Below are 114481 nucleotides of genomic sequence, written 5' to 3' on the forward strand. Positions count from 1 at the left end.
CAAAGAACAGGAATAACGCAAGCTGCGCGTCATCAGCCCCAAAGAAGGGCGGCCGGGCCAGCAGATACAGCGACAAAAGGGCGATTGGCAGATTGATCCCGCCCAGGAACGCCACGCTGGCCGACAAGGTCGGCGCGATCGGGTTTCCGCGCTCCTCCCGGGACAGCAGTATTTTCAGCGTATTGCTCTGGGCAATGCTGAACTGGATGAAGGCGCCGCTGAACCAGAGTGTGTTGAGAAGCAGAACGAAATCCGAAAATCGCATCGTTACTTTCCGTACATGGCTATTTTCCGTAGAAGGCCTCGCTGCGCACCACACGGCCGGCAGCGTCGAAGTCCATGAACTCGCTGGCGCGCGTGTCGCCCAGTTGCCACCAGACCGTCAGGCGCGCGATCGTGTCGTCCCAGCTCCAGCTCAGGATTTTCAGATCCGCGCTCTCGATGTGTCCGTATGCCTTGCGCCAATAGGCGCGAATGTTCTCAAGCCCCGCGACCACAGGGGAATCCGTCAGTTTGATCGCCAACGGGGAGCGCATCTCCGCGTTGTCGGCAAAGTGCGACACGACAGCGTCGATATCAACCTTGCACCAGCTTGCGCACCACGCCTCGACAAAGCGTCCGGCGGCTGCCCGGTCCATCGTCTGCTTGCTCAAGCTCCCGCACCTCCCCGGAATCACTGCAGGAAAGTTGTCACGGCACGATCTTCAAGTCAACTGTATTGACCTTAGAAATCAATTGTTGTCGGCGATAGCCTCCATGACGGCCATCCACGCGGCCGCGCCACGCGGGCCGACACGATCAAACGCCTCGCTCACGACCTTGCGCTCGTAGTCCGATGCCCGTTGTTCCGTGCGTTTTCCTGATTCCGTCAGCCGCAGCAATTTGGAGCGATGCTGCTCGGGCGACCGCTTCGAGGTCAGCAGTTTTCGCTCCAGCAGCAGGTTGAGCGGCCGGTTCAGGGCTTGCTTGGATATGCCGAGAATTTCGATCAGCGAGCCGATCGAGACGTCGGGCTGCCTGGCAACCACGTAGAGAATACGGTGGTGCGGGCGTGACAGGCCAAGGGTCGCAAGATACTGATCGGCGGAAAGCGTCATCCCGCGCCAGCCGTAGTACATCAGCTCCAGCGCCGCGTCCAAATCATGGAGCTTCTTGAGCGAGGCGCGGTGCAAGCCCGCGGCGTGAGGAACAGTTTTTTGCATTTTCCTACCGCAAAGAATTGACCGAACAGACTTACCCCAGCGCCCGCAATTCGCGTCGCAGCACCTTGCCGGTCGCGGTCATCGGGAGGCTTTCCGCGAACTGCACGAAGCGCGGATATTCGTGGGCGGCGAGCTGTACCTTGACGAATTCCTGGATCTCACGGGCCAGCGCGTCGCTGGGCGCAAAGCCCGGACGCAGCACGATCCAGGCCTTGATCGACTCGGTGCGGATCGGATCGGGAATGCCGACGACCGCCGACATCGCCACCGCCGGGTGCTTCATCAACGTGTGCTCGATCTCCGACGGCCCGACGCGATAGCCGGCCGTGGTGATGACGTCGTCCTCGCGGCTGACATACCAGAAGTAACCGTCCTCATCCTGCACGCCGAGATCGCCGGTCAGCAGAAATTCGCCGGCGTATTTTTTCGCGGTCGCTTCCGGATTGCGCCAATATTCGATCATGGTGCAGGGACAAGGCTGGCGAACGCCGATGACGCCGCGGGTACCACGCGGCAGCTCCTCGCCCTGGTCGTCGACGATGCGCACGTCAAAACCGGGCGTCGCCCGGCCCATTGAACCCGGCCGGATCGGAAACAGTTTGGAATTGCTGCCGATCACGAGATTGCATTCGGTCTGGCCGAACACTTCATGGGCATCGACGCCGAAAGTCGCGCGCACCCAGTCGAGCAATTCGCCGCCGAGCGACTCGCCGCCGGTGAAGATGCTGCGAAGATTTACGCCCGGGTTCTTCACGCCGGCCTGCCGCATCAGTTTCAGCGCCGTCGGCGGCAGGAACACGTTGCGGATGCCGTGATCGGCCATGACAGCCATCGCGGCCTGCGGCTCGAATTTGCGCGCGCGGTGCCCGACCAGCGGCACGCCGTGATACCAGAACGCAAACAGGCCGTTGATCAGCCCGCCGATCCAGGCCCAGTCCGCCGGCGTCCACATCAGGTCGCCGGGTTTCGGAATGAAGTCGTGGCACATCTCGACATTGGGCAGATGGCCGAGCACAACGCGGTGCGCGTGCAGCGCGCCCTTGGGATTTCCCGTGGTGCCCGAGGTGTAGATGATCAGGCCGGGATCGTCGGCCGACGTATCGACGGTCGTAAAATCCGGTGATGCGGCTTTCAACGAAGACCAGAACGGCTTGGTGCCCGCGGGCGCACGGTCGCCGATCACATAGATGGTCTTCAGCTCGGGCAGACGGTCGCGGATCTTTGCGAGCTTGTCCCAGCCGGCCTCGTCGGTGATGACAGCTTTGGCCTCGGAATTGGAGAGACGAAATTCCAGCGCGTCCTCGCCGAACAGCGCGAACAGGGGAATCGAGATCAGGCCGGAGCGAAACGCCGCCAGATGCGCGATCGGCAATTCCAGCGATTGCGACAGGAACACCGCGACGCGGTCGCCGCGGATGAGGCCATCGGCGTCAAGCACATTGGCGAAGCGGCGCGACATGTCCGCGATCTCGTCGAACGAGGTCCGCGTCGCTGTGCCGTCCTCGTCGATATAGATCAGCGCAAGGCGGCCAGAGCCATCGGCATGACGGTCGCAGCACGCGGTCGCGATGTTGAACCGCGCCGGGATGTCCCAGCGGAAGTTGCGGTAGAGCTCGTCATAGGTGGCGGCTTCGGTGAGCATGATGGAGAGCGGCCCTCGAATTTTTCGTCGTCCCGGCGAACGCCGGGACCCATACGCCGCGGCGGGTATTGTTGGAGAAGGAAGACAACGACCAGCGAGTTAAACAAATACGGCCGGTGGCTATGGGTCCCGGCTTTCGCCGGGACGACAGCCAATGACACTCACCCCGCGAGCGCCGCCTTCACCAACCCGCTGGCTTTACCAAAATCCATCTGACCGGCGTATTTCGCCTTCAGCACCGCGATCACCTTGCCCATGTCCTTCATGCCCGCTGCGCCGGTTTCAGTGACCGCGGCCGATATCGCCGCCTTGACGTCGTCCTCCGACATCTGCTTCGGCAGGTAAGCCGAGATGACCGCGATCTCCTCGCGCTCCTGCGCGGCGAGTTCGGCGCGGCCGCCCTTGTCGTAGAGTTCGACGGATTCCTGGCGCTGCTTGATCATCTTCTGGAACACGCCGAGCAGGTCGGCATCGCTGAGCGGCGGCTTGCCCTCCCCGCGTGCGGCGATGTCGGCGTTCTTGATGGTCGAATTGACCATGCGCAGCGTGGACAGCTTGCGCTCGTCCTTGGCCCGCATCGCGTCCTTGACCGCATTGTTGATGTCGTCGCGCAGCATTTTCGTATCCTTTGGCTTCAACGCCCTGATCTAAGCGTTTCGCGCCGTTGAAACAACTCAGTTTTGACGCGTTTTCTTCACGCGAACCGGTATCCACCCCGGATCAAGTCCGAGGGCATGCTTCGCTTGAAAACGCTTTAACTCCGAAGCCATTCCGTCAGCGCGTCGGCGGTCTCCTGCGGCGCTTCCACCTGTGGCAGGTGACCGCAATTGGCCAGCACCACCAGTTTGGCTCCGGGAATGCCGCTCGCCATCTCCATCGAGAGCGAGTTCGGGATGGTGTTGTCCTGGTCGCCGGTCAGCACCAGCGTCGGACATCTGATCCACGCCAGCGTGGGGCGCGAATCCGGCCGGCCGATCACGGCGGTCTGCTGGCGGACGAACGCCTCCGGCCCGATATCGTCGCCCATGTCATGGACAAGCTGGCGCAACGCGGCATCGCCCTGCCGCGACGGGTGCACGAAGCCGGGAAACAGCTCGTCGAGCACGGCGCGGTATTCGCCGCCTTTTGCGCGGGCGATCATGCCCTGGCGGCGGGTCGTCGCCTCGCCGGTGTCGGGCCGCGCCTGGGTGCTGATCAGCGCCAGCTTCGCCACCCGCTCGGGCGCCTGCCGCATGATCTCGAAGGCGATGTAGCCGCCCATGGAATGCCCGGCGAGCGCAAAGCGCGGAGGCGCCTCGGCCAGTATCCGCCGCGCGATCGCGCCCATATTGTCGTCGCGCTTGTGATTGGCGACCGTCACGGGCCCCAACTGCCACAGGGCCGGCACCACGGGCCCAAAGAGCCGCGGCGAGCACGCGAGACCCGGAACGAGCAGGATCGGCATCGTATTGTCCATGCGGACTCCTGATTGGGCGCTTTGGGGTGAAAAGCGGCCCTAGCTACTTGTTTTGACGCGTTTTCTTGACGCGAACCGGCGTCCACTTCGCTCGAAAACGCTATGAAATGGGAACTCCAGATTAGGCCGGTGGCACAGCCTGTCAAATATGCAGTGAAACGCGTGTGAATCCGCGTTTTTGGGGGTTCACGCGGCCGGGTACGCCGACTATGTAATGCGCTCATGACAATCCCTGAAAACTCGTCAGCCTGGCCGGACCTCAAACCGACCGCGCTCCTCGTGCTCGCCGATGGCACCGTGCTGGAAGGCTTTGGCCTCGGCGCGGAAGGCCAGGCCGTCGGCGAAGTCTGCTTCAACACCGCGATGACCGGTTATGAGGAGATCCTCACCGATCCCTCCTATGCCGGGCAGCTCATCACCTTCACCTTCCCGCATATCGGCAACGTCGGCACCAACGACGAGGATATCGAGACGGTGAACATGGCGGCAACGCCGGGCGCGCGCGGCGTGATCCTGCGTTCGGCCATTACCGATCCCTCGAACTACCGCTCGGCAAAACATCTCGACGGATGGCTGAAGGCGCGCGGCATCATCGGCCTTTCCGGCATCGACACCCGCGCGCTGACCGCGCTGATCCGCTCCAAGGGCATGCCGAATGCCGTGATCGCGCACGCCAAGGACGGCAAGTTCGACCTGCACGGCCTCAAGGAAGAAGCCCGCGAATGGCCCGGCCTCGAGGGCATGGACCTGGTGCCGATGGTGACCTCGGCGCAGCGCTTCACCTGGGACGAGACGCCATGGGGCTGGGAAAAGGGCTTTGGCCGCCAGACCGCGCCCGAATTCAACGTGGTCGCGATCGATTACGGCATCAAGCGCAACATCCTGCGGCTGCTCGCGGGCGAAGGCTGCAAGATCACCGTGGTGCCGGCGACGACATCAGCTGAAGACATTTTGGCGATGAAGCCGGACGGCGTGTTTCTCTCTAACGGCCCCGGCGATCCCGCCGAGACCGGCAAATACGCGGTGCCTGTGATCAAGCAGGTGATCGATTCGGGCACGCCGACCTTCGGCATCTGCCTCGGCCATCAGATGCTGGGCCTCGCCGTCGGCGCCAGGACCAAGAAGATGCACCAGGGCCATCACGGCGCCAATCATCCGGTGAAAGACGAGACCACCGGCAAGGTGGAAATCACGTCCATGAACCACGGCTTTGCGGTGGACGAAAAGACGCTGCCGAAGGGCGCCACCCAAACCCACATCTCGCTGTTCGACGGCTCCAATTGCGGCATCCAGCTCGACGGCAAGCCGGTGTTCTCGGTGCAGTACCACCCGGAAGCCTCACCCGGCCCGCGGGATTCGCATTATCTGTTCAAGCGGTTCGCCGATTTGATGCGGGCGAACAAGAAGGCGTAGCCCGCACTCCCCTTTCCTTCATCATCATGCCCGGGCTCGTCCCGGGCATTGTTTTTTGTGAGTGCGAGGCATGACTCGGGGCATGACGAGATATCATGTGACGAATGGCCTGTTGCCGCGCTATCTGCTATAGTATGATTATCAACATCTAATGTACGGGAACCTCCTCATGGACAGCTCCGCCGCCCCCAAGGTCGAATACGGCGTGACGCCGACTGATGTGATGGCGTCGATGACGGGTCTTGAGTTCGTCCGCGCGATCTTCGAGGGCAAACTGCCGGCGCCGCCGATCATGGAGAATGTCGAGCCGTTCGATTCCACCGCCGAGAACGGCGTCGTGACCTTTCACAGCGTGCCGGGCTTCCGGCACTACAACCCGATCGGCTCGGTGCATGGCGGCTACGCCGCGATCCTGCTGGATTCCGCGATGGGGCTGGCAGTCCACACCACGCTGCCGGCCGGCACCGGCTACACCACGCTGGAATTCAAGATCTCCTTCATCAAGGGCATGACCAAGGATACCGGCCCTGTGAAGTCGGAAGGCCGCACGCTCAGCGTCGGCCGCCGCGCCGCCACCGCGGAAGCGCGCATCACCGATTCCAAGGGCCGCCTGCTCGCCCACGCCACCACGACCTGCCTGGTGTTTGAAATCCCGAAAGCATGAGCCAAGGGAACGCGAGGCCCTGACAGCGGTTGAATCCCGACGTATGGTTTGTACGTGGGAGAACGATCATGTCCGTCGTCAGCGAAGACCATCAGCCGCTCACCTTCGACTTCGTCGATGACGGCCTGGTGCCGAACAGCAAGATGCCGTTCCTGGTCTACAAGCGCGCGATCGACGTCGATAACGATCACCCCGAAAAAACCATCGAGGGCCTGTTCGGCGCCAATGGCTGGGGCGCGATGTGGCGCAACGGCGTCTATGATTATTTGCACTACCACGCCACCGTGCACGAAGTGCTCGGGGTCGCCCGCGGCAACGCCATCGTGCGGTTCGGCGGCGACAATGGCACGGAGCTTGCGATCGCGGCCGGTGACGTCGCGATCCTGCCCGCCGGCACCGGGCATCAATGCCTGTCGTCGAGCGCTGATTTTTCCGTCGTCGGCGCCTATCCGCCCGGCCCGCCGGCCGAAATCACGCGCGCGACGCCGGAGAACCACGCCAAGGCGTTGAAGACGATTCCGAACGTGAAACTGCCGAAGGCCGATCCGGTGATGGGCGCGGACGGTCCGCTCGTGAAACTATGGAAGCGCGGCTGATACTGCGGTTCGAACGGGATTGCGACGATTTGTCCTGTCACCTCTCGGGCACGGATATCTGGCACAAAGTGCATAGACGGTGCACGCCGCCGGTCGTGAAGGCGCAGATCGGCTCAGCTAGAGATACGCCGTATATGAACTGATCCACACCAGGATCGACGCAAGAAGGCCGATCACGCCCGCCTTCTCGGAAAATGCAGTTGCACTGCCGGACATTCCCAGACGCAGCGACTCCCGGCTCATCCCGTCAGGGATCGAGATCTCCGCCGGAAACACCGTCGCCCCGCCGAACGTATTGGTGCGCGCGAGCGTTCCCGACACGGCGATCTGCCCCTGGCCGATGCCCCTCGGAATGGCGGTGATCTTCGCGTGATAGATGCGTCCCGGGACGTTGTCGAAAACGATATCGACAGCGGTGCCTTCCTTGATGGTTTGAAAGCCGTTCTGAGAAAACATTCCAACCAGCGTGATCTCCTTCTCGACGATGAACGACATCGCCGAGTGCAACTGCAGCGCGCGATCACCGACGGTCAAGGCGACGACGGTGACATAGCCGTCGGCCGGCGCACGAATGGTCGTCTGCGACAATTCCCAATTGGCATTGTCGAGCTGCGCCTGTAGCTGCGCGACTGATGTGTTGACGCCGCCGATCTCGGAATCCATCGCGAGCTTGGCGCTCTGCTGCGCGGCCTTGGCGGCGCCGAGCTGCGCCGACACGGTTTCGTACTGGACCTGCTTGTCCTGCGCCTGAAACTGCGAGTTGGCATCATCAGCGGCAAGTGTCTGGATATCGTCGAGCCGCTTCTTGTTGTAGGCGACCTGCGTGGTGAGCCCGCTGACATTCGCCGTTGCCTGCTCGTAATTCGCTTTCAGTATCTCGGTTTGCTGCTTTGCAGCAGCGAGCGAGGCCTGCAACTGCGAGACCTTGTATTGAAACGGCGCCGGGTCGATTTGAAACAGCACATCGTTGGCTTTGACCGGCACGTTCGGCCTGACCGGGATTGCAACAATTTGCCCGGTCACATTCGGCGTCACCTCCACCACGCGGCCGGTGACCGTCACGCGCCCCGATGGCGTCAGATAATTAAAAAGCGCGAGAAATGCCGCGAGAAGAAATATTCCGACAGCGATCGAGACCGTCCCGGACCACCAGCCCCAACGCACCAGTTTGAATTTCGAGAACAAGGCCCACAGCGCGACGAGGTAGAGGCACAAAATAATGACCATGGCTGGTCCTCATTATTGGTTTGTGCTAAATTTGCTCCCGGAGGTAGCTGAAGACACGATTCAACCGTTAGCTTCATTGCTCCTGTTTTTCCAGCATCTTGTTTTGATCCTGCATACGCCGCGAGGCGTTTTATGCAGCCATGCAGCACGTTCTCCCGCATACGCAATCTCTTGCACACGCAATCTCTCTCGCTTCAGAGCGAGAATGCTTTCAAGCCGAGATAGGAGACAGCACCATGTTGACGAAACGCGACCTGCTTCGTTCCGCAGCGCTAGCTGCACTGACAGTTACGACGATGACGCCCATCCCGGCCAATGCGCAGGCCAAAGCCGAATGGCCTGACATCCGCGAGGCCAAGGCCATCGCCGAAGAAGGCTTCATCTATGGCCTTCCCATCGTAATGAACTACGCTGTCATGTACGAATATTCGGTCGACAGGAATTCGGGGCAATTCAAGGCACCATTCAATCAGATTAAAAACGAGGCGCGCGTCTTTACCTACAAGGACACCTCGATCGTCACTCCCAACAGCGATACACCCTATTCCTTCCTCTGGATGGATCTGCGCGCGGAGCCGATGGTGTTGTCGGTGCCGGCGGTGGAAAAGGGCCGCTACTACGCGGTGCAACTTGAAGACGGCAATACCTACAATTACGGCTACATCGGCAGCCGCGCGACCGGTACCGAAGCGGGCGACTACATGGTCGCCGGCCCGGGTTGGAACGGTACGCCCCCGCCTGGCATCAAGAAGGTATTTCGATCCACGACGCAGTTCTCGGTCGCGGGGTATCGCACCCAGTTGTTCGGTGCGGACGATATGCCCAACGTTGAGAAGGTCCAGGCGGGCTACAAGGCCCAGCCGCTCTCGGCCTATCTGAAGCAACCAACGACGACTGCGGCGGCCGCTATAGACTTCCCCAAGGTCGACAAGGAATTGGTGAAGAAAAACTTCTTTGAGTATCTCGACTTTTCCTTGCAGTTCGCGCCGGCGACGCCGGACGAAGCGGAAATCCGCGCCAAGCTCGCGCGCATCGGCGTCGGCCCCGGCAAGACCTTTGATTTCAAGGACCTCCCGATCGCGCACAAGCTCGAGATCGGCCTTGGCATGAAAGACGGCGAGGAGAAGGTCGACAAGTACCTCGAGAACGGCTTCAAGAATATCAACGGATGGAAGATCGGATCGTTCTTCGGAGATCGCGAGTTTTTCAACGGCAACTGGCTGCTGCGGGCGGCGGCCGCCAAGGGCGGCATCTATGGCAACGACGCCGTGGAAGCCGTGTACCCCTTCACCAAGAATCTGGCCAACGGCGACGTCCTCGATGGCTCCAAGCACAAATACGCGATCACTTTCCCCGCCGGTCAGCTTCCGCCTGTCAATGCGTTCTGGTCGGTGACCATGTACGACGGCAAGAGCCAGTTGCTGATCGAAAACCCGATCAACCGCTACCTGATCAACTCGCCGATGCTATCAGGCATGAAGAAGAATGCCGACGGGTCCCTCACGCTGCATGTTCAAAAGGACGCCCCCGGCGCCGACAAGGAATCCAACTGGCTACCGGCGCCGAACGGACCGATTTACCTGGTGATGCGGCTGTACTGGCCGAAGACCGAAGCGCCGTCCGTCCTGCCCCCGGGCAACGGCACATGGCAGCCGCCAGCGATCGTGGCGACGCAGTAGCGTTGCGGCAGAAAGGCCGCGTGGGACTCGTTGTCACCGTGATCCCGCGCGTGCCCCCGAAACAATCAGCCCAAGCGGTGAAGACAGAGGAGTGTTCACATGATCACGAAACGCGATCTGCTCCGTGCCGCAGCGCTGGCTGCGATGACAGTTACCACCATGACGCCGGTTCCGGCGAGCGCGCAGGCCAAGGCGGAATGGCCCGACATCATCGAGGCCAAAAGAATTGCTGAGGAAGGCTTCATCTATGGCCTGCCGATCGTGATGAACTACGCTGTGATGTACGAATTCTCCGTGGACACGAAGAACAGCCAGTTCAAGGCGCCGTTCAATCAGATCAAAAACCTGGCGTATGTCGCGACGTACAAGGACACCGCAGTCGTGACGCCCAACAGCGACACGCCATACTCCACGCTTTGGTTCGATCTGCGCGCCGAGCCGATGGTTGTTTCGGTGCCGGCCGTTGAGAAGAGCCGCTATTACACGGTGCAGCTGATCGACGGCAACACCTTCAATTTTGGCTATATCGGCAGCCGCGCGACCGGCAGCGACGCCGGAGACTACATGGTCGTTGGGCCGAACTGGCAGGGCGCCACTCCGCCCGGAATCAAGAAGGTCTTCCAGTCCTCGACCCAGTTTGCCTTCGCGGCCATTCGCACGCAGCTCTTCAATCCGGAAGATATGCTGAATGTCGTGAAGGTCCAGGCCGGCTACAAGGCGCAGCCGCTATCGGCCTATCTCAAGCAGCCGGTAACGACCGCTTCGGCCGCGATCGACTTTCCCAAGGTCGATGCGGAGCTGGTGAAGAAGAACTTCTTCGAATATCTCGACTTCGCGCTGCAGTTTGCGCCGGCGGGCCCGGAAGAACGCACCATTCGCGAGAAGCTCGCGCGCATCGGCGTCGGCGCGGGCAAGACCTTCAACTTCAAGGATCTTCCGCTCGAACACAAACTCGAAGTCGGGCTCGGGATGAAGGAAGGCGAGGAGAAGGTTGAAAAGTATCTCGCTGGTGGACAGAAAGACGTCAACGGATGGAAAATCGGATCGCTGTTCGGTGACCGGCTGTTCTACAGCGGCGATTGGCTGAAGCGGGCCGCAGCTGCAAAAGGCGGCATTTATGGCAACGACGCCGCGGAAGCCGTCTACCCCATGACCAAAACGCTTGCCAACGGCGAAGTGCTCGACTCTTCAAAGCACAAATACACAGTCACTTTTCCTGCCGGACAGTATCCGCCGGTCGAGGCGTTCTGGTCGGTGACGATGTATGACGGCAAGAGCCAACTGCTGATCGAGAATCCGATCAACCGATATCTGATCAATTCGCCGATGCTGCCCCGCATGAAGAAGAATCCGGACGGCTCTCTCACGCTGCATCTCCAGAAAGATTCACCCGGCGCCGACAAGGAATCCAACTGGCTGCCGGCGCCGAACGGCGAAATGTACCTGGTGATGCGGCTCTATTGGCCGAAGACCGAAGCGCCGTCGATCCTGCCGCCGGGCGAAGGCACCTGGCAGCCGCCGGCGATCGTGGCGCTGCAATAGCGTTGCGCCGAGAGGCAGCGCGGGACCCGTCATTACCGCGATCCCGCGCGTGCCCCGAGATTCAGGATCGAATCCGCGCTCGAACCCAGGCAAGGGAATGTTCACATGATTACAAAACGCGACCTTCTTCGTTCCGCAGCGCTTGCTGCATTCACCGTCTCGACGGCGAATTCCATCCCGGCGCAAGCGCAGACGAGTGCCGAGCGTCCAGGCTTCTTCAAGGCAAAGGACATCGCCGAGGCGGGCTTCATCTTCGGCCTGCCAATCGTGATGAACTACGGCATCATGTATGAATTCGCCATCGATCGCAGTTCGAGCCAGTTCAAGGCGCCGTTCAACCAGTTCAAGAACGACCCCAACGTCTTTACCTACAAGGACACCGCGGTCGTGACGCCGAACAGCGACACGCCCTATTCGATCGGGTGGATGGATTTTCGGGCGGAGCCCATCGTCATTTCCGTGCCGGCGATCGACCCGAAGCGCTACTATTCGGTCCAACTCTGTGACGGCAACACCTATAATTATGGCTACATCGGCACACGCGCCACCGGAAGCGAGGCCGGAGATTATCTAGTTGTCGGCCCGGACTGGAAGGGCGCAACGCCTCCCGGAATCAAGAAGGTCTTCCAGTCGAGCACCCAGCTATCGATCGTCATCTTCCGCACCCAGCTTTTCAACGCTGGCGATATCGACAACGTCAAGAAGGTGCAGGCCGGCTACAGGATGCAGCCACTTTCCACCTATCTGAAACAGCCGACGACGACGGCCGCGACGGCCATCGACTTTCCGAAGATCGACAAGGAGCTCGTGAAAACCAACTTCTTCGAGTATCTCGATTTTGCGCTGCAGTTTGCGCCCGTGCAGGAAAACGAGAAGGAGATCCGCGCCGCGCTCGCGAAGATCGGCGTCGGCCCCGGCAAGACCTTTAACTTCAAGGACCTGCCGCTGGAGCAAAAGCTCGAGATTGGCCTCGGCATGAAGGAAGGCGAGAAGAAGGTCGAGGAAGGCGTTGCCAAGGCCGGCACGACCATCAACGGCTGGCAGGTCAGCGCGTTGCCGGGCGATAACGCCCACTACAATGGCGACTGGCTCAAGCGCGCCGTCGCCGCCAAGGCCGGTATCTACGGCAATAATCCGGCGGAAGCGACCTATCCGCTCACCCGCATCGATGGCGACGGCCGGACGCTCGATGGCAGCAAGCACAATTACACCCTGACATTCCCGCCGGGCCAGGAGCCACCAGTCAACGCGTTCTGGTCGCTCACCATGTATGACGGCAAGTCGCAGCTCCTGATCGAAAATCCGATCAACCGCTATTTGATCAATTCGCCGATGCTTCCGGATATGAAGAAGAACGCGGACGGGTCACTGACGCTCTACATCCAGAACAAATCGCCGGGTGCGGACAAGGAATCGAACTGGCTGCCGGCACCGAACGACACGATCTACCTGGTCATGCGGCTCTACTGGCCGAAGACGGAGTCACCTTCGATCCTCCCGCCAGGCGAAGGCACCTGGAAGCCGCCGGCCGTCGTGGCGGCGAAGTAGCGTTCAGACCGAAGGCACCGCGGGACTCGTCATCGTGATCCCGCGCGTGTCCAGGCTCGGAAGGCAAGTGAAAGCAAATTTGAGTGCCGTTTTGCACGGGAGTGAGTCATGAAAGCTGTACTCACACGAACGCTTTGCGGCGCTGTACTGACTTTTGCATTGACCGTCGTATTCGCACCAGCCGGCGCCCAGCAGACGAGCCTGTCGAAATTCTCCACCGAACAACTCGCCAATCGAATGCTGGAACGCCGCGCCGTGGACGCCGTCATCTGGGGCATGCCCATCGTCAGCTTCGACTCGCTTCGGCAAGCCTACTTCCGCGACGGCAAGGCGAAATACGGCGACATCATCTGGTGGCCCAAAGGCAGCACCTGGAAGAACCAGTCGTTCACCGTCAATACAACCCTTCGCTACCTTTTTGCCTTCTTCAACATAAAAGACGATGGGCCGGTGGTTCTGGACCTGCCGCCGGCGGCGAATGGGTCCAGCTTCCTGGGCACCATTTGCGATGCCTGGCAGGTACCGCTCACCGACGTCGGGTTCGAGGGCAAAGGTGGCAAATACCTGGTGCTGCCACCCGACTACACGGGCGAGGTGCCGGCCGGCTATATCCCCGTGCGTTCCAAGACCTACAACACATTCGCCGGCCTCCGCTCCATCCTGGAGAGCAACTCGGAAGAGGACGTGCGCAGGGGTGACGCGCTGGTGAAGCAGATCAAGGTCTACCCCTTGGCCGAGGCCAGTAACCCGCCTGCGCCGCGGTTCGTGGATATGACCAACACCCTCTATGACGGCCTCGCGCGATTCGACGAAAGCTTTTACACCAGCCTTGCCCGCATGCTGAATGAGGAGACGGTACAGCCCCAGGATCTGCAGATGATGGGCATGCTCCGACCACTCGGCATCGAGAAGGGCAAGGAGTTCAAGCCCGATGCCGCGACCGTGGCACAGTTGAAGTCCGCCGCGGCGGAAGCCGGTGCCTGGCTCCTCGGACAGCAGTCTAAGATCGGTGAAGACTGGTGGCCGGGCAGCCAGTGGAAATTGCTGGTCCCGCCGATTGGCCCGCAGACGGGATTCAAGTGGGCCGTGCCAAACTATTTCGACGTGGATACGCGCGGCGCTGCTTTCGCCGGCTTCTTCCTGCCTCCCGCGAAGCTCGGCGGAGGCAGCTTCTACCTTGCCGCGTACTTCGACAACGGCGGCCAGCCTTTGCGTGGCGAGAATCCCTATCGACTGCACGTTCCCGCCAATGTTCCGGTAAGCCAGTTCTGGGCTGTGACCATTTACAACGCTGAAACGTCGGCCCTCTTCCTCAACCTGCCACGCCCGACCCTGGATTCATTGGACAAAGGGCTGCGCAAGAACGCCGACGGCTCGGTGGACATCCACTTTGGATCGCAGGCGCCCGCCGGTCAGGAGTCGAACTGGATTTTCACGCCGACGGGGACGAGCTGGTTCCCCTGGTTTCGATTCTACGGTCCTGAGAAGGCGGTTTTCGACAAGAGTTGGAAGATGCCCGACATCGAACAGGTGAAATGATCTGCGAATAAACGGCTATAGCCCAGTCTCTGCCACTTCCTGAGGACTAGCAGCTTTGAGCACGATTCAATTCGACAACGAAAGCGCTGATGCCAAGGCAGGTGAACATCCTCATCATCCGGGGATGGTCCTGATTCCCGGCGGCACGTTCCGCATGGGATCGGACAAGCATTATCCCGAGGAAGCGCCAGTTCATTCCGTGACAGTCGATGAATTTTTCATCGACCGCACGCCGGTGACGAACAGGGAGTTCAAGGAATTCGTGAGGGCGACCGGCCACGTCACGTTCGCCGAAATCCCGCCCGACCCGAACGACTATCCCGGCGCGCTGCCTCACATGATCTATGCCGGCTCGCTGGTGTTTTCGCCTCCGGCGCAGACCGTTGATCTCCGCGACTGGAGCCGATGGTGGCAATTCATGAATGGCGCCGACTGGCGCCACCCTTATGGCCCGAAGAGCAACATCAACGTGCTCGACAATCATCCTGTCGTGCACGTCGCTTATTCCGACGCGCTCGCCTTTGCGCGCTGGGCCGGCAAGGATATTCCGACCGAAGCCGAGTGGGAGTTCGCCGCGCGCGGCGGATTGGCTGAGGCAGAATATGCCTGGGGCGAGGAGTTCACGCCAGGCGGCCAGCATCTTGCCAATACCTGGCAGGGAGAATTCCCGAAGCAAAATCTCTGCACCGACGGCTTCGAGCGCACATCGCCAGTCACGGCCTTTCCGCCGAACGGCTACGGCATTCACGACATGATCGGGAATGTCTGGGAATGGACGTCCGACTGGTATTCGCAAAAGCACGAAGCAGATGCGCCAAAGGCGTGCTGCATTCCCCATAATCCGCGAGGCGGATCAGAGGCTGCGAGCCACGACTCTCGTCAGCCGAATATCAGAATTCCACGCAAGGTGCTTAAAGGCGGCTCGCACCTGTGCGCCCCGAACTATTGCCGCCGCTATCGTCCTGCCGCGCGTCATGCCGAGCCTATCGACACCTCGACTAGCCACGTCGGCTTCAGGTGCATCATCAGGAAAAGGAGTGCGTCATGAGTAAGGACAAGATTCCGGGAACGTCCGAACCCGGCACAAAGCCGATCGGCGGAGGATTGAAACGCCGCGATCTCTTGTTGAGCGGCAGTTCTCTCATCGCCGCTTCGGCGCTCTCGGCCGTCGGCCTAACAAGCGCTGCGCAAGCGCAGCAACAACCAGCGGCGCCCCCACCTGTTGCGGCCGGGCAGCGGCCCAACATTGTCGTCATCATGGGCGACGACATCGGCATCTGGAATATCGGCGCCTACCACCGCGGCATGATGGCTGGGCGGACGCCGAACCTCGACAAAATAGCCGCCGAAGGCATGCTGTTCACCGATTATTACGCAGAGGCGAGCTGTACGGCGGGTCGTGCCAACTTCATCACCGGCGAGCTGCCGATCCGCACCGGCATGACCACTGTCGGCCAGGCTGGCGCCCCCACCGGCTTGCCGGCGGAGGCCGTGACCATTGCCGCCGCGCTGAAAGGTATGGGCTACGCCACCGGCCAGTTCGGCAAGAATCACCTTGGCGACAAGAACGAGTTTCTGCCGACGGTGCATGGCTTCGACGAATTCTTCGGCTACCTGTACCACCTCGACGCGATGGAAGACCCGGCGCACCCCGCCTACCCGCAGGAGCTGTTGAACACAGTTGGCCCACGCAACATGGTCCACTCGTGGGCGACCAACGTGGACAATGCCACCGTGGATCCGCGCTGGGGCAAGGTCGGCAAGCAGAGGATCGAGGACGCCGGGACGCTTTATCCGAAGCGAATGGAAACCGTGGACGACGAAATCCGCGATCTTGCCTTGAAGTTCATCGAAAAGGCCAAGGCCGACAACAAGCCGTTCTTCCTGTGGCTCAACCCGACCCGCATGCACATCGTCACGCACCTGTCGCCCAAGTACCAGGCGTTACGCAACTCCAAGAACGGCTGGACCATCCATGAGGCCGGCATGGCACAGCTCGACGACGACGTCGGCATCGTGATGCAGAAGCTCAAGGACATGGGTGTCGATGACAACACCATCGTCGTCTTTACCACCGACAACGGCACCGAGGTATTCACCTGGCCCGATGGCGGACAGACGCCATTCGCCCAGAGCAAAGGCACGGTCATGGAAGGTGGCTTTCGCGCGCCGGCGATGATCCGCTGGCCCGGCAAGGTGCCGGCAGGCAAGGTCGAGAACGGCATTATCTCCGGGCTCGATTGGTTTCCAACCTTCGTGGCCGCCGCCGGTAATCCGAACATTGTCGAGGAATTGAAGAAGGGCAAGCACATCGGTGACAGGACCTACAAATGTCATCTGGACGGCTACAACCAGATGGACATGATCACCGGCAAGGGACCGTCAAATCGGAACGAAATATGGTACTTCGGCGAAAGCGAACTGGGTGCCGTACGCATCGGCGACTACAAGTATCGTTTCATCGACCAGCCCGGCGGCTGGCTAGGTGAAAAGACCAAGCCTGACATACCCTATCTGACCAACCTTCGTCTTGATCCGTTCGAGCGCACGGGCTGGCCCGGTAGCGGGTCCAAATACGGAGCGCAACAATACTTCGACTGGTTCAAGTACGAATTCTGGCGCTTCGTGTTTGTCCAGCAGCAGGTCGAGAAGCTGGCCATGACTGCGATCGAGTTTCCGCCGATGCAGAGGGGTGCGAGCTTTAACCTCGATGCCGTGAAAGCGAAGATCGAGGCCGCCAGAACGGCAGTGGGCAAATAAGGATTTGATGATCGTAATGGCGGACGGCCTGCGTATGGGCCGCCCGCCAAACTCTCTTGATCGTTGCGTTCTTTACTGTGAAAGGAACCAACTATGTCAATGCCGCAAGTTTCCTTCGGCGTCAGCCGCCGCATCCTGCTCTTGGCCTTGGCTTTGCTCGCGGCGCTGATCGGACCGCTGCCGCCCATATCCGTGATGGCGCAAACTCCCGCGATCGATCCGCTGCCGTCATGGAATGATACGGCGACCAAAACGTCCATCGTCACGTTCGTCGAGCGCGTGACGAAGCAAGGCTCGCCAGACCTCGTGCCGCCTGCCGAGAGAATTGCCACCTTCGACAATGACGGCACCCTGTGGGCGGAGCAGCCGATCTATTTCCAGTTTGCCTTCGCACTCGACCGCGTCAAGGCGCTCGCCCCGCTGCATCCGGAGTGGAAGGACAAGGAGCCGTTTGCCTCGCTGCTCAAGGGCGACCTTAAAGGCGCGCTCGCCGGCGGCGAGGCTGCTATTTTCGAAATCCTCACCGTCACGCATTCCGGAATGACCACGGATGAATTCGAGAAGATCGTGAGCGACTGGATCACTACGGCGAAGCATCCAGTCACCAAGCGGCTCTACACCGAGATGGTCTATCAGCCGATGCTGGAACTGCTCGCCTATCTGCGCGGCAACGGCTTCAAGACGTTCATCGTCTCCGGCGGCGGCATCGACTTCATGCGCGTCTTTGCCGACAGGGTCTATGGCGTTCCGCCCGAGCAAGTGGTGGGCAGCAGCGGCAAGCTGAGCTTCGAGCTACGCGACGGTAAACCGGTCCTCGTAAAACTGCCGGAGCTTAATTTCAACGACGACAAGACTGGCAAGCCCATCGGCATCCAGATGCATATCGGCCGGCAACCGATCGCGGCATTCGGCAATTCCGACGGCGACCTGCAAATGCTCGAATGGGCCAAGGGAGGCGGCGGCGTCCGCTTCGCCCTCCTCGTGCACCATACCGACGCCGAGCGGGAATGGGCCTACGACCGCAATTCTTCCATTGGCCGCCTCGACAAGGCGCTCGACGCTGCACAGGCGATGGGCTGGACCGTTGTCGACATGAAGAACGACTGGAAGAAGATATTTCCGTTTGGCAGCAAATGAACATGACGTTCTCGATCTCGCCGATGGCGCCCACCAGCACGGTGACGCCGACGCGCCGAACCATCACGAAGTGACGGATCAACGCGCCCACTGCCCCATCTGAAGGCACGTCTGCAGGCTGACGTAACTTGGCGTGCCGCCAATGCTCTCCTGCGAGACACAACTCGCGCGGCTGGCCGCGGGGAATTTGGACCACTGGCCTCCGAGCTGCTGGCGCGCTTTCTGTTCATCGCTGATGCAGGTCTTGAGCGATTGATCGACGGTGAGGCCGGCGGTAGCGGCGATGTCGAGCTTGCAGTTTCGCGTGATATCGAACTTCGGCACTCCGTCAGCGACGGGCATAACCAGTTGCGAACCCAATACGATCATAGAGACGGACATAGGCATTTCCGACCTCCTGCTACTCTGGCTCGCTTGCATCGTAGCGCAAGCCGGCCGGACCGCTAGTCTTATTTCGCCGCGGCAGACATCCCGTCCCTTCTGCCACACGGGGAGAGGAGAACGGAGAACGGCCTTCATGCCGCAAAACCACCTCAAGACAATCGAGGCCCCCGCATTGGAGCCATGACGCACGGCGCTGGATCAGCGCCGGCGTTATGTGATTGACTTTGCCCTGTCCGAGATCAGGCCAACATGATCCGGCCAGCACAGGGAAACGTCCGATGACAGCCAACCCAGACATGACCATCCGCGACATCAGGGTGACGATGCTGCGCCTGCCCTGGGCCGACGATCCCTGGCTCAAGGGGCATGCGCTGGGACCGACGCGCGACATCCTGATCTGCGAGGTCGAAACCGCAGGCGGCGTCACCGGCATGGGCTATCTGTTCGTGTTCCGCCCGGGCATGAAGTCGATCGCCTCCTGTCTCGACGAGTGCATCATCCCGCGCGTGAAGGGCAAGGATGCCACCGCGATCGAGGCGATCTGGCGCGACCTGTGGACGGCGACGATGACCTATGGCCGCGGCGGCATCGCCGCGATGGCGATGTCGGCGATCGACATCGCGCTGTGGGATGCGGTGGGCAAGCGCGCCGGCCTGCCGCTGCACCGCTTGTGGGGCCATTATCGCTCGGAAATCCCGATCTACGGCTCGGGTTGTTTCCGCGGCGCCGGCGGCGACGGCATGATCGAGAAGGCGCTGCATTTCGTGAAGCAGGGCTACAAGGCGATCAAGATGCAGGTTGCGCATGTGCACACGCCCGCGCAGGACCTCGACAATGTACGCCGCATGCGCGAGGCGCTCGGACCCGACATCGACATCATGATCGACGTCAATATGGGCTGGAGCGCCGATGTGGCGATCGAGATGGGACGCAAGTTCGAGAGTTACGACGTTTACTGGCTCGAGGAGCCGGTGCCGGCCGACGATTTTGCCGGCTACCAGCGCATCGCCGCAGCGCTCGATATGCGTGTGGTCGGCGGCGAGACCCATTTCACGCGCTACGATCTGCGGCCGTTCTTTATCAATCCCTGCCTGCCGATCCTGCAGCCCGACCCGATGCGTGGCGGCATGACGGACCTTCGCAAGATCGCCGCACTGGCGGACACGTTTGGCATCACCATCGCGCCGCATCTGTTTCCCGAACTCAACGTGCACCTCCTGGCCTCGATCCCGAACGGCATCTGGTGCGAGAACATGGGGCTGATCGACGACCTCTGGGTCGATCCGCCTGAGATTGCGGCATGATCACGGCGCCGGAGCGGCCCGGACACGGGCTCCGGTTCAAGGACGAGGTGCTGAAGTTCAGGATTTAGCCGAAATCGCTATTCCATCTTCGTCGTCCCGGCCTTGAGCCGGGACCCATACGCCGCGGCCCATCGGCATAAATTCGCTGATCGACGCCCGCGTCAAAAACAACGGCCTGTGGTTATGGGTCCCGGCTCAAGGCCGGGACGACGTGGATAGAGTTACGCCCTTCACAACCACTACGCCGCGTTGGCGCTTTCCTGGCGGCTGGCTTCGAACAGGAACCAGGTGCGGCGCTCGGTCTCGTCGACGAACAGTTCGAGCAACTGCGCGGTGCCGGTATCTTCGTGGTCGTCGCAAAGCTTGTGGGCTTTGCGCATGGCGGCCGCCATGTGCTTGTTGTCTTCCATCAATTCGCGCAGCATTTCGCGCGGCGGGACGTAAGCCTCGTTGTTGTCCTGAATGGTCTGCAGCTTTGCGATCTGCCCGATCGAGCGCAGCGTGACGCCGCCAAGCTTGCGCACCCGCTCGGCGAGCTGGTCGGTGGTACCGAAGATCGCCTCCGCCTGCTCGTCCAGCATCAGATGGTAGTCGCGAAAATGCCGGCCGGAGACGTGCCAGTGGAAATTCTTGGTCTTCATGTAGAGCGCGAAGGCGTCAGCCAGCAGCACGTTGAGCGACGCCGAAATCTTGTCCACCGCGGCCTGCGGCAGATCGGTCGGCGTATCGAGATCGGGGGACACTTTTTCGGATTTGTTGGCTTTGCTCACGTTGAACCTTCCTGTTAGGAAACCGGACAGCGGTGGCCATTGGACATTGGCCGCCGAACACCCTAACGCATCACTTTCCCGGCGGTTCCTTGCCGGAAACCCCTGTTTTGCCGGACGCAGCCCCGATGGACGAATGGATCGACTATTACGATTCCACGCATACGATCTATGCAAGCAAGCTGCACCGGGACCTGCATTTCCAGATCATCGCGCGCGACATCATCGGCTACATCTCATCCCCTGACGCGGTCGTGCTGGACTATGCCTGCGGCGAGGCGCTGTCGGCGGCCAAGGTGGCGGACGCCTGCGCAAAACTCTATCTCGCCGAACCCGCCCCCGGCGTGCGCGGACGGCTGATCGCGCGGTTTGCGCCGAACACCAAAATACGCGTCCGTTCGCTCGATGAGCTCCGGAGTATGGAGGCGCAGTCGGTCGATCTCGCCGTCATGAACTCGGTGGCGCAATACATGACGCAGCAAGAGCTGGATTCCGCATTCGCAATCATTCGCCGGCTGTTGAAGCCGAGCGGGCGGCTGGTGCTGGGCGATATCCTGCGGCCCGAGGTCGGCATGGCCAGGGACGTGCTGGCGCTGTTGAAATTCGCAACCGCCCACGGCTTCCTGACGGACGCGCTCTACGGCCTCGCCTCTACCGCGCTGTCGGACTACCGGCAATTGCGCACCCGCGTCGGCCTGCAACGCTACAGCGAAAGCGAGATGATCGCCAAGCTGACGCGGGCCGGTTTCGCCGCATCGCGCGCGCAGACCAATATCGGCCACAACCCCTGGAGGATGACCTTCGTCGCCCACCACCCATCGGTGCGCTAGTTAGGGTTAATAAAAGGTAAACGTAGCTCACCCGCCCGTGATCGGTAATGATCGCCTTGGCCCGGTGGCGGAAGCGACAACGCGAGAACGGTGCATCGTTCTTTATCCTGGTTCAAATCCAGGCCGGGCCTCCAGCCTTCGCGGCTCCGCCGCTTCGGCTAGGCAGGCCCCTTCGTGGCGAAGGCTGCCTCGGCGTAGCCCGAAGGGCGAAGACGGGCCGCAGCCAGCCTTTCCCACCTCACACCAAGCCGCAGCCCAAATTCCCGCAAATGCCGGTTGATGGCCCGTTTTTGGGGGTTTCGCGGGTGCGGAATCTGGTCTAAAGACCACCCGCGCGCGAGGGTAACCCGCGCTCTTGGCTTAGGGGACGCGCAGCATGCGCGCCCTTTTTTTGTGCCCAAAATCCAGTCCGCGAGACCTGATGCCCAAAAGAACCGACATCTCCACCATCCTGATCATCGGCGCCGGCCCCATCGTGATCGGCCAGGCCTGCGAATTCGACTATTCAGGCACCCAGGCGGTGAAGGCGCTGAAGGAAGAGGGCTACCGGGTCGTCCTGGTCAATTCCAATCCGGCGACGATCATGACCGACCCGGAACTGGCCGATGCCACCTATATCGAGCCAATCACGCCGGAAATCGTCGGCAAGATCATCGAAAAAGAACGCTACGTCATTCCCGGCGGCTTTGCGCTGCTGCCGACCATGGGCGGCCAGACCGCGCTGAATTGCGCGCTGTCGCTCCGCCGTCAGGGCACACTCGACAAATTCGACGTCGAAATGATCGGCGCAACCGCAGACGCCATCGACAAGGCCGAGGACCGCCAGTTATTCCGCGAGGCCATGACCAAGATCGGGCTGGAGACGCCAAAATCGCGGCTGGCCAACGCCTCGGCGCTGAAGAAGTCCTACCGCGACAAATACCTGGCTGAGCGAGAGAAACTGTCGGGCGAGGCGCTGGAAGAGCTCGAGCGGCAGTGGACCCTCGGCGAGAACGAACGCCGCAAGCGCTATCAGGAGCACGCGTTCGGCGAGGCGCTGATGGCGCTGTCCGAAATCGGTTTGCCTGCGATTATCCGGCCCTCCTTCACGATGGGCGGCACCGGCGGCGGCATTGCCTACAACAAGGAGGAGTTCCTCGACATCATCGAGCGCGGGCTCGACGCCTCGCCGACCAACGAGGTGCTGATCGAGGAAAGCGTGCTCGGCTGGAAAGAGTACGAGATGGAGGTGGTGCGCGATAAAAAGGACAATTGCATCATCATCTGCTCGATCGAGAACCTCGATCCGATGGGCGTGCATACCGGCGATTCCATCACCATCGCGCCGGCCCTGACGCTGACCGACAAGGAATACCAGATCATGCGCGACGCCTCGCTGGCGGTGCTGCGCGAGATCGGGGTCGAGACCGGCGGCTCCAACGTGCAGTTCGGCATCAACCCGGCCGACGGCCGCATGGTCGTGATCGAGATGAACCCGCGCGTGTCGCGCTCTTCTGCCCTTGCTTCGAAGGCCACCGGCTTTCCGATTGCAAAGGTCGCGGCCAAGCTCGCGGTCGGCTACACGCTGGACGAGATCGCCAACGACATCACCGGCGGCGCCACGCCGGCCTCGTTCGAGCCGACCATCGATTACGTCGTCGTCAAGATACCGCGCTTTGCGTTCGAGAAATTCCCCGGCGCCTCCCACACGTTGACCACGTCGATGAAATCGGTCGGCGAAGTGATGGCGATCGGCCGCACCTTCCAGGAGAGCCTGCAGAAGGCGCTGCGCGGGCTCGAGACCGGGCTCACCGGCCTCGATGAAATCGAGATCGAGGACCTCGGCCGCGGCGACGACAAGAACGCGGTCCGCGCCGCCTTGGGCACGCCGACGCCGAACCGCATCCTGCAGGTAGCCCAGGCGATGCGGCTCGGCTGGTCCAACGAAGAGATCTTCAATTCCTGCAAGATCGATCCCTGGTTCCTCGCCGAGATGCGCGGCATCGTCGACATGGAAGCCAAGATCAAGGCGAACGGCCTGCCCGGCAACGCGTTCGGCATGCGGACGCTGAAAGCGATGGGCTTTTCCGACGCACGGCTCGCCGTGCTTGCAGAGGCCACCGAGGCCGAGGTGACCGCCAAACGCCACGCGCTCGGGGTTCGTCCGGTGTTCAAGCGCATCGATACCTGTGCGGCGGAGTTCGCCTCGCCGACCGCTTATATGTATTCAACCTATGAATCGCCTTTTGCCGGAAAACTTGCCGACGAGAGCGAACCGTCCGACAAGAAGAAGGTCATCATCCTCGGCGGCGGGCCGAACCGGATCGGCCAGGGCATCGAGTTCGACTATTGCTGCTGCCACGCCTGCTTTGCGCTGCATGACGCCGGCTACGAGACCATCATGGTCAACTGCAATCCGGAAACCGTGTCGACCGACTACGACACCGCGGACAGGCTGTACTTCGAACCGCTCACCGCCGAGGACGTGCTTGAAATCATCGCCACCGAACGGACCAACGGCACGCTGCACGGCGTGATCGTGCAGTTCGGCGGCCAGACCCCGCTGAAACTGGCGCGCGCGCTGGAGGCCGCCGACGTGCCGATCCTCGGCACCTCGCCCGACGCCATCGACCTTGCCGAAGACCGCGACCGCTTCAAGCGCGTGCTCGACAAGCTGCGGCTGAAGCAACCCAAGAACGGCATCGCCTATTCGGTCGAGCAGGCGCGGCTGGTGGCGGCCGATCTCGGCCTGCCGCTGGTGGTGCGTCCGTCCTATGTGCTGGGCGGCCGCGCGATGCAGATCATCCGCGAGGAAGAGCAGCTCAACAATTATCTGCTCGGCACGCTGCCCGAGCTGGTGCCGGCCGACGTCAAGGCGCGCTATCCCAACGACAAGACCGGGCAGATCAATACCGTGCTCGGCAAGAACCCGCTATTGTTCGACCGCTATCTTTCCGACGCCACCGAGATCGACGTCGACTGCCTGTGCGACGGCAAGGACACGTTCGTCGTCGGCATCATGGAGCATATCGAGGAAGCCGGCATTCACTCCGGCGATTCCGCCTGTTCGCTGCCGCCGCATTCGCTGGATGGTGCGATGATCACTGAGCTCGAACGGCAGACCCGCGAACTCGCGCTCGGCCTCGACGTGGTCGGCCTGATGAACGTGCAATACGCCATCAAGGACGGCGATATCTACGTGCTCGAGGTCAACCCGCGAGCGTCGCGCACCGTGCCGTTCGTCGCCAAGGTGGTCGGCACGCCGGTGGCGAAGATCGCGGCCAGAATCATGGCCGGCGAGAAGCTTGCCGACTTCAATCTGAAGAAGCGCAAGCTCGGCCATGTCGGCGTCAAGGAATCGGTATTCCCGTTCGCGCGCTTCCCCGGCGTCGATACCGTGCTCGGTCCGGAGATGCGCTCGACCGGCGAAGTGATGGGCATCGACCGTTCGTTCGAAGTCGCCTTCGCCAAGAGCCAACTCGGCGGCGGCACCCGCGTGCCACGCAAGGGCACCGTGTTCGTCTCGGTGCGCGAGAGCGACAAAACCCGCATCGCGGACGCCGTGCGGCTGCTGCATTCGCTCGGCTTCAAGGTGATGGCCACATCGGGCACCCAGCGCTTCCTCACCGATTCCGGCGTACCGACCGAAAAAGTGAACAAGGTGCTGGAGGGCCGGCCGCACATCGTCGACGCCATCACCAATGGCGACATCCAGCTCGTCTTCAACACCACCGAGGGGCCGCAGGCGCTGGCCGACAGCCGTTCGTTGCGACGGGCTGCCCTCTTGCATAAAGTGCCATATTACACCACTCTTTCGGGTGCTGTGGCGGCCGCACAGGGCATCCGCGCCTATCTGGGCGGAGACCTTGAGGTCCGCACGCTGCAGAGTTACTTTTCCGAAAACTGATCGTTCGCCGGGCCAAATTGCCCGCTAAACGATTGGCAACAAGGCCGTATGGCTGGAACCCACCGCTCGTTTGGTAGTTGTATCGGCCCTTGACGGGGCCGAAAATTAATAGGCTGGCGGGCTCGCGTTTCGGGCCCGAATGGCCCCGAATCGAAATCGAAAGACTGCTTCGTGCGCGCAACTTCTAGGAGCGGCTCGCACGGGCGAAGGACGGAAGAGATGATGGAAAAGGTTCCGATGACCGCCGGCGGCTATGCCGCCCTCGAGGTCGAGTTGAAGAAGCGCCAGTCGGAGGACCGGCCGCGCATCATCGAGCACATCGCCGAGGCGCGCTCGCATGGCGACCTTTCGGAAAACGCGGAATATCACGCCGCCAAGGAAGAGCAGTCGCATAATGAAGGCCGCATCGCCGAGATCGAAGACAAGCTCGCGCGCGCCGACATCATCGACATTTCAAAGCTCTCCGGCGACACCATCATGTTCGGCGCCACCGTCACGCTGGTCGACGAGGACACCGAGAAGAAAGCGGTGTGGCAGATCGTCGGTGAGCCGGAGGCCGATGCCAAGAAGGGCCGCATCTCCATCACCTCGCCGCTGGCCCGCGCGTTGATCGGCAAGAAGAAGGGCACGACCGTCGAGGTCATGGCGCCCGGCGGCGCCAAGGCCTACGAGATCACCAAGGTCGAGTGGCGCTAGGCTGGAGCCAGGTTTGCCCCGGCGGGCACTGCCCGCCGGCCCGGGACCGGAACGTGCCTTCGCCGCACTTTGGGATTTCGCCGCACTGGGAACCCAAAATTGGGGAAAGCCGCACTTGGGGAAGACCGCATGCAACGAACTCATATTGTCGTTGCGCTTCCAGCTCTCACGCTGATGCTTTTCATTGGCGGTTGTCACGCTGCCGCGGCAGCCGAGCTTTCGATCCCGCCGCGCATCGCTCCCAAGGAAAACCCCAAGCAAATCTCGATCCGGACCGGTCCGCCGAATTGCAGCCGCTGGACCGACGACTGCGTCAACTGCACGCGCGGCGCCAAGGATGAGCCCGCGACCTGCTCCAACATCGGCATTGCCTGTCAGCCTAAAGCCATCCGCTGCCTCGGCGCGCAGTGATTCCAGTGCTTGCTTCCCGCTTGGGTTGGACGGCCTCGCGGTTCGCGACGCACGCCTCGCAGCCCCCCACCATGAGGGTCTCAGACCTCAGGTCGCTGAACCGGATCACGCTCTAGCGGCAGAGTGCCGCAGCGAAGTCACCTGCAAGTAACCTCGCGCGAGACGCGGCAAACACGCAGCGCGCCGCATAATTCCTTTTCTGCTCGCCAAAACGTCATCGAATTCCGGCCGCCGCGCGCTTTTCCTCCAGGCCGCGACGCGATACCAAGTGGAACTCGATCCAACTTGGGGGACTCTCATGACAGAAGCACTCGCGGCGTGGACGCCGCGCGTATTGAGCCTATTGCGCATCATCACCGGCCTTTTGATCATCCAGCACGGCATGGGCAAGATCATCGGCTTCCCGGTCTATCCGATGTACGCGAATGTGCAGCCGTTCTCGCTGGTCGGCGCCGCCGGCTTCATTGAGCTGATCGGCGGTGCGCTGCTGATCATCGGCCTGTGCACACGCCCGGTCGCCTTCATTCTTTCCGGCATGATGGCCTTCGCCTATTTCATCGGCCACTTCCCGAAGGGCTTTCATCCCTTGATCAACGGCGGCACGCTGGCGGCCCTGTACTGCTTCACCTGCCTCTATCTGTCGACCGCGGGCGCAGGTCCGTGGAGCGTCGACGCAGCAACCAAGCGGGCTTGAGGGAGCGGACAATGGACAAGTTCAACAAGATGCTCGCAAGCGGCGAGCCGATGGTTCTCAGCGTCTTCCGTTTCATCATCGGATTGCTGCTGTTTCAGTATGGCGTCGCCAAGCTGTTCAAATATCCGCCGGTGCCCATGTTCGCCAAGGTCGAGCTGATGTCGCTGTACGGCGCGGCCGGTTCGCTCGAACTGGTCCTCGGCGGCCTTCTGATGATCGGTCTTCTGACCCGACCCGTGGCCTTCATACTGTCAGGTGAAATGGCGTTCGCCTATTTCATGGGACACTATCCCAAGGGCTTCATCCCGCTGATCAATGGCGGCAACGCCTCGATCCTGTTCTGCTTCGCCTGTCTCTATCTGTTCTTTGCCGGCGGCGGACCGTTCAGCGTGGATGCAATGATGGGAAAGAAGCGGTAGGGGAGTGCGAGTCGCTTCAGCTAACGCCGTCATTCCGGGATGGTCCGCAGGACCAGACCGCAGGTGCGCAATTGCGCATCTGAGGTTCGATGCTTCGCATCGCCCCGGGATGACGGGATAACGCGCAGCGTTATCCCGTCACCTTCAAATCGAGCGGCACCGCCGCCTCGTATTTCGAATTGTGCAGCACCAGCGACGTCCTGACATTGCGCACATGAGGCGCCGACGTCAGATGGGTGACGAAATCCTGAAACGTCGCCATGTCGGGCGCCACGCATTTCAGGATGAAATCCACCTCCCCCGACAGCATCCAGCATTCGCGCACCAGGGGCTCGGCGCGGACAAATTCCTCGAATGCGCGCAAGTCCGCTTCGGCCTGGCTCGACAGGTGCACGGAGGCAAACACGGTGACGTCGAAGCCGAGCCGGCGCGGATCCAGCATGCCGCGGTAGCCCTGGATGTAGCCCTCTTCCTCCAGCGTCCTGACCCGGCGCAGGCAAGGCGGCGGCGAGATGCCGACCCGTTTGGCCAGTTCGACGTTGGTGATTCGGCCATCGGCCTGGATTTCGGAAAGAATTCTAAGGTCGATCTCGTCGAGATTCTTCGACACGCGGTCCGGTTCCTTTGGGTTCCCTAGGTTCTTTGGGGCTGGCTGGGCTTGGGGAAGGTGTTTACCGGCAACACTCTTAGCGCAGCTGCCATCGATTGCGCAATTTTATTGCGCGTGCACTGCGCCATTTTGCGTGAATCGGGAGAAAATACCGCAGTTCCGGGGAAAATTCGCTTATTTGAATTGCAAATCTTGCATGGCTACCCAGATATCATAGACTTGGATTTGACACTTTTAGCGCCGCGCGACGCATTTCCCGGCGCTTCCCGCACAAGTCCTCATCAAAATCCTCCAAAGAGAGGGAATCGCCGATGCCCGCGCCTATCCATGCCAAGGTCGTCATTATCGGTTCCGGCCCTGCCGGGTACACCGCAGCGATCTACGCCGCGCGGGCGATGCTTGAGCCGGTGCTGATCCAGGGCATCCAGCCCGGCGGCCAGCTCACCATCACCACCGACGTGGAAAACTATCCCGGCTTTGCGGATGTCATCCAGGGTCCGTGGCTGATGGAGCAGATGGAAAAACAGGCGGCCCATGTCGGCACCAAGCTCGTCACCGATCTCGTCACCAAACTCGACACCACGCAGCGGCCGTTCCGCCTGACCTGCGACAGTGGCGACGTTTATCTCGCCGAAACCGTGATCCTTGCCACCGGCGCGCAGGCGCGATGGCTCGGCATGCCGTCCGAAGAGAAGTTCAAGGGCTTTGGCGTTTCGGCCTGCGCGACCTGCGACGGCTTCTTCTATCGGGCTAAGGAAGTCATGGTGGTCGGCGGCGGCAATACCGCGGTCGAGGAAGCGCTGTTCCTCACCAACTTCGCCTCGCAAGTCACCGTCGTACATCGCCGCGATCATTTCCGCGCCGAGCGCATCCTGCAGGACCGCCTGTTCAAGAACCCGAAGATCAAGGTGGTCTGGGACAGTGCAATCGACGAAATCTGCGGCACCGAAAACCCGGGCAAGGTCACTCATGTGCGCCTGAAGAACGTCAAGAGCGGCGCGCTGACGGAGGTGCCCGCTGACGGCGTCTTCATCGCCATCGGCCACGCGCCGGCAACCGAACTCGTCGCCGGCCAGGTCAAGCTGAAACCCTCCGGCTATGTCGAGGTGGCGCCGAACTCGACGGCGACGTCGGTGCCCGGCCTGTTCGCCGCCGGCGACGTCGCGGACGAAACCTGGCGGCAGGCGGTCACGGCCGCGGGCCTTGGCTGTATGGCGGCCCTCGAGGCCGAGCGCTTTCTCGCTGTGCGTGCGAGTGATCGGGCGGCGGCAGAATGATTACGCGTCGAACACGGGACGGATTCACGGACATGGATTGGGACAAGCTGAAGGTGTTTCACGCGGCGGCGGAAGCGGGCAGCTTCACCCATGCCGGCGAGCAACTCGGGCTTTCGCAATCGGCGGTATCGCGGCAAGTCTCGGCGCTGGAGCAGGAGCTTGCGGTATCGCTGTTCCATCGCCATGCGCGCGGGCTGATCCTCACCGAGCAGGGAGACCTCTTGTTCCGCACCGCGCATGACGTGTTCATGCAGCTGCAGGCGGCGCGCGCCAAGCTCACCGACAGCCGCGAGCGGCCGTCAGGCGACCTCAAGATCACCACGCCGCCGGCGCTCGGCATCAACTGGCTGATTCCGCGGCTGGACGAATTCACCAGCCTCTATCCGGATATCCGCATCTCGCTGATCGTGACCGACGAGGATCTCGATCTGTCGATGCGCGAGGCCGACGTCGCGATCCGGACCCGCAAGCCGACCCAGCCGGATCTGATCCAGCGCAAGCTGTTCTCGATCGGATTCCATGCCTATTGCTCGCCGGAATACATCAAGCGCTTCGGCACGCCGCGCACGCTCGACGACCTCGACTCGCATCGCATCATCATGCTCGGCGATTCCCAGGTGCCGCCGCATCTGCAGAACCGCAGCTGGCTGATCGACGCCGGCCGCAACGGCTCGGGTCCGCGCGAGGCTTACTTCAAGGTCAACAACATCCTTGGTCTTGTCAGGGCCTGTCAGCAGGGGCTCGGCATCGCCGCCCTGCCCGACTACCTCGTCGAGGAGAACAACCGTCTGGTGCAGCTGTTCGGTGAGACCGACTCGATCCAGATCGACACCTATTTCGTCTATCCCGAAGAGTTGAAGACGGTGGCGCGGGTGCAGGTGTTCCGCGATTTCGTGGTGAGCAAGGCGCAGCGCTGGCCCTCCTAGCATTTCGATTGGGACTGGAATTTCGGTTCTGATTGAATCAGAACCGGAGCTCTAGATTCTTGTTTTGACGCATTTTCTTGACGCGAGCCGGTATCGATCCCGCATCACGTGCGGCACAGGCTTCGCTCGAAACGCTTTCGCAGCGGCTGACGTTTCCCGCCTTCCTGATTAGCGGCTCTTATAAAGCCCCCGGTCTCCGCATGTCAGACATGCGGCTTAACCGGTTTACGCAAGCCGCATATGGGGATCATAGTGCTTAGACGCTGAGCGATCGTGTCGCGCATATGTCCCCCTCCTCCAGTGGCGCGGGCGCTCAGTAATCCCTCTTGGAAGGTGATTGTGTCGGCCTCACGTGGCCAATACCTTAAGCCGGGCTCTTTTGGGCCCGGCTTTTTTTCTTCTCCGGATCGCTTCGTCTGCAGATGATTTGAGCTGAACCTTCTTCGTCTCCAGATCTTTTCTTCTCCCGTAAAACAAACGTCATCGAGCGTGCGCGGATTGACAGCGCGCCGTTGCGCCATCATCATCAACACATGATCACGAATTCGTGCGCCGCTCTGTCGTCGAAAAAAGGTCCCCACCCGGGGACCCGAGATCGACGCGCGCGATAGATCAACCGCCAAGCCGATCCCGAAACCCCGCCGTCTGGACGGGGTTTTTTTCATGTGTCCCGTCTCCGGCAAACGCCTTCAAGGAGATGGAACCATGTCTACCGATCCGCAAAACCGATTGCAGGGCCTGTGGCTGCCCCTCGTTACACCGTTTCGCAACGGCGAACTCGACGAGCCGTCGCTGCGCCGCATGATCAGGCACTACGCCAATAGCCCGGTCGACGGCTTGATTCTCGCCGCCACCTCGGGCGAGGGCATGACGCTCGACCAAGGCGAGCTCGAGCAGCTGGTGTCGGTGACCCGGGCCGAGATATCGGGCAGCGGACGCTATATCCCGATCTGTCTCGGCCTGTCCGGCGCCAGCACGCGCAAGATGCTGGATACGCTCGACGAGACCGCCGCCTGGCCGATCGACTTCTATCTGATCGCCAGCCCCTATTACACGCGGCCGTCGCAGCGCGGCCTGCTGCGACATTTCACTGATCTCGCCGATCACGCCTCATGGCCGATCGTGCTCTACAACATCCCCTACCGGACCGCGGTCAATCTCACCAACGAGACCCTGCTGCAGCTCGCCGCACATCGCAACATCGTCGGCATCAAGGATTGCTCTGCCGACCGCGCCCAGTCGATCGAGTTCCTCGCGCGGCGGCCGAAAGGCTTTCGCGTGCTGACCGGCGAGGACGCGCACTACCACGAGGCGCTGGTCGATGGCGCCGACGGCGCCATCCTGTTGTCGGCGCATCTGGAGACCGAAGCGTTCGCCTCGGTGCGGACGCTGATGCAGCAGGGCGACCACAAGGGCGCACAGGCGTGCTGGGACAATCTTTCCGAACTGACGCGGCTGTTGTTCGCCGAACCCAGCCCGGCGCCTGCAAAATACTGGCTGGCGCAGAGCGGGCTGATCGACAGTGCCGAGGTCCGGCTGCCGATGGTGGAAGTCGGCACGGATCTCGCGGCGCGGCTCGACGCGGAGCGGGAACGGCGCGCGCCGGCCCTGTTGCGGCGAGCGTAGCAAGGCGTCGCAGCCGGGCCCCTCCCGCTTGCGGGAGCGTTGCGCACAAAAAAGCCGCCGCACGCGGAAGACCGCGGCGACGGCTTTTCTGTCGCTCCACACCGGCTCGGATGATGCGGAGGCGCATAAGGTGACCGGAATATCTTCCAACACCGTGGACGCCGGCCAGAAAAACTGCCTGACCGCGTTGGCGCAATGTTAACCGCATTCGCCCGCGGTCGCCTCAGCCGATCGCCGCGTCACCTTTGCAAACCCGGCGGCCTTCCGGAACGCTGGTTAACGGTTGGTGAGGGCGGCGCTTCAAAAGCGTCCAAAGCCTTGCCGTCAACTTTAAAATCTCGGGCGTATTGATGTCCTCATTGAGAAAACGGGGGACATCACATGATCGACCACACCAGTGACAATTGGAAGTTTCCGACCTGCGAACGCGTCCAGCGAATGCAGGACGTTCTGCTGGTTTCGTCCTTTGCCTTGTGGGCGACGCTGATCGGTTTCGCGCCGGTCGTGACCTGGCGCCTGCTGATCGCTTGAAAGAAAACGCAGCGCCTGCCGTGGTTAATCGGCGGTAGCACCTGCGGTCAAATGCGAGCGAAATTGCGACCGGGATTTTAAAAGCGGTCGCGTATCAAGCTCGTCACAACGGAAAAAAACGCGGGGGCGCGTCGTGGAAATCGAAAACAATACTCTCCCTGATCAACAGGGCTTTACGACCGAGGACGTTCTTTGGGCGGTCGGCATCTGGTCGGTGATCCTGACCATGTCGCCGGTCGTCGTGTTCTACATGCTGATGGTGGCGTGAGCAGACTTGCTCCGTCCGTCATTCCGGGGCGCATCGAAGATGCGAACCTCAGATGTACAATTGCACATCGGGGAATCTCGAGATTCTCCGATGTGCAATTGCACATCGTAGTTCGATGCTGCGCATCGCCCCGGAATGACGACATGCAATAGAAAAACGCGCGGAGTCCCGCGCGTCTTTTTTGAGTCCGTAAGCGGCGTAGTTACGCCGCTTGCTTGTGCATGGCGCCGGAAGCCGACGCGTTGCCGCGGATGGCCTTGATCGAACGTTCGATCGCAGCCCACAGCCGGCTGATTTCCGCAGCCGCCCGGCCTTCCGCATAATATTCGCGGGCGCCTTCGCCGTTGCCAAGCGCCAGCAACAGATCGGCACGGTTGGTGATCTGACCGCTCCACACCGGCGCACGGAATTTGATCAGTGCTTCACGCGCGATGGTGACGATGCGGCTTTCAACGCTGTCCCGGCTCGCGGGGGCACCGTTGATGACGACCGCATAGGGCTTGCGCGCCGCACGGCAGGTCTGAATGGTTTCCTGCACGGCATTGACGTCAAACACGCCGGGCCGCGCCGGAATGATCACCATCGTGGCGTTCTTGATGGCGTCGTCGACGACGGCCGACAAATTCGGCGGCGTGTCGATGAACACCCATTCGATGCCGTCGCGCTTGGCGGCGGCGATAATTCCGCTGACCGAATTTACCGCGGCCTTGATCGGCGGCTCGTTCGTTCCACGCAATTTGTGCCAGAGAGTAAGCGATCCCTGCGGATCAGCATCAACCATCAAACAGGGCTTCGTCGACTTATGGACATGCGCAGCAATGTGGGCAGCCAGGGTACTTTTTCCCGAGCCCCCCTTACGCGAAGCAAAAACTATGACGTTCATACCTTGGCCTCCAGATTGACCCCAGAAGCCGAAAATGAATCAGCGCACTGATTCGTGAAAGAAAAATTTGCTGCTTATTGCGAAGAAGCCACTGATTAGCCAATAAAGTTGCTTTTTGAGTCACACTGCGTGCGACGCCGCAATCCGTGATGAAATCGCAAAAATGGAATCGCCAGAGTGACTTGATCGATTCAGCGCATGCTTTTTGCGCGCTGTCGTTCGATCCACTTGCGCTCGATCCATCCGAGCAGCTTCGCCATCGGCGTCTGCAGAAACGGGACGTCCTGCGCGAACAAAAGGAGTCCGAGCGGCAGCATCCAGAGTCCAAGCACCGGCAAGATGCTGAAAATGCCGCCGAGGATCAGCAGAATAGCGATCGGAATCCTGACGTAGCGCGACGACGGCTTGCGCAGCCAGGCGACGAATCTGGCCGGGCCGGCCGGCAGCTTGGCTTCGAACCAGGCAAAATGCCGGTCGAGCTCCATTTGCGATTCTTTGCTCAATTAATCTCTCCTCGTGCTGAAGAGATGTTGACTCGCGGCTGGAGTAACAAGGCGTCAGTCTGTCGCGCGAAGGGGGCTTGAAATGGCATGCCGCGCTCAGGTCCGGGCTGGTTTTGCCGATTTCTTGGGCTTACGCGCCTTGGCCGCGGATTTGCGCGGGGCCGCCGGCTTGATCGCCATCGGCCTGCCGGCGGGCGCTGCAGCGGCCCGGCTCGGTTCGGGACCGGATCTGAATTGCGCCCGACAGGGCGGCGACAGCTGCGACTTCTTGGCGACCATGCAGGCGGTGACGCGCTCGACATTGGGGATTTCGGAGCTGCAGAGCCGGAAAGCGTCGCTGGTGCAGGCCTGTTCCTGTTCAGCGGTGTAGCTTTGACCCGAAGCCGGCAGCGATGAAAATGCGAGCGCCGTCGTCAACACCAAACCAAACCCGAAATTGCTGATCCGAAAAGTCGCCATGAATCCCCCCGAGGCAATGATTCCACGAATTGTGGGTGAACCGCCCGGGATTGGCAAGCAGGGGTGGACAACAGGCCACAGCACAAGTGCGGCGACCAGCGATGATTGCACCGGCCGGACGGGCGGCAGAATGGGCGGTGAATTGGGGAATTGGCAAGCTGGGCAACGCAATGACCTTTTCAGAAGGGCCTGCTAACCGCATAGCTTGCCGCGATCAGTTCGCGGAGCCGAAGGATAAATCGTTGGCCGACCAACCTGACCTATCCTTCGGGGCCACCTTCCGCTCGGTGTGGAATGGCATGCTCGACGTGTTTGTTCGGCTGCGCTTCCTCTCCCTGGTCGGCCTGCTGATCTATCTTGCCGTGGGGATTCTGGGATTCGTTGCGCCTGTTATCGCTGACAACCCGGTGCTCCGGGAAGGCCTCGATGCGATCAAGACCATCCTGAATCTTCCGCTTGAGATCGCGATCTACCGCCTGCTGATCCTCCGCGAAACCACTTCCGGCTACGATTTCGCGATATTCGCGCCACGCTTCCGGCGTTTGCTCGGTTGGACCGTCGTGCTGTGGGCGCTCATCACCCTTCCACCCTACCTGCCAGGCCTGATCACGCCGTCCGAGGACGCAGATTCAATCGCGACCATCGCAACCGCGATCGTCGTCGTCGTCGTCCTGGTGCGGCTGGCTATTCTTTTTCCGGCGATCGCGGTTGACGCGCCCGGTGCCTCGCTGCGCAATGTGCTGGCGGATACGAAGGCTCGAAGCTGGTTGATCCTGAAAAGTTTTTTTATTGTGCTGCTGCCGGTATTGGCCGGGTTCCTGGCGGTCGGCTTGATCGGCGACCTCGACGATCTGCCCAGCTGGTGGAGCGCAGCCAGAATTGCGCTCAACAGCCCGATCGAGTTGCTGGCGACGGTGTTGGCCGCCGCGACCGCATCGCGGCTGTTCGGCTGGATCGGCCATCAGGTGAAGGGCGTGCCGGTCTGATCCGGTCAGGCATCATTGGCCGGACAGGCGCTGCGGCCAGCGCAACGAATCCGACGGTCTCCCGGAATATCCGCGATGGGGTTGGTACAGTTGGGTGGGCTCGAACCACCGACCTCCTGTTCCACAGACAGGCGCTCTAACCAGACTGAGCTACAACTGCATCCTGCGCGAGCCCCACGAAAAAAGGGGGTCGCGAATGGGCGGGAAACTAGGTGCAACGCCACGCTTTGGCAAGGCCACCAGCCACCCGATTATCAGTCGTTTCGGGGGCAGACAAAGTTCATTTGCTTCGGGGCATCGATGGCCCACCCCTGCGAAGGACCGGCCCGGGGGCAACAAAAAAGCCCGGGCTGACCTGCCCGGGCTTCTTCAAACCTTAATGCGGGCTCAGGCGGCCGGCTGCTGGTACTTCGCGGCCGACGCCTTGATCGGTTCGACGGTTTCGGTCGCAACTTTCTGGCCGAGTTCAGCGAGTTCCTTGGCCTGGGCCGAAAACGTCTCGAACTGCTTCTTGGCGTGCGAGGTCCACAGCTCCATGGCAGCTGCCGGCGTCTTCACGCTGAGCAGGTCCTGCGCGAAGTCGAGCGAGGACGTGGTGTTGGCCTTGAAGAACTCGAACAGCTTGGCCGAGTAGGCGCTGGCGCCCTTGTTGGCCGAGGTGAACACGGCTTCCATGGTGCCGTTATGGCTCTCGGCCACATCCTTGAACTTGGCGTAGTTGTCGCGCGCCTGCGAAACGCCCTTTTCAGCGAACGCACGCATCTGCTCGGGGACTTCGAATGGAATGATGGAGGCGGAGAACGGATCGGTCGAACTGGTCATTCGCATGCTTCCTTCGCAACGGGGTGAATTGTGGTGACCCCTTGCGAACGCCACCGGTGAAAACACCGGTAGCGCCGTACTGGATCACACGGTCTCTGCTTGTCTGAGCACGATCTTCTCGGAATACTGGTACATATTTCCGGATCGAACTCCGGTCTTGGGGAGTGCCCATCGTCGGGCATGCCCAATAAACACCCTTATCATGTCAATTTTGTGCAACGCAAAGCAAAACAATGTGCACTGCGGCATACATTGCCTGCTTTGAGTGTATTTCTAGTCTCTAAATCCTAAAGTAGAATAGGCGGGACTTTTGAAGCATGTGTCCTCAGGCCTCTCCTGGGCTCTTGGGCTTCGCCGCATCCATCGCAGCGCGGCTGACGATCTGACCCATCTCGCTGGCTTGCTCCGCCAGCGCACGCATCTGGCCCTGCACATACTCGCTGTGCAGCCGCATCACCTCGGTCAGATCCTTGGCCTTCAGCAGCGCTTGCGCGTAGTCCAGCGAGGTCTGAACGTTCTTTTCGGCGAAGGCGACCGCCTTGCTGCCGATTTCCTTGACGTTGGTGCGCGCGGCGGCGCCATGGTCCTCGAACGAGCCCGCGGCCTGATGCGCGGAAGAGAGGAATTTCTCGAAGGTCTGGCGGGCCTGCTCGAAGCTCGCCTCCGCCATCGATCGCATTTCCTTTGGAATCTCGAAACGGCCATCGTCGCTCATGGTCCCACTCCTGTGGTGTTGGGGGCTGCTTGGCAGGCGTCCAGGTATCGCTAAAAGACCTCACCGGTATGATGCCGTGTCGGCGGTTCCGCATCGTGCACCTTGGGCGGAGGGCCTCGGGTTCACATCGTGAACCCCCGGCGGTCTTTTGCAACAAGCTCAACGCCGCAGAGGCCGATTCGGTTCAGCTGGATTAAGGTTATCGCGGCTTAGAATACCGCTTGGGTCCGCCCGGCCGTGGACCTGCCGCGCCGCGCTTGCGATACTGGCGATCCACTTGCGATCCTGCAGGGCAGTCAGCGTTTGGCCGCCGATTCGCAAAAATCATCTTCGAGCAGAAGGCTCACGTCCACGGTCATGTCCCGCTGATGAATAATGCCGAACTCCAGATGCTAGCGCTCGGCGATCCGCGGCTGGCGGTGCACGCGACGAGCACCCTGGCCGCATGGCTGTGGTCGAGCGACGGCACGCGGGTTCTGTGGGCCAATCCGGTCGGCGCACGCTTGTTCGGCACGGCCAACAGCACGGCGCTGGCGGGGAAAATTTTCGGACCGGCCGATCCGCATCGGCGGCAGATCGCGCGGCTCGCCGGCCGCCTGCTTGCGAACGGCGCGGTCCGGCTGGAGCGGCTGCAAGGTTTTGGCGCGGCGCCCGGCATGCTCGCGACCTGCGGCTGTTCGCGGCTCGATCTGCCCGATGGCAGCCACGGTATTTTGGTTGCTGCCGGCAACATCTCAGGCCGCGCCATGCCGCTGAAGGAACGGCTGCAGCGGCTGGTCGAGGGTCTCGCGATGCCAGTCGCGGCGTTTACCCGTGACGGCATCCTGATCGGCACCAGCGATACGGCGCGTCCCCTGCTCGGCTTTCACAATCTGGTCGAGGCCGGCCTCGACGATGCGCGCCAGGACGCGCTGAAACAGGGCGCCGTCGCAACCGCGATCGACATCGGCCGCATGGTGGTGCAACGGGTTGGCGCTGGCGCCGACATCGGTCTCGTCGCGCTGATCGTGCCGGACGCCGTGCACGCCGCAGCGCCGGAGCCCGTCGCGGCGGCGCAGCCGCAAGAAGAGCAACCGCAAGAAGAATTGCCTGAACCACTCGAGCCGCCGGTGGCGGGCGTTGTCGCGAACGATCCCGCACCCGTACCGCCGCAGCCCGCCCCCATGGGCGAAGCGCCGGCCGCCTTGGCGCTGTTCGACGCGCTCGCAGAGGCGCCGGAACAAGAACCCGAAACCGAGCCGGTCGCCGCGGCGGCGCCGTCCAGCAGCAAACCATCCGCCGCGTTGCCGCCTGAACCATCGCCTGACGTCGAAGCGATCGCCGCCGAAGCCACGCCCTCATTCGCCGCCGACGCCGCGCCTGAATCATCAGCCGAAAACCTGATAGCGCCGATCGCCGCCGTCCCCGTCGAGGCGCCGTCCTGGTTCGAAGAGCCGTCACCGCATGCGCGGCGGCTTCCGTTGCGCTTCATGTGGCAGATGGATCAGGAAGGCCGCTTCACGCTCGGCGCCGATGAATTCACCCGGCTGATCGGCCCGCACACCACCGCCGGCTTCGGCCGGTTGTGGAGCGAGATCGCGGAAGCCTTCGGGCTCGATCCCGAAGGCCGCGTGATGAAGGCGTTTGCCACGCGCCAGACCTGGAGCGGCATCACGCTGAACTGGCCGGTCGATGGCGGCGCGCGGCTGCCGGTCGAATTGTCGGGCCTGCCGATCTTCGATCGCGCACGGCATTTTGCCGGCTTTCGCGGCTTCGGCGTTTGCCGCGATCTCGACGGCCTGGCACGGCTGGCCGCCTTGCGCCGCTACGAATTCTTCGGTGGAGCACCCGCGCCGATCGCGCCGGAACCGCACTCGGCTGATATCGTCCAGGCAGGCCCAGCGTCGGATTCGGTCGGCCCGGAGTTGCCCGCGCAGGATCCGTCCGCGGAGGACGCGCCTCAAGAAGCGTTGCCGCAAGAAAATTTCAGCGAGAACGTGACCGCGCAGCCGACCGCGGCAGATGACCCGCCCGCGGAATTTGTCATCGAGACCAGCGTTGCGTCGCCTCCCGTTACGGAATTGCCCGAGCCGATTGCTTCCGAGATTTCACACCCAACCGATCTGGATGCCGCCGTGGAACCCCCAAAGGATACTCTGGCAGAAATGCAGGCGGAAACGCCGAAGAACGTTCTGCCGTTCCGCCCGCCCGGCGACGCCAAGCCGCCATCGCTGACGCCGGTCGAAAACAGCGCCTTCAACGAACTCGCGCGGCAATTGTCGGCGCGGCTCGAGAACGAGAACGGCAATGAGACGGCACAGGCCGTCACCGGCCTCGATGAAACCGTGGTCGAGAACACCGCATCGACGGACGCGTATGCGGCAGCTTCACAGGAAGCCGCGAGCGATGCCCCGGTGCAGCCGGAATGGCTGGCACCATCCGAGCCGCCGGCGCGCGGCGAAAGCAGGCGCGACAAGGCGCTGCTCGACTTGCTGCCGGTCGGCATTCTAATCTACCGGCTCGACCGGCTGCTCTACGCCAATCCCGCCTTCCTCACGCAGATGGGCTATCCGAGCCTGCATGCGCTGGAAGATGCCGGCGGCCTCGATGCGCTCTATGTCGAGCCCGGCGTCTCCAACGCGCCCTCGACGTCGGACACCGGCACGCCGGTGATGATCTCCGCGAGCCAGCCGAAACCTGCGGAACAAGGCTCGGAAGAAGACCCGGAAGGGCCCGCATCGACGCCACCGGCGGCGACCGACGCGCGCCTCTACACGATTTCATGGGACGGCGATTCCGCGCTCGCTTTGATCTTCTCGGGTGCGCGCAGCGAAGCGGCGGCCGTCGCCGCCGCGATCGCGGAAGCTTTGCCGGTTGCCGAACCGCCGGCCGCCGAACCGCTGCCGGCGGGCCACGCCGATGCCGAAGAGCTTGGCGCCATCCTCGACACCACAGCCGAAGGCATCGTGATGTTCGACGCCGAGGGCAACATCAGTTCGGCCAATCGCAGCGCCGAAGCGCTGTTCGGCTATGACGGCGAGGACCTGGCGCGGCGTAATCTGGCGGATCTGTTCGCGCCGGAAAGCCAGCACGAGGTGTTCGACTATCTCGCCAGCATCAAATCCGAAGGTGTCGCCAGCCTGCTCGAGCACGGCCGCGAGACGCTTGGGCGCGAGAGCAAGGGCGGCTTCATTCCGCTGTCGATGACCATGGGACGGACAAAGGCCGATGGTCCGAATTTCTTCGCGGTGTTCCGCGACCTGTCGCAGGCCAAGCAGAGCGAGAACGAGTTGCGGGAAGCGCGGCGCCTCGCCGAGCGCGCCGCCAGCGCCAAGGCGGACGTGCTGGCCCGCATCAGCCATGAGGTGCGCACGCCGCTCAACGCCATCATCGGCTTCTCCGAAGTGATGATCGGCGAACGTTTCGGTGCGCTCGGCAATGAGCGCTATGTCGAATACATGAAGGACATCCGCGCTTCCGGCGAGCGGGTGATCTCGATCATCAACGACCTGCTCGATCTCTCGAGGATCGAGACCGGCAAGCTCGATCTGTCGTTCACCAACCAGAATCTCAACGAACTGGTCGAGAGTTGCGTCGCCGTGATGCAGCCGCAGGCCAACCGCGAACGCATCATCATCCGCACCTCGCTGGCGCACACGCTGCCGCCGGTGGTCGCCGATGCGCGCGCGTTGCGCCAGATCACGCTCAACCTGATCGGCAATTCGATTCATCTTGCCAATGCCGGCGGCCAGGTCATCGTCTCCACGGCGTTGTCCGATTTCGGCGAGGTAATGCTGCGGGTCCGCGATACCGGCCACGGCCTCAACGACAACGAAGTCGCCGCCGCCCTGGAGCCGTTCCGCACTCCGGCACCATCCGATCAGGCCTCCGAGGGCGCCGGCGTCAGCCTGTCGCTGACCAAAGCGCTGGTCGAAGCCAACCGCGCCCGATTCCAGATCAAGACCGGCGCGCGCTCGGGCACGCTGATCGAGGTGGTGTTCGCGCACACGACCGCGAAGGCCTGAGCGCGGCCGTCAAATTTTTGCGAGAACGGGTTTTTAGTTTCGCGATGCGGGCTTCGTGACACTTGTGGCTTGCAAGCTGCGGGAGACTGCCATGGATGGACTTGGTGAAGCCGTAACGCCGCAAGCCATCGCAGCGTGCGAGAAGATCATCCGGCCCTATATCAGGCGCACGCCCGTGATCGAGACCGATGGCCGCGAGTTCGGGCTGTCGGCCGCCACAATCTGCCTCAAGCTCGAATTGCTGCAGCACTCGGGAGCGTTCAAGGCCCGCGGCGCCTTCACCAATCTGTTGACCCGAGCGATCCCCAAAGCGGGCGTCGTCGCAGCGTCGGGCGGCAACCACGGCGCTGCCGTCGCCTATGCTGCGATGAGGCTCGGCATACCGGCCAAGATTTTCGTTCCCAGCGTGTCTTCTCCGGCCAAGATCAAGCGCATCCGCGAGTACGGCGCGGACCTCACCATTGAGGGCGATGGCTATGCGGATGCGCTCGCCGGAAGCGAAGCATGGGCGCAGCAAACCGGCGCGCTGCCGGTTCACGCATTCGACCAGAACGAAACCATCATGGGGCAGGGAACGATCGGCCTGGAGCTCGACGAACAACTTCCCAACATCGACACGCTCCTCGTTGCGGTTGGCGGCGGCGGGCTGGTTGCAGGGATAGCGGCCTGGTATGCCGGCCGCATCAAGGTGATCGGTGTCGAGCCGTTTGCGTCGCCGACGCTGACCAGGGCTTTGGAGGCCGGACATCCCGTCGATGCGGAGGCCGGCGGGCTGGCGGCGGATTCGCTGGCGCCGCGCCGCGTCGGCGAAATTGTGTTTCCGATCGCGCAGAAATACGCGCCGCGCACCGTGCTGGTGACCGACGACGCGATCGCCGAGGCGCAGCAGACGCTGTGGCGCACCTTGCGCATCGTGGCGGAGCCGGGAGGCGCCGCCGCCTTTTCGGCGATTCTGTCCGGCGCCTATCGGCCTGAAGCCGGCGAACGCGTGGCCGTTGTCGTCAGTGGCGGTAACACGGCCGCGGTGAATTTCGACATCACGCGCTGAGAAGGCGAACACCCCTAGCTGTTGTCGATGAGGCATGGAGTGGGCCAACGTCGAGCGACACATTTGGAACGCTTCTAAACTATAATCTGGAATCACTCTAAAAGAATGCCGTCGCGACATCGCGGCGCTTCGTGCGCGCTATCCGCTGGGCTAGTGAAACCGGCATCATCCTCGTGCCTGCCGGAGCAGCCCTCATGATCAAATTTCGCGTCTTCGCCGCATCAGCGGCGTTGCTTGGTTTGGCCTCGTCCGCCATCACCACGGCTTCCGCCGATAACGGCGAAGTCAACGTCTATACCTATCGCGAAACCAAGCTGATCCAGCCGCTGTTCGATGCCTTTACCAAGGACACCGGCGTCAAGGTCAACGTCGTCTCGGCGAGTTCAGGGCTCGAGCAGCGCATGAAGGCCGAGGGCGCCAACAGCCCGGCCGACGTGCTGCTGACGGTCGATATCGGCCGCATGGACGAGGCCGTGAAGGCCGACGTGACCCAGCCGATCAAGTCGGAGGCGCTCGACAAGGTCGTGCCGGCGCAATATCGCGATCCCGACGGACACTGGGCCGGCATTTCGATGCGCGCGCGCGTGATCTACGCCTCGAAGGATCGCGTCAAGCAGGACGCCATCACCTATGAAGAGCTCGCCGATCCCAAGTGGAAGGGCAAGATCTGCATCCGCTCCGGCCAGCACATCTACAACAACGGACTGTTCGCGGCCTACACCGCGAAATACGGCGAGGCCAAAGCCGAGGAATGGCTGCGCGGCGTCAAAGCCAATCTGGCGCAGAAACCCTCGGGCGGAGATCGCGAGGCCGCGCGCGACGTCGCCGCCGGCAAGTGCGACATCGGCATCGGCAACACCTATTACTGGGCGCTGATGATGAACAACGATCCCGAAAAGAAGCCGTGGGCGGAAGCCACCAAGGTGATCCTGCCGACCTTTGCGGGCGGCGGCACCCACGTCAATCTGTCCGGCGTGCTGCTGGCCAAGCACGCGCCGAACAAGGCCAATGGCCTCAAGCTGATCGAATGGCTCGCCGGTGAAAAGGCGCAGCAGATGTATGCCGACCAGAACTACGAATATCCGGTGCGTGCCGGCGTCGCCATCAACCCGACCATTGCGGGCTATGGCAAGCTCAACGCCGATTCCCTGCCGATCGCCAAGGTCGCCGCCAACCGCAAGGCGGCCGCGACGCTGGTAGACAAGGTCGGCTTTGATAATTGAGCTTCCGTGAAGCGATAGAATCGTGATCGCGCGGCGACCGCAATTGCGTTCCCTCCCCCCTTGCGGGGGAGGGTTAGGGAGAGGGGTGGCGGCAACGGCAGTGCGCGTGGCTTACCCCTCTCCCCTGCCCTCCCCCGACGCAAGTCGGGCCTGCCTGACTTGCGCAAACTCAAAGTACGCAACCGGGCTAAACCCCGGGTGCGTGGGGGAGGGAGCCCACCTCCACCAGCCAGTACACCGACTTTCCCCATTCACATGTGACCTCCCGTGAACCCTTCCGCGCACGCCGGACGGATCTCGGCGGCCATCGCGGTCATGACCGCGATCATGGTCGCCGCGCCCGTGATCGCGGTCATCGCGCTGGCGATGAACCCCGCGCCCGATCTGTGGCGGGATCTGATCGCCTATGTGTTGCCGCGGGCAATGCTCGACACCTCGCTGTTGCTGTTCGGCGTCGGCGCGCTGGCGCTTGTGATCGGCGCCGGCACCGCGTGGCTGATCTCGCTGCATGACTTTCCCGGCCGCGCGCTGCTGTTGTGGCTGATGCCGCTGCCGCTGGCGATCCCGACCTACATCGCCGCCTACGTCTATGCCGACCTGTTCGAACCGCTCGGCCTCGTTCATCGCACGCTGGCGATCTGGTTTCCGCTGCGCGACACGGTGGCCGCCCTGCCCAATCTGCGTTCGATGCCGGGCGCGATCATCGTCATCGGCCTCGTGCTCTACCCTTACGTCTATCTCTCGGCGCGGACGATGTTTCAGTTCCAGAGCGCCGAATTCGCCGAAGCCGCGCGAACGCTCGGCGCCAGCCGCCTGCAGATATTCCTCCGCGTCTCGCTGCCGATGGCACGGCCGGCTCTGGCGGTCGGCGTGGCGCTGGTGTCGCTGGAAACGTTGAACGACATCGGCGCCAGCGAATATCTCGGCGTCCGTACGCTCACCGTGTCGATCTTCACGACCTGGCTCAACCGCGGCAGCCTCGCCGGCGCGGCGCAATTGTCCTGCTTCATGCTGGCGATCGTGGCCGGCCTGATCGCGATCGAACGCTATGGTCGCCGCAACGTCGCGACCGGGTTTTCCGCCGAGAGCCCGCGGCTGACGCCGCGCACGCGATTGCACGGCAGCCGGGGCTGGTGGGCGTTCGCCGCCTGCCTTGCACCGGTGCTGCTCGGCTTCATCGTACCGGTGCTGTTTCTGCTGCAGCAGAGTTTCAAGCGCGGGCTCTTGACCAATTTCGACATGACGCTGGGACGCGATGCCTTCAATTCGGTGGCGTTCGCGACCCTGGCGACGCTGATTGCGCTCGGGCTCGGCTTTGCCACCATCCTGGCCTGGCGCTGGCGCCCGGATCCGGTGCGCCTCGTTGCGATGAACATCTCGCAAACCGGCTACGCCCTGCCCGGCCTGGTTCTCGCGCTGGGCTTGCTGACCCCGGTGCTCGCGATCGACAATGGCCTGAGCGCGCTCGGCGGATGGCTCGGAGGTTCATTGCCGGGGCTGATCCTGGTCGGCTCGGGAGCAGCCGTCGTGATCGCCTATGTGATCCGCTTCCTGGCGGTGCCGACCGGACTGATCAAGGCAGGCTTCGAGCGAATCCCGCACGACTACGACGACAGCGCGCGCGCCGCCGGCGCAAGGCAAGCCACCACGATGCGGCTGATCCATCTGCCGCTGCTCCGGCCGGCGATGCTGGGCGCCGTCATCATCGTGTTCGTGGACTGTCTGAAGGAATTGCCGGCGACGCTGCTGCTGCGTCCGCTCAACGTTGATACGCTGGCGACCTCGATCTACCAGTTCGCCAGCCGCGGCAGTTTTGAGGACGGCGCGCTCGCGGCGCTGCTGATCGTCGCCGCCAGCATCGGCCCGGTGGCGTGGTTGACGCGGTTCTCCGACGTGCCGTCAGGACCGGCGTAGGTGGCAAAGGCTTCCGTCGTCCCTGCGAACGCAGGGACCCATAACCCCGGTCGTCTATTGCTTGAAGAAGGTCTCTCCTACAGCGCGCCAACGAGAGGGCGCCGCGGGGGTCCCGGCGCAAGGCCGGGACGACCATAGAATTTTGTCGCGCCTTACGCGTTCTTCAGCGCGACGCGGAATTCGGCTTCGGTCTTGGCCTTGACCTCGTCCAGCGTGACGCCGTCGGCGAGCTCGATCAGCGCCATGCCGTCCTTGCCGTGCTTGTCGATGGTGAACACAGCCAGATCCGTCACCACCATGTCGACGACCTTCTCGCCGGTCAGCGGCAGGTTGCAGGTCTTCAGGAGTTTCGGGCCGTCCTTGGCGGAATGCTCCATCACAACGACGACGCGCTTGACGCCGGCGACGAGGTCCATCGCGCCGCCCATGCCCTTGACCATCTTGCCGGGGATCATCCAGTTGGCGAGGTCGCCGTTCTGCGCCACCTGCATCGCGCCGAGGATCGATAGATCGATATGCCCGCCGCGCACCATGCCGAAGGATTCGGCTGACGAGAAATAGCTGGTCGACGGCAGTTCGCTCACGGTCTGCTTGCCGGCGTTGATCAGGTCGGCGTCTTCCTCGCCCTCATAGGGGAACGGGCCCATGCCGAGCATGCCGTTCTCGCTCTGCAGGCTGACGTCGATACCGTCGGGGATGTAGTTCGAGACCAGCGTCGGAATGCCGATGCCGAGATTGACGTAATAACCGTCGCGCAACTCTTTGGCGGCACGAGCGGCCATCTGTTCACGGGTCCAGGCCATGGTGTCTACTTCCTGTTGAGTTACGCTGCGGGGCGCGGACGGGTGTTGCGGAACTCGATCCGCTTCTTGCCGGTGCCGACGTCGATGATGCGTTTGACGAAAATGCCGGGCGTGTGGATGTGATCGGGGTCGATCTCGCCGGCCGGCACCAGGTGCTCGACCTCGGCGATGGTGATCTTGGCAGCGGTTGCCATCATCGGGTTAAAATTGCGCGCGGTCTTGCGATAGACCAGGTTCCCGGCGGTATCGCCCTTCCAGGCGTGGACGATGGCGAGGTCGGCGAACAGGCCGCGCTCCATGATGTATTTCTCGCCGTCGAATTCCTTCACTTCCTTGCCTTCGGCGATCAGGGTGCCGACGCCGGTCTTGGTGAAGAAGGCCGGGATACCGGCGCCGCCGGCGCGGATGCGCTCGGCCAGCGTGCCCTGCGGATTGAATTCGAGTTCCAGTTCGCCGGCGAGGTATTGCTGGGCGAACAGCTTGTTCTCGCCGACATAGGACGAGATCATCTTCTTGATCTGCCGGGTCTCCAGAAGCCGGCTCAGCCCGATGCCGTCGACCCCGGCATTGTTGGAGATGACAGTGAGGTTCTTGACGCCGGATTCGCGGATCGCGTCCGACAGGGTCTCGGCGATACCGCAAAGACCAAAACCACCCGACATGATCATCATGCCGTCCTTCAGAACGCCATCGAGTGCCGATTTGGCGTCGGGGTAAACCTTGTTCATGGGATGTCTGACCTGATGGAGGAAACGGCTTAAGGCCGGCATAATCTTAAGGATTATTAGGCGAAATCTTCGCACTGCGTCAATGCGCGCGCTTCTGGACCATCGGCCGCGGTTCACAACGCCAGGATGGCCTTGAAAGCGTCAAGAAAACCCTTCAGGTTGCGTGGGTTGGCAAGGGCTGAAAGCTAGGCGCGGCCGCCCCGGACAACCAAACCCTCGACCTCAACCCGACCTGGATATGTCTTTGACGATGGCCCAAGGAATGAAGCGCCTGGGGATGCCGATTGCGGCGTTTCTCGGCTTGGCTTTGATCGGCCTGATCGGGACCTCCTGGTTCCTCAACCGGGACGCGCTGCGCCAGGCGGTCGAGGCGCAGATTCGCGCCGTCACCGGGCTCGATCTGGTCGTCTCGGGTGCGATCGACGTCTCGGTATTTCCCGGCAGCTATGTCTCGTTTCACAATGTCAGGCTGAAGGGCGGCGCCACCGTCGACCCCGCGCTGCAGGTCGACGTGCTGACGGCGAATCTGCGCTTGCTGCCGCTGTTGCTGCGACGGTTCGAGATCGCCGACGTCATGATGCTGCGGCCGCATATCCGCGTCGTCAGGGACGGCAATGGCGAGAGCAACTGGACGCCGTTCGTCGAGACCATCGCGCGCGCGATGAAGCCGGGCGCCGCGAATCAGGTGTCGTTCTCCGAGATCCGGATCCAGGACGGCGTGCTCAACTATGAAGACGCTACCAGCCAGGTCTCCGAGGCGCTAAGCGATATCGACCTGTCGCTGGCCTGGCCGTCGATCTCGCGTTCGTTCGCCGCCACCGGGCAGTTCGACTGGCGCGGCGAGCGCGTCGACGGCTCGGTCAGCGCCAGCGATTTCGTCGCGCTGCTGTCGGGCGATCGCTCCGGCGTGAAGGCGCGGCTGGTCAGCGCGCCGCTGAAACTGGCATTCGATGGCGCGCTCGCCAACCGCACCAGCCTGATGATGGAAGGCACGGTGACGATCGACAGCCCGTCGCTGCGCAACGCGTTGCGCTGGATGGGACAGTCGCCGCCCGGCGGCGGCTTCGGCCGCTTCGCGCTGAAGGCCCGCGCCAATGTGGTCGGCGGTTCCGTTGCGCTGACCAATGTGAATGTCGAACTCGACGGCAACGTCGCCGAAGGCGTGATGACCTTCGCCAATAACGGCCGACAGACGCTGCAGGCGACGCTGGCCGCCGGCGCCCTCGATTTCACGCCCTACATCTCGACCTTTCGCCTGCTGGCGAGCGGCGCGCGCGACTGGAATCGGCAATTGTTCGACCTGAACTCGTTGTCGACCACCGATCTCGACATGCGGCTGTCGGCCGCCAAGGTGACGGTCGGCTCGACCAAGCTCGGCCGCACCGCCTTTGGCGCCAATCTGCGCGGCGGCGCGCTCGCGCTCTCGGTCGCCGAGGCGCAGATGTATGGCGGCATCGCCAAGGGCACGTTCGGCGTCGCGCGCTCGGACGCGATCGCCGACGTCAAGGCCCAGTTCCAGTTCACCGATGTCGACCTGCACGCCTGCGCATCCGAATTGTTCGGTATCAACAAGCTCTCCGGCCGCGGCAATCTCAATGTCTCGCTGGTGGCCTCTGGCTCCAGCCCGTTCGGGCTCGTCACTTCGCTCGACGGCACCGCTACCCTGACCGGCCGTGACGGCGCGATCGCGGGCTTCAATGTCGAGCAGCTGTTGAAGCGGCTGGAACGGCGGCCGCTGTCCGGCAGCGGCAATTTCCGCAACGGCTCGACGCCCTTTGACACGCTCAACGTGGCGGTGAAGTTCAACGACGGCATCGCGACCGCCGAAGACGTCCGCGTCGAAGGTCCCACGACGCGGCTCACGCTGACCGGCACCGCCTCGGTGCCGGCGCGCGAATATGATCTGAAGGGCGTCGCCAGTCTGACGTCTGCACCCAACGCGCCGCCCGGCTTCGACCTGCCGTTCGTGGTGCAGGGCCCGTGGGACGATCCATTGGTGTTTCCCGATCCCGAAAGCCTGATCCGCCGCTCGCCGGGCGCAGCCCCGCTGCTGGATGCAGTGAAGGATCGCAAGACCCGCGACGCCGTGCGCTCGGTGATCGAGCGGATCACCGGCGGCGGTCCAAGGCCGGCGGCACCTGCGGCGGCCGAGGGCACAAAACCGAACTGACGACGGCAGGACCACAAGCCTGTTTCACGATGACGCTTGCGACCTGGCTCGGACTGGCACCGACGCCGGCTGGTCTCTGGAATAACTGAACATTAACCATACAGGCCCATGATTTGAGCCGAATTCAGGTGGGCAAGCGCGCGCGAGCCATTGCTGGTTTGTCACCACGATGGCTCTTTTGTTTTGCTGACCGGCGATGGGCTGAGACGTAGGGAACACAGGTGGCCGAAGCACCGGGCAGGGAAACGCAAGGGGACAAACAGCCCGAGGCGGCACCGCGAGTAGCCTCAAGCCCGGTGCCGAAGTTAGCTGTCTCGCTGGCTGCCATGGCCATCATTGGTGCCGCCACCGCCAATTCCTTGCCGAGTTTCGGCGGTTTCTCAATGCCGGTTTTCAATCAGTTCTCTTTGCCGAGCGTCGATCGGTTGTCCTTGCCGGACTTCAGCCGCTTCTCCCCGCCAAATTACAATCGCGTCGCTGCACCTCCTCCGCCTATCCCGGCTCCGGCCCTCGTACCGGATCCAGTTGTCAGGGCGGGGCTGCGGGACATTCAGACGTCGCAGGAGCAAAACGCCGATGTGTTGATGTCGCTCATGCAGAGCGCCTCAGCCCAACAGGCGGATTTGAAAAGAATAACCCGTCAACTCTCCCTGCTGACGGCGCAGGTGAGCTCTCTGCAGAATCAGGCGGCGCCGCTGACGACTTCCAGCATCTCACCGTTGACGACTTCCAGCATCCCACGTCCAAATCCTCGCACGCGGGTCATCCAGGCGTCGCGAAAAGTACTCCCTCCAGTTCTTCCTCCAACTCCTCCTCCGCTTCCCAAGCCTGCCGGCCCCTTTTCGGTAGGGGGCGCTCCGCTCAGTCCGGCACCTGGATCGGGCGCAAGCTAGCACCCAACGGAAAACGCCTCCGCCATCTCCTCGAGCCGATCTTGGGAGCAAAGCAGGAATCCGGCAAAGATCGTGGTGTCTGCTTTTGGGGGCAAATCGGAAGTCGCCGACGCAGAGGCTCACGTCCGCAAATGACCCGAGGCGGACATTTGCCTGGCCTGCTGGCACCTGTGGCTCAGCCCAATCCGCCCCTTCTGAAGGACGGTCTAGCCCGATAAGATGCTCGTCCTGACCCTGGGGGCAGACATGGCGCGGCCATCAAGAACGGGCGGCAAGAAGAGCGAGGCGAAAGCCCGCAACGCAAGCCCAGCAAAGGGCCGCAAGACCACCAAGACCAAGCCCCGCACTGCGCCAGCAGCCGCCCGAGTTAAGCGTCGTTCGGTCTCCGATCCGATCAAAGACCTGAAGGAAGCCCGCGAGCAGCAGGCGGCGACTGCCGAGATATTGAAGGTCATCGCCTCTTCGCCGTCGGACGTGCAGCCGGTGTTTGAGGCGATTGCCTCAAGCGCCAACCGGCTGCTCGGCGGATTCTCCACTGCAGTCTTCCGCTTTCTCGACGATACTGTGCATCTCGCCGCGTTCACCCCGGTAAGTCCGGCTGCCGATGCAGCCCTCCAAGCGGATTTTCCCAGGCCGGTCGATGCGTTCGAGGCGTTCCGGCTGGCCCAGCAAGGCAAGCCCTTCCCGATCCCGGACACCGAAGAGATACCGCACGCGCCGATCAAGGAAATCGCGCGGCTGCATGGCTTCCGCAGCATGCTGTTCGTGCCGCTAATGAGCAACGGCGTGCCGATTGGCGTCGTCAGCATCACCCGCGCTACGACAGGTTCATTCGCCGAGCATCACGTGCAACTGATGCAGACCTTCGCCGACCAGGCCGTCATCGCCATCGAGAACGTCCGGCTGTTCAACGAAACGCAGGAAGCGTTGAAGCATCAGACCGCCACATCGGAAGTGCAGCATGTGATCGGGAGGTCAATGACCGACACGCAGCCGGTCTTCGAGCGCATACTCGATAGCACGGAACGGCTTTTCGATTGCAGGCAGGTTTCGATCTTTCTCGCTCCTGGCGATGGGTTGCTGCATGTGGCGGCACGCCGTGGAACTGGCTACGAAGCAATCGACAAGGTGTACCCGCTGCCAATCGAGCAGACATCGGCTCCCCGCGTCCTTGGCGAGCGACGGCAAGTCTATCTTCCCGACGTGATGTATGGTGCTGACGTACCTTCGAGCATACGTCGCGTGGTTCAGGTGTTTGGCAATTTTTCCGTCGTAATGACCCCAATGATCTGGGAGGGCCAGGGGATCGGCCTAATCTCGGTGCTACGCGAGCCAAATGCCGCATTCACGCCGAAGGAACTCAGCCTTCTTAGGACCTTTGCCGACCAGGCCGTGATCGCCATCGAGAATGTGCGCCTATTCAAGGAGGTTCAGGCGAAGACCGCCGACCTCTCGGAGTCTCTACAACAGCAGACCGCCACCGCTGACGTGCTCAAGGTGATCAGCCGCTCGGCGTTCGATCTGCAGACTGTGTTGGAAACTTTGGTCGTATCCGCGGCCCGCCTGTGCGAAGCCGACGAGGGCACGATATTTCAGCCCAGAGATGACGCCTACCGCCTGACGGCAAGCTGTGGGCTTTCCCCTCCCAGGAAGGTGTTTCTTGAAAACTGCTCGTTCCAGCTGGGCACGGGCAGCACAATCGGACGGGTCTTGTTTGAAGGTAAAACCGTTCATATCGAAGACTCTCAGACTGACCAAAATTACCGATTTCAAGATCCGGAAGTGCGCACGCGGCTCGGTGTCCCTTTGCTGCGCGAGGGTGCACCCATCGGCGTCTTCGTGTTGGCACGCCGTGATGTCCGCCCCTTCAGCGATAAGCAAATCGAATTGGTCCAGACCTTCGCCGACCAGGCAGTGATCGCGATCGAGAACGTCCGGTTATTCGACGAGGTGCAGACGAAGACGCGCGACCTTACGGAGGCGCTGACCTATCAGACAGAGAGCAGCAACATCCTCAGAGTGATCGCGTCCTCACCGACCGACGTAGGGCCTGTTCTCAATGCCATTGTCGAAAGCGCCTGCCAGCTTTGCGATGCTTATGATGCGGCGGTGGTGCTGCAGGACGGCGAATATCTGCGGATCAGCGCGCATCACGGACCAATTCCGATCGGCATCGAGAAGTGGCCGATCAACCGCCGCTGGACCGCCGGCCGCGCCTTCGTCGACCAGACGCCGGTTCACATTGAGGATCTGAGCGACGAGAAGCACGCCGACTTCACCGATGGCCGCGAGCTGTCGCTGCGCATGGGCCATCGCACCATCCTCAGCGTGCCGCTGCTGCGCGAAGGCGAAAGCATTGGCGCTATCGTACTTCGCCGCACCGAAGTTCACCCGTTCAGCGAAAAGCAGATTACCTTGCTTCAAACCTTCGCTGATCAGGCCGTGATCGCCATCGGCAACGTTCGTCTGTTCCAAGAAGTGCAGGCCAAGACGCGCGATCTGAGCGAGGCGCTGTCTTACCAGACAGGGAGCGGCAAGATTCTCAGCGTTATCGCATCCTCGCCAACTGAGGTAAGGCCGGTTCTTAAGGCAATCGTCGAAACTGCCTGCGAGCTTTGCGATGCCTCTGACGCTCTTGTGTTCCTGAAAGACGGCGAGGACCTGCGCTTCAGCGCGCACCACGGATCAATACCAATCGATATGGAGAAATGGCCGATTAACCGGAATTGGGTCATGGGACGCACTGTCGTCGATGGGGTACCGGTCCACGTGCACGATCTTCCCTCCGAAGGCGAAGAGTTCCCCGAGGGCCGAGAACTAGCGCGCCACCAGGGCATTCGCACAGTTTTGAGCGCACCTTTGCTGCGCGAGGGTGAAAGCATCGGAACGATCGCGCTTCGCCGCACTGAAGTGCAGCCGTTTAGCGAAAAACAGATTGCTCTGCTGCAGACCTTTGCCGATCAGGCAGTAATCGCCCTCGGGAACGTTCGGCTGTTTGACGAGGTGCAGGCAAAAACGCGCGACCTCACGGAGGCGCTGCAGCAGCAGCTCGCCACCGTGGACGTGCTGAAAGTCATCAGTTCTTCGCCGGGTGAGCTGGAGCCGGTATTTCAAGTTTTGCTGGAGAACGCGGTGCGTCTCTGCGAGGCTCAGTTCGGCGTCCTATGTACTTTCGATGTAAGTGGATTTCAGTACGTGTCGGCTCGAGGCGCATCCGCAGAATATACAAAATACATGCAACAACGCGGACCCTTTCGACCTGCATCGGGAGTGCTCGATCGGATTATGCGGACAAAGCAACCGAGCCACACAGCCGACGAGGCTGCGGAGGTTGTCCCCGGCCCGGCCGGTACCTTCGGAGGTGCACGATCTCTTGTCGGTGTCCCAATGCTCAAAAACGGTGAGTTAAGAGGCGCAATTATCATCTACCGTACGGAAGTGCGGCCGTTTGCGGATCAACAGATCGATTTGCTGACGAACTTCGCTGCCCAAGCAGTCATTGCTATTGACAATACACGCCTCCTTAATGAGCTGCGGCATCGCACGGATGATCTAACTCGATCGCTACAGGACTTGCACAGCGCGCAAGAGCGACTGGTCCAGACCGAAAAACTCGCTTCGCTCGGCCAGCTCACGGCTGGCATCGCGCATGAGATCAAGAACCCGCTCAACTTCGTCAATAATTTCTCGGCGCTGTCGGCGGAACTGACGGACGAGCTGAACGACGTGCTCAAGCCGGCCCCGCTCGATGGCAAGATGCGGGCGGAAGTCGACGAGTTGACGCGGCTTTTGAAGGACAACCTCGAAAAAGTCGTGCAGCACGGCAAGCGCGCCGACTCCATCGTCAAGAACATGCTGCTGCATTCGCGCGAGGGCTCTGGCGAACAGCGGCCCACGGACATCAATGCGCTCTTGGATGAGAGTCTGAACCTTGCTTACCACGGTGCCCGAGCAGAAAAGGCAGGCTTCAGTATTGCCTTCCAACGCGATCTCGATCCGACCGTCGGCATGGCTGACGTCTATCCGCAAGAGATCACGCGGGTCCTGCTCAATCTGATCTCGAACGGGTTCTACGCTGCGACGAAACGCAAAGTGGAAACTGGTGACGTCTTCGAGCCAATGCTTTCCGCCACGACGAAGAACCTCGGCGACAAGGTCGAAATCCGTATTCGCGATAACGGGACCGGCATCCCAGATGATGTCAAAGAGAAGATATTCAACCCGTTCTTCACGACCAAACCAGCCGGTGAAGGAACCGGCCTTGGTCTCTCGATGACGCACGACATCATCGTGAAGCAACACGGGGGCAGAATTGATGTGACGACCGAGCCTGGGCAGTTCACAGAGTTCATCATCGTCCTGCCAAGAAAGAGCAATGTTTCTGGCAGGGATCGAGGTGAGGCGTGAGCATTTTGGTTCTTGTGGTCGACGACGAGCCCGACGTCGAGGCGTTGTTCCGCCAGCAATTCCGACGCGATCTGAGGGCGCAACGTTTCGTCATGGACTTCGCCGTTTCGGCGGCGGATGCTCTGGCGCGGATTGCAGGCTCAATCGAGCAGACCCTGGTATTGATTCTTTCGGACATCAATATGCCCGGCATGACCGGACTTGAAATGCTACCAAAAGAGAGGCGACCCGACGTCCCCATCATCATGATCACTGCCTATGGCGATCCCGAGACCAGACGGAAGGCGATGGAAGGCGGCGCGACGGGGTTGCTGACCAAGCCCATCGACTTCACCCTGCTGCGAGCAGAAATCGATACGCGCTTGGGCCAAGCTTAGTGATCGCCAACTCGCGTCGCCACCTGTCGATGTCCGCTTCTGGCACTTTTCGGACCTCACACCACGCCTGAATTGCGTCCGTAGTCCAGGGTAAAGCAGACGCCGGGTGATCGCTTGATTCACCCGCAATCTGCCTACGCCCTGAGAACTGCGTCGAGGCGTACGCAATAGCAATCTGCAAGCGAGAGCGCGACAAATCAACCCGACGGGCAAATCACTTACGATTGTCAGAAATCATGTCAAGTCCAGAATTTCCGAAAATCAAAAATATTTCCCTTTCCTTCCACCCCAAATCACCGGCACATTCTCGCCCATCCCGTCCCACTCAGAGGGGCGTCGGCCGTCGTCATGACGAGGGGCGGGGATGCGGTGGACGTTGACGTTGCGATTGACGGTCGCGGCTGATGCGTACGGTGAAAGCGTGTGGTCCTGGCGCCCGTAACGGCGTCAAGCTCTGAAGAAGCTAACGCTTCCGAGGGGTGACGGTGGCAATAGAGGCCGTCTCACCGGGGAGAGCGCGTCATAAGCCGTAAAGCCACTGCGCAGGGAATGTCGGATGTTCTCCGCTGCCCTGTATGCTCATGTGCAGCTTTTTTAGCACAGAACGCACATGAGACCGCGGGTGCAGCGCGCATCCGGCATTCCCTGCGCCCTCTGTCTTCGAGGGCAAGGAGATTTCTGGCAAAGCTCGGGCTTATCAAGCCGCGAGAATGCGAAACTGTGTCACCTCGGCCCAACTGGGCAATTGCGCATGCAAAGCCGGTATCCCATAGCCGCCGATGCACATGTTATATCGGGCGATGCCGAAGTTGGATTTGGCTGGAACTACAATCCCTCTCACAATCAAGGAGGAGGGCGGCGCCTGTGCGCGATTGCGCGTCAGGCCGGGACGACAAGACTGAAACGACGTCGTTGCGAAGACGGACCTCTTTGGAACACCCTCCCCAACAGAAAGTTTGCAACGCGCCATCTAGATCGCGCCGTTTGGTTGCGCTATCACTAATCCAACCGGTCAAAAACCCCGGCAAAATTCAGGGAGAACAACGTGAGATTCAAGGGAATTGGTGCAGTTTCACTCGCGGTCGCGGCTGTAGGGCTGTTTTACGCCACAGCGCCTGCGATGGCCCAGCAAAAAACCATTACCGTCTGGTTCGGCAAGGGCTTCTACAAGTCCGAGGACGACGCGCTGCTCGAGGCGATCAAGAAGTTCGAGGCCAAGACCGGCATCAAGGTAGAACTGTCGCAATACGCCATTCAGGACATGATCCCGAAGACGGTGGCGGCGCTGGATTCCGGCACCGTGCCTGACGTCGCCTATTCCGACAGCTACGATGTGCAGGCGCAGGGCAAATGGGCCTTTGAGGGCAAGCTCGAGGACCTCGGCGACATTCTGCTGCCGATGAAGTCGGCGTTCGCGCCGAACACGCTGGAGACCGCGCTGCTCTACAACGATGTGGCCAAGAAGAAGGCCTATTACGGCTATCCGCTGAAGCAGCAGAGCATGCACGTCCAGATCTGGAGCGACATGCTGGAGCAGGCCGGCTTCAAGCAAAGCGACATTCCGACCAAATGGGAAGATTACTGGTCGTTCTGGTGCGACAAGGTGCAACCCGCCATCCGCAAGGCCACCGGCCAGCGCATCTACGCCGTCGGCCAGCCGATGGGCGTGGAATCCACCGACTCGTTCCAGTCGTTCTACACCTTCATGGACGCCTACAACGTCAAGCTGGTCGATGACGACGGCAAGCTTCTGGTCGACGATCCCAAGGTGCGCGAAAACCTGATCAAGGCGGTGAAGGACTACACCGACACCTACACCAGGGGCTGCTCGCCGCCCTCCTCCACCACCTGGAAGGATCCGGACAACAACGTCGCGTTCCACAACAAGACCATCGTGATGACGCACAACTTCACGATCTCGATCGCGGCAAAATGGCTCGACGACGCCAACAACCCGGCGCTGACGCCGGAACAGCGGGCGCTCGGCAAGAAGAACTACGACGAGACCATCATCACCGCCTCGTTCCCCAACAAGCCGGACGGCACGCCGATCAAGTACCGCTCCGACGTCAAGACCGGGCTGATGTTCACCGCGGCCAAGAACAAGGCCGAGGGCAAGGAGTTCATCAAGTTCCTGCTGCAGGAGGAAAACCTTCGGCCCTATATCGAAGGCGCGCTCGGCCGCTGGTTCCCGGTGACGACCGCAAGCCAGCAGAGCCCGTTCTGGCAGGCTGACCGGCATCGCAAAGCCGTCTACACTCAGTTCACTGGCGGCACCACGCCGTTCGACTTCACCAAGAACTGGAAGTTCACGATCCTGAACAACGAGAACGTCTGGGCCAAGGCGATGAACCGGGTGGTGAGCGAGAAGGTTCCGGTCGACAAGGCCGTCGACGAACTGATCGCCCGCCTCAAGCAAATCGCGGGTTGATCTTGCTTCTCCCTCGCCCCGCTCTTGCGGGGTGAGGGGCTCTCTCCGCGAGTGACGCTCGTTGAGAGTCCAGTACCCCCTCACCCGCCGCGCAAGAGCGCGGCGACCTCTCCCCGCAAGCGGGGAGAGGTGTACCAACCAACACCGGTCGCGCATTGCGGCCGGCATCGCTGACAAGAGTAACGAATATGGCGATTACGATCTCGGGCGATCAGGCGATGCCAGGCCCGCCGCTGTCGGCCCGGCTGACCACCCCGCAGGTCTGGGGCATCGTGCTGGTGGCGCCCTACCTGCTGGTGTTTCTGGCCTTCGTGGTCTACCCGGTCGGGTACGGGCTGTGGCTGGCGCGTCATCCGGCGAGCTATGTCGCGCTCTATCACGATCCGATCTTCGCGCGCGCCGCGGTCAATACGCTGATCTTTCTCCTGGTCGGCATCAACCTCAAAATGATGATCGCGCTGCTCCTGTCCGGCTTCTTCGCCCAGCAGCGCCCCTGGATCAAATGGCTGTCGGTGCTGTTCATCCTGCCCTGGGCAGTGCCTTCGATCCCGACCATTCTCTCCGTACGCTTCATGTTCAACCCCGAATGGGGCGTGGTCAATACGCTGATCTTCAAACTCACCGGCGATGACGGCCCTAACTGGCTCAATGACCCCACCGTGGCGCTTTCCATGGCGATCGGTGTGCACATCTGGAAATCGCTGCCGTTCTGGACGCTGATCCTGATGACCGGGCGGCTTGCGATCTCGCACGATCTTTACGAGGCGGCCGAAGTCGACGGCGCGAGCCGGACGCAGAAGTTCCGCTTCATCACCTGGCCATCGATGCAGGCGCTGTATCTGACCTGCACCCTGCTCTCGATGATCTGGACGCTGGGCGACTTCAACAGCGTGTATCTGCTGACCGGCGGCGGCCCCGCCGATCTCACCCATGTGCTGGCGACCCTGGGAATTCGCTATCTGCGGCTCGATCAGCTCAGCCTGGCGATGGCGTCCATCGTCTGCGCGCTGCCGTTCGTGCTGCCGCTGATCTATTTCATGATGAAACGGTTGTCGCGATGAAACTGCCAACGCCAAAGCTTCCAACCTGGCGCGAAGTCGGCGTCGAAGCCCGCCTCCTGCTGATCGGGATTCCCGTGTTCCTCTGGACCATGATCCCGATCTACCACATGTTCCTGTTCGCGATTTCGCCGAAGGAAGATGCGTTCTCCGGAAAGCTCTGGCCGGCGCATCCGACACTGAATAATTTCCGCATCGTGTTCCATCAGGAGCATTACTTCCTGCGGGATTTCTGGATCCAGTTCTGGAATTCGATCGTGATCGCGCTGGCCGCCGGCGCGCTGACGCTGCTGATCGCGACCGCGGCGGCGTTTGCGATCTCGCGGCTCAAGGTGCCCGGCGGGCGGTGGGTGATGAATCTGGCGCTGTTCACCTATTTCATCCCGGCGGCGTTCCTCGCCGTGCCGATGTACCGGACCATGGGTAATTACGGCCTGCTCAACAATCACTGGTCGCTGATTCTGGCGATGGTGACGATCGCCTCTCCCTACGCGATCTGGGTGCTGAAGCAGGCCTCCGACAAGCTGCCGGTCGAACTCGACGAGGCCGCCGTCATGGACGGCGCGACCATTCCGCAGCTGTTCAGGCTGGTCTATGTGCCGCTGATGATGCCGTCACTGGTGGCGATCGGCACTTACGCGATCCTGCTCGCCTGGAACGAATATCTCTACGCGTTCCTGCTGCTCTCCAAGGACACCGAGATCACGCTGCCGGTGGCGCTCGGCAACTTCCTTGCCGCGGACGATTCGCCGTGGGAATTGCTGATGACCACCGGCTTCATCTACGCCCTGCCGCCGGCCGCGATCTATTACGCGTTCAAGCGGTATATGGTGGGCGGGCTGACGGCGGGTGCGGTGAAGTCGTAAAGTCTCGCTTCCGTCATTGCGAGCGAAGCGAAGCAATCCACCTCACGGCATAACGGATGGATGGATTGCTTCGTCGCTACGCTCCTCGCAATGACGACGATTACAGCGGCGCCGCGCTCTCGCCCTGCGACCTCGACAGTTTCGACGCGAAAGACGCAATCACGATCACCACCGCAATCAGCGCGATCACCATGGTGCAGATCGCGTTGATCTGCGGCTTCACCCCGAGCCGCACTTCGGAATAGATCCGGATCGGCAACGTCGCCGAACCCGGGCCCGTCGTAAAACTCGCGATCACGACGTCGTCGAGCGACAGCGTGAAGGCCAGCATCCAGCCGGCCACGATTGCCGGAACGATCAGCGGCAGCGTCACGGACAAAAATGCCTTCACCGGATCGCAGCCGAGATCCATCGCCGCTTCCTCGAGGCTGCGGTCGATGGAGGCGAGGCGCGACTGCACCACGACGGTGACGAAGCACATCGTCAGCGTGGTATGCGCGATGGTTACGGTCCAGAAGCCGCGCTCGGCGTTGAGCGCGACGAACAGCAGCAGCAGCGACAGGCCAGAGATCACCTCCGGCATCACCAGCGGCGCATAGAGCATGCCTGAGAACAGCGATCGGCCCTTGAAGCGCTCGCCGCGCGCCAGACCGATCGCGGCCAGCGTGCCAAGCAGGGTTGCAACCGTCGCCGACACCGCGGCGACGCGCAGGCTCATCCAGGCCGCGTCCAGCATGGCGCGGTCGTTGAAGAACTCAGTGTACCAGCGCAGCGACCAGCCGCCCCACACCGTCACCAGCCGCGAGGCGTTGAACGAGTAGATGACGAGAATGACGATCGGCAGATAGAGAAACGCCAATCCCAGCGCCAGCGAGGTGATGTTGAACGACGAAATCCGGTTCACCTGCCGCGCCATCAGCCCCCTCCCCGCAGCGTGCGGCGCTGCAGCCGGTCATAGAGCAGCAGCGGCGGTATCAACAGCAGCAGCAGCGCGACGGCGGCAGCGGAAGCAACCGGCCAGTCCTTGTTGGTGAAAAATTCGAGCCACAGCGTCTGCCCGATCATCATCGAACCGGAACCCGCGAGCAGATCTGGAATCACGAACTCGCCGACGATCGGGATGAAGCACAGCAGCGCGCCGGCGCCGACGCCTGGCAGCGACAGCGGAAACGTCACCAGCCAGAACGCGCGTCCCGGCGAAGCGCCGAGATCGGACGCCGCCTCGATGAGCGCGCCGTCCATTTTGGCGAGCGTGGCGTACAGCGGCAGGATCATGAACGGCAGATAGGAATAGACGATGCCGATATACATCGCGCTGTCGGTCGACAGCCACACCACAGGCGTTGATACGATATGCAGCGCCAGCAGCACCTTGTTGAGCAGGCCGTCATGCTGCAGGATGTTGATCCAGGCATAGATCCGGATCAGGAACGAGGTCCAGAACGGCACAATGACCAGCATCATCGCGATCGGTTGCCAGCGCTGCGGCAGCCGCGCCATGCCATAGGCGATGGGGTAGCCGATCAGCAGCAGGATCGCCGTCGAGGTCACCGCGACGAAGATGCTGCGCAGGTAGGACGAGATGTAGAGACTGTCCGAAATCAACAGCTTGAAATTATCCAGCGACAATTGCCCAAACGCCGCCTTGATCGCCGCCCAGCCTTCGGTGAGGTCGAACAGCGGCACATAGGGCGGCTGTGCGATCGCGGTCTGCGACAGGCTTATTTTGAGCACGAAACCGAACGGCACCAGGAAGAACAGCACCATCCACAAATAGGGCGCGATCGCAGCCAGCCGCGCCGGACGTGCGAAGATGGGGCGCGCGCTCATTGTTCCAGCACCATGCAATCGTCAGGCGTGAACCAGGCCACCACGCGCTGGCCTGCGAGATAGGCATCCATGTCGAGCCGCGCGGTATTGGCCATCGATGCGCGCACCACCGCGCCGGATTCCAGCTTGACCTTGTACGCGGTGAGCCCGCCGAGATAGCTGACATCTGTCACCACGCCCTCGAGCCGGTTGATCGCATGTGTATTGGCCGCATCCGACACCGGGGCGCGGCGCGACAGTTTCACCTTCTCGGGGCGGATCGCGACACAGACCGTGGCCTTGGTAACCCGCTGGCGCGGCTCGGTGACGGCAAGCGTGACACCCTCCCTGGTCGTGACCAGCAGCCGGTTATTCTCACGCCAGCCAACCTCGCCGTCGAACAGATTGACGTCGCCGATGAACTCCGCGATCCAGCGTGAACGCGGTGTCTCGTAGAGCTCGCGCGGGGCGGCGACCTGTTCGAGGCGGCCGGCATCCATCACGCCGATCCGGCCCGCCATCGTCATCGCCTCTTCCTGGTCGTGGGTGACGATGATGAAGGTCATGCCGAGCCGGCGCTGCAGGTCCATCAATTCGAGCTGCGTGCTCTCGCGCAGCTTCTTGTCCAGCGCAGCCAGCGGCTCGTCGAGCAACAGCACCTGCGGACGGCGGGCCAGCGAGCGCGCCAGCGCCACGCGCTGCTTCTGGCCGCCGGAGAGCTGATCGGGCTTGCGCTTCTCCATGCCTTCGAGCTTGACCAGCGCAACCATCTCGGCGACGCGGGTGGCGATCTGCTCGCGCGCCATGCCGGCGCGCTTCAGGCCGAACGCGATGTTGTCCCGCACCGACAGATGCGGAAACAGCGCGTAGTTCTGGAACATCATGTTGACCGGACGCAGATGCGGCGGCACCTGCGCGATGTCCTTTGCTCCAAGCAGGATGCGGCCCTCGTCCGGCGTCTCGAAACCGGCGAGCATGCGCAGCAGCGTGGTCTTGCCGCAGCCGCTCGGACCGAGCAGCGCAAAAAATTCCCCGGCGCGGATATCGAGCGACAGCCGGTCCACCGCGCGGAAACTGCCGAACGTCTTGCCGACCCCCTCGATGCGCAGCAGCGGCATGTCGGCGGCCGGCTCGAACTGAGGCGCCGGGCTTACAGCCACTTGAGGCGGCGGCTCCGGCTTTGCGGGGTCCCTGACCGCATCGGCCTTCGGCGTAATTTCCGGCAATTCCTCGGTCATGTCCCCTGCCAGCCCTCGCTGCCGCACGCTAGCGGCGGATCGGCACCGGCTCAACCGCTTCGCGCCGCACAGTCACAATATTATCGCTGTCGCCGGTCATGTCTCTGCTAGGCTTGACACTCACCGCGCGCATCACGGAACAAGAAAATGAACCGGGACCGATATGATCTGCCGCTGACAACGACCTCCGACCGCGCCGCCGCGCATTATCGCGACGGCATGGACTGCATGTTGTCGGCCTGGCACGGCGCCGAGGACGCCTTCGACCGCGCGATCCGGGAAGATGGTGATTTCGCGCTGGCCCATATCGCGCGGGCCCGCCTGCATCAGCTCAATATGCAGGGAAATGAAGCGCGCAGCATGGCCGCCCATGCACGACAACTGGCCGCCAGCGCCGACGCGCGTGAGCGCCGGCATATCGAGATCATGGCTGCCGTGATCGAGGGCAAGCCGAAAGTGGCCGTCAGCGGCGCGGAAGCGCATCTCGAGGAATATCCTCGCGATGCGCTGGTGCTGTCGATGCTGCTTGGCGCCTTCGGGCTCTACGCGTTTTCAGGCCGCGCCGACCACGACGCCGCCAAGCTTGCGGTATGCGAGCGTGTCGCCAGGCATTACGGCGAGGATTGGTGGTTCCTGAGTTATCTCGGCTGGTCGCATACCGAAGCCGGCAATCTCGCCACTGGCCGCGCCTTGAGCGAACGCGCGATGGGGTTGCGGGCTGAAAACGCCAACGCCGCGCACGGCCTGTCGCACGCGATGTTCGAGCAAGGCGACCTGGCGGCGGGGCGCCAGTTTCTTTCCGCGTGGCTTCCCGCGCATGACCGCAAGAGCTTTCTGCACGGGCATCTGTGGTGGCACATCTCGCTGACCGCGCTCGACGAGGGCGATCTCGAAGGCGCGCTTGCGATCTACGAACAGCAAATCAAGCCGGCCGACCGCCCCTACCCGCCGCTGAATATTTTCACCGACGGCGCTTCGCTGCTGTGGCGGTTGTCGCTCGCCGGTAAATCCGGGCTGGAGCCGCATTGGCGCGATGTCGCCGCCTATGGCGAAAAATATTTCCCGCAGGCCGGGGCGCATTTCGCCGACGTGCATCATGCGCTGGCCGCGGCGGCAATCGGCGGCGAGGCGCTGGATACGCGGCTGGCGCAGCTGGAGGCCCGTGCCGCCGACGGTAAACTGCCGCCGGGCCGCGCGGCGATCGACATGTGCCGCGGCATGCGGGCCTTCACCGACGGCGATCATGACGGCGCGATCCGCCTGCTTGAACCCGCGATGGCCGAATTGGTGCGGATCGGCGGCAGCCACGCCCAGCGCGAATTGTGGGAGGACACGCTGATCGTGGCGTATTTGCGCGGTGGACACCGCGAGAAGGCCGCCGGGCTGATCTCCGCCCGGCTCGAGCGCAGGCCGTCCGCACGTGACGCGGCCTGGTCGCGGGAGGTTCAGGCGCGGCGTTGAACGGCGAACATTTCGATCGCCGCCGCGCGACGGCAAGGACGATTGTCGGATTTATCGAGCGCCGCATGCCAGCTCCGATGACACCGTCGCCATGAACGCCGCCAGCGCCTCGCGGTCCGCCGGCGGCATGGTCAGGCCGAGCTTGGAGCGCCGCCACAGAATGTCGTCCGGGAACCGCGCCCATTCGTGCTTCATGAGATAGCGCACTTCCGCGCCCGTCAGTCCAGGCCCAAACGCCGGGCCGAGATCGCCGCGATCCCTGGCCTCGCCAAGGATCGCCTTGACGTTCGACCCATAGGCGCCGACCAGGCGGCGGGCGTGATCCTCGCTGAGAAACCGCCAGCGCGCGCGCACCTCGTCGACCTCGTTCTCGAAGCGGCTCCAGGCAAAATCGCCGCCGGGCAGCGGCGCCGTCGCAGTCCAGCGCGGCGACATCGGATAAAACGGCGTCAGCCTGGAGACGGCCCTTTCGGCGCGCAGCCGCGAGGTGGTGACGTCGCCGCCGAAGACCGTGATCAGCGGCGCCTTGCGGCGAGTGTGGTCGAAGCTCATCGCGCCGTCCCACGCTGCCCGGTTGTTCGCGGGGTTCAGCACCAGGTTGGCGCCGGAAACCGTCCGCACCACGTCGAACGGCTCGATCCGTTCGCGAAAATACCGGTTGGCGGCATCGCAGAGATAAGCCACGTCATTGGCCGCCATCGCGACAATGGCGGGATCACCCTTAAAGGCATGGCCAACCGTGCCGATCAGGGTGAAGTCGCGCTCATAGGGGCTGGCGAAGATCAGCCGACCGTCGCTGTTCTGGAATACGTAGACGTTGTCGGTGTCGAACAGGCGGCGGACGACGATCTGGCTCATCTGGATCGTGGCAAGCTTGGGTGGCGGCTGGCGCAGCACGGTCTCGGCGACGGTCGCGGTCCAGGCTCCGGTGGCGTTGACCAGCGCCCGCGCGGTCACGACCTGACGATGGCCACGATCGATCGTCACCAGCCGCCAGGTCTCGCCCCGCTCGGCGCGGGTGCAGCGGGCGCCAGTGCGGATCGCGGCCCCCCGCGCCGCGGCATCGACGGCGGTCAGCACCACCAGGCGGGAATCATCGACAACGCAGTCGGAATATTCGAAGGCGGTTCCGAACGGCCGCTTCAGCGGGTTGCCGACCGGATGGTGGGTGACGTCGACGGTGGCGGAGCGCGGCAACGGCGCGCGCGAGGCCAGCCGGTCATACAGCAACAGCCATGACCGCAACTGCCAGGCCGGGCGTTCGTCGGTGTGGGCGGGGATGGCAAAGCGCATCGGGCGCACCAGATGTGGCGCGATCCGGAGCCAAATGTCGCGCTCGGCCAATGCCGCGCGGACGCGAAGGAAGCGACGCCGCTCCAGCCCCGCCAGATCGCCATGGACGAGCCGCGGCGAGGCCGAGGAGGCGCCCGCACCGAGATCGCCCTGCTCCAGCAGGATCACGCGCAGGCCGCGGCCGGCGGCATCGCGCGCGATGCCAACGCCGTTCAACCCGCCGCCGATGATCGCAAGATCGTAATCCGCCATGCAACGCTTACAGTCGAGAACCGAGGTGCACCACAAGATAGCGTTTGCGAGTGAAGTGGATACCGGTTCGCATAGCAATCAAGTTTACGCAGATTGCGTAGACTTATCTGCGAAAGAAAACGCGTCAAACAAAAGCGAAGAGCCTGCTCGCAGGCTTTACCCGGTCTTGCGCGTGGACTCGATACCGTTGATGACGTTGCGCCCGACTAGCGCGGCGTATTGCCCGATCGGCAGGGGTTTGCCGATGAAATAGCCCTGCACCGCGTCGCAGCCCTCTTCCGACAGGAAGCCGAGCTGTTCCTGGGTTTCGACGCCCTCGGCGACGATCGACATTTCGAGGCCGTGGCCGAGGTCGATCACGGCGCGCACGATCGCGGCCGATTGCGGATTGCGCCCGAGATGCATGACGAAGGCGCGGTCGATCTTGATCTTGTCGAACGGGAACGCCTGCAGATAGCTCAGCGAGGAGTAGCCGCTACCGAAATCGTCCATCGAGATGCGCACGCCGAGCGCCTTGAGCCGCCGCAGCAGCGCCAGGCCACGATCGAAATCCTCGATCAGCACGCCTTCGGTGATTTCGAGCTCGAGCCGATCGGGCGCCAGCCCGGTTTCGAGCAGGATCGAATGCACCAGACTGACCACATCGCCGTGCATGAACTGCGCCGGCGACAAATTGACCGCGATCTGCATCGGCACCGGCCAGGAGGCCGCCTCCCGGCAGGCTTCGCGCAGGATCCATTCGCCCATTTCGACGATCAGGCCGCTTTCTTCCGCCAGCGGAATGAAATCGCCGGGCGACACGAAGCCGCGTACCGGATGCATCCAGCGCGCCAGCGCCTCGAAGCCGATCACTTCGCTGGTGGCAACCGTCGGACCCGAAGCGGCCTGCGGCTGGTAGTACAGCGACAATTCGCCGTTCTTGATCGCGACCGAGAGGTCCTGATGCAGCACGCGGCGGTCGCGGATCTGCTGGTCCATCTCGGGCTCGAAGACGCTGATCGAGCCGCGCGATTTTGCTTTCGCCCGGAACAGCGCCGCGCCGGAATTGGCGAGCAGGGCTGCCGCGTCCGACCCGTTGTGCGGAAATACCGAGATGCCCGTGGTCGCACCGGCCCGAACCGGCTTGCCGTCGATCTGGAATTCCTTCGCCAGCGCGATCGCGACCTGCTCGGCCAGCGCGATGCCCGCGGAGGGCTGTTTGCCGTCGATGATCAACCCGAATTCGTCGCCGCCGAGCCGGGCCACCACGCCGCCGCGGGCGCAGTCCTGCAGTCGCTGGGCGACCTCGGTCAGCACCTTGTCGCCCATCGCGTGACCGAACACGTCGTTCACTTCCTTCAGCCCGTCGAGGTCGATGCAGAGCACCGCGAATTCCTCTTCGGTACCCTCGCAGGCCTCGATCATCTGGGCCAGCGCCTGCAGGAAGGCGGCGCGGTTCGGCAGATCGGTCAGGCCGTCATGATAGGCCATGTGCGCCATCCGCGACTCGGTCTGACGGCGATCGGTGACGTCCTCATGGGTCTTGATCAGATATTGCGGCTCACCGGCATCATCGAGCACCGTCATCCGGCGGGTCAGGAACAGCCGCAGGCCGTCCTTGGTCGAAATCGGGTGCTCCTCGGTCAGAAGGCCGCGCTTCTTGATCGCCGCCTCGTCGCGCGCGATGATCAGCTTGGCTTCGCGCGGATTGAAGATATCGGCGGCCGTCAGTCCGGTGGCGTCCTCGCGGCGGCGGTTGAGGATGGTTTCGGCGCTGCGGTTGGCGAGCAGGTATTTTCCGTCCGAGACGCGCTCGACGATCAGCGAGACCGGAATGTTGTCGACCACGAGTTCGAGGAACTTCTTGGTACTCTCCAGCTCGCGCGACAACGAACGGCGGTCGGTGACGTCGTCGAACAGTGCGATCAGGAATTCAGGCTGGTTGTTCTCATCGCGCGCGATCACGCGGTTGGAAGCGAGGACGCGCTTCTCGGAGCCGCGCTCGACCTCGAACTCACTGCGGTGGTAACCTTCCGGCGCCTTCAGCGCCGACTGGTCCGCGGTGTCGATGGTGCGTGCGGTTTCGGGTTGGAATATCTCGTCGGCGCGCTTGCCGACGATATGGTCGCGCGAGAAGCGCGAGAAACGCTCGAACGCGCGGTTGGCGAAAATATAGCGGCCGTCCTCGATGTTCTTGGCGGCGACGCAGACCGGAACGTTGTCGAGCACCGATTCCAGGAACTGCGTGGTCGATGCCAGCTTGCGCGAAAGTTTGCGCTGCGCGGTGCAATCCTCATGGGTCGCGACCGACCCGCCATTCGGCAGGCGGAAATACTTGACCAGAACCGATTTGCCGTTTGGCAGTTCGGTGATCAGGCCGTCCGCGGTGGCGGCCTGGGCATAGAATTCGTCGACGCTGACATCCAGCGCGCCGCGCTTGCGCCGCACCTCCAGCAGTTCCGGCCCGGTCATGTTGCGGGGAATGTCCGCGCGGACTAGGCCATAGATTTCGAGATAGCGGTCGTTGCAGTAGATGATGCGCTGACGGACGTCGGTCATCACCACGCCCTGGCTGAGATTGTTCAGGGCTGAGCTGACGAACGCACTGCGCCGGAGTTGCGAGCGCTTGACCCGGCGCAGTGCCGACAGCACCCACAGCCCGGCCGCTGCCAGAAACGATACGGCCACGATGCCGCCGATCAGCATCTCCCAGATCATGCTGGGGTCGAGTTCGCCGGAATAGCCCGACGGCGCCAAGCCGCCGGCAACGGGCGGCGCGGCCCATGCCAACCCGCACGACGCAGAGGTGGCGAGCAGACACACGAGGGCCAGCGCCGGAATCGAATCCCTCCCGCCTGCCTGCCAATTCTTGCCAGCCATCATTCACCCGCGGATTTCCCGGTGGAGTGTCTGGCTTGACGGGTTTGGATCGGGTAAACGCCTACCCTTGCAACCGGAAAATGCGACTCAAATTACGGCAATTGCCCTGACATGATTAATGCTTCACTAACAGGATGGGACCTCAGGGCGTATGTCGAGGTAATCCAACGGGTTGTTGGGGCATACTTCTGAACGAAACGATAATAAAACAAGCGTCGCGGGCGTGATCCCGCGCCAGATTTCCGGGCCTGAAGCGTACATGGACAAGGTTGATTGCGTCGTCATCGGAGCGGGGGTGATCGGGCTCGCGATCGCGCGGCGTCTCGCCCAGTACGGCCGCGAAGTCATCGTGCTGGAGGCGGCCGAGGGCATCGGCACCATCACCTCATCGCGCAACAGCGAAGTGATCCACGCCGGTATCTATTACCGCGCCGGCAGCCTGATGGCGCAGATGTGCGTCAGTGGAAAACGGGCGCTCTACGAATATTGCCGCGACCACGGCATCCCGCATCGCAATTGCGGCAAGCTGATCGTCGCGACGACACCTGCGGAAACCGAAAAGCTGCAATCGATCCGCGCCCATGCCGAAGCCAATGGCGTCGACGACATGCAGCTTCTGACCGGCGAAGCGGCGCGCGCACTCGAGCCGGCGCTTAATTGCGACGCGGCCCTGCTTTCGCCGTCGACCGGCATCATCGACAGCCACGCCTACATGCGGGCGCTGATGGGCGATGCCGAGGAAGCTGGTGCCGCCTACGCGTTTTACACGCCGCTGCTGCGCGCCCGGGCAAACGCGGGCAGGATTGAAATCGAGACGGGCGGCGATGCGCCGATGGTTCTGGAATGCAATCTGTTGATCAACGCAGCGGGATTGGGCGCGCCTTCAGTCGCGCGCAGCATCGAGGGCATGCCGATCGAGCTGATACCGCCGGCGTATCTCGCCAAGGGCAATTATTTCAGCTGCAGCGCGCGGGCGCCGTTTTCACGGCTGATATATCCGGTGCCGGAGCCCGGCGGGCTTGGCGTGCACCTCACCCTCGACATGGCCGGACAGGCGCGCTTCGGTCCGGACGTGGAGTGGGTCGAGAGCATCGACTACGCCGTCGACCCGGCCCGTGCCGACAGGTTCTATCCCGCGATCCGGCGCTATTGGCCGGCGCTGCCGGACGGGGCGCTGATGCCGAGCTATTCCGGAATCCGGCCGAAGATCGTGCCACCTGCGGTTGCCACGCAGGATTTCCTGATCCAGGGACCGCGCGCGCACGGCGTCACTGGACTGATCAACCTGTTCGGCATCGAATCGCCGGGACTGACGTCGTCCCTGGCGATCGCTGATCATGTTGGTGAACTGGCAGAGCAGTAAGCGATAAATACAAGATAATTTCGCAATACAACCTATACGGATGAGCGCATCAGCGCCCATCCGACGGTGAATTACGTTTCGCTATTCTGCTGGAGACCGGTTTAGTGGACCGTATCGCTGGCGGTTTGTTTCAACCGCTCGATCTCGTCCTTGACCATCAACTTGCGACGCTTCAACTCGACAATGTGCAGGTCGTCTGTGGAAAGGTGCACGAGCGCTTCGTGCAATTCGTTTTCGAGGATCTTGTGTTTACGTTCAAGTTCAACAAGATGCGCCTGTAGAGCCATACGAAATCTCCTCGGTGGGTGAAACCTCAGATTCGATCCGGACGAAGGAGTGTACACCAGCCGCCGAATCTGTCGATGGCTATCCAGAATCGGGCCTCTCATTTTTTCGGATTTATCTGTAACCAATCGTGACTATGGAACCGGGTCAGCTTGCGGACCGGGCCCGCAGGGACGATATTTCGCTGGCGGCTTCGCAAGCCGTCTACAACCTCATCGTGCTTTTGCAGTAAGCGTACGCCATGACCAACGAAGATGAGCGCGAGCTCGAAAACGAGCTTGCCCGGCTGCAGCAGGAGCATCGCGATCTCGATGCGGCGATCGACGCGCTGCATCAGTCGCCGGCGCCGGATCTGCTGCGGCTGCAGCGGCTGAAGAAGCGCAAACTGCAATTGCGCGACCGCATCGCCTTCATCGAAGACCAGATCACGCCTGATATCATTGCCTGATCGCAGGCTGATCGCGCCGGCGCCGGATGCCGCAGTGGACAAGCCGCACCCCGATGAGCAGCCGCAACCTGGCTGCCGCCGATCGGTTCGCCCGGCCGGTGCGAGTTTTTTTCGGAACGGTGGGGCTATAGCCAAAAGACCGCCTGCCTGCGCCGATCCCCTTTTCCCCGACATCCACAAGGCGCCGCGGTTGCGACGAATTTTCAGCATCTCGATCGCGTCGCCGGCAGCCGGTTGAGCGCGGGAAAACGAATTTTCGCGCACGTTCTTGGCTTGACTCCAAAAGAACAAAAGAGGAACATACTTCCCTGCCGCCAGCAAAGGGAGTTCCGCCATGTCCGCACCACCGTCCCTGTCCGACAACAGCCGCTACGAGCAAGCCTGCGATCAGGCGATCGCGATGTGCGACGGCAATCTGCGCTCGACCATCAAGGCGCTGATCATGGCCAACGAATATCTGGAAGCCGAGCTGGAGGAATTGCAGGCGGCGATATCCGCCGGCTGCGTGCCGACCCAATCCTTGCGCACCAGCAGCACCGCTGCCTGAGCAGCGAAACCGGAGCGACGATGATGGCCGATGTCACCTATTACGTTGCATTGCCATTCCTGCAGGACGATGACGGCTCGCCGGTCGCTGGCGCTGCCGAGGAGTGCCAGAGTCCGACCACCGCGCTGCGCCGCGCCGAGATCCTGTCGCGAGCCCCCGGCAGCATCGGCGCAGTCGCGTTCAGCCGCAGCGGCGATCCCATGATCGGCGAATTCGGCGACGCGCAATTGCTGCGGAAGTTCGGCAACGTGCCGGAAGATTTGAGCGGGCTTTGACCGTTTGCGAGCGATCGTGGGGTGGGCAAAGGCGCACTGCGCCGAGCCCACCAAATTAATTCGCGAAACAAGATGGTGGGCACGCGGAGTCTGTCATCGGGCGCGCATTCGCGCGACCCGTTGGCTTTGCCCACCCTACAAATCGGCCTCATGCCGCCGCAGCGCCTTGCGGATGTACATAGCGCTATCGGCCTCTTCCAGCGTGCGGCCCAATTCCGCGTGAGGACCGAGGATCGCGACGCCGGCGGAGGCGCCCGCAGTAACGGTGCTGCCACCAAACACAAAGGTGAGGCGATCGATCGCCCCCTCCAGCAACGCCGCCTTGGCCCTGGCATCGGTTTCGCTGAGATTCCACAACAGCAGCGCGAACTCGTCGCCGCCGAGCCGGCCGATCACGTCAGATGCGCGCACGTGGGCCAGCAGCGTCTTCACGATGGCCTTGAGCACCTCGTCGCCGGCGGCATGACCGAAAGCGTCGTTGATCGGCTTCAGGCGATCGACGTCGAGCACGATCAGGGCACCGCTCGCGTGGTAACGCTTGATGAAGGCGATCGCGCGGTGCAATTCGCGCTCAAAACCGCGCCGGTTCGGAATATCCAGCAGAAAATCGGTATCGGCCGAGGCCTGCAGCTCCTCGATACGTGCCCGAGCCCGCGCCAATTGTGTCTTGAGCCGGCGGATCGTCGATTTGGGGTCAACGGACGGAGCCGGGGGCGGGCTTGCGGACTTGCGGATCCCGCGCGGCGCGGCTTTCGGTCCTGCCGGGGCCGTTTTCGGGCGTTTTGCGGTTCCCGCAGCCGCCGCCCTGGTTTTCTTCTTCATGACCTTCCCTGTGCAGGCATGCGTATCAAGGCTTGCCCGGATTCACCAAGACAGGATAGTCCATTCCTAATCCCTTGCCATGCCTTGGATGACGCCCGGGCCGCCCCTATAATCGGCCTATGTTTCTGGATTCCCCAATAGAATTGACGAGATGACCGCACCGATCGCCATCATTATGGGAAGCCAGTCGGACTGGGAGACCATGCGCCACGCCGCCGACACGCTGGCGGCGCTCGGGGTCGACTGCGAAAAACGCATCGTCTCGGCCCATCGCACCCCCGACCGGCTGTTTGCTTTCGCCAAGGGCGCCAAGGCGGCCGGCTTCAAGATCATTATCGCCGGTGCCGGGGGTGCGGCGCATCTGCCGGGCATGGCGGCGGCGCTGACCGAACTCCCGGTGTTCGGCGTTCCCGTCGAATCCAAGGCGCTGTCCGGCGTCGATTCGCTCTATTCGATCGTGCAGATGCCTGCGGGCGTCCCCGTCGGCACCCTTGCGATTGGCAAGGCCGGCGCGATCAACGCCGCCCTGCTCGCCGCCAGCGTATTGGCGCTGCACGATCCGGCGCTGGCGACGCGCCTGGCCGCCTGGCGCAAGCAGCAGACCGATGCGGTCAAAGAGCGGCCGGAGGGCTTGGCGTGACGGCTTCCAACAATGTGAAGCTGAAGCCCGGCGACACCATCGGAATTCTCGGCGGCGGGCAATTGGGCCGGATGCTGGCGATGGCCGCGGCGCGCCTCGGCCTCCGCTGCCAGGTGTTTTCACCGGATCCGGATTCGCCGGCCTTCGACGTGGTGCTGAACGCCACCTGCGCGGAATATGCCGATGTCGAGGCGCTCGAACTGTTCGCCAACGACGTCAACGTCATCACCTATGAATTCGAGAATGTGCCGGCCGCCACCGCCATGGTGCTGGCGGCGCGCCGTCCGGTGCTGCCGGCCCAGAAGATCCTCGAGACCACGCAGGACCGGCTGATCGAAAAGGATTTTGTGAAGCGCCTCGGTATCGGCACCGCCGACTATGCCGACGTGTCGTCGGTGGAAACCCTGCGGGCGGCGATCAAGAAGATCGGCCTGCCCGCCGTGATCAAGACCCGCCGCTTCGGCTATGACGGCAAGGGCCAGGCGATCATCCGCGATGGCGACGATCTCACCCGGGTCTGGGAGGACCTCGGCACCAAATCGGCGATCCTCGAGGCCTTCATTCCGTTCGAACGCGAGATCTCGGTGATCGCTGCGCGCTCGGTCGACGGCCAGGTCGAGAGTTTCGACGTCACCGAAAACGAGCACCGCGACCACATCCTGAAAATCTCGCGCGCGCCGGCGCAGATATCGGATGCGCTGGCGGCGCAGGCACGCGGCATCGCCGAGCAGATCGCAACCGCGCTGCACTATGTCGGCGTGCTCGCGGTCGAAATGTTCGTGGTAGCGGAAAATGGCGGGCCGAAAGTGCTGGTCAACGAGATCGCGCCGCGGGTGCATAATTCCGGACACTGGACGCTGGACGGCGCCTCGATCTCGCAGTTCGAGCAGCACATCCGCGCCATCGCCGGCTGGCCGCTCGGCAAACCGGTTCGTCATGGCGAGGTCACCATGACGAACCTGATTGGCGACGACATCCTCGGCTACGAGCAGTGGCTGACGGTTCCCGGCGCCACCGTGCACCTTTACGGCAAGGGCGCGCCGAAGCCGGGCCGCAAGATGGGTCACGTCACCGAAGTGTCGCCGCGCAAGAAATAGCAGCAAGCCCGCATCACGCAGGCTTGCGCTAGGCGGCCTCGCGCTAGGCCGACTTGCGGCCCTCGACGACGCCGGAGGGCTCCTCGCTGAGCCAGCGATAGATCACCCCGCCCAGCACGCCGCCGATCAGCGGCGCCACCCAGAACAGCCAGAGCTGCGCCAGCGCCCATCCGCCGACGAACAGCGCAGGCCCGGTGCTGCGCGCCGGATTCACCGAGGTGTTGGTGACGGGAATGCTGACGAGGTGGATCATGACAAGCGCCAATCCGATCGCCAGCGGTGCAAAGCCCGCCGGCGCCTTGCCATGGGTCGCGCCCATGATGATGAACAGGAACATCATCGTCATCACCACCTCGGTGATGAAGCAGACAACCATGCTGTACTTGCCAGGCGAATGCGCGTCATAGCCGTTCGACGCAAAACCCTTGGTGACGTCGAAACCGGCAGCGCCGCTCGCGATCACATAAAGCAGCGCCGCCGCCGCAACGGCGCCGATCACCTGCGCGATGATGTAGGGCGCGATTTGCCCGGTTGGAAAGCGCCCGCCTGCGGCAAGCCCCACCGTGACGGCCGGATTGAGATGGCAGCCGGATACATGACCGATCGCATAGGCCATGGTGACGACGCTCAGTCCGAACGCAAAGGACACCCCGACCAGTCCGATACCCACCTGCGGAAAGGCGGCGGCGATGACGGCGCTGCCGCATCCCGCAAATGTCAGCCAGAACGTGCCGATGGCCTCGGCGGCATATTTCTTCGTATCCATGGTTGTCTCCCCAGATTGTTGCTGCCGGGTTGCTCAAAAACTCCGGGAACAGCCTCGGTCTGGGCACATAACCTCCCAAATCAGGGCCGAACAGCGTCAGATTTGCCGCATTTCATGGCTTAACTTGGTCCGGCTGTTCGCTTCACAGGTGGACATCCCAGGTTTTGTCTGGTAAATGCCCGCGTTCAGGTTAAGGGCTAGGCCTTTCGCCAGCTCGTTAGCTTTACCAGAATTCCTATCCGATCAATTGAAAGAGGATGCCGCGTGCAGGTTCTCGTCCGCGATAACAATGTCGATCAAGCCCTCAAGGCGCTGAAGAAGAAGATGCAGCGCGAGGGTATTTTCCGCGAGATGAAACTCCGCGGCCATTATGAAAAGCCCTCCGAGAAGAAGGCCCGTGAAAAGGCCGAAGCCGTGCGCCGCGCACGCAAGCTGGCTCGCAAGAAGCTGCAGCGCGAAGGCCTGCTGCCGATGAAGCCGAAGCCGGTGTTCGGTGCTGGCCCCGGTGGCGACCGTGGTGGTCCCGGTGGCGGGCGTGGCGGCCCGGGTGCAGGTCCGCGCGGACCGCGCTGAACGGCCGAGCAGATTTGAATTGGAAAGCGCGGGCCCCGGCCTGCGCTTTTTTCTTTGGGTTTTTTCTTTGGGTTTTTTGTTTGTCGGTCCGAGGGCCTGACGGGTTCGGTCCGCCGGTTGCGGCTATTTTGACCGATGCATTTTGCGGCGTGCCGGGCTACCTATGCGCCATGAACGCGCGAGCATTCCGCCATATGGCCATTCCGGCCTCCTGTTCGTTTTCTCGTGGCGTGCGCCGTACGGTCGTACTTGTCGCGCTGCTGACGATGCCGCTTGGCGGCTGCTCGTTCGATCTGGGATCGTGGGGCGCGGACAGCCCAAAGCCGCAGCCCGTGGCGCAGAAACCGACCGACAATATCAGCGCGCGCAGCGTCAGCGACTCGCAAGGCTATGCCACCCGCGGCCAGGTGCTCGCCAAGTCCGGCAAGAACGAAGAGGCGTTGGCGGAATTCGATCGCGCCCTCGCTCTCGATCCGTACAACGTCCAGGCGCTCTACGGCCGCGGGCTGATCTATCAAGGCGAGAAACAGTACCAGCAGGCGATCGAGGATTTCACCGCCGCCAACGGCCTGACGCCGCAAAAGGTCGAACCGTTGCTCGGCCGCGCAACAAGCTATCTTGCGATCGACAAGGCCAAGGAAGCGGCCGCCGACCTCGACGAGGCGGTGCAGGCCGATCCCAACAGCGCACCGGCGTGGTCAGCCCGCGGGCAGGCCTATGAACGGCTCGGCGACAAGGCCAAGGCGGCCGCTTCCTATGGCCGCGCCATTGCAATCCGCCCCAAGGACGAAGCCGCACGCAGCGGCCTGGCCCGCACCGGCGGGTAGCGCGTTTTCCCGCGAAGCATGCCCTCGGACTTGATCCGGGGGTGGATACCGGTTCGCGTCGAGAAAACGCGTCAAATCAGGAATCCAGAACCCCGATCCGATTCAATCGGAACGCGGCTCTCGACGCAAAATCGCGAAAACAACCCCATGCAAAGTAGAGGCCCCGGTCGCGGCGATGCCTGCGTCCGGGGCACGAGAAGACACGATCTATGGATTATTTCGGCAGGACGGCGTGAAACACCGACTTCGCCGCCGACAGCACGTCCTCGGCTACGGCCGTGGTACGCTCGCGCACCGACGGCTCCGGCACATCGGCCCGCAAATCGAGCGGACGCGAGACCGGAATTTCGGCCGGCGGCGTCGGACGGCGCGGATCGACAGACGCATTGGCTGCGTAAGGCGGCCTGCCCTGATCGAAGCTCTCCCCTCCCGAAGGCGTCGAGACCGAGATCGGCGGCGGCAGCGGGCGAAGCGCCGGCGCGGTTGCGACCCGCGGCGTCTCGCTTCGTGGCGTCTCGATCCGCGGGGTCTCTACTCGCTGAGCTTCGGGCGTGCGCACCACTTCGGGTGCACGCGGCGAACCATCATTGTTGACCCGCAGACGCTCGATTGCAGCGCGCGCGAGGTCGTTGGCGTCGCGGCGATCATCCGGCACAACAGCGGTTTCGACCGGCGGCGCGGCAACAGGCGCCGGCGGCGCGGCCGCGACGGCCGGCGCCACGGGCTGCACCGGTGACGGCAGCACGACCCTGATCTTTTCCTTTTCGCGTTCGCGCGGCGCGGCGCGGGTGGCGCGTGGCTCGGCCGGAACGCGCGCGGTCTCGGCCGGCGCATCGGCGGACTTCGCGTCAGCCTTTACTTCAGGCTTCACGTCCGCCTTCACATCCGCTTTGGCTTCAACCTTCTCGACCACCGCCGGCCGTTCGGCCGCGGTCTTCTCGAGGAGGGCTTTTTCGGAAATGCCCTTGGCCCTGACGCCCGCCGTCGGTGGGTTGCCGGTTTCCGCGGCCTTGGCTGGAGCTTTGGGGTCGGCAGCCGATACGGCGGCGGCGACAGGGGCATCCGTGCCCGGCCTGGTGACGATGTAATGATTGACGATGTAAGCCCCGATGACGGTCGCTGCCACCGAAGGCAGGATGTCGATCGTGAATTTCGAAATATACTTCTTCAGCATGCCGGCCACTCCCCGCGGCAAGTTTGATGCTGGAACTTCTGGGCATATTGAGGGATCAACTGCGACGGATCGGTGGCAATTGTGCAGATCCTCATGAGTTCCGTTTTTACCGCCCTAAGGCGACCCCGCGGGGCCCTTGTTGCGGCACGTTCCGGGAGCCGCACAATTAACGGCTTGTCAGCACCTGCGGCCGAAATGGGTCGGTTGCGGCGCTGCCGATACCGGACGGTCAGGGCTTCAGTTCGACCTCCAGGAACACGATCTCGGTTGCCGTTTCGTTGAGCACGTCGTGCTCGACGCCCGCCTTTCGGAAATAGGATTTACCGACGGCGAGCTGCGCCTTCGAGCGTTCGCCGTTCGGCGCCACGATGGTCATTTCGCCCGATGTCACCGGCACGATCACATAATCCATCCCATGGGTGTGGTGGCCGGTAGCGCTGCCCGGCGCCAGCCGCCACTCGGTGACGCGAACTTCCGGGGTGTCGACCTGAACGTCTGACGTGGCGCTGAGCATTTTGGATGAACTCCAGGGAACGACAAGGGAACTACGGCACGAATACCATGAACAGGAATACGGCGAACACCACCATGTGGACCAGCCCGAACAGGATGTTGGTGCGTCCGGTGCCGAAGGTGAGCATGCTGAGGACGAAGGTCAGCACCAAGAGCACCATCTCCTGCGTGTTGAGGCCGAGCACCAATTGCTTGTCGAGCGCGTAAGCGGCGACGGCGACGGCGGGGATCGTCAGCCCGATGGTCGCAAGCGACGAGCCGAGCGCCAGATTGATGCTCTTCTGCAGGTCGTTCTTGCGGGCGGCAGAAATGGCGGCGACGCTTTCCGGCAGCAGGATCAACAACGCCACCAGCACGCCCGCGAAAGCCGGCGGCGCGCCGACACGGGCGATGGTTAAATCGACCACAACTGAGAATTTCTTGGCCAACAGCACCACCGCCAGCAGCGCGAGCAGCAGCAGCGCAATGCTCAACGCCAGCATCCGGTTCGACAGCAGCGCCCCGTCGCCCGCGTCGCCCGTGGCATCGTTGATAAAATAGTCGCGATGCCGGATGGTCTGGGTATAGAGAAACACACAATAGAGAATGAGCGTGACGACGCTGACAAAGCCGAGCTGGGCCGCCGAATAGATCGGTCCCGGCGCCGTCAGCGTGTAATTGGGCATGATCAGCGTGATGGTCGCCATCACGAACAGCACGCTGAGATACAGATTGGCGCCGGAGACCTGAAAATCCTGCTCGCGATAGCGCAGCCCGCCGATGAAGATACAAAGGCCGACCAGGCCGTTGCACACGATCATGACAACCGCGAACACCGTGTCCCGCGCCAGCGCCGGCACCGGTTTGTCGCCGAGCATGATGGTCGCGATCAGCGCGACCTCGATGATGGTGACTGCCAGCGTCAATAACAGCGTGCCGTAGGGCTCGCCGATCCGTTCCGCGATCACCTCGGCGTGATGCACGGCGGCAAACACCGTGCCGAACAGGATCGCCAGCAGCAGCGCCGCGAACAGCAAACCGCCGGCCGTCGGTGTGAAGGTCAGCCCGAGCGCGGTGGCGACCACGAACAGCGCTACCGCCAATGCGGGGAAAATCCACGACGATTTCGGCATCGGGCCGTGCGCGCTCATGCGGTCAGAATCCTCGAAATGATTACGGTCCGACTATGCAGTAAACGATCGCCGCCGTCAGCCTTTTGCGGCGTTGATGAATTTCCGCGCTGCTGCCGTCGCGCCGTAAGCATCGAGATCGTTGTGGCCACCGTCAGGGAACCTGACGAACGTCTTGGGCTCATGCGCGAGCGCGAACAGGCGCTCGCCAAATCGGATCGAGATGGTGGCATCTCGCGCGCCGTGCAGGATCAGCATCGGGGCCTTCACCCCGTCGATGCGCCGGTCGGAATGGAATGGATCTTTCATCGCCCAGCGAACGGGGAAGATCGGAAATGCGGCAGCGCCAACGTCGGCAAGCGATGTATACGGCGCCTCCAGAATGATCTTGCCAATCGGCTGCTCCGCCGCCAGCGCCACCGCGACGCCGGTGCCGAGCGAAAAACCCCAGGCCACGATCTGGTCCGCGCTGTATCGCGCCGTGGTGAAGGCATAGGCCGCGGCCGCATCCTGCAGCAAGCCGCGCTCGCTCGGGTGTCCGCTCGAGCCGGCATAGCCGCGATAGGACATCGCGACGATACCGGTACCGTCGGCAATCAGCTCACGAAAGCGGCCGAAGAAGCCGGCGAGGAAATCGCCGTTGCCGTGGAAATAAAGAATGACGGGACGACCGGGCCTGGCCGGAACGTGCCAGACAATGATCTTCTCACCGTCCGCCGTGGCCAGCACATGCTCTTCGGCTTCCGGAAAACCGGCCGCCTGCGGGGAAGTGCGCTCGGTGGTGGGAATCGGAAACAGGAACGAGCGCTGCAAGAAGAACAGCGCGGCAAGCCCGCAGGCATAACCGACCGAAACGACAATCAGCAGCCATTTCAGGACGGTCATGACTTCCCGAGTGTGGAGTTACATCCCCTTGACGATGTTCTCGGTCACCTTCTTGGCGTCGCCGAGCAGCATCATGGTGTTGTCGCGATAGAACAGGGGATTGTCGATGCCGGCATAGCCCGACGCCAGCGAGCGCTTGATGAACATCACGGTTCCGGCCTTCCAGACCTGCAGCACCGGCATGCCGTAGATCGGCGAGGTCTTGTCGTCCTCGGCCGCCGGATTGGTAACGTCGTTGGCGCCGATCACGAAGGCGATGTCGGCCTGGGCGAACTCGGAGTTGATGTCCTCGAGTTCGAACACCTCGTCATAGGGCACGTTGGCTTCGGCCAGCAGCACGTTCATGTGGCCGGGCATGCGGCCCGCGACCGGGTGGATGGCGTACTTCACCTCGACACCCTCTTTCTTCAGCAGATCGCCCATTTCGCGCAGCGCATGCTGGGCCTGCGCCACCGCCATGCCGTAGCCGGGCACGATGATCACCTTCTGCGCGTTCTTCATGATGAAGGCCGCGTCATCCGCCGAGCCGAGTTTGGCGGGCTTCTGCTCGCCACCGCCACCGCCGGCCGCCGCGGTCTCGCCGCCGAAGCCGCCGAGAATGACCGAGATGAAGGAACGGTTCATCGCGTGGCACATGATGTAGGACAGGATCGCGCCCGACGAGCCGACCAGCGCGCCGGTGATGATCAGCGCGGAATTGCCGAGCGTGAAGCCGATGCCGGCCGCGGCCCAGCCGGAATAGGAGTTCAGCATCGAGATCACGACCGGCATGTCGGCGCCGCCGATCGGAATGATCATGAGCACGCCGAGTACCAGCGCGATGATCGTGATCAGCCAGAAGTCGAGCGCGCTGCCGGACCGCACTAGGCCGAAGATGAAGAACACCAGCGCCAGAGCCAGCGCGATGTTGATGATGTGGCGCGCCGGCAGGATGATCGGCGCGCCGCTCATGCGGCCGGACAGCTTCAGGAACGCGATCACGGAGCCGGTGAAGGTCAGCGCACCGATCGCGACGCCGAGCGACATTTCGATCAGGCTCGCGGCGTGGATCTGCCCGGGCTTGCCGATGTCGAACGCTTCGGGCGCGTAGAACGCACCGGCGGCCACCAGCACCGCGGCCATACCGACCAGCGAGTGGAAGGCGGCGACCAGTTCCGGCATCGAGGTCATCGGCACCCGCCGCGCGATCACGGCACCGATGCCGCCGCCGATGGCAATGCCGAGGATCACCAGCACCCAGGCGAGGCCGTCCGCCGGCGGATGACTGGCGAGCGTGGTCGCGACCGCGATCGCCATGCCGACCATGCCGAACAAATTGCCCTGGCGGGACGATGCCGGACTGGACAAGCCGCGCAGCGACAGGATGAACAGCACACCCGCCACGAGATACAATACTGCAGCCAGATTGGCGTTCATCTCAGGTCCCCTATTGTCTTCGCCACCCCGAGGTGCACGCCGCTCACTTTACCTTCTTCTTGTACATCGCCAGCATGCGCTGGGTGACAAGGAAGCCGCCGAAGATATTCACGCAAGCGAAGATCAGCGCGATGAAGCCGAAGCCGCGCGCCCAGCCCGAGCCGCTCGAGATCATGGGAACGCCGACCGCGAGCAGCGCGCCGACCACGATCACCGACGAGATCGCGTTCGTCACCGACATCAGCGGCGTATGCAGCGCGGGGGTCACCGACCAGACCACGAAGTAGCCGACGAAAACGGCAAGGACGAAGATCGACAGCCGGAACACGAAGGGATCGACGGCCTGTGCAATATGATCCATGGCGGCTCTCCTGACGCTGTCTATTTGGGCTGGAAGTTCGGATGGATGACGGCGCCGTCTTTGGTCAGCGCGGTGGCCTTGACCAGCTCATCGTCCCACTTCACGTCGAGCGCCTTGGTGGTCTTATCCACCATCGTTTCAATGAAGTTGAACAAATTGCGCGCATACAGGCTGGAGGCGGACTGTGCGACGCGGCCGGCGACATTGGTGTAGCCGACGATCTTGACGCCATCGGCATCGACGACTTCGCCCGGTCTGGCGCCCTCGACATTGCCGCCGCGCTCAATCGCCAGATCGATCAGGACCGAGCCGGGCTTCATCGACTTGACCATGTCGGCGCTGACAAGCTTCGGCGCCGGGCGGCCCGGGATCAGCGCGGTCGTGATGATAATGTCCTGCTTCTTGATGTGCTCGGCGGTCAGGGCGGCTTGCTTGGCCTGATACTCTTTCGACATTTCCTTGGCATAGCCGCCGGCGGTCTGTGCGTTCTTGAACTCCTCATCCTCGACAGCGAGGAATTTGGCGCCGAGACTTTCGACCTGCTCCTTGGTGGCGGGCCGCACGTCGGTCGCGGTGACGACGGCGCCAAGCCGGCGCGCGGTCGCGATCGCCTGCAGGCCGGCAACGCCGACGCCCATCACGAACACTTTTGCCGCGGGAACCGTGCCCGCTGCGGTCATCATCATGGGGAAAGCACGGCCGAACGCCTCAGCGGCCTCGATCACCGCGCGGTAGCCGGCGAGGTTGGCCTGCGAGGACAACACGTCCATCACCTGCGCGCGGGTGATGCGCGGCATCAATTCCATCGCGAAGGCAGACACGCCGGAGTCGGCGATGGTCTTGAGCGCCGCCTCATTGCCGTAGGGGTCCATAATGGCGATGACCAGGGCGCCGCGCTTGTATTGGCCGAGTTCAGAGGCCTCCGGCCGCTTCACCTTGATGATGATGTCGGCATCCTTCAGCGCGTCCGCACTGATGGTGGCGCCGGCCGCGATATATTCGGAATCCGGCAGGCCCGACTTGATGCCTGCTCCCGGCTCCACCACCACTTCGGCACCAATCGCCTTGAACTTCTTCACGGTGTCGGGAGAAGCAGCCACCCGCGGTTCGGACGGATCGATTTCCTTGGCAACGGCAATCTTCATGGGGCCTCCGGCGGCGCGAGGGCGCGCGCGCAAGCAAACTAGCGTTATTTCCGCTTAGTTGGATACCGGTTTCACGACCGGGCGACGTGCAAATTTTTCTGGTCACCGCCGTCCGGGCGGTGCAGCCGGCGACGCATCAGGTCAGGAAGTAGCCCATCAGGGCGACGATCACGACAACGGCCACGGTGCCGTATTTGACCAGCATGATGAACCCTTCATAGGTCTGCTCATGGGCCGGATAATCGTTGCCGTCAGCGGTCGTGTAGGCCACTTCGCTATGGTCTGCCATCGGTATCCCCAGTCAATCCACGATCTGGCGTGCAATTACCGCAAAGCCGCCAGCAGGGCAACGGGACAAAGCCTATCGGGTCATTCGGAAGGCCAATTATCCCGGATCCAGCGGGTCAGGCTTTCCTCGCTGACCTCGCCCGCGGCGAGGGACAGAATGATGGCCGCGGCGTGCGCCGGATCGGGCGCGAACGGGATGTCGTTGACCCGCAAAAACACCATCATGGCGTGGAATGCGGTGCGCTTGTTGCCGTCCACAAAGGCGTGGTTCCGGGCAAGACCGAACGCATAGGCTGCGGCGAGCGCGGCCATATCAGTCTGTCCATAAGCCCATTGATTGACCGGCCGCATAACCGCCGACTCCAGAAGGCCGTGATCCCGGAGGCCTTCTGGTCCGCCAAATATCGCTAGTTGCCCGGCATGCATGTCGATGACTTCGTCGACATCGAGCCAGATTGGCTCACTCATTTTGCAAGCGCGGCAAACGTATCGCGGTATTCGTGCATGATCTGGCGGGCGATTTCCATCGTCCGCGCATGCTTGGGGTTGAACGGCGAAAGACGCAGGCTGCCATCCGGTTGCTCGACCGGATAGAACTTGTCGCCCTCCTTGAGATTCAGTCGGGCAAGGAGCTCTTTCGGTAGGATCACGCCGACCGAATTGCCAATCTTCCGAATTTGAAGCGCGGTATCCTCGATCTTGTACTCACGAGGGGCTTCGTTCATGCCGCGAGGGGTCTTGGTCATAGTACCAGCTCCGTTGTACGGAACGTATAACACGGCGTGCCCGCCTGTTCAACAAATGTTTTACCGAAAATGCCTGCGCGGCGCTAAAGCGCCTAGCCGACCACGAAATCGAACCGCCCGGCGAGCCAGCCGGCGTTCTTGGCGGTGCGCACCAGCAACGCCTTGCGGAACAGGCCGTCGGAGCGGTTCTGCGATTCGCCGGGAAAATAGAGCTGGGTGGTCAGCACGCGGCCGCCGCGCGGCTGCACCTTCACATGGATGTGGCGGGTGCGGCCGGGATAAACGCCGGGCACAACGCTGCGCAATCGATAGCGCCCTTCCGCATCGGTAAACTGATGACCGCGCAGCCGGAAGCCGGAATTGTCATACTGGCCCCTGCCGTCGGCCTGCCAGAAATCCAGCAAAGCGCCAGAGACCGGCTTGCAGTCGCGGGAAAGGACAAACCCGACCAGTTCGATCGGCTGCCCCGCCATCCCCTCTTCAAACAGTTCGACCCGCTCGGGCGAGGACGGCTTGAAATACGGCCCTTCGGTCTGCGCCAGCGTTGCCGCCTCGCCGTCGTGGCAGGCGGGCGTGGGCGGAAGCGGCGCCTGGGCAACACCGCTTTCGATCCCGAACAGCGAACCGGCCACGAGGGCGCCCGCTCCAAGCACTGCGCGTCGTGTCGGCGTGTCGACCATGAGCGCTCCACTCCTGAAGTCGCCGTCATGATGGGATGCGACGACGGCCGAAGTTTGTCGCCGCGGCGTGTGCGTCAGCCCATCGTTTCCAGTTCGTCGATCATGCCGGCGATGACCGACAGCCCGCCGTCCCAGAACTTGGGATCCTTGGCATCGAGCCCGAACGGCTTCAGCAGTTCGGAATAATGCTTGGTGCCGCCGGCCGCGAGCATCGCAAGGTAGCGCTCGGCAAAGCCGTCGGAGGCGTTCTCGTAGACCGCATAAAGCGAGTTCACCAAACAATCGCCGAACGCATAGGCGTAAACGTAGAACGGCGAATGGATGAAGTGCGGGATGTACATCCAGAAATTCTCGTAGCCCGGACGGATGTCGATGGCCGGCCCGAGGCTTTCGCCCTGCACGCTGAGCCAGATCTCGCCGATGCGCTGGGCGGTCAATTCGCCGTTCTTGCGCTCGGTGTGGATGGCGCGCTCGAACGAATAGAACGCGACCTGCCGCACCACGGTGTTGATCATGTCCTCGACCTTGCCGGCGAGCAGCGCCTGACGCTGTTTCGCATTCTTGGTCTGTCCCAACAGCCGCTTGAAGGTCAGCATTTCGCCGAACACGCTGGCGGTTTCGGCGAGCGTCAGCGGCGTCGGCGCCATCAGCGCTCCATTTTTGGCCGCCAGCACCTGGTGCACGCCGTGGCCGAGCTCATGCGCCAGCGTCATCACGTCGCGCGGCTTGCCCTGATAGTTCATCAGCACATAGGGATGCGCCGACGGCGTGGTCGGATGCGAGAACGCACCGGGCGCCTTGCCCGGCCGCACCGGCGCGTCGATCCAGCGGTCGGTGAAGAAACGCTCGGCGATATCGGCCATCTCGACCGAGAAGCCGCGATAGGCCGTCAGCACCATGTTGCGGGCCTCGGGCCAGGCGATCGTGCCGGTCGCCGCGAACGGCAGCGGCGCGTTGCGATCCCAATGCGCCAGCTTCTTCTTTTTGAACCAGCCGGCCTTGAGCGCGTAATAACGATGCGACAGCCGCGGATAGGCCGACCTGACCGATCCGACCAGCGCATCGACCACCTCGCGCTCGACGCGGTTGTTGAGATGCCGGGAATCCGCGACATCCGCAAAGCCACGCCAGCGATCGGAAATCTCCTTGTCCTTGGCGAGCGTGTTGGTGACGAGCGCAAAGGTCCGCTCATTCTCCTTGAAGGTTTTCGCCAGCGCCTGCCCCGCGGCCTTGCGCTTTTCCGGCGCGCGGTCCTGCAGGAAACTGAGCGTCGGCTCGATCGCCAGTTCTTTGCCACCGACCTTGAAGCGCAGGCCGGAGATGGTCTGGTCGAACAGCCGGTTCCAGGCGGCATAGCCGCTCTGGGATTTTTCGTGAAACAACTGCTCGACGCGATCCTCGAGCTGGTACGGCTTGTCCTTGCGCAGATCCTCGATCCACGGGCGATAGTAGGCGAGTTCGGGCGTCAGCAGCGCGCGCTCGATCACGGCGTCGTCCACGCGGTTGAGTTCAAGCCCGAAGAACAGCAGATGCACCGATGCGGCCGTTAGCCGCTCCGAAACGTCGCCGTAGAATTTAGTGATCGCGGGATCGACGCTGTCGCCGGCGTGGACAAGGCCGGCATAGGAGCCAAGGCGGCCGGCGAGGTCGTCGATCGCCTCGTAGCGCTTGACCGCTGCGGCGAGCCACTGCCCGCCACTATCCTTTGCAACGTTTTCGGCCAGTTTGCCTTTGTAGTCCGTCTCGAACGCGATGCATTCGGCATCCATCTCCTGCAAGTCACGCGCGACTTCGGGGGCGTCGATGCCGGAATAGAGGTCGGCCAGATTCCATTCCGGCAGTTTGCCGGTCTTCGATTTGGCTGCGGTGGCCTTGCGGACGGCAGTTCCCTTGCTGATTGCGGTTTTGCGGGACGTCTTGCTGGCGCGGGATGTCGCAGATTTCGCGTTCATGAACACTTTCAAATTGGCGTGATGATTTTTGACGAGGCGATCAGGCGAACGCTGCCAGCTGCGGCGCGAGCTGCACCAGCAGCTCTTCGGTCTCCGCGATCATCGGCTCGAGTTTTTCGTGAAAGGCGCTCCGAATCGCACACCACAGCGTGATCGCCTTGACCATCAGCCACGACGTGGACGGGACCGCCGCCCTCGCATGCAGCGCGACGATATCGAGGTTTCGATGCTCGAACAGCAGCCGGCCCGATCCGTCTTCCAGGATATAGCGCGCCCCGATCCGGGACACACACAGTTCGCAGGCCTGATCCGGAAGCGGACCCAACAGATAGAACTGGGCATCGCCTTTTTCGGTGGTGCCGGTTTCCCATTCGCGGCCGGTCGACGGCGCGAGCGCAGCCTGCAATGCCGCGCAGATTGTATTGAGTTCCCGTTCGCTCCAGATGCCGGTTTCCTGTGTGCGCTCGAACGCAACCACGCTCATTTGCTTTCCGCTCCGAACAGCAGCCGGTGCAATTCCGGCTCGTAGTACAGTAATAGATGCCTAGCGAACGCCGCCTGTTCAAGACCCAGCTCGCTGGCCCACGCGCCCATGATTTCAGTTGGAACGCGGCTGAACCCGTTCTCGACCTGTGAGATGAACGTATAATATTTGAGACCGAGCCGCGCGGCGAGATCAGCCTGCGACAATCCGGCATCGGCCCTGCGCAGCTTGAGCCAATCCCCAGCCTGTTTCCGCAATTGCCGGGCTTCCGTGGCGACCTTGCCCGGCAGCTGTCCAGCGAAAACATCTTGATGTTTTGCTCGTTTCATGATTACTAAACTACCTAGATTGAATTCCGGAACAGCCAATGTTCCCTACCACAATCTCGCGGTTTCCCTCAGTTCGCGAGTCTTTGGGAGGACAATAATCCATGGCTATCGCAGATCGCAGTCAGATTGTCCGGACCAAGGGCCAGGAAAACACCACCCGTGGCAAGGAGTTGATGGCCGGCATCCTGCTGGTGGCACTGATCGCGACGCTCGGAATCCGCAACCTCGTGCCTGTTGATGCGCTGACGCCCGCGATTGTCACCCTGCTGTTTGCGATCGGCGCGACGACGGCCGGCTTCGCGCTGCTGTGCCGGCGCGACCGGTTCCGCACCATGTGGTTCGACCTCGCCGGCAGCCTGACTTTCATCGGCGTCGTGCTGTCCGTTCTGATCGAGCCGGACCAGATGATCAGGCTCTTCGCCCTTTCGGACCAACCTGAGTAGCGGGAACAGTTTTTCCGCGGATCGACCTTTCGTCTTTTTTGACTGTGCACGTCCAAGCCCGGGCCCCTCTGGCAGTTCAAGCGAACTGCGATGTCGGATTGGACTCCTGAACGGAGTGGCCCCGCATGCTGGACTTAATTACCTCGCAACACCTGACAGCGCTTTTCCAGGTCATCATGATCGACCTGGTGCTCGCCGGCGACAATGCGATCGTCATCGGGCTCGCAGCCGCCGGGCTACCCGAGGGTCAGCGCAAGAAGGCGATTTTGATCGGCATATTGGCCGCCACGGTCCTGCGCATCGGCTTCGCTTCCGTCACGGTTCAGTTGCTGCAAATCATTGGACTGCTGCTCGCGGGCGGCGTTCTTCTGCTTTGGGTATGCTGGAAGATGTGGCGCGAGCTGCATATGTCGCATCAACCGAAGTTTCAGAGTTTGTCGTCCGCAGCGATCGATACACCAGCCGGTGCGGGCCGCCAGAAGACGCTTGGCCAGGCCGTCTGGCAGATCACGCTCGCCGACGTGTCGATGTCGCTCGACAATGTGCTCGCCGTCGCAGGTGCTGCGCGCGAGCATCCGATGATCCTTATATTCGGTCTGGCACTTTCCATTGCGCTGATGGGGCTCGCCGCCAACTTCATCGCGCGGCTCCTGGAAAAGCATCGCTGGATCGCCTATGTCGGCCTCGTGATCATCCTCTATGTGGCTTTCGACATGTGTTATCGCGGCGTTCTGGAGGTGTGGCCACACCTCAACGCTTAGCCGCTCTCACACAGCCGCCCTCCAACAATTAAGTGTGCGTTAATCGCCATAGGCGAGAGTGCCCCGATTCGATACAGTTAGCGTAACGTGCGGGGTAAACCATGGCTGCTACCATTCTGATTGCTGATGACGACGCGGTGCAGCGCCGCCTGGTAGAAAACATGGTGCAGAAATGCGGTTATGAGTCCCTCGTCGTCGACAGCGGCGACGCCGCCGTGGCCTTGCTGACCGCCCCCGACGCGCAAGCGATCGATGCCGTCGTTCTCGATCTCGTGATGCCCGGTCTCGACGGACTCGGCGTGCTCGCAAAAATTCGTGATGCCGGATTGACCGTTCCCGTCATCGTGCAGACCGCCCATGGCGGCATCGACAACGTGGTTTCGGCGATGCGCGCCGGCGCGCAGGATTTCGTCGTCAAGCCGGCCGGCTTCGAACGGCTGCAGGTGTCGCTGCGCAACGCGCTCAACACGCAGGCCTTGAAGGGCGAATTGCAGCGCATCCGTCACAGCCGCGAAGGCCGGCTGACCTTTGCCGATATCATCACCCGCAGCGAAACCATGGCAGGCGTGCTGCGCACGGCGCAGAAGGCCGCCTCATCGGGCATTCCGGTGCTGATCGAAGGCGAGTCCGGCGTCGGCAAGGAATTGTTTGCCCGCGCCATCCACGGCAGCAGCGAGCGCAAGGCCAAGCCGTTCGTGGCCGTCAACTGCGGCGCGATCCCCGACAATCTGGTGGAATCGATCCTGTTCGGTCACGAGAAGGGCGCTTTCACCGGCGCCACCGAACGCCACATGGGCAAGTTCGTCGAAGCGTCCGGCGGCACGCTGTTCCTCGACGAGGTCGGCGAGCTGCCGCTTGCAGCCCAGGTAAAGCTGCTTCGCGCATTGCAGGAAGGCACGGTCGAGGCCGTCGGCGGCCGCAAGCCGGTGAAGGTCGACGTCCGCATCATTTCGGCGACCAACCGCAAACTGCTCGACCTCGTGAAGAACGGCGCATTCCGCGAGGATCTGTTCTATCGCCTGCACGTGCTGCCGCTGACCATTCCTCCGCTTCGCATGCGACGGGAAGACATCCCGCATCTGTTGCGGTACTTCCTGGCGCGGTTCAGCGCCGAAGAGAACCGCACCATCACCGGCATCAGCGGTGAAGCCATGACGCATCTGGCGCAGCTCGATTGGCCCGGCAATATCCGCCAGCTCGAAAACACCGTGTATCGCGCCGTGGTGCTGAGCGAGAGCGACCAGCTTGGCCTGTCGGACTTCCCGCATGCCGCCGCCCACCATATCGTCCCGGACACGGACACCCAGGCTCTGCACGGCGAACCGCTGATCGTCGGTCCGTCGACGGCTCCTGCGATGGTGTCGGGTAATGAGATACCGATTGCGCCGCTGAGCAACACCGGCAGTCTCGCGATGCTGACCTCCGCGGGCGAGGTGCGGCCGCTCGAGGAAATGGAAAACGAGATCATCCGTTTCGCGATTTCGCACTATCGCGGGCAAATGTCGGAAGTGGCGCGCCGGTTGAAGATCGGCCGCTCCACGCTCTATCGCAAACTCGATGAGGCCGCCGCCAACGATCCGGCTGAGGGCGCGCAAGATACCAACTGAGCAGCAATTGTGAGGGCCACGGACGATTGTGGCGCTCCCGTGGCAAGGGCTTGAGCGCCATCGGGGATTCGGGAACCTTCGAACCGTGGCTTGCCGGTGACAGACAAATGTCAGGGGGCATGGCAAAACCGCGCCACCCGAATTGCAACTGGTGGTTTGAGGTCAGTTTGTCGTGAGTTGCCCCCCATGGCGCTGGCTGCATGAAAGGGGCGCATGTATCGTCTGCGTTTGAATCGTTGCGTGCAGGCGTACCGACTTAAAGCGATCGAGGCCGGCGCTTTCGCGCAAGCTGTGACGAGCGATACCTGAAGGACTGCTCCATGCCGGGGCAGTTCCGCCCAAGGGGGGTGTGACGATGCGTGACTGTTCGACCAACCGTGCTGGATTTGACCGCGTGCTGATCGCCGTCGCGGCAACCTTCCTAGCGGTGTCCGCGACTTCTGCACTGGCGGGTCAGAGCGATACGCCCCGGGCCAGCGCTGCAGAGCTCGCGATCGATGCAGCAGTTCCGCGTCCCGAGCCGGCCAACGTTCCGCCGCCGACCGCCAGCGATTTTAGGATCGACGCCACCGCGTCGGTGCCCGATCCAGCCAAGACGGCAGCACCCGCACCGAGCACGACCGTTCCCGATCCGAAGCCGGCCGAAACCGTCACCGCGCCCGCGGCCGACACCCCCAAGAACGACGCTCCCAAGAGCGACACCGCGACCACGACGCCCGCAACGCCTGCGCCCGCAACGGCTGCAGCACCTGCCGCGGAGCCGGTGAAGGCCGCGAGCAGTGTCGCGCCGGCGGATCAGCCGGTCGCCGACAAATTGCGCGACATGCTTGCCAGCAAGGCGCTGCGCACGTTCGATCGCAAGGGCGAGCGCGCCGCGGTCGAAAAATTCTACAGCGCCCGCGAATTTGCGCCGCAGTGGACGCAGGCCGGCAAACTGACCGCCGGCGCCAAGGGCGTCGTCGCGCGCCTGAAGGACGCTGCTGCCGACGGCCTCAACCCCGCCGACTATCCGGTGCCGGATTTTGCAGCCGCCACCTCGCCCGACCAGCTGGCAGACGCCGAACTGAAGCTGACCGCCAGCATGCTGGACTATGCACGCCAGGCGCAGAGCAGCCGGATGCACTGGTCGCAGGTCGCCGCCGACATCCTCTATCCCGAGCATCCGACCGATCCGGCCGAAGTTCTGGCCAACATCTCGACCGCCAAGGATGCTTCCGCAGCGCTCGAGGGCTACAACCCGCCGCTCAAGCTCTACAAGGATTTGAAGGCCAAGCTCGCCGAACTGCGCGGTCAGGGCGAAGGCCCGGTGGTGCAGATCGCGGAAGGCGCTCCGCTCGCATTCAAGGCGGCGACCAAGAAACAGCCGGAGGCCGCCCCCGAAGATCCGCGTGTGCCGCAACTGCGCGCCAAGCTCGGCGTCACCGAAAATCCCGACGACACCAAATACGATGCCAAGGTCGCCGCAGCGGTACGCAAATTCCAGGAAAGCGCCGACCTCAAGCCGACCGGCGTGCTCGACGACAAGACCGTCAAGGCCATCAACAGCCCGAAGCGGGATCGCCAGATCGACACCGTGATCCTCAACATGGAACGCTTGCGCTGGCTGCCACGCCAGCTCGGTGTGCCGTCGCTCAACAACGCCTATGTCATTCTCAACGTCCCCGACTTCACGCTCAAGGTGATGCAGGGCGGCGCCCAGGTCTGGACCACCCGCGTCGTGACCGGAAAGCCGGGAAACCACGCCACGCCGATGCTGACCGAGACGATGAAGTTCATCACCGTCAATCCGACCTGGAACGTGCCGCCGTCGATCATCTACAACGAATATCTGCCGGCGCTGCAGCAGGATCCGACCGTGCTGCAACGCATGGGATTGAAGCTCGAACGCAACCGTGACGGCTCGATCCATATCTCGCAGCCGCCGGGTGAGGCCAATGCGCTCGGCCGGATCCGCTTCAACTTCCCGAACAAGTTCCTGGTCTATCAGCACGACACCCCCGACAAAAACCTGTTCGCCAAGGAAGAGCGCGCCTTCAGCCATGGCTGCATGCGGGTGCAGAATCCGGATCAATACGCCTCGACGCTGCTCAACATCGTCATGCCGAACGACAAATACACGCCCGAAAAAATCCGCAGCATGTATGGCCGCAGCGAGATCGACCTGAAATTCCCGACCCCGGTCCCGGTCCACATCACCTATCAGACCGCGTTCGTGGATGATTCCGGCAAGCTGCAGATGCGCAGGGACGTTTACGGCCGCGACGCAAGGATGCTGCCGCTGCTCAAGAACTCCGGAAGCAGGGATCTGGAGAACGTTGTGGCCCATGCCAACCCGAGCTACGTCCGGCCGAGCGGCGCGTCACTGCCCTCCAACGTCGCCTTCAACAATGATTACGGCAGCTCCGGTCCTTCGTTCTTCGAGCGGCTGTTCGGCGGACCATCGGTCACGCCCCCCGCGCCAGTCGGCCGCCGGCCGCAAGCGCAACCCCAGCAGCAGCGACGGGTGATCACCCGTTAAACCCCGGGGGTCTTAATCCCCGGGTCCCGGCTGCCTCTCGAAATTTTTAAGTAAAATCAACGATCTCGCCGCTTTGGCGAGATCGTTTACGTTAACCATTATCCATCTCGGTTTTGGCACAGGGCACTTTTTCGCCACAGTCGACGGGTTAGGTTAAGCCTAACTTGGGGGCGGGTCGGTAAACTTCGGTTAACCCTCCCGCTTTAATAAAGCGTTCACCCTCTTTCGCAGGTCCTTGGGAGGCCTGGTTTGCGAAAGAGATCCGTGATCGCTCGTCGACTGGGTGGGCTCATACGTGCTGACTGGTTTCGCGCGCCAAATCAATTCGCTTCGTCTGCCGAAGGCCGGATATCAAATCGGCCTGACTTCGCTGTTGCTCCTTGCCGGAGCCGGGTCGGTGCATGACGCGACCGCGCTGAACGAGACCCGGACGCTTTCTTTCCACCACACCCACTCCAACGAAGACCTCACCGTCACCTTCAAGCGCGACGGGCGTTACGACGAAGAGGCGCTGAAGAAACTCAATCACTTCCTCCGCGACTGGCGCAGCCAGGACCAGACCACGATGGATCGTCACCTCTTCGACATCCTCTGGGAAGTCAACCGCGACGTCGACGGCAAGCAGCCGATCCAGATCATCTCCGCCTACCGCTCCCCCGCCACCAATGCCATGCTCCGCCGCCGCTCGTCCGGCGTGGCCCGCCACAGCCAGCACACGCTCGGCCACGCGATGGATTTCTTCATCCCAGGCATTGCGCTCGAGCAGATCCGCGCCGCCGGACTTCGCCTGCAGCGCGGTGGCGTCGGCTTCTACCCGACCTCGGGATCGCCGTTCGTTCATCTCGATACCGGCAGCGTCCGTCACTGGCCGCGCATGACGCATGATCAGCTGGCCCGGGTGTTCCCCAATGGCCGCACCGTCCACCTGCCCTCGAATGGTGGTCCGCTGAAGGGTTATGAACTGGCCCGCGCCGACATCGAGAAGCGCGGCAGTGGCGACGACGCTGCAACGGTGGGCAAGAAGCCCAGCCTGTTCGCCTCGCTGTTCAAGGGCGGCAAATCCAGTGACGAGGATGACGAGGGCGGCGCCCCCGTCACCGTCAGGAACGAGAAGCCCGCTCCTTCTGTGGTGGCCGCCGCCGCGGCCCCGAAGGCCGCCGACACCAAATCCGCCGAGATCGTGCCGACGCCGCGCGCAAAGCCGGTCGCGGCAACGATCCAGCTGGCCTCGGCTGATGCGCAGATCGTTCCGGCGCCCAAATCTAAACCGGAGGCCAAGCCGGCCGCGCAGGCTTCCGCCGACAAGCCAGCCGAGCCGAAACCGCAGACACCCGCCGACATCATCAACGCCCGCGGCTTCTGGGGCGATGCGCCGACGACGGCCAATCAGCCCACCCCCGTGCAGCTCGCAGCCCTCAGGGCCCGTCAGGCCGTCGGCGCCGCCGATCCGCAGCCGACTGCCAGCGTTGCCGAGGCTTTCAACAAGGCACTGGCCTACGCGCCGGCCGCCTCCTCGCCGGTTGACCGCGCCAACGTCGTCGCAGCCTCCGCGCCGATCCCGCGCACCGTGCGGCCGGCGCGTAATGCCGCCGCTGCCGCCACCGAAATCAACAGTGTCGTCGCCAAGGGGTCGCAGGGTCAGGCCGGCGTGATTTCGACCTCGACGCGGCTTGCCGCCGCCAAGGGCAACGATGTCTGGATGCGGGTCGTGATGCTGGCACCGAGCGCGAGCAACGCGATGTCGACGACCGTGCTGGGCGATACCGACATGACGCTGATGCGCAGCTACTTCGTCAAGCCGCCGTACGCGATCACGATGGGCTTCTCGGAAGATCCGATGCTGGGGATGACCACCGACCGGTTTACCGGATCGGCGACCGCCAAGCTCACCACGCAGTCTTTCGTCGTGCGCACGGCGTCACTGCGCTAAGCACGCACAACTTCCATCGGTCTCGAAATCATCCTCGCGAGAGCGCGGCCCCTGCGCCGTGATCACCGTGTTCGTGCTCGGCTGCGTCAGGCCGGCAAGCCTGCCTTGAGCAGGCCAGCCTCGTGACGCTGGCGGTCGATGGCGTGCTTGTAGTGCTGGGTGGCGAGGTAAACGGCCACCGAGAATGCCGGCTCTGACTTTAGAACCTCGGCGACGTGCGCAGCGGCGGCGACCGCGTTGCCCATTTGCGCAAACGTGGCTGCGAGGAAGGCATGATGGGTGTAGTCGGGCCGCGTGATCCGCGAAAAGGCCTCGATGGCGTCGGCATATTTCTCGGCGCAGTAGCAAGCGCGCCCGAGGTGGCTCCAGAAGCGCTCCGGGTGGTACGGGTTGAGGCGCATCGCCTTCTTGATCCAGTCGATGCCTTCCTCCGGCCGCCCGAGCCAGGTTAGAAGCTCGCCCTGCTGCACCACGACAAGGTCGTAGTTGGGATTGAGCGCGAGCCCTCGCTCCTGGTGATACGCGGCCTTGTCATGGTCGTTACGGTTCAGGTTCAGCGCGGCGAGAATCCGGTGCACGTCGCTGTCATTGTCGTCGAGCGCCAGCGTGACCTCCAGCTCCGCGGCCACCTGCTCGAAGGTGGCATCGCGATCGGCACACCAGCCATAGACCCACGTCTGGCCCAGCACGCATGCTTTCCAGGCGTGGGCATGCGCATAGTTCGGGTCGAGCGCGAGGGCGCGGTCGAGCAGGCGCTGCGCTTCGGCATTGTCCTCGCGCGTCGAGCGGTGGTGCCGCACCTTGGCGGCCAGCACGCACTCATACGCCGCCATGCTCTCGGTCGGCTTGCGTTTTGCGCGGTCGTGCCTGGCGGCCTCGACCCTGCCGGGGAGCGTTGCGACGATCGCATGAGTGATTTCGTCCTGGATGGCGAATATGTCCTCAAGCTCGCGGTCGTAGCGTTCGGCCCAGACGTGCTGGTCGGTTTCTGCGTCGATCAGCTGTACGGTGACGCGGACGCGATCGCGCGCCTTGCGCACGCTCCCCTCGAGGACGTAATCGACGCCAAATTCGCGCGCGATCTCCCGCACGTTGACCGCCTTGCCCTTGTGCACGAACGTCGAGTTGCGCGAGATGACGAGCAAATCGCGGAACCGTGACAGCTCGGTAATGATGTCCTCGGTGAGGCCGTCCGCGAAGAATTCCTGCTCCGGATCGCCGCTCATGTTGGCGAGCGGCAGCACGGCAATCGACGGCTTCTTGGAGGCCGGCGCCGCCACCGCAGCGTCCTTCGCGCCCTCCGGCGCGGCTTCCGGATCGGCGTCGAGCCGAACCCGGAAGACGCGGATCGGACGGACGATGTTCTTGACGCTCTGCTCGCCGAGATCCTCGAATGCGACGTCATCCAGCCGTTGGCCGACCTGATCGCGCACCGCGCCGGAGACACAGATGCCGCCAGGCTCGGCGAGCATTTCGAGACGCGCCGCCACGTTGACGCCGTCGCCAAAGATGTCGTTGTCCTCGACGATTATGTCGCCAAGATTGATGCCGATCCGGAACTGTATCCAGCGCGCCGGCGAGACGTCGGCGTTGCGCCGCGCCATCCGGCGCTGAATCTCGGCAGCACACAGCACGGCATCGGCGACGCTGCGGAATTCGACCAGCATGCCGTCGCCGGTGGTCTTGATGATGCGGCCATGGTTCTTCGTGATGACCGGATCGATGAGTTCGATCCGGTGGGTCTTGAGACGGGCAAGCGTCCCCGTCTCGTCAACCTCCATGAGCCGGCTATAACCGACCATGTCGGCGGCAAGGACCGCTGCGAGCCTTCGCTCTGGTCCAGGCACGTCCATTTCCAGGTTCCCTTGCGGGCAGCCTAACAGAGGCGGAGCCGTGGCCCAAGCTGGTTTCCCCGGAAGTGCCTGCTAGAGCGTTTTCCAGCGAAGTGGACGCCGGTTCGCGTCAAGAAAACGCGTCAAACCAAGAATCCAGAGCCCCGTTCCGATTCCATCGGAACGGGGCTCTAGCTGGCGCCTCACAGCATCCCGAGCGCCTGCATGTAGGTTTCCAGAATCGTCTCCTGCTCGGCGCGCTCATTGGCGTCCTGCTTGCGCAGGCGAACAATGGTGCGCAGCGCCTTGACGTCGTAACCATTGCCCTTGGCTTCGGCATAGACGTCGCGGATATCGTCGGAGATCGTCTTCTTTTCCTCTTCCAGCCGTTCGATGCGCTCGACGATGGCCTTGAGCTGGTCTTTTGCGAACTTCGTCGCGGGTTCTTCCTGGACGGCGGCGGCAGAGTTGGCCATCGGGTACTCCTGAGTGGAACTGAATGGTAGGCTGAAAGATCAAGCGCCGCACGCTTCACCGCGCGGCGCTTTCTGAGATTGACCCTCAAGAGTGCGGCGCCTTGCGTCAAGGCACCATCGCGCTCATCCACAGCGCGCCCACAGGAAGGTACATTGTAGCCCGGATGAGCCAACGGGTCGCGCGAATGCGCGCCCGATGACAGGCTCCGCGACATCCGGGACGGAGGCACGATCTTCCCGGATATCCGGGCTACGAAGCGCGCCGACGCTCTAATGCCCGCTATGGGTCTTCTTCATCGCCTCCAGCTTCTCGGGACTGGCGGTGCCCTGAAACTTCGACTTCCAGGTCTCATAGGGCATGCCGTAGACCGCCTCGCGGCTCTCATCCTTGCTGATCGCCACACCTTTGCCGTCGGCCGCTTCCTTCATCCAGTTCGACAGGCAGTTGCGGCAGAAGCCGGCCAGGTTCATCAGGTCGATGTTCTGGACGTCGGTCCGGGTGCGCAGGTGCTCGACCAGGCGCCGGAAAACGGCGGCTTCCAGTTCTGTTCTGGTTTTGTCGTCAATTGTCATGGCTTGGTCCCGCAGGGTTATTCCTGAGCATATTGATATCAGGTGGGAATTGTCACAGATTTTGCCATATCGGCGCGCAAACCAGCGCGGACCGGGTTGAATCCGGACGTCCCGCATCGTGGGAAACGCGCTTGCCGGGCGTTGACAGCTCCCGCCGGGCAAGCGAAATCGTCAATGATTTGATATAGCTTCGCCATATGATCGGAACAGATTCTCTGCCTTCACGCCTCTTCCCCGCTCGCCTGACCGCCGGCCTCCTGCCGGCGCTGGCGTTGGCGGTGATGGGCCTGTGGAACAGTTCCGCGGCTGCTGACTTTCGCCTCTGCAACAACACCTCGAGCCGGGTCGGCATCGCGCTCGGCTACAAGGACGCCGAGGGCTGGACCACCGAGGGCTGGTGGAACGTCTCCTCGCGCAGTTGCGAGACGCTGCTGCGCGGAACGCTTGTCGCACGGTTCTATTATATCTACGCGCTCGACTATGACCGCGGCGGCGAATGGTCGGGGCAGGCCTTCATGTGTTCGCGTGACAAGGAATTCACCATCAAGGGTACCGAGAATTGCCTGGCGCGCGGTTTTGACCGCACCGGGTTCTTCGAGGTCGACACCGGCGAACAGAGAGCATGGACCGTGCAATTGACCGAAGCCAATGAACAACCCGCGCAGCAGCGCGTGCCGGGGATTCCGGGAACGGTCGGTCCCGGTGGTGTACCGGGCCTGTCGCCGGGCGGACCGCCGCAAGGCGGATCCGGGCAGCCGCCAGCTTCGGCGCCCAAGCAATGAGGCGCCTCCGTCGTATCAAGATCCTCGCCACCCTCGGCCCGGCATCGTCGGACAGCGCGATGATTCGCAAGCTGTTCGAGGCCGGCGCCGATGTGTTCCGCATCAATATGAGCCACACCTCGCACGACAAGATGCGCGAACTGGTCGCGACCATTCGCAATGTCGAGAGCAGCTACGGCCGGCCGATCGGCATCCTGGTCGATCTGCAAGGACCGAAGCTGCGTCTTGGCTCGTTCAATGAAGGCGCCACCCAGCTCAAGAACGGCCAGAGTTTTGTTCTGGATTCCGACAAGGCACCGGGCGACAACAGCCGCGTCCAGCTACCGCATCCGGAAATCCTGGCGGCGCTGCGGCCGGGTCACGCATTGCTGCTCGACGACGGCAAGGTGCGGCTGATCGCCGAGGATACCTCGCCCGATCGCGCGGTGACGCGGGTGGTGATCGGCGGCAAGATGTCGGACCGCAAGGGCGTCAGCCTGCCCGACACCGACCTGCCGGTCTCGGCGATGACGCCGAAGGATCGCGCCGATCTCGAAGCGGCGGTGACGACGGGGATCGACTGGGTCGCGCTTTCCTTTGTGCAGCGCGCCGAGGACGTCAATGAGGCCAAGCGGCTGATCCGCGGCCGTGCCGCCGTGATGGCCAAGATCGAAAAGCCGCAGGCGATCGACCGGCTCGGCGAAATCCTCGAGGTCTCCGACGCGCTGATGGTGGCGCGGGGCGATCTTGGCGTCGAACTGCCGCTGGAGCGGGTGCCCAGTCTTCAAAAGCAAATGACGCGCATGGCGCGCCGCGCCGGCAAGCCGGTGGTGATCGCAACCCAGATGCTGGAATCGATGATCCAGGCGCCGGTGCCGACGCGCGCCGAAGTCTCCGACGTCGCGACCGCGGTCTATGAGGGCGCCGACGCAATCATGCTGTCGGCGGAATCCGCCGCCGGCAAATTCCCGGTCGAGGCGGTCTCGACCATGAACCGCATCGGCGAGGAAGTGGAGCGCGATCCGACCTATCGCTCGGTGCTGACGGCGCAGCGGCCCGAGCCGGAGCAGACCGTCGGCGACGCCATCGCGGACGCCGCGCGGCAGATCGCCGAGACGCTGGAATTATCCGCGATCATCTGCTGGACCAGTTCGGGCTCGACCGCGATCCGCGTGGCGCGCGAACGGCCGAAGCCGCCGGTGGTGGCGATTACGCCGAACCTGGCGACAGGGCGCAAATTGTCTGTCGTGTGGGGCGTGCATTGCGTGGTCGCCGAAGACGCGCACGACCAGGACGACATGGTCGATCGCGCCGGCTCGATTGCGTTCCGCGACGGCTTCGCCAAGGCGGGCCAGCGCGTGATCATCGTCGCCGGCGTACCGCTCGGCATCGCCGGCACCACCAACATGGTGCGCATCGCCTATGTCGGCCCGGAAGGCAAAGCGGATAAGTGACGGCGTGCCCTTAGCGCCGTCATTCCGGGATGGTCCGAGGACCAGACCTCAGGGGCGCAATTTCGCCCCGGGGAATCTCGAGATTCCGGGTTCGATGCTTCGCATCGCCCCGGAATGACATGATCACTGCAGCGTCGCGTCCAGCGTGATCTTGGTATTCAGCAGCTTCGATACCGGGCAGCCGGCTTTTGCCTTGCCCGCCAGTTCCTCGAACTTCGCCTTGTCGGCGCCGGGAATTTTCGCATTCAACGTCAGATGCACCGAGGTGATGGCAAAGCCGTCGCCTTGTTTCTCAAGCGTGACGTCGGCCTTGGTTTCCATCTGCTCGGCGGTGAGCTTGGCTTCACCGAGGATCAGCGACAGCGCCATGGTGAAGCAGGCGGCGTGCGCGGCTCCTATCAATTCTTCCGGGTTCGAGCCCGGCTTGCCCTCGAAGCGGCTGGCGAAACCGTAGGGATAGTCGTTCAGCGCGCCGCTCTTGGTCGAGATCGCGCCCTTGCCGTCCTTGATGCCGCCCTGCCATTTGGCCGAGCCTGATGTCGTCGTCATGGAATGCTCCTTCACGCGTGAATACCGATCACGCCCAATTTGGCGGATGGTTGCGTCAGAGCGATGTCAATTGCCGGTGATATCAGCGCAAACGCGTTCCGCGTTTGTCGCGAGCGATCATGCCCTACGCGCCCACCAGCGCCTTGGCCGGCAGCACCGCCTGCACCACGAGGCCGCGAGCGCGGGCGTCCATGACGCCGACCGCGCGCAACGCCAATAGCGTCACGGTCTGCACGGCGTCACGCAGTTTTGCGGAATCGTCCATATTGTCCGGGGCCAGCGGGCCGACCAGCGCCTCGTGCAATGCGCCGAGCAGCGCGGTGGCGGCGAGCGCGGTATCCTGCGCCGGCAGATGTCCGGCACGCACGGCCGCCTCGATCCTTGCTGCGATCTCGCCGGAGATTTCGCGGCGGCTGGCGAGCCGCGAAGCCGACACGTCGACATCGACCGGCTCCGCCAGAATCCCCCAGGCGAGCTTGCGCTGTGACAGCACATGGACGGCAACCGTCGTGACCGCCGCGGCCAGCGCCGAGGACGGCCCGGGCGCTGCCTCCGCCGCGCGGCGGATCGCGGCCAATTCGTCGCGCGAGACTTCGGCGATCAATTCGGAAATCAGTTCGGCCTTGGACGGGAAATAGCGATAGACGGTTCCGGCCGCGACATTGGCGCGGACCGCCACGGGGGCGATCTGCACCGCCGCCATGCCGCCGTCCGCCGCAGCGTCCCGCGCCGCCGCCAGAATGGCGCTGCGCCGCGCCGCCAGCCGCTTCACCACTTGCTGGGTTCGCCGATAGACCATGGCGCGCTTCCCCATCCCCGGGCGCGTCCGCACCCGGGAGGGGTTGCAAGATCGCGCTGCTTCAATGTTTTGAGCAATTGTCCCCAATCGCTTTGAAGAACTGAACAACTATTCAGGCCAGAAGACAAGAAGCAAATATGACGGTATGGGACACAAATGCCCGCTGAACGCAGCGTCTAATTGGTGGGCCGATAACCATAGCCGTTTCCCGAATATTAAGCCTTCCCGCGCAACTGTGCCCTACAACCTCGCAGGGTGCGGCATGGTCAATTCGAACGCTTTCACGGCCTGGCGGCTGTTTCAGCTGAACTGGATTCCGATTGCTGCCATGGGCGCCGTGGTGCTGCTCGGGGGCGCGCTCTGCGGTTTCACGATAAAACCGCTCGCGCTGGCCGTAACTCTGGGGATCGTGGCGGCATTGGCGCTGATCGCCTACCTCCATGCCTTCGCCAAGGGCGATCAGGCGGATCCCAAGCTGATCTTTCCACTGGGGGCGATTTCCCAGCTGCTGTTGATCGCGACGATCATGGGACCGCTGACCTACGTCGCTGCTGTGACCAACTGGCCGCTGCAGGACCGCGCCTTGCTCGCGATCGATCGCGCCATGGGCATGGATCCGGAAATGATCGCGCGATACGTCAACGACCGTGAGTGGCTGGGCGCTTTGCTGGTGCGCAGCTACACCCTGATCAAGATCATCCTGCTCGCGATCCCGCTCGTTCTTGCCCTGACATCGCGATTTGTGCGGCTGCAGGTGTTCGTGCTTGCGTTCAGCCTGACGCTGATCATGACGCTCGTGATTTCGACGTTCACGCCGGCGGTCGGAACTTACTACGGCCTCAACATCGACCCTGCGCAATTCTCGTCGCTGGATGCCTCGATGTATCAGGCGCAGCTGCGCGACATCCTGGCGCTGCGCGACGGCTCGCTGCGGCATCTCGAATTGCTCAAGATCACAGGCATCGTATCCTTCCCGAGCTTCCACGCGGCATCCGCCGTGCTCTACATCTGGGCGCTTTGGCCGGTGCGCTATGTTGGAGGGGCCGCCGTCGTCCTCAATATCCTGATGATGGCTTCGACGCCGGTGATCGGCGCCCACTACATGATCGACGTGTTCGGCGGTGTCGCGCTGGCCGTGATCGGCATCTGCCTTGCCAAATACCTCGTGAACATCGTGGTGCCCGCGTCGTCGAAGGCACAGGCCGCGCCGCAGGTAGCTCTGGTGCCGGCATTGGATTAGCCCGCCATCGTCGTGCTTTGCGATGGTAAATTCTGACTAAAACGCTTGTCCGCCCGGTTAACGGCTTCTTCGCCAAACATCGTCATTGTCAGGCGCGTGAGCCCGCAATTCACCAAAATGTATCGCGGCCATGGTCAGCTGGCGAAAGTTCCTGCGGCACGCCGTGCCTGTCAAACCAACGAGCCGGCCCAAAATCCGATGACCATTTCCTTCGCCAATCCGATTGTTAATGGCGCCAGTGTCCGCAGCCTCGGGCGCGTGCTGATTCCGCTGTTGACCGGGCTCGTCGCCTATCTGATCTTCCTGTCGCTCGGGGAAATCCTGCTGCGGGATTCCGACACGCTCTGGCAGATCAGGATCGGGCAGTGGATCGTCGAGAACGGCGCCGTGCCCTACACCGACGTTCATACCTTCACCCGGTTTGGTGAACCCTGGATGTCGAGTTCCTGGCTGTCCCAGGTGCTCTATGCCGTTTCCTATGAATCTTTAGGTTGGGCCGGCCCGGTCATCCTGACCTCGCTCGCGATCGGGGCGACGGTCACGATCTTCATGTACCTGTTTGCCGACTATCTCGACCCCACCCGCGCGATCCTGCTGGTCACGCTTGCGGTGCTGGAGTCGGCGACCCACTTCCTGGCACGCCCCCACATGCTGGCGTTCCCGTTCATGGTCGCGTTCCTCGGCGGGCTGCTGGCGGCCGCAGATCGCCGGAGCGCGCCGTCATGGTGGCTGCTGCCGGTGCTTGCCCTTTGGGCCAATCTGCACGGCGGTTTTGTTCTCGGACTGGCACTGATCGGACCGATTGGCCTGGAAGCGCTTTGGAGCTGCGAACGCAAGGACCGCATCAGGCTGACGATGCAATGGGCGATGTTCGGTGTTGCCGCCGTCGCGGCGTGCTGCTGCACCCCCTATGGCTGGAACACGCTGATCGGCGCGGCAAAGATCCTCAGCCTCGGCAAGCTGCTGTCCATGATCTGGGAATGGATGCCGGCCAATTTCGCCACCTGGAGCTTTTTCGAATTCACGCTGCTCGGCCTGATCGGTCTCGGCTTCTATCGAGGCCTCTCATTGTCGGTGCCGCGAATCATCCTGCTGCTCGGCCTGCTCTGGATGGCGCTGTCGCATTCCCGGAACATCGAAATCTTCGCCTTCATCGCGCCACTGGTCGTGGCCAAGCCGTTTGCCGAGCAGTTGGGAACGCTGCGCACGGCGATGGTGCCCGTTCGGGAAGGGCAGTCGCGGGCGCCTGTCGTGATGCTTGCCGCGCTCGCGGTGGCGGTGGCCGGATGGGCATCGACGCAAGTGTTCATCGCGCACCACCCGTTCTCGTTCCTGCCGTCCCAGACGCCGGTCGCAGCGGTGGGCGTCCTGCAGAAGCGGCAGGCTCAGCGCATCTTCAGCACGTCGCCGTTTGGCGGCTATCTGCTGTCTCGCGACATCAAGGCCTTCATCGACGGCCGCGCCGAACTCTATGGCGAACAGTTCGTCCTTGACTATTTCGACGCGGTCACCGCCAAGGACGTCAACATACTGCTCGCCACGCTCGACAAGTATCAGATCGACGCAACCTTGCTGGGGCCGGATTTGCCGGCCACCAAGGTGCTGGATCATATCGCGGGCTGGAAACGACTGTACACGGATGACATTGCCGTCATCCACGTCCGCGACGATCAGCGCAAGGCCGCTCCATCTTCCGCGCCGGGCTCGTCGAACTGACGCCCGGCTCTCACTCCCAGGTCAGCGCGCCACCGTTCTGATATTCAATGACGCGGGTCTCGAAGAAGTTCTTTTCCTTCTTCAGGTCCATCGCTTCCGACATCCATGGGAACGGGTTCTCGGTCTCGTCGAACACCCGCGCCAGCCCAAGCTGCGCGCAGCGGCGGTTGGCGATGAAGTGCATATAGGTTTCGCACAGCGCCGCGTTCAGCCCGAGAAAGCCGCGCGGCATGGTGTCCCGGCCGTAGCCGGCTTCGAGTTCGGCCGCGGTGCGCACCATGTCACGAACCTCGTCCTGGAACGCCTTGGTCCACAGATGCGGATTCTCGATCTTGATCTGGTTGATGACGTCGATGCCGAAATTCAGGTGAATGGATTCGTCGCGCAGGATGTACTGGTACTGCTCGGCAATCCCGACCATCTTGTTGCGGCGGCCGAGCGACAGGATCTGCGCAAAGCCCGTGTAGAACCACATGCCCTCGAAGATCACATAGAAGGCGACGAGGTCGCGCAGGAATGCCTGGTCGGCCTCCGGCGTTCCGGTCTTGAAGTCGGGATCGTCGAGATGCTGGGTGTGCTTCAGTGCCCACGCCGCCTTGTCGGTAATCGACGGCACCTCGCGGTACATGTTGAACAACTCGCCCTCGTCCAGCCCCAGGCTCTCCACGATGTATTGGAAGGTGTGGGTGTGCACCGCTTCCTCAAACGACTGCCGCAGCAGATATTGCCGGCATTCCGGATTGGTCAGATGGCGGTAGATCGCCAGCACGATGTTGTTGGCGACCAGGCTCTCGGACGCCGCGAAGAAGCCGAGATTGCGCTTGATGGCGCGGCGCTCGTCCTCGGTGAGGCCGTCGCGCGACTTCCATAGCGCGATGTCGGCCTGCATCGAGACTTCGGTCGGCATCCAGTGATTGTTGCAGCCGGCGAGATATTTCTCCCACGCCCATTTGTATTTCAGCGGCAGCAATTGATTGACGTCGGCGCGGCAATTGATCATCCGCTTGTCGTCGACCGACACACGGCCGCCGCGGCGGTCGATGGTACCGAGCCCGGTTTGATCGGCCTCGGCAGGAGGTGATGCCGCAAAGGACGGCGGCGCGTGAGATGCGGGCGCGGAAGGTTCGGACCAGTCGAGCATTTGATTTATTTCCTGATGTTTCTTGCTGCTTACTGGCAGGCTTCGCATTCGGGATTATCGATGGAGCACGCCACCGCACCGGACAAGTCCGGCGCGGTGGCGGCCAGCGGGACGATGATTGGGGCTGGAGCCATCATCGTCACGGAGGCGACACTGTTGAGCTTGCCGTCGGTGCCCTTGAGCGTGGACTTCTCGACATGCGTCGCGCTGCGCGAGCGCAGGTAATAGGTGGTCTTCAAGCCGCGGGTCCACGCCAGGCGATAAAGCGCGTCGAGCTTCTTGCCGGACGGGTTGGCGATATAGAGGTTGAGCGACTGCGACTGGTCGATCCATTTTTGGCGCCGCGCCGCCGCCTCGATCAGCCAGGCGCTGTCGATCTCGAACGAGGTGGCGTAGAGCGCCTTGAGATCATCAGGGATGCGGTCGATCGAGCCGACGCTGCCGTCGAAATATTTGAGGTCGTTGACCATCACCTCGTCCCACAACCCGCGCGCCTTGAGGTCACGCACCAGAAACTCGTTCACGACGGTGAAGTCGCCGGACATGTTGGATTTGACATAGAGGTTCTGGTAGGCGGGTTCGATCGACTGTGCGACGCCGCAGATGTTGGAGATCGTCGCCGTCGGCGCGATCGCCATCACGTTGGAGTTGCGCATGCCGGTCGATCTGACGCGTTCGCGCAAGCTGCCCCAATCGAGCGTCATGGAGCGGTCCATCGCGACGCCCCCGCGCGCTTCCGCCAACAGCTCGATGGAATCGATCGGCAGGATGCCCTGGCTCCACAGCGATCCGTCGAACGAGGGATAGCGACCGCGCTCGGCGGCGAGATCGACCGAAGCCGAGATCGCGTAGTAGGAGATCGCCTCCATGCTGGTGTCGGCGAACGTCACGGCTGCATCGGAGGCGACAGCGATCCGCATCGCCTGCAGCGCGTCCTGGAACCCCATCAACCCGAGACCGACCGGACGGTGCCGCAGGTTGGAACGCCGCGCTTCCGGAATGGTGTAGAAATTGATGTCGATGACGTTGTCGAGCATCCGCATCGCAATCGTCACGCTCTTCTTCAGCCGCGCCTCGTTCAGGCGACCGCCCTGGATGTGATTGAGCAGGTTGATCGAACCGAGATTGCAAACCGCGGTCTCGTCGTCGGAGGTGTTGAGCGTGATCTCGGTGCACAGATTGGAGGAATGGATGACGCCGGCATGGCGCTGCGGCGAACGGAGATTGCAGGGGTCCTTGAACGTGATCCAGGGATGCCCGGTCTCGAACAGCATGGTCAGCATCTTGCGCCACAAATCCGTGGCGCGGACCTGCTTGAAGACGCGAATTTCGCCGCGCGCCGCCTTGGCTTCATAGGCGGCATAGCGTTCGGCGAATTTTGTGCCGTAGAGGTCGTGCAGGTCGGGCGTCTCGTCAGGCGAGAACAAGGTCCATTCGCCGTCGGTTTCGACGCGTTGCATGAACAGGTCAGGCACCCAGTTCGCGGTGTTCATGTCGTGGGTGCGGCGGCGGTCGTCGCCGGTGTTCTTGCGCAGATCGAGGAATTCCTCGATGTCGATATGCCAGGTCTCGAGATAAGCGCAGACCGCGCCCTTGCGCTTGCCGCCCTGGTTGACCGCAATGGCGGTGTCGTTGGCGACTTTCAGGAACGGCACCACGCCCTGACTTTCGCCGTTGGTGCCCTTGATGTGGGCCCCGAGCCCGCGCACGCGGGTCCAGTCGTTGCCGAGCCCGCCGGAATATTTCGCCAGCAGCGCGTTGTCCTTGACCGACTTGAAGATGCCGTCGAGATCGTCCGCGATCGTGGTGAGGAAGCACGACGACAATTGCGGCCGCAGCGTTCCAGAATTGAACAGCGTCGGCGTCGATGCCATGAAATCGAAAGACGACAGCAAATCGTAGAATTCGATCGCGCGGGCCTCGCGATCGATCTCGCGGGTCGCAAGTCCCATCGCGACGCGCATGAAGAACGCCTGCGGCAGCTCGATGCGGTTGCCGCCTTCATGCAGGAAATAGCGGTCGTACAGCGTCTGCAGGCCGAGGAACTGAAACGCCAGATCGCGTTCCGGCTTCAGCGCCGCGGCGATTTTCTGCAGGTCGAAGCGCGCCAGATCCGGATCGAGCAACTCGGCCTTGATGCCGGTCTTGATATAGGCCGGGAAATATTCGCCGTAGCGGCCGGCCATATCGGCCTGCGAGGCGTTGGTCGGCACCCCATGCACGTAGGACAGCACTTCGGTGCGCAGCTTGTCGAGCAGCAGCCGCGCGCTCACGTAAGCGTAGTTGGGCTCCTGCTCCACCAGCGTCCGCGCAGCCATCACGGAAGCGAGCGCCAGTTCGTCCTGGCTGATGCCGTCGTAGATATTGCGCTGGGTTTCCGCGATGACGGGCGCGGCGTCGACGCCATCAAGACCGGCGCAGGCCTCGCCCACGATCAGCGCGAGCCGCCCGGTATCGAGCGGCACCTTGGTGCCGTTCGCCAGCGTCACATGCAGCACGGGTCCTGCCGCAGGCTTGGCCGATTTGGCGGCCTCCTGCTCGGCGCGCTGCCTGGTGCGCTCGTCGCGGTACAGCACATAGGCGCGCGCCACCTTGTGGTGCTCGCTGCGCATCAGCGCCAGTTCGACCTGGTCCTGCACGTCTTCGATGTGAAAGGTGCGGCCTTCGCTCATCCGGCGCGACAGCGCGCGGACGACCTCAGCGGTCAATTGTTCCACGACCTCGTGCACCCGGCGCGAGGCCGCCGCGGTGTGGCCCTCGACGGCGAGAAACGCCTTGGTCATCGCGACCGAGATCTTGCTGGCATCGAATTTCGAAACCGTGCCGTTGCGGCGGATCACCTGCATCGGAAGTTCGGCGTCCGGCGCGGCGAGCGATTCGGGACGCAACTGGAACAAGGGAGCGGTTTTGGCTTCGAGAGAAATGAGACCGGAAGATTCGGACATCGGCAGACCCCGTGGTGTTGTTGAGGCCGGATGTCTTTGGGGACGCTGCATCGAATGCGCGGCGGCAAACGCCGGCATGGATCTGCAAGCGACCGCCGGGACACCCCGCCCGTGGACGTTTTTTTCGGTGTCGCGGCAGGTCTCCTGGCTCGCAGGTCGTCGTTATTCCCTGTCTTCCCAATGCGAAGCCGCATCAGTGACGTAAAGGCGGGAACAACTCACTGCTTACAGTTGCGGGGGCAGCGTCGGAATTTCGCGCCCTTTGGCGCAATCACCGACTTCCCTCTTAGCCACCATGACTTGCGTCGTGATGGACCGTGACAACTACATCTGGTGCGATTTGGGTAATCGTGTCAATGGTGCGCTAGCCGAGCCTGCGAAAATTCTGGTTCACCCTGTTGAAGCTGTGAACAACCGCAACAACCGGCGATCGAGTTGACGGGCGCGCCGAGTTGCCAGTAAGTGGACGCGTCGTGGTTCTTCGGGATGGTTTTCCCGAAGCTAAGAGGGAAGCCGGTGTGAAGCCGGAGCTGCCCCCGCAACTGTAAGCGGCGAGCCGCTGTCCAACAAAGTCACTGAGACCCGCAAAGGTTTTGGGAAGACCGGACAGCAGCATTGACCCGCGAGCCAGGAGACCTGCCTCGACAACATAAACGTCCTCGGGCGGGGTGTCCCGGTGGTGCGGTTGCGATTCCGCGCGCCCTACCGTCCGGAATCCAGACGTGTCACTTCGGCCTTTGCCCCCAACTTTTGGGGTTAAGCCATGTCTGTTTCCAATGCGACTGCTTCTGTAAATTCTACCTCCTCACTTCCCGTCGCTTCGCTCGGCACGCCGCGCATCGGTCCGCGCCGCGAGCTGAAATTCGCGCTGGAGAGCTTCTGGTCGGGTACGACCGACGAGAAAGCCCTGATCGAGACCGGCATCGGGCTGCGTGCGGCCAATTGGGCGCGCCAGAAGAAGCTTGGTGTCAGCATCATCCCGTCCAACGACTTCACGTTCTACGACCAGGTGCTCGACACCTGCGTGATGGTCGGCGCCATTCCGAAAAGCTACGGCTGGAACGGCGGCACGGTTCCGCTCGCCACCTACTTCGCGATGGCGCGCGGCGCCCAAGGCGCGGCGCATGATGCGGACTGCGGCCACGCCCACCACGACGCGGCCCACGGCGTGCCGGCGCTGGAAATGACAAAATGGTTCGACACCAATTACCACTACATGGTGCCTGAACTGGAGAAGGATCAGACCTTCACGCTCGCCTCGCGCAAGCCGATCGAGGAGTATCTGGAAGCCAAAGCGCTCGGCTACCAGACTCGCCCGGTGCTGGTCGGCCCCGTGACGTTCCTCAAACTCGCCAAGTGCAAGGATGCGGGATTCAACACGCTATCGCTGCTAGACCGGTTGGTGCCGGTCTATATCGAGGTGCTGCGCGAACTCACCAAGGCCGGCGCGGAATGGGTGCAGATCGACGAGCCGTGTCTGGTCCTCGACCTCGACATGCCAGCGCAGCAGGCGCTGCATTATGCCTATGCGGAAATCACCAAGGCGGTGCCTGAGCTCAAGATCATGCTGGCCACGTACTTTGGCGGGCTCGGCGCCAACCGCGACACCGCGATGGCCCTGCCTGTCGCTGGCCTGCATCTCGACCTCGTGCGCGCGCCCGAGCAACTCGACGATCTCGCCGGTTTTCCAAAGGACCGCGTGCTGTCGCTCGGCATCATCGACGGCCGCAATATCTGGCGCGCCGATCTGAGCCGGCTGCTCGACCGGCTGGAACCTGTGGTCACCAGGCTCGGCGGCGACCGCGTGCAGCTCGCGCCATCATGCTCGCTGCTGCACGTCCCGATCGACCTCGCGCTGGAAACCAGCCTCGATCCCGATGTGAAGAGCTGGCTGGCGTTTTCGGTGCAGAAGATCGAGGAACTGGCGGCGCTCGGAACGGCATTGGCGCGCGGCCGCGTCCACGCCGACGCCATCCTGAAGGCCTCCGATGAAGCCGCAGCGGCGCGCAAAGCTTCGCCGCGGATCCACGATGCCAAGGTGGCGGCGCGTGCCGCCGGCATCGATAGCTCGATGCGCCGCCGCCTCAACGCGTTTACCGATCGCGCCGGCGTGCAGCACAGCCGCTTCAACCTGCCGGCCTTCCCGACCACGACCATCGGCTCGTTCCCGCAGACCGCGGATGTCAGGAACGCCCGCGCCGCGCATGCCAAGGGCGCGCTGACCGACGACGCCTATAAACTCTATCTGCAGAACCAGACCGCGCGCGCGGTGCGCTGGCAGGAGAATATCGGGCTTGATGTGCTGGTTCATGGCGAGTTCGAGCGCAACGACATGGTGCAGTATTTCGGCGAGCAGCTCGAAGGTTTCGCCTTCACCGGGTATGGCTGGGTGCAGTCCTACGGATCACGCTACGTCCGCCCGCCGGTGCTGTTCGGCGACGTGTCGCGCCCGAAACCGATGACGGTCGAGTGGTGGCGGTATGCGCAGTCGCTGACCAAGCGGCCGATGAAGGCGATGCTGACGGGGCCGGTGACCATTCTGAACTGGTCGTTCGTCCGCGACGATATTCCGCGCAGCGAAGCCTGCCGCCAGATCGCGCTGGCGATCCGTGACGAGGTCGCAGACCTGGAGGTCGCCGGTGCCGGGATGATCCAGATCGACGAAGCGGCCCTGCGGGAGGGCCTGCCGCTGCGCCGGTCGGAGTGGAAGACCTATCTCGACTGGGCCGTGGACGCCTTCCGCATCTGTTCGTCGGGCGTGCGCGACGACACCCAGATCCATACCCACATGTGCTACTCGGAGTTCAACGACATCATCGATGCGATCGGTGCGATGGATGCCGACGTGATCTCGATCGAGACCTCGCGCTCGAAGATGGAACTGCTCGACGCTTTCCGGAACTACCGCTATCCGAACGAGATCGGCCCCGGCGTCTACGACATCCATTCGCCGCGGGTGCCTGAAACCGCTGAGATGACCGACCTGCTCAAGCTGGCGCGGCTGCGGCTCTCCGACGCCCAGCTCTGGATCAATCCGGATTGCGGATTGAAAACCCGGAAATGGGAAGAGGTGCGGCCCGCTCTGGTCAACATGGTCGCCGCCGCCCGCGAATTGCGGGCGCTCGCTTAAACGCCCGCCCCGTCTCTCATCCCGGCACCATTGAAAGGATACGCCATGCGCTTCTGGATCGAATGCACGAGGTGCGAGGCCACCCACATCAATATCGCGCTGGTCGGCAGCATGTGGCGCGACGGCGAGCGCACCGTGCTCGCCTTCGTCGGCGGCGACGGCCAGCGCATCGAGGTCACCGAGACGCCGGAACAGATCATGGCGCTGCATCTCGGACCGCTGGCAAAGGCGTAACGACGCGATGACGGTGAGGCCTGATAATGCCTGGTCGGAAGCTTCTGTCGATCTTCGCAAGGTCGGCGCGAATCCGGATTACTGGTATCCGGTCGCATGGTCCCACGAGGTGAAGTCCGGCCAGACTTTCGCGGCGCGGTTCGCGGGCGAGCCGATCGTGCTGGTGCGCCCGAGTGAGGGCGCGATCTTCGCGCTGGAAGACCGCTGCGCGCACCGCCAGGTGCCGCTGTCGAAGGGAACGGTCGATGGCTGCACCCTGCGCTGCGTCTATCATGGCTGGCGCTACGACGCGTCGGGCGACTGCATCGACGTCCCCTATCTTGGTAAGGGCAAGAGGCCGAACGGCGTCCGCCGCTATCCCTGCTTCGAACGCGACGGGTTGATCTTCGTATGGCCCGGCACAGGACCTGCCGCCGCCCCCTTGCCGCAGATCGGCGCAGCCGCTGATAACGCCTACAAGACACGGCGGTTCGGCAAGCTCGTCGCCTGCCACTACACTTTCATGCATGAGAATTTGATGGACATGAACCATCAGTTCCTGCACCGGCGCACCACCGGAAAAGTCGTGCCGCGCTATCTCGGCAGCCGCGCCGGCGAACGCTGGATGGAAGTCGATTACAGTTTTGCCCGACCTGGCGAGAAGCCGCCCCTTGGCGAGGCCGTCATCGTCGGCGGCCTGCGCGGCCGTGCCGGCACGGCGCGCGACTTGATGACGGTGCGCACCGAATATCCCTACCAGACCCTGCAGATGTGGACGAAGGGCGACGCACCGGTTCTCAACGTATGGCTCGGCTACACGCCCATCGATGCCGCGCAGCGCCGTAACCGGACCTTCGTGGTGCTGTCGGTGCGCAAACCCAGAATTCCCGGCATCCTCGATCTCGGCTGGCCGGTGCTGGCCTGGTTCACCAACCGGGTCTTTTCGGAGGATTGCGAGATCGTCGAGATGGAACAGGCCGCACATGACGCGCAAGGCGCCGACTGGAACAGGGAAGTGTTTCCGCCGATCCACGCGCTGCGAAAACTGTTGCGGGAGTGCGGGGAGCCAGGCAGTAGCCCGGATGGAGCGCAGCGAAATCCGGGACGCACGTGACGTCGCGGCATGCCCCGGATTTCGCTGCGCTCCATCCGGGCTACAGCGATTCCGAGCCGCTCCCACGTCTTGCCGTTGATCCTCATGGCGCCGGACCAGGACGCCACCATAAAAAAACGCGGCGTCACCGCCGCGTTTTCTATTTCAGATGCAAACCCGCTTAGGCCTGCGGTTGCGGCTCCAGGCCGGGATCCGGATCGGGGCGCGGGCGCGACTTGCCGGCGGGCGGCACAGCCGACGCGCGCGGCGTGGTCGGCTCAAGCACCGACTCGCGGTTCGGCTTCTTGCCATTGAGCAGGTCGATGATCTCGTCACCGGACAGCGTCTCGAATTCGAGCAGGCCCTTGGCAAGCGCTTCGAGGTCGGCGCGCTTTTCCGTGAGGATGCGCGTCGCTTCGTTGTAGCCGTCTTCGACGAAACGCCGGATCTCGGTATCGATCTTCTGAACCGTTGCCTCCGATGCGTTCTGGGTGCGCGACACCGACATGCCGAGGAAAACCTCGTCCTGATTCTCGCCATAGGACACGGTGCCGAGCGCCTCGGACAGGCCCCAGCGCGTCACCATCATGCGCGCCAGGCGCGTGGCCTGCTCGATGTCGGATGACGCACCAGAGGTAACTTTTTCGCGGCCGAAGATCAGCTCTTCGGCAACCCGGCCGCCCATCATGATCGCGAGCCGCGACGTCATCTGCTCGAGCGACATCGACAGCTTGTCACGCTCGGGCAGCTGCATCACCATGCCGAGCGCACGGCCGCGCGGGATGATCGTGGCCTTGTGGATCGGATCGGTGGCGACGACGTTGAGGCCGACGATGGCGTGACCGCCTTCGTGATAGGCCGTCAGCAATTTCTCTTCCTCGGTCATGACGAGCGACTTGCGCTCGGCGCCCATCATCACCTTGTCTTTTGCTTCCTCGAACTCGGCCTGGGTCACCATGCGCTTGTTGCGGCGGGCGGCGGTCAAGGCGGCTTCGTTGACGAGGTTCATCAGGTCGGCGCCGGAGAAGCCCGGCGTGCCGCGTGCGATGGTCTTGAGGTTGATATCCGGCGCCAGCGGCACCTTGCGGACATGGACCTTGAGGATCTGCTCGCGGCCGACAACATCCGGGTTCGGCACCACGACCTGGCGGTCGAAACGGCCAGGGCGCAGCAGCGCGGGATCGAGCACGTCGGGACGGTTGGTCGCCGCGATCAGGATCACGCCTTCATTGGCCTCGAAGCCGTCCATCTCGACCAGCAACTGGTTGAGGGTCTGTTCGCGCTCGTCATTACCGCCGCCGAGACCGGCGCCACGATGGCGGCCGACCGCGTCGATTTCGTCGATGAAGATGATGCAGGGCGCGTTCTTCTTGGCCTGTTCGAACATGTCGCGGACGCGGCTGGCGCCGACGCCGACGAACATTTCAACGAAGTCGGAGCCCGAGATCGTGAAGAATGGCACGTTGGCTTCGCCCGCGACCGCACGCGCGATCAGCGTCTTGCCGGTGCCGGGAGGGCCGACCAGCAGCACGCCGCGCGGAATCCGTCCGCCGAGGCGCTGGAATTTGCCGGGGTCGCGCAGGAATTCGACGATTTCCTGCAAATCCTGCTTGGCTTCGTCGACGCCCGCGACGTCCTCGAAGGTGACGCGGCCATGCGCCTCGGTCAGCATCTTGGCGCGCGACTTGCCGAAGCCCATCGCCTTGCCGGCGCCGCCCTGCATCTGGCGCGACAGGAAGATCCACACGCCGATCAGCGCGATAAAGGGCAGCCAGGAGACCAGCAGCGACACGAACCACGGCACGTTGTCGCCGGGCGGCTTCGCACTGACGTTCACCTTGGCATCAACCAGGCGCTTCACCAGCGACGGATCGTTCGGCGAGTAGGTCTGGAAGCTGGAGCCGTTGGTGAAGGTGCCGTGGATCTCCGGCCCCTGGATCACGACGTCGCGGACGGTGTTCTTTTCGACCTCGCTCACGAACTGCGAAAACGTGATGTCCTGCGAGGACGCGCGCTGACCCGGATTCTGGAAAAGCGTGAACAGTGCCAACAGCAACAAAACAATGATGACCCAGAGGGCGAAATTGCGCAGATTGGCGTTCATCGATCTTCCTTCGTGGCCGCGCGGATCGCGGCCTTATGTCCTTGGGCAGTAAACCTTGGGTCGTCAGGTGAGAAACCCCCGGAGCACTGCTTACAATCTAGGTGGCGCCTGGGTCGATGCCAAGGGAACCACGCAGGACTATTTAACGCATCCTAGCGCGATTCCCGGTCAAATAATGGCGTAAGAATCAGCGTTTTTCGGGGGTGGTTAAGACTCCCCGCCGGTTTATGACGGG

The 114481-nt window shown here is 62.7% G+C and carries 103 protein-coding genes, 1 tRNA gene and 2 riboswitches (1 of these 106 only partly in view); of the genes, 54 read left to right on the forward strand and 50 right to left on the reverse strand.

Annotated features, from left to right (window positions below):
- From JQ600_RS10110 to JQ600_RS10135, 6 genes are all read right to left on the reverse strand, one after another.
- Window positions 1-265, reverse strand: the 5' portion of a protein-coding gene (locus JQ600_RS10110) for a hypothetical protein (protein ID WP_212489890.1). The gene continues 173 nt to the left of window position 1, outside the view; 265 of the gene's 438 nt are visible here — the first part of the coding sequence; it begins with the start codon at window positions 263-265; the stop codon falls past the left edge of the window.
- Window positions 266-284: 19 nt separating this feature from the next.
- Window positions 285-638, reverse strand: a complete 354-nt coding sequence (locus tag JQ600_RS10115; RefSeq protein ID WP_212390241.1) for a nuclear transport factor 2 family protein — start codon at window positions 636-638, stop codon at window positions 285-287.
- 93 nt (window positions 639-731) lie between these two features.
- Window positions 732-1202 carry a MarR family winged helix-turn-helix transcriptional regulator gene (locus tag JQ600_RS10120; RefSeq protein ID WP_212263108.1) on the reverse strand — a complete coding sequence of 157 codons (471 nt, stop codon included), beginning with the start codon at window positions 1200-1202 and terminating at the stop codon, window positions 732-734.
- Window positions 1203-1233: 31 nt separating this feature from the next.
- Window positions 1234-2844, reverse strand: coding sequence for an acyl-CoA synthetase (locus JQ600_RS10125; RefSeq protein WP_212390183.1), 1611 nt, complete (start codon window positions 2842-2844; stop codon window positions 1234-1236).
- Between the two features lie 161 nt (window positions 2845-3005).
- Window positions 3006-3461, reverse strand: coding sequence for a GatB/YqeY domain-containing protein (locus tag JQ600_RS10130; RefSeq protein ID WP_192736730.1), 456 nt, complete (start codon window positions 3459-3461; stop codon window positions 3006-3008).
- 137 nt (window positions 3462-3598) lie between these two features.
- Window positions 3599-4300: an alpha/beta fold hydrolase gene (locus JQ600_RS10135; RefSeq protein WP_212390184.1), complete on the reverse strand. Its 702-nt coding sequence runs from the start codon at window positions 4298-4300 to the stop codon at window positions 3599-3601.
- Between the two features lie 222 nt (window positions 4301-4522).
- Between JQ600_RS10135 and carA the strand changes: the two genes are divergently transcribed.
- From carA to JQ600_RS10150, 3 genes are all read left to right on the forward strand, one after another.
- Window positions 4523-5713, forward strand: coding sequence for a glutamine-hydrolyzing carbamoyl-phosphate synthase small subunit (gene carA, locus JQ600_RS10140; RefSeq protein ID WP_212390185.1), 1191 nt, complete (start codon window positions 4523-4525; stop codon window positions 5711-5713).
- Window positions 5714-5882: 169 nt separating this feature from the next.
- Window positions 5883-6377 carry a PaaI family thioesterase gene (locus JQ600_RS10145; RefSeq protein WP_212263113.1) on the forward strand — a complete coding sequence of 165 codons (495 nt, stop codon included), beginning with the start codon at window positions 5883-5885 and terminating at the stop codon, window positions 6375-6377.
- A gap of 68 nt (window positions 6378-6445) precedes the next feature.
- On the forward strand, window positions 6446-6973 hold the full coding sequence (locus tag JQ600_RS10150) for a hypothetical protein (RefSeq protein ID WP_212489891.1): 528 nt from the start codon (window positions 6446-6448) through the stop codon (window positions 6971-6973).
- Window positions 6974-7090: 117 nt separating this feature from the next.
- Here the strand turns inward: JQ600_RS10150 and JQ600_RS10155 are convergent, their stop codons facing one another.
- Entirely contained in the window at window positions 7091-8200 is a 1110-nt protein-coding gene (locus JQ600_RS10155) for an HlyD family secretion protein (RefSeq protein WP_212390187.1), read from the reverse strand.
- Window positions 8201-8436: 236 nt separating this feature from the next.
- On the opposite strand from JQ600_RS10155, the gene JQ600_RS10160 reads away from it, so the two are divergent.
- The 7 genes from JQ600_RS10160 to JQ600_RS10190 all read left to right on the forward strand — a co-directional run bounded on the left by JQ600_RS10160 (window position 8437) and on the right by JQ600_RS10190 (window position 18405).
- Complete coding sequence (locus JQ600_RS10160) at window positions 8437-9879, forward strand: DUF1254 domain-containing protein (RefSeq protein ID WP_212390188.1); 1443 nt, start codon at window positions 8437-8439, stop codon at window positions 9877-9879.
- A 99-nt stretch (window positions 9880-9978) separates the two neighbouring features.
- On the forward strand, window positions 9979-11421 hold the full coding sequence (locus JQ600_RS10165; protein WP_212489892.1) for a DUF1254 domain-containing protein: 1443 nt from the start codon (window positions 9979-9981) through the stop codon (window positions 11419-11421).
- A gap of 105 nt (window positions 11422-11526) precedes the next feature.
- Complete coding sequence (locus tag JQ600_RS10170; protein WP_212263118.1) at window positions 11527-12969, forward strand: DUF1254 domain-containing protein; 1443 nt, start codon at window positions 11527-11529, stop codon at window positions 12967-12969.
- Window positions 12970-13077: 108 nt separating this feature from the next.
- On the forward strand, window positions 13078-14508 hold the full coding sequence (locus JQ600_RS10175) for a DUF1254 domain-containing protein (protein ID WP_212489893.1): 1431 nt from the start codon (window positions 13078-13080) through the stop codon (window positions 14506-14508).
- Window positions 14509-14632: 124 nt separating this feature from the next.
- Complete coding sequence (locus JQ600_RS10180) at window positions 14633-15556, forward strand: formylglycine-generating enzyme family protein (protein ID WP_212467764.1); 924 nt, start codon at window positions 14633-14635, stop codon at window positions 15554-15556.
- Entirely contained in the window at window positions 15553-17268 is a 1716-nt protein-coding gene (locus tag JQ600_RS10185; RefSeq protein WP_249133630.1) for an arylsulfatase, read from the forward strand. Before JQ600_RS10180 ends, JQ600_RS10185 begins: the two co-directional genes overlap by 4 nt.
- A 93-nt stretch (window positions 17269-17361) precedes the next feature.
- The gene (locus JQ600_RS10190) at window positions 17362-18405 is read left to right on the forward strand and encodes an HAD family hydrolase (protein ID WP_212263120.1); all 1044 of its coding nucleotides are present in this window, start codon (window positions 17362-17364) and stop codon (window positions 18403-18405) included.
- A gap of 78 nt (window positions 18406-18483) precedes the next feature.
- Here JQ600_RS10190 and JQ600_RS10195 read toward each other — a convergent pair whose 3' ends face one another.
- The gene (locus tag JQ600_RS10195) at window positions 18484-18786 is read right to left on the reverse strand and encodes a hypothetical protein (RefSeq protein WP_212390191.1); all 303 of its coding nucleotides are present in this window, start codon (window positions 18784-18786) and stop codon (window positions 18484-18486) included.
- Between the two features lie 281 nt (window positions 18787-19067).
- On the opposite strand from JQ600_RS10195, the gene JQ600_RS10200 reads away from it, so the two are divergent.
- The gene (locus tag JQ600_RS10200; protein ID WP_212489894.1) at window positions 19068-20093 is read left to right on the forward strand and encodes a mandelate racemase/muconate lactonizing enzyme family protein; all 1026 of its coding nucleotides are present in this window, start codon (window positions 19068-19070) and stop codon (window positions 20091-20093) included.
- Window positions 20094-20332: 239 nt separating this feature from the next.
- On the opposite strand, the gene JQ600_RS10205 is transcribed toward JQ600_RS10200, so the two are convergent.
- The gene (locus tag JQ600_RS10205; RefSeq protein ID WP_212275031.1) at window positions 20333-20863 is read right to left on the reverse strand and encodes a Dps family protein; all 531 of its coding nucleotides are present in this window, start codon (window positions 20861-20863) and stop codon (window positions 20333-20335) included.
- A 125-nt stretch (window positions 20864-20988) separates the two neighbouring features.
- On the opposite strand from JQ600_RS10205, the gene JQ600_RS10210 reads away from it, so the two are divergent.
- The 6 genes from JQ600_RS10210 to JQ600_RS10235 all read left to right on the forward strand — a co-directional run bounded on the left by JQ600_RS10210 (window position 20989) and on the right by JQ600_RS10235 (window position 27796).
- Entirely contained in the window at window positions 20989-21690 is a 702-nt protein-coding gene (locus JQ600_RS10210) for a class I SAM-dependent methyltransferase (protein ID WP_212265677.1), read from the forward strand.
- Between the two features lie 421 nt (window positions 21691-22111).
- Entirely contained in the window at window positions 22112-25576 is a 3465-nt protein-coding gene (gene carB / locus JQ600_RS10215; protein ID WP_212390193.1) for a carbamoyl-phosphate synthase large subunit, read from the forward strand.
- Window positions 25577-25798: 222 nt separating this feature from the next.
- Window positions 25799-26272, forward strand: a complete 474-nt coding sequence (greA, locus tag JQ600_RS10220; protein WP_192736743.1) for a transcription elongation factor GreA — start codon at window positions 25799-25801, stop codon at window positions 26270-26272.
- 129 nt (window positions 26273-26401) lie between these two features.
- Window positions 26402-26683 carry a hypothetical protein gene (locus JQ600_RS10225; RefSeq protein WP_212265654.1) on the forward strand — a complete coding sequence of 94 codons (282 nt, stop codon included), beginning with the start codon at window positions 26402-26404 and terminating at the stop codon, window positions 26681-26683.
- 298 nt (window positions 26684-26981) lie between these two features.
- Window positions 26982-27377: a DoxX family protein gene (locus JQ600_RS10230; RefSeq protein ID WP_212265653.1), complete on the forward strand. Its 396-nt coding sequence runs from the start codon at window positions 26982-26984 to the stop codon at window positions 27375-27377.
- 11 nt (window positions 27378-27388) lie between these two features.
- Window positions 27389-27796, forward strand: a complete 408-nt coding sequence (locus JQ600_RS10235; protein ID WP_249133632.1) for a DoxX family protein — start codon at window positions 27389-27391, stop codon at window positions 27794-27796.
- Between the two features lie 130 nt (window positions 27797-27926).
- Here the strand turns inward: JQ600_RS10235 and JQ600_RS10240 are convergent, their stop codons facing one another.
- Window positions 27927-28406 carry an Lrp/AsnC family transcriptional regulator gene (locus JQ600_RS10240; protein ID WP_192736745.1) on the reverse strand — a complete coding sequence of 160 codons (480 nt, stop codon included), beginning with the start codon at window positions 28404-28406 and terminating at the stop codon, window positions 27927-27929.
- 311 nt (window positions 28407-28717) lie between these two features.
- Between JQ600_RS10240 and trxB the strand changes: the two genes are divergently transcribed.
- Together trxB and JQ600_RS10250 are read left to right on the forward strand one after the other, a co-directional pair.
- Window positions 28718-29683: a thioredoxin-disulfide reductase gene (gene trxB / locus JQ600_RS10245; protein ID WP_212265652.1), complete on the forward strand. Its 966-nt coding sequence runs from the start codon at window positions 28718-28720 to the stop codon at window positions 29681-29683.
- A gap of 32 nt (window positions 29684-29715) precedes the next feature.
- The gene (locus JQ600_RS10250) at window positions 29716-30609 is read left to right on the forward strand and encodes a LysR family transcriptional regulator (protein WP_212032642.1); all 894 of its coding nucleotides are present in this window, start codon (window positions 29716-29718) and stop codon (window positions 30607-30609) included.
- A gap of 203 nt (window positions 30610-30812) precedes the next feature.
- Here JQ600_RS10250 and JQ600_RS10255 read toward each other — a convergent pair whose 3' ends face one another.
- Window positions 30813-31274, reverse strand: a complete 462-nt coding sequence (locus JQ600_RS10255; RefSeq protein WP_212390194.1) for a hypothetical protein — start codon at window positions 31272-31274, stop codon at window positions 30813-30815.
- 40 nt (window positions 31275-31314) lie between these two features.
- Between JQ600_RS10255 and dapA the strand changes: the two genes are divergently transcribed.
- From dapA to JQ600_RS37230, 3 genes are all read left to right on the forward strand, one after another.
- Window positions 31315-32235, forward strand: coding sequence for a 4-hydroxy-tetrahydrodipicolinate synthase (gene dapA / locus JQ600_RS10260; RefSeq protein WP_212390195.1), 921 nt, complete (start codon window positions 31315-31317; stop codon window positions 32233-32235).
- Between the two features lie 381 nt (window positions 32236-32616).
- Window positions 32617-32766 (forward strand): hypothetical protein, encoded by a 150-nt coding sequence (locus JQ600_RS10265; RefSeq protein ID WP_212265650.1) that lies wholly within the window; start codon window positions 32617-32619, stop codon window positions 32764-32766.
- Between the two features lie 133 nt (window positions 32767-32899).
- Window positions 32900-33034, forward strand: a complete 135-nt coding sequence (locus JQ600_RS37230) for a hypothetical protein (RefSeq protein WP_283813432.1) — start codon at window positions 32900-32902, stop codon at window positions 33032-33034.
- A 202-nt stretch (window positions 33035-33236) separates the two neighbouring features.
- On the opposite strand, the gene JQ600_RS10270 is transcribed toward JQ600_RS37230, so the two are convergent.
- From JQ600_RS10270 to JQ600_RS10280, 3 genes are all read right to left on the reverse strand, one after another.
- Window positions 33237-33917, reverse strand: coding sequence for a ParA family protein (locus JQ600_RS10270; RefSeq protein ID WP_212265649.1), 681 nt, complete (start codon window positions 33915-33917; stop codon window positions 33237-33239).
- A gap of 191 nt (window positions 33918-34108) precedes the next feature.
- Complete coding sequence (locus tag JQ600_RS10275) at window positions 34109-34402, reverse strand: hypothetical protein (RefSeq protein WP_409363320.1); 294 nt, start codon at window positions 34400-34402, stop codon at window positions 34109-34111.
- A gap of 114 nt (window positions 34403-34516) precedes the next feature.
- A complete protein-coding gene (locus tag JQ600_RS10280; RefSeq protein WP_249135790.1) occupies window positions 34517-34879 on the reverse strand; it encodes a hypothetical protein in 363 nt (120 codons plus the stop codon).
- Between the two features lie 101 nt (window positions 34880-34980).
- Between JQ600_RS10280 and JQ600_RS10285 the strand changes: the two genes are divergently transcribed.
- The gene (locus JQ600_RS10285) at window positions 34981-35865 is read left to right on the forward strand and encodes a hypothetical protein (RefSeq protein WP_212390196.1); all 885 of its coding nucleotides are present in this window, start codon (window positions 34981-34983) and stop codon (window positions 35863-35865) included.
- An 82-nt stretch (window positions 35866-35947) separates the two neighbouring features.
- Here JQ600_RS10285 and JQ600_RS10290 read toward each other — a convergent pair.
- The 3 genes from JQ600_RS10290 to JQ600_RS10300 all read right to left on the reverse strand — a co-directional run bounded on the left by JQ600_RS10290 (window position 35948) and on the right by JQ600_RS10300 (window position 37402).
- A tRNA-His gene (locus JQ600_RS10290) sits at window positions 35948-36025 on the reverse strand.
- A gap of 227 nt (window positions 36026-36252) precedes the next feature.
- Entirely contained in the window at window positions 36253-36687 is a 435-nt protein-coding gene (locus JQ600_RS10295; RefSeq protein ID WP_212265646.1) for a phasin, read from the reverse strand.
- A gap of 325 nt (window positions 36688-37012) precedes the next feature.
- Window positions 37013-37402, reverse strand: a complete 390-nt coding sequence (locus JQ600_RS10300) for a phasin family protein (RefSeq protein ID WP_212265645.1) — start codon at window positions 37400-37402, stop codon at window positions 37013-37015.
- A 368-nt stretch (window positions 37403-37770) separates the two neighbouring features.
- Here JQ600_RS10300 and JQ600_RS10305 point away from each other — a divergent pair, with 368 nt between their 5' ends.
- The 4 genes from JQ600_RS10305 (at window position 37771) to JQ600_RS10320 (ending at window position 45591) form a co-directional block, all read left to right on the forward strand.
- On the forward strand, window positions 37771-41406 hold the full coding sequence (locus tag JQ600_RS10305; protein ID WP_212489895.1) for a PAS domain-containing protein: 3636 nt from the start codon (window positions 37771-37773) through the stop codon (window positions 41404-41406).
- 91 nt (window positions 41407-41497) lie between these two features.
- Window positions 41498-42454 (forward strand): threonine/serine dehydratase, encoded by a 957-nt coding sequence (locus tag JQ600_RS10310; protein WP_212390198.1) that lies wholly within the window; start codon window positions 41498-41500, stop codon window positions 42452-42454.
- Window positions 42455-42648: 194 nt separating this feature from the next.
- The gene (locus tag JQ600_RS10315) at window positions 42649-43677 is read left to right on the forward strand and encodes a Fe(3+) ABC transporter substrate-binding protein (protein ID WP_212489896.1); all 1029 of its coding nucleotides are present in this window, start codon (window positions 42649-42651) and stop codon (window positions 43675-43677) included.
- 315 nt (window positions 43678-43992) lie between these two features.
- Window positions 43993-45591, forward strand: a complete 1599-nt coding sequence (locus tag JQ600_RS10320; protein WP_212390244.1) for an iron ABC transporter permease — start codon at window positions 43993-43995, stop codon at window positions 45589-45591.
- A gap of 152 nt (window positions 45592-45743) precedes the next feature.
- Here the strand turns inward: JQ600_RS10320 and JQ600_RS10325 are convergent, their stop codons facing one another.
- The gene (locus tag JQ600_RS10325) at window positions 45744-46394 is read right to left on the reverse strand and encodes a 3-oxoacid CoA-transferase subunit B (protein ID WP_212032632.1); all 651 of its coding nucleotides are present in this window, start codon (window positions 46392-46394) and stop codon (window positions 45744-45746) included.
- A gap of 20 nt (window positions 46395-46414) precedes the next feature.
- Window positions 46415-47122 carry a CoA transferase subunit A gene (locus JQ600_RS10330; protein ID WP_212032631.1) on the reverse strand — a complete coding sequence of 236 codons (708 nt, stop codon included), beginning with the start codon at window positions 47120-47122 and terminating at the stop codon, window positions 46415-46417.
- A 250-nt stretch (window positions 47123-47372) separates the two neighbouring features.
- On the opposite strand from JQ600_RS10330, the gene JQ600_RS10335 reads away from it, so the two are divergent.
- Entirely contained in the window at window positions 47373-49292 is a 1920-nt protein-coding gene (locus JQ600_RS10335) for an AsmA family protein (RefSeq protein ID WP_212390200.1), read from the forward strand.
- A 124-nt stretch (window positions 49293-49416) separates the two neighbouring features.
- Here JQ600_RS10335 and JQ600_RS10340 read toward each other — a convergent pair whose 3' ends face one another.
- Window positions 49417-49689, reverse strand: coding sequence for a hypothetical protein (locus tag JQ600_RS10340; RefSeq protein WP_212390201.1), 273 nt, complete (start codon window positions 49687-49689; stop codon window positions 49417-49419).
- Window positions 49690-50431: 742 nt separating this feature from the next.
- Here JQ600_RS10340 and JQ600_RS10345 point away from each other — a divergent pair.
- From JQ600_RS10345 to JQ600_RS10365, 5 genes are all read left to right on the forward strand, one after another.
- Window positions 50432-54592 (forward strand): GAF domain-containing protein, encoded by a 4161-nt coding sequence (locus JQ600_RS10345; RefSeq protein ID WP_212489897.1) that lies wholly within the window; start codon window positions 50432-50434, stop codon window positions 54590-54592.
- Complete coding sequence (locus JQ600_RS10350; protein ID WP_212389646.1) at window positions 54589-54969, forward strand: response regulator; 381 nt, start codon at window positions 54589-54591, stop codon at window positions 54967-54969. The genes JQ600_RS10345 and JQ600_RS10350 overlap by 4 nt, the downstream gene beginning before the upstream one ends.
- Window positions 54970-56014: 1045 nt before the next feature.
- Complete coding sequence (locus JQ600_RS10355) at window positions 56015-57400, forward strand: ABC transporter substrate-binding protein (RefSeq protein ID WP_212265638.1); 1386 nt, start codon at window positions 56015-56017, stop codon at window positions 57398-57400.
- Between the two features lie 188 nt (window positions 57401-57588).
- Window positions 57589-58461, forward strand: coding sequence for a carbohydrate ABC transporter permease (locus tag JQ600_RS10360; protein WP_211999421.1), 873 nt, complete (start codon window positions 57589-57591; stop codon window positions 58459-58461).
- On the forward strand, window positions 58458-59324 hold the full coding sequence (locus tag JQ600_RS10365; protein WP_212265636.1) for a carbohydrate ABC transporter permease: 867 nt from the start codon (window positions 58458-58460) through the stop codon (window positions 59322-59324). Before JQ600_RS10360 ends, JQ600_RS10365 begins: the two co-directional genes overlap by 4 nt.
- 100 nt (window positions 59325-59424) lie before the next feature.
- Here the strand turns inward: JQ600_RS10365 and JQ600_RS10370 are convergent, their stop codons facing one another.
- The 3 genes from JQ600_RS10370 to JQ600_RS10380 are packed head-to-tail and all read right to left on the reverse strand — an operon-like array spanning window position 59425 to window position 62371.
- A complete protein-coding gene (locus JQ600_RS10370; RefSeq protein WP_212390203.1) occupies window positions 59425-60240 on the reverse strand; it encodes an ABC transporter permease in 816 nt (271 codons plus the stop codon).
- A complete protein-coding gene (locus JQ600_RS10375; RefSeq protein WP_212489898.1) occupies window positions 60240-61154 on the reverse strand; it encodes an ABC transporter permease in 915 nt (304 codons plus the stop codon). The genes JQ600_RS10370 and JQ600_RS10375 overlap by 1 nt, the downstream gene beginning before the upstream one ends.
- Window positions 61151-62371, reverse strand: coding sequence for an ABC transporter ATP-binding protein (locus tag JQ600_RS10380; protein ID WP_212489899.1), 1221 nt, complete (start codon window positions 62369-62371; stop codon window positions 61151-61153). The genes JQ600_RS10375 and JQ600_RS10380 overlap by 4 nt, the downstream gene beginning before the upstream one ends.
- 147 nt (window positions 62372-62518) lie before the next feature.
- Between JQ600_RS10380 and JQ600_RS10385 the strand changes: the two genes are divergently transcribed.
- Window positions 62519-63832 carry a tetratricopeptide repeat protein gene (locus JQ600_RS10385; protein WP_212390206.1) on the forward strand — a complete coding sequence of 438 codons (1314 nt, stop codon included), beginning with the start codon at window positions 62519-62521 and terminating at the stop codon, window positions 63830-63832.
- 51 nt (window positions 63833-63883) lie between these two features.
- Here the strand turns inward: JQ600_RS10385 and JQ600_RS10390 are convergent, their stop codons facing one another.
- Both JQ600_RS10390 and JQ600_RS10395 read right to left on the reverse strand, forming a co-directional pair.
- Window positions 63884-65377, reverse strand: coding sequence for a glycerol-3-phosphate dehydrogenase (locus JQ600_RS10390; RefSeq protein WP_212390207.1), 1494 nt, complete (start codon window positions 65375-65377; stop codon window positions 63884-63886).
- A 156-nt stretch (window positions 65378-65533) separates the two neighbouring features.
- The gene (locus tag JQ600_RS10395; protein ID WP_212390208.1) at window positions 65534-68236 is read right to left on the reverse strand and encodes an EAL domain-containing protein; all 2703 of its coding nucleotides are present in this window, start codon (window positions 68234-68236) and stop codon (window positions 65534-65536) included.
- Between the two features lie 259 nt (window positions 68237-68495).
- Here JQ600_RS10395 and JQ600_RS10400 point away from each other — a divergent pair, with 259 nt between their 5' ends.
- Window positions 68496-69599, forward strand: a complete 1104-nt coding sequence (locus JQ600_RS10400) for an NAD(P)/FAD-dependent oxidoreductase (RefSeq protein ID WP_212390209.1) — start codon at window positions 68496-68498, stop codon at window positions 69597-69599.
- 101 nt (window positions 69600-69700) lie between these two features.
- Here JQ600_RS10400 and JQ600_RS10405 read toward each other — a convergent pair whose 3' ends face one another.
- Window positions 69701-69886: a YdcH family protein gene (locus JQ600_RS10405; protein ID WP_192736781.1), complete on the reverse strand. Its 186-nt coding sequence runs from the start codon at window positions 69884-69886 to the stop codon at window positions 69701-69703.
- Window positions 69887-70125: 239 nt separating this feature from the next.
- On the opposite strand from JQ600_RS10405, the gene JQ600_RS10410 reads away from it, so the two are divergent.
- The 3 genes from JQ600_RS10410 to JQ600_RS10420 all read left to right on the forward strand — a co-directional run bounded on the left by JQ600_RS10410 (window position 70126) and on the right by JQ600_RS10420 (window position 71154).
- Complete coding sequence (locus tag JQ600_RS10410; RefSeq protein WP_079538570.1) at window positions 70126-70332, forward strand: YdcH family protein; 207 nt, start codon at window positions 70126-70128, stop codon at window positions 70330-70332.
- A gap of 334 nt (window positions 70333-70666) precedes the next feature.
- Window positions 70667-70879, forward strand: a complete 213-nt coding sequence (locus tag JQ600_RS10415; protein WP_211999430.1) for a hypothetical protein — start codon at window positions 70667-70669, stop codon at window positions 70877-70879.
- A 23-nt stretch (window positions 70880-70902) separates the two neighbouring features.
- Window positions 70903-71154, forward strand: a complete 252-nt coding sequence (locus JQ600_RS10420; protein ID WP_212032854.1) for a hypothetical protein — start codon at window positions 70903-70905, stop codon at window positions 71152-71154.
- Window positions 71155-71289: 135 nt separating this feature from the next.
- On the opposite strand, the gene JQ600_RS10425 is transcribed toward JQ600_RS10420, so the two are convergent.
- Window positions 71290-71976, reverse strand: coding sequence for a GGDEF domain-containing protein (locus tag JQ600_RS10425; RefSeq protein WP_212390210.1), 687 nt, complete (start codon window positions 71974-71976; stop codon window positions 71290-71292).
- Between the two features lie 151 nt (window positions 71977-72127).
- Here JQ600_RS10425 and purE point away from each other — a divergent pair, with 151 nt between their 5' ends.
- The gene (gene purE, locus JQ600_RS10430) at window positions 72128-72616 is read left to right on the forward strand and encodes a 5-(carboxyamino)imidazole ribonucleotide mutase (protein ID WP_212390211.1); all 489 of its coding nucleotides are present in this window, start codon (window positions 72128-72130) and stop codon (window positions 72614-72616) included.
- Window positions 72613-73713, forward strand: coding sequence for a 5-(carboxyamino)imidazole ribonucleotide synthase (locus JQ600_RS10435; protein WP_212390212.1), 1101 nt, complete (start codon window positions 72613-72615; stop codon window positions 73711-73713). The genes purE and JQ600_RS10435 overlap by 4 nt, the downstream gene beginning before the upstream one ends.
- 43 nt (window positions 73714-73756) lie before the next feature.
- Here the strand turns inward: JQ600_RS10435 and aqpZ are convergent, their stop codons facing one another.
- Window positions 73757-74479: an aquaporin Z gene (gene aqpZ, locus JQ600_RS10440; protein WP_212265624.1), complete on the reverse strand. Its 723-nt coding sequence runs from the start codon at window positions 74477-74479 to the stop codon at window positions 73757-73759.
- 264 nt (window positions 74480-74743) lie between these two features.
- Between aqpZ and rpsU the strand changes: the two genes are divergently transcribed.
- Both rpsU and JQ600_RS10450 read left to right on the forward strand, forming a co-directional pair.
- The gene (gene rpsU / locus JQ600_RS10445; protein ID WP_192736788.1) at window positions 74744-75052 is read left to right on the forward strand and encodes a 30S ribosomal protein S21; all 309 of its coding nucleotides are present in this window, start codon (window positions 74744-74746) and stop codon (window positions 75050-75052) included.
- 194 nt (window positions 75053-75246) lie between these two features.
- Window positions 75247-75879: a tetratricopeptide repeat protein gene (locus JQ600_RS10450; protein WP_212390245.1), complete on the forward strand. Its 633-nt coding sequence runs from the start codon at window positions 75247-75249 to the stop codon at window positions 75877-75879.
- A 214-nt stretch (window positions 75880-76093) separates the two neighbouring features.
- Here the strand turns inward: JQ600_RS10450 and JQ600_RS10455 are convergent, their stop codons facing one another.
- The 14 genes from JQ600_RS10455 to JQ600_RS10520 form a co-directional block, all read right to left on the reverse strand.
- Window positions 76094-77053: a hypothetical protein gene (locus tag JQ600_RS10455; protein ID WP_312011060.1), complete on the reverse strand. Its 960-nt coding sequence runs from the start codon at window positions 77051-77053 to the stop codon at window positions 76094-76096.
- A 229-nt stretch (window positions 77054-77282) separates the two neighbouring features.
- On the reverse strand, window positions 77283-77567 hold the full coding sequence (locus JQ600_RS10460) for a cupin domain-containing protein (protein WP_192736790.1): 285 nt from the start codon (window positions 77565-77567) through the stop codon (window positions 77283-77285).
- A gap of 31 nt (window positions 77568-77598) precedes the next feature.
- Entirely contained in the window at window positions 77599-78696 is a 1098-nt protein-coding gene (locus JQ600_RS10465; RefSeq protein WP_212265623.1) for a calcium:proton antiporter, read from the reverse strand.
- Between the two features lie 57 nt (window positions 78697-78753).
- On the reverse strand, window positions 78754-79560 hold the full coding sequence (locus JQ600_RS10470; RefSeq protein ID WP_212390213.1) for an alpha/beta hydrolase: 807 nt from the start codon (window positions 79558-79560) through the stop codon (window positions 78754-78756).
- Between the two features lie 18 nt (window positions 79561-79578).
- Entirely contained in the window at window positions 79579-80976 is a 1398-nt protein-coding gene (locus JQ600_RS10475; protein WP_212390214.1) for an NAD(P)(+) transhydrogenase (Re/Si-specific) subunit beta, read from the reverse strand.
- Window positions 80977-81019: 43 nt separating this feature from the next.
- Entirely contained in the window at window positions 81020-81337 is a 318-nt protein-coding gene (locus tag JQ600_RS10480) for a proton-translocating transhydrogenase family protein (RefSeq protein ID WP_009398926.1), read from the reverse strand.
- Between the two features lie 20 nt (window positions 81338-81357).
- The gene (locus tag JQ600_RS10485; protein WP_212390215.1) at window positions 81358-82482 is read right to left on the reverse strand and encodes a Re/Si-specific NAD(P)(+) transhydrogenase subunit alpha; all 1125 of its coding nucleotides are present in this window, start codon (window positions 82480-82482) and stop codon (window positions 81358-81360) included.
- Between the two features lie 136 nt (window positions 82483-82618).
- Window positions 82619-82771, reverse strand: coding sequence for an aa3-type cytochrome c oxidase subunit IV (locus JQ600_RS10490; RefSeq protein WP_212032862.1), 153 nt, complete (start codon window positions 82769-82771; stop codon window positions 82619-82621).
- Window positions 82772-82851: 80 nt separating this feature from the next.
- Window positions 82852-83238 carry a type II toxin-antitoxin system death-on-curing family toxin gene (locus tag JQ600_RS10495; protein ID WP_212390216.1) on the reverse strand — a complete coding sequence of 129 codons (387 nt, stop codon included), beginning with the start codon at window positions 83236-83238 and terminating at the stop codon, window positions 82852-82854.
- Window positions 83235-83495, reverse strand: a complete 261-nt coding sequence (locus JQ600_RS10500; protein ID WP_192736949.1) for an AbrB/MazE/SpoVT family DNA-binding domain-containing protein — start codon at window positions 83493-83495, stop codon at window positions 83235-83237. Before JQ600_RS10500 ends, JQ600_RS10495 begins: the two co-directional genes overlap by 4 nt.
- A gap of 113 nt (window positions 83496-83608) precedes the next feature.
- Complete coding sequence (locus JQ600_RS10505) at window positions 83609-84196, reverse strand: intradiol ring-cleavage dioxygenase (RefSeq protein ID WP_212390217.1); 588 nt, start codon at window positions 84194-84196, stop codon at window positions 83609-83611.
- Window positions 84197-84270: 74 nt separating this feature from the next.
- Window positions 84271-86148, reverse strand: coding sequence for a M3 family oligoendopeptidase (locus JQ600_RS10510; RefSeq protein WP_212390218.1), 1878 nt, complete (start codon window positions 86146-86148; stop codon window positions 84271-84273).
- 40 nt (window positions 86149-86188) lie between these two features.
- Window positions 86189-86632: a hypothetical protein gene (locus tag JQ600_RS10515; RefSeq protein ID WP_212265616.1), complete on the reverse strand. Its 444-nt coding sequence runs from the start codon at window positions 86630-86632 to the stop codon at window positions 86189-86191.
- The gene (locus JQ600_RS10520; RefSeq protein ID WP_212265615.1) at window positions 86629-86961 is read right to left on the reverse strand and encodes a helix-turn-helix domain-containing protein; all 333 of its coding nucleotides are present in this window, start codon (window positions 86959-86961) and stop codon (window positions 86629-86631) included. The genes JQ600_RS10515 and JQ600_RS10520 overlap by 4 nt, the downstream gene beginning before the upstream one ends.
- Before the next feature lie 101 nt (window positions 86962-87062).
- Here JQ600_RS10520 and JQ600_RS10525 point away from each other — a divergent pair, with 101 nt between their 5' ends.
- From JQ600_RS10525 to JQ600_RS10545, 5 genes are all read left to right on the forward strand, one after another.
- The gene (locus JQ600_RS10525; RefSeq protein ID WP_212390219.1) at window positions 87063-87404 is read left to right on the forward strand and encodes a hypothetical protein; all 342 of its coding nucleotides are present in this window, start codon (window positions 87063-87065) and stop codon (window positions 87402-87404) included.
- 125 nt (window positions 87405-87529) lie between these two features.
- The gene (locus JQ600_RS10530; RefSeq protein WP_212390220.1) at window positions 87530-88165 is read left to right on the forward strand and encodes a TerC family protein; all 636 of its coding nucleotides are present in this window, start codon (window positions 87530-87532) and stop codon (window positions 88163-88165) included.
- Window positions 88166-88266: 101 nt separating this feature from the next.
- Window positions 88267-89772, forward strand: coding sequence for a sigma-54 dependent transcriptional regulator (locus JQ600_RS10535; protein ID WP_212390221.1), 1506 nt, complete (start codon window positions 88267-88269; stop codon window positions 89770-89772).
- Between the two features lie 355 nt (window positions 89773-90127).
- Window positions 90128-92290, forward strand: coding sequence for a murein L,D-transpeptidase (locus JQ600_RS10540; RefSeq protein WP_212390222.1), 2163 nt, complete (start codon window positions 90128-90130; stop codon window positions 92288-92290).
- Between the two features lie 283 nt (window positions 92291-92573).
- Window positions 92574-94220, forward strand: coding sequence for a DUF882 domain-containing protein (locus JQ600_RS10545; RefSeq protein ID WP_212390223.1), 1647 nt, complete (start codon window positions 92574-92576; stop codon window positions 94218-94220).
- Window positions 94221-94306: 86 nt separating this feature from the next.
- Here JQ600_RS10545 and JQ600_RS10550 read toward each other — a convergent pair whose 3' ends face one another.
- The 3 genes from JQ600_RS10550 to JQ600_RS10560 all read right to left on the reverse strand — a co-directional run bounded on the left by JQ600_RS10550 (window position 94307) and on the right by JQ600_RS10560 (window position 97101).
- Complete coding sequence (locus JQ600_RS10550; RefSeq protein ID WP_212390224.1) at window positions 94307-96073, reverse strand: adenylate/guanylate cyclase domain-containing protein; 1767 nt, start codon at window positions 96071-96073, stop codon at window positions 94307-94309.
- A 182-nt stretch (window positions 96074-96255) separates the two neighbouring features.
- Entirely contained in the window at window positions 96256-96528 is a 273-nt protein-coding gene (locus JQ600_RS10555; protein ID WP_212265608.1) for a DUF2312 domain-containing protein, read from the reverse strand.
- Between the two features lie 270 nt (window positions 96529-96798).
- Window positions 96799-97101 carry a DUF1244 domain-containing protein gene (locus tag JQ600_RS10560; protein WP_212390225.1) on the reverse strand — a complete coding sequence of 101 codons (303 nt, stop codon included), beginning with the start codon at window positions 97099-97101 and terminating at the stop codon, window positions 96799-96801.
- 197 nt (window positions 97102-97298) lie between these two features.
- Between JQ600_RS10560 and JQ600_RS10565 the strand changes: the two genes are divergently transcribed.
- Together JQ600_RS10565 and pyk are read left to right on the forward strand one after the other, a co-directional pair.
- Window positions 97299-97883 carry a DUF1036 domain-containing protein gene (locus tag JQ600_RS10565; RefSeq protein ID WP_212390226.1) on the forward strand — a complete coding sequence of 195 codons (585 nt, stop codon included), beginning with the start codon at window positions 97299-97301 and terminating at the stop codon, window positions 97881-97883.
- Window positions 97880-99316: a pyruvate kinase gene (gene pyk, locus JQ600_RS10570; protein WP_212390227.1), complete on the forward strand. Its 1437-nt coding sequence runs from the start codon at window positions 97880-97882 to the stop codon at window positions 99314-99316. Before JQ600_RS10565 ends, pyk begins: the two co-directional genes overlap by 4 nt.
- Before the next feature lie 123 nt (window positions 99317-99439).
- Here pyk and JQ600_RS10575 read toward each other — a convergent pair whose 3' ends face one another.
- Together JQ600_RS10575 and JQ600_RS10580 are read right to left on the reverse strand one after the other, a co-directional pair.
- Window positions 99440-99865 (reverse strand): OsmC family protein, encoded by a 426-nt coding sequence (locus JQ600_RS10575; RefSeq protein ID WP_212265604.1) that lies wholly within the window; start codon window positions 99863-99865, stop codon window positions 99440-99442.
- A 124-nt stretch (window positions 99866-99989) separates the two neighbouring features.
- Window positions 99990-100664, reverse strand: a complete 675-nt coding sequence (locus tag JQ600_RS10580) for a TetR/AcrR family transcriptional regulator (RefSeq protein ID WP_192736811.1) — start codon at window positions 100662-100664, stop codon at window positions 99990-99992.
- A gap of 262 nt (window positions 100665-100926) precedes the next feature.
- Here JQ600_RS10580 and JQ600_RS10585 point away from each other — a divergent pair, with 262 nt between their 5' ends.
- Window positions 100927-101904 (forward strand): phosphatase PAP2 family protein, encoded by a 978-nt coding sequence (locus tag JQ600_RS10585; RefSeq protein WP_212390228.1) that lies wholly within the window; start codon window positions 100927-100929, stop codon window positions 101902-101904.
- 198 nt (window positions 101905-102102) lie between these two features.
- Window positions 102103-103620 (forward strand): hypothetical protein, encoded by a 1518-nt coding sequence (locus JQ600_RS10590; protein ID WP_212390229.1) that lies wholly within the window; start codon window positions 102103-102105, stop codon window positions 103618-103620.
- A 10-nt stretch (window positions 103621-103630) separates the two neighbouring features.
- Here the strand turns inward: JQ600_RS10590 and JQ600_RS10595 are convergent, their stop codons facing one another.
- A complete protein-coding gene (locus JQ600_RS10595; protein ID WP_212390230.1) occupies window positions 103631-104761 on the reverse strand; it encodes a ribonucleotide-diphosphate reductase subunit beta in 1131 nt (376 codons plus the stop codon).
- Between the two features lie 29 nt (window positions 104762-104790).
- Window positions 104791-107706, reverse strand: coding sequence for a ribonucleoside-diphosphate reductase subunit alpha (locus JQ600_RS10600; RefSeq protein ID WP_212390231.1), 2916 nt, complete (start codon window positions 107704-107706; stop codon window positions 104791-104793).
- Window positions 107707-107822: 116 nt separating this feature from the next.
- Window positions 107823-108041: riboswitch (cobalamin riboswitch) on the reverse strand.
- Window positions 108042-108163: 122 nt separating this feature from the next.
- A riboswitch (cobalamin riboswitch) is annotated at window positions 108164-108365 on the forward strand.
- A 104-nt stretch (window positions 108366-108469) separates the two neighbouring features.
- Here JQ600_RS10600 and metE point away from each other — a divergent pair.
- The 3 genes from metE to JQ600_RS10615 are packed head-to-tail and all read left to right on the forward strand — an operon-like array spanning window position 108470 to window position 112163.
- Entirely contained in the window at window positions 108470-110836 is a 2367-nt protein-coding gene (gene metE / locus JQ600_RS10605) for a 5-methyltetrahydropteroyltriglutamate--homocysteine S-methyltransferase (RefSeq protein ID WP_212390232.1), read from the forward strand.
- 45 nt (window positions 110837-110881) lie between these two features.
- A complete protein-coding gene (locus JQ600_RS10610; protein WP_212390233.1) occupies window positions 110882-111070 on the forward strand; it encodes a hypothetical protein in 189 nt (62 codons plus the stop codon).
- Between the two features lie 7 nt (window positions 111071-111077).
- The gene (locus tag JQ600_RS10615; protein WP_212390234.1) at window positions 111078-112163 is read left to right on the forward strand and encodes an aromatic ring-hydroxylating dioxygenase subunit alpha; all 1086 of its coding nucleotides are present in this window, start codon (window positions 111078-111080) and stop codon (window positions 112161-112163) included.
- Between the two features lie 160 nt (window positions 112164-112323).
- Here JQ600_RS10615 and ftsH read toward each other — a convergent pair whose 3' ends face one another.
- Window positions 112324-114246, reverse strand: a complete 1923-nt coding sequence (gene ftsH, locus JQ600_RS10620; protein ID WP_192736823.1) for an ATP-dependent zinc metalloprotease FtsH — start codon at window positions 114244-114246, stop codon at window positions 112324-112326.
- Between the last annotated feature and the right edge of the window lie 235 nt (window positions 114247-114481).

The sequence above is a fragment of the Bradyrhizobium sp. AUGA SZCCT0176 genome (assembly GCF_018130145.1).
Classification (GTDB): domain Bacteria; phylum Pseudomonadota; class Alphaproteobacteria; order Rhizobiales; family Xanthobacteraceae; genus Bradyrhizobium.

Excerpts from the sequence above, each read along its gene's own strand:
- JQ600_RS10590 (WP_212390229.1), top strand. The coding sequence starts at position 102,103 with ATGACCATTTCCTTCGCCAATCCGATTGTTAATGGCGCCAGTGTCCGC.
- JQ600_RS10210 (WP_212265677.1), top strand. The coding sequence starts at position 20,989 with ATGGACGAATGGATCGACTATTACGATTCCACGCATACGATCTATGCA.
- JQ600_RS10320 (WP_212390244.1), top strand. The coding sequence starts at position 43,993 with ATGACCGCGATCATGGTCGCCGCGCCCGTGATCGCGGTCATCGCGCTG.
- JQ600_RS10615 (WP_212390234.1), top strand. The coding sequence starts at position 111,078 with ATGACGGTGAGGCCTGATAATGCCTGGTCGGAAGCTTCTGTCGATCTT.
- JQ600_RS10370 (WP_212390203.1), bottom strand. The coding sequence starts at position 60,240 with ATGGCGCGGCAGGTGAACCGGATTTCGTCGTTCAACATCACCTCGCTG.
- JQ600_RS10415 (WP_211999430.1), top strand. The coding sequence starts at position 70,667 with ATGTCCGCACCACCGTCCCTGTCCGACAACAGCCGCTACGAGCAAGCC.
- purE (WP_212390211.1), top strand. The coding sequence starts at position 72,128 with ATGACCGCACCGATCGCCATCATTATGGGAAGCCAGTCGGACTGGGAG.
- JQ600_RS10180 (WP_212467764.1), top strand. The coding sequence starts at position 14,633 with ATGGTCCTGATTCCCGGCGGCACGTTCCGCATGGGATCGGACAAGCAT.
- JQ600_RS10165 (WP_212489892.1), top strand. The coding sequence starts at position 9,979 with ATGATCACGAAACGCGATCTGCTCCGTGCCGCAGCGCTGGCTGCGATG.
- JQ600_RS10405 (WP_192736781.1), bottom strand. The coding sequence starts at position 69,886 with ATGGCTCTACAGGCGCATCTTGTTGAACTTGAACGTAAACACAAGATC.
- JQ600_RS10565 (WP_212390226.1), top strand. The coding sequence starts at position 97,299 with ATGATCGGAACAGATTCTCTGCCTTCACGCCTCTTCCCCGCTCGCCTG.
- JQ600_RS10540 (WP_212390222.1), top strand. The coding sequence starts at position 90,128 with ATGCGTGACTGTTCGACCAACCGTGCTGGATTTGACCGCGTGCTGATC.
- JQ600_RS10515 (WP_212265616.1), bottom strand. The coding sequence starts at position 86,632 with ATGAGCGTGGTTGCGTTCGAGCGCACACAGGAAACCGGCATCTGGAGC.
- JQ600_RS10485 (WP_212390215.1), bottom strand. The coding sequence starts at position 82,482 with ATGAAGATTGCCGTTGCCAAGGAAATCGATCCGTCCGAACCGCGGGTG.
- JQ600_RS10575 (WP_212265604.1), bottom strand. The coding sequence starts at position 99,865 with ATGACGACGACATCAGGCTCGGCCAAATGGCAGGGCGGCATCAAGGAC.
- JQ600_RS10410 (WP_079538570.1), top strand. The coding sequence starts at position 70,126 with ATGACCAACGAAGATGAGCGCGAGCTCGAAAACGAGCTTGCCCGGCTG.
- JQ600_RS10400 (WP_212390209.1), top strand. The coding sequence starts at position 68,496 with ATGGACAAGGTTGATTGCGTCGTCATCGGAGCGGGGGTGATCGGGCTC.
- dapA (WP_212390195.1), top strand. The coding sequence starts at position 31,315 with ATGTCTACCGATCCGCAAAACCGATTGCAGGGCCTGTGGCTGCCCCTC.
- JQ600_RS10530 (WP_212390220.1), top strand. The coding sequence starts at position 87,530 with ATGCTGGACTTAATTACCTCGCAACACCTGACAGCGCTTTTCCAGGTC.
- JQ600_RS10490 (WP_212032862.1), bottom strand. The coding sequence starts at position 82,771 with ATGGCAGACCATAGCGAAGTGGCCTACACGACCGCTGACGGCAACGAT.
- JQ600_RS10600 (WP_212390231.1), bottom strand. The coding sequence starts at position 107,706 with ATGTCCGAATCTTCCGGTCTCATTTCTCTCGAAGCCAAAACCGCTCCC.
- JQ600_RS10315 (WP_212489896.1), top strand. The coding sequence starts at position 42,649 with ATGATCAAATTTCGCGTCTTCGCCGCATCAGCGGCGTTGCTTGGTTTG.
- JQ600_RS10155 (WP_212390187.1), bottom strand. The coding sequence starts at position 8,200 with ATGGTCATTATTTTGTGCCTCTACCTCGTCGCGCTGTGGGCCTTGTTC.
- greA (WP_192736743.1), top strand. The coding sequence starts at position 25,799 with ATGGAAAAGGTTCCGATGACCGCCGGCGGCTATGCCGCCCTCGAGGTC.
- JQ600_RS10385 (WP_212390206.1), top strand. The coding sequence starts at position 62,519 with ATGAACCGGGACCGATATGATCTGCCGCTGACAACGACCTCCGACCGC.
- JQ600_RS10130 (WP_192736730.1), bottom strand. The coding sequence starts at position 3,461 with ATGCTGCGCGACGACATCAACAATGCGGTCAAGGACGCGATGCGGGCC.
- JQ600_RS10580 (WP_192736811.1), bottom strand. The coding sequence starts at position 100,664 with ATGGTCTATCGGCGAACCCAGCAAGTGGTGAAGCGGCTGGCGGCGCGG.
- JQ600_RS10510 (WP_212390218.1), bottom strand. The coding sequence starts at position 86,148 with ATGAACGCGAAATCTGCGACATCCCGCGCCAGCAAGACGTCCCGCAAA.
- JQ600_RS10330 (WP_212032631.1), bottom strand. The coding sequence starts at position 47,122 with ATGAACAAGGTTTACCCCGACGCCAAATCGGCACTCGATGGCGTTCTG.
- JQ600_RS10520 (WP_212265615.1), bottom strand. The coding sequence starts at position 86,961 with ATGAAACGAGCAAAACATCAAGATGTTTTCGCTGGACAGCTGCCGGGC.
- JQ600_RS10505 (WP_212390217.1), bottom strand. The coding sequence starts at position 84,196 with ATGGTCGACACGCCGACACGACGCGCAGTGCTTGGAGCGGGCGCCCTC.
- metE (WP_212390232.1), top strand. The coding sequence starts at position 108,470 with ATGTCTGTTTCCAATGCGACTGCTTCTGTAAATTCTACCTCCTCACTT.
- JQ600_RS10585 (WP_212390228.1), top strand. The coding sequence starts at position 100,927 with ATGGTCAATTCGAACGCTTTCACGGCCTGGCGGCTGTTTCAGCTGAAC.
- JQ600_RS10295 (WP_212265646.1), bottom strand. The coding sequence starts at position 36,687 with ATGACCAGTTCGACCGATCCGTTCTCCGCCTCCATCATTCCATTCGAA.
- JQ600_RS10310 (WP_212390198.1), top strand. The coding sequence starts at position 41,498 with ATGGATGGACTTGGTGAAGCCGTAACGCCGCAAGCCATCGCAGCGTGC.
- trxB (WP_212265652.1), top strand. The coding sequence starts at position 28,718 with ATGCCCGCGCCTATCCATGCCAAGGTCGTCATTATCGGTTCCGGCCCT.
- JQ600_RS10265 (WP_212265650.1), top strand. The coding sequence starts at position 32,617 with ATGATCGACCACACCAGTGACAATTGGAAGTTTCCGACCTGCGAACGC.
- JQ600_RS10175 (WP_212489893.1), top strand. The coding sequence starts at position 13,078 with ATGAAAGCTGTACTCACACGAACGCTTTGCGGCGCTGTACTGACTTTT.
- JQ600_RS10460 (WP_192736790.1), bottom strand. The coding sequence starts at position 77,567 with ATGCTCAGCGCCACGTCAGACGTTCAGGTCGACACCCCGGAAGTTCGC.
- JQ600_RS10420 (WP_212032854.1), top strand. The coding sequence starts at position 70,903 with ATGGCCGATGTCACCTATTACGTTGCATTGCCATTCCTGCAGGACGAT.
- JQ600_RS10375 (WP_212489898.1), bottom strand. The coding sequence starts at position 61,154 with ATGAGCGCGCGCCCCATCTTCGCACGTCCGGCGCGGCTGGCTGCGATC.
- JQ600_RS10390 (WP_212390207.1), bottom strand. The coding sequence starts at position 65,377 with ATGGCGGATTACGATCTTGCGATCATCGGCGGCGGGTTGAACGGCGTT.
- JQ600_RS10500 (WP_192736949.1), bottom strand. The coding sequence starts at position 83,495 with ATGAACGAAGCCCCTCGTGAGTACAAGATCGAGGATACCGCGCTTCAA.
- JQ600_RS10325 (WP_212032632.1), bottom strand. The coding sequence starts at position 46,394 with ATGGCCTGGACCCGTGAACAGATGGCCGCTCGTGCCGCCAAAGAGTTG.
- JQ600_RS10255 (WP_212390194.1), bottom strand. The coding sequence starts at position 31,274 with ATGAAAAAAACCCCGTCCAGACGGCGGGGTTTCGGGATCGGCTTGGCG.
- JQ600_RS10150 (WP_212489891.1), top strand. The coding sequence starts at position 6,446 with ATGTCCGTCGTCAGCGAAGACCATCAGCCGCTCACCTTCGACTTCGTC.
- JQ600_RS10525 (WP_212390219.1), top strand. The coding sequence starts at position 87,063 with ATGGCTATCGCAGATCGCAGTCAGATTGTCCGGACCAAGGGCCAGGAA.
- JQ600_RS10610 (WP_212390233.1), top strand. The coding sequence starts at position 110,882 with ATGCGCTTCTGGATCGAATGCACGAGGTGCGAGGCCACCCACATCAAT.
- JQ600_RS10190 (WP_212263120.1), top strand. The coding sequence starts at position 17,362 with ATGTCAATGCCGCAAGTTTCCTTCGGCGTCAGCCGCCGCATCCTGCTC.
- JQ600_RS10535 (WP_212390221.1), top strand. The coding sequence starts at position 88,267 with ATGGCTGCTACCATTCTGATTGCTGATGACGACGCGGTGCAGCGCCGC.
- ftsH (WP_192736823.1), bottom strand. The coding sequence starts at position 114,246 with ATGAACGCCAATCTGCGCAATTTCGCCCTCTGGGTCATCATTGTTTTG.
- JQ600_RS10235 (WP_249133632.1), top strand. The coding sequence starts at position 27,389 with ATGGACAAGTTCAACAAGATGCTCGCAAGCGGCGAGCCGATGGTTCTC.
- JQ600_RS10170 (WP_212263118.1), top strand. The coding sequence starts at position 11,527 with ATGATTACAAAACGCGACCTTCTTCGTTCCGCAGCGCTTGCTGCATTC.
- JQ600_RS10125 (WP_212390183.1), bottom strand. The coding sequence starts at position 2,844 with ATGCTCACCGAAGCCGCCACCTATGACGAGCTCTACCGCAACTTCCGC.
- JQ600_RS10285 (WP_212390196.1), top strand. The coding sequence starts at position 34,981 with ATGATTGCACCGGCCGGACGGGCGGCAGAATGGGCGGTGAATTGGGGA.
- JQ600_RS10425 (WP_212390210.1), bottom strand. The coding sequence starts at position 71,976 with ATGAAGAAGAAAACCAGGGCGGCGGCTGCGGGAACCGCAAAACGCCCG.
- JQ600_RS10305 (WP_212489895.1), top strand. The coding sequence starts at position 37,771 with ATGAATAATGCCGAACTCCAGATGCTAGCGCTCGGCGATCCGCGGCTG.
- JQ600_RS10395 (WP_212390208.1), bottom strand. The coding sequence starts at position 68,236 with ATGGCTGGCAAGAATTGGCAGGCAGGCGGGAGGGATTCGATTCCGGCG.
- JQ600_RS10115 (WP_212390241.1), bottom strand. The coding sequence starts at position 638 with ATGGACCGGGCAGCCGCCGGACGCTTTGTCGAGGCGTGGTGCGCAAGC.
- JQ600_RS10595 (WP_212390230.1), bottom strand. The coding sequence starts at position 104,761 with ATGCTCGACTGGTCCGAACCTTCCGCGCCCGCATCTCACGCGCCGCCG.
- JQ600_RS10480 (WP_009398926.1), bottom strand. The coding sequence starts at position 81,337 with ATGGATCATATTGCACAGGCCGTCGATCCCTTCGTGTTCCGGCTGTCG.
- JQ600_RS10195 (WP_212390191.1), bottom strand. The coding sequence starts at position 18,786 with ATGTCCGTCTCTATGATCGTATTGGGTTCGCAACTGGTTATGCCCGTC.
- JQ600_RS10200 (WP_212489894.1), top strand. The coding sequence starts at position 19,068 with ATGACAGCCAACCCAGACATGACCATCCGCGACATCAGGGTGACGATG.
- JQ600_RS10465 (WP_212265623.1), bottom strand. The coding sequence starts at position 78,696 with ATGAGCGCGCACGGCCCGATGCCGAAATCGTCGTGGATTTTCCCCGCA.
- JQ600_RS10450 (WP_212390245.1), top strand. The coding sequence starts at position 75,247 with ATGGCCATTCCGGCCTCCTGTTCGTTTTCTCGTGGCGTGCGCCGTACG.
- JQ600_RS10270 (WP_212265649.1), bottom strand. The coding sequence starts at position 33,917 with ATGAACGTCATAGTTTTTGCTTCGCGTAAGGGGGGCTCGGGAAAAAGT.
- JQ600_RS10250 (WP_212032642.1), top strand. The coding sequence starts at position 29,716 with ATGGATTGGGACAAGCTGAAGGTGTTTCACGCGGCGGCGGAAGCGGGC.
- carB (WP_212390193.1), top strand. The coding sequence starts at position 22,112 with ATGCCCAAAAGAACCGACATCTCCACCATCCTGATCATCGGCGCCGGC.
- carA (WP_212390185.1), top strand. The coding sequence starts at position 4,523 with ATGACAATCCCTGAAAACTCGTCAGCCTGGCCGGACCTCAAACCGACC.
- pyk (WP_212390227.1), top strand. The coding sequence starts at position 97,880 with ATGAGGCGCCTCCGTCGTATCAAGATCCTCGCCACCCTCGGCCCGGCA.
- JQ600_RS10135 (WP_212390184.1), bottom strand. The coding sequence starts at position 4,300 with ATGGACAATACGATGCCGATCCTGCTCGTTCCGGGTCTCGCGTGCTCG.
- JQ600_RS10120 (WP_212263108.1), bottom strand. The coding sequence starts at position 1,202 with ATGCAAAAAACTGTTCCTCACGCCGCGGGCTTGCACCGCGCCTCGCTC.
- JQ600_RS10345 (WP_212489897.1), top strand. The coding sequence starts at position 50,432 with ATGGCGCGGCCATCAAGAACGGGCGGCAAGAAGAGCGAGGCGAAAGCC.
- JQ600_RS10280 (WP_249135790.1), bottom strand. The coding sequence starts at position 34,879 with ATGGCGACTTTTCGGATCAGCAATTTCGGGTTTGGTTTGGTGTTGACG.
- JQ600_RS10335 (WP_212390200.1), top strand. The coding sequence starts at position 47,373 with ATGGCCCAAGGAATGAAGCGCCTGGGGATGCCGATTGCGGCGTTTCTC.
- JQ600_RS10145 (WP_212263113.1), top strand. The coding sequence starts at position 5,883 with ATGGACAGCTCCGCCGCCCCCAAGGTCGAATACGGCGTGACGCCGACT.
- aqpZ (WP_212265624.1), bottom strand. The coding sequence starts at position 74,479 with ATGGATACGAAGAAATATGCCGCCGAGGCCATCGGCACGTTCTGGCTG.
- JQ600_RS10560 (WP_212390225.1), bottom strand. The coding sequence starts at position 97,101 with ATGACAATTGACGACAAAACCAGAACAGAACTGGAAGCCGCCGTTTTC.
- JQ600_RS10470 (WP_212390213.1), bottom strand. The coding sequence starts at position 79,560 with ATGACCGTCCTGAAATGGCTGCTGATTGTCGTTTCGGTCGGTTATGCC.
- JQ600_RS10550 (WP_212390224.1), bottom strand. The coding sequence starts at position 96,073 with ATGGACGTGCCTGGACCAGAGCGAAGGCTCGCAGCGGTCCTTGCCGCC.
- JQ600_RS10365 (WP_212265636.1), top strand. The coding sequence starts at position 58,458 with ATGAAACTGCCAACGCCAAAGCTTCCAACCTGGCGCGAAGTCGGCGTC.
- JQ600_RS10160 (WP_212390188.1), top strand. The coding sequence starts at position 8,437 with ATGTTGACGAAACGCGACCTGCTTCGTTCCGCAGCGCTAGCTGCACTG.
- JQ600_RS10380 (WP_212489899.1), bottom strand. The coding sequence starts at position 62,371 with ATGACCGAGGAATTGCCGGAAATTACGCCGAAGGCCGATGCGGTCAGG.
- JQ600_RS10185 (WP_249133630.1), top strand. The coding sequence starts at position 15,553 with ATGAGTAAGGACAAGATTCCGGGAACGTCCGAACCCGGCACAAAGCCG.
- JQ600_RS10475 (WP_212390214.1), bottom strand. The coding sequence starts at position 80,976 with ATGAACGCCAATCTGGCTGCAGTATTGTATCTCGTGGCGGGTGTGCTG.
- JQ600_RS10275 (WP_409363320.1), bottom strand. The coding sequence starts at position 34,402 with ATGGAGCTCGACCGGCATTTTGCCTGGTTCGAAGCCAAGCTGCCGGCC.
- JQ600_RS10455 (WP_312011060.1), bottom strand. The coding sequence starts at position 77,053 with ATGCTGAAGAAGTATATTTCGAAATTCACGATCGACATCCTGCCTTCG.
- JQ600_RS10225 (WP_212265654.1), top strand. The coding sequence starts at position 26,402 with ATGCAACGAACTCATATTGTCGTTGCGCTTCCAGCTCTCACGCTGATG.
- JQ600_RS10360 (WP_211999421.1), top strand. The coding sequence starts at position 57,589 with ATGGCGATTACGATCTCGGGCGATCAGGCGATGCCAGGCCCGCCGCTG.
- JQ600_RS10555 (WP_212265608.1), bottom strand. The coding sequence starts at position 96,528 with ATGGCCAACTCTGCCGCCGCCGTCCAGGAAGAACCCGCGACGAAGTTC.
- JQ600_RS10230 (WP_212265653.1), top strand. The coding sequence starts at position 26,982 with ATGACAGAAGCACTCGCGGCGTGGACGCCGCGCGTATTGAGCCTATTG.
- JQ600_RS10300 (WP_212265645.1), bottom strand. The coding sequence starts at position 37,402 with ATGAGCGACGATGGCCGTTTCGAGATTCCAAAGGAAATGCGATCGATG.
- JQ600_RS10495 (WP_212390216.1), bottom strand. The coding sequence starts at position 83,238 with ATGAGTGAGCCAATCTGGCTCGATGTCGACGAAGTCATCGACATGCAT.